The organism is Clostridium sp. CM042 (genome assembly GCF_055080995.1).
Window position 1 is genome coordinate 517,874 of record NZ_CM143646.1, and the last position, 115,343, is coordinate 633,216.

General features: G+C 31.6%; 80 protein-coding genes and 8 pseudogenes (2 of these 88 running past the window's edge). 42 read left to right on the plus strand and 46 right to left on the minus strand.

The features are described from left to right. From ACWJJ7_RS02550 to ACWJJ7_RS02635, 18 genes and pseudogenes are all read left to right on the plus strand, one after another. A protein-coding gene (locus ACWJJ7_RS02550; protein WP_462963794.1) for an SDR family NAD(P)-dependent oxidoreductase crosses the window boundary here: on the plus strand, positions 1–14,321 show its 3' portion. It extends 2,428 nt beyond the left edge of the window; 14,321 of the gene's 16,749 nt are visible here — the last part of the coding sequence; its start codon lies beyond the left edge, outside the window; its stop codon occupies positions 14,319–14,321. Between the two features lie 67 nt (positions 14,322–14,388). After that, positions 14,389–25,248 (plus strand): amino acid adenylation domain-containing protein, encoded by a 10,860-nt coding sequence (locus tag ACWJJ7_RS02555; protein ID WP_462963795.1) that lies wholly within the window; start codon positions 14,389–14,391, stop codon positions 25,246–25,248. 18 nt (positions 25,249–25,266) lie between these two features. Next, a complete protein-coding gene (locus ACWJJ7_RS02560) occupies positions 25,267–29,805 on the plus strand; it encodes an amino acid adenylation domain-containing protein (RefSeq protein ID WP_462963796.1) in 4,539 nt (1,512 codons plus the stop codon). Positions 29,806–30,071: 266 nt separating this feature from the next. After that, the gene (locus ACWJJ7_RS02565; protein WP_462963797.1) at positions 30,072–30,422 is read left to right on the plus strand and encodes a hypothetical protein; all 351 of its coding nucleotides are present in this window, start codon (positions 30,072–30,074) and stop codon (positions 30,420–30,422) included. Between the two features lie 6 nt (positions 30,423–30,428). Next, on the plus strand, positions 30,429–30,665 hold the full coding sequence (locus ACWJJ7_RS02570) for a hypothetical protein (RefSeq protein WP_462963798.1): 237 nt from the start codon (positions 30,429–30,431) through the stop codon (positions 30,663–30,665). Positions 30,666–30,669: 4 nt separating this feature from the next. Then, positions 30,670–31,224: a class I SAM-dependent methyltransferase gene (locus tag ACWJJ7_RS02575; protein ID WP_462963799.1), complete on the plus strand. Its 555-nt coding sequence runs from the start codon at positions 30,670–30,672 to the stop codon at positions 31,222–31,224. A gap of 7 nt (positions 31,225–31,231) precedes the next feature. Continuing rightward, positions 31,232–32,356: a condensation domain-containing protein gene (locus tag ACWJJ7_RS02580; RefSeq protein WP_462964927.1), complete on the plus strand. Its 1,125-nt coding sequence runs from the start codon at positions 31,232–31,234 to the stop codon at positions 32,354–32,356. Beyond that, a complete protein-coding gene (locus tag ACWJJ7_RS02585; protein WP_462963800.1) occupies positions 32,319–32,525 on the plus strand; it encodes a hypothetical protein in 207 nt (68 codons plus the stop codon). Before ACWJJ7_RS02580 ends, ACWJJ7_RS02585 begins: the two co-directional genes overlap by 38 nt. A gap of 73 nt (positions 32,526–32,598) precedes the next feature. Continuing rightward, positions 32,599–33,153 carry a class I SAM-dependent methyltransferase gene (locus tag ACWJJ7_RS02590; protein ID WP_462963801.1) on the plus strand — a complete coding sequence of 185 codons (555 nt, stop codon included), beginning with the start codon at positions 32,599–32,601 and terminating at the stop codon, positions 33,151–33,153. A 487-nt stretch (positions 33,154–33,640) separates the two neighbouring features. Next, complete coding sequence (locus ACWJJ7_RS02595; RefSeq protein WP_462963802.1) at positions 33,641–34,060, plus strand: 4'-phosphopantetheinyl transferase family protein; 420 nt, start codon at positions 33,641–33,643, stop codon at positions 34,058–34,060. A 35-nt stretch (positions 34,061–34,095) separates the two neighbouring features. Then, positions 34,096–34,386 (plus strand): 4'-phosphopantetheinyl transferase family protein, encoded by a 291-nt coding sequence (locus tag ACWJJ7_RS02600; RefSeq protein ID WP_462964928.1) that lies wholly within the window; start codon positions 34,096–34,098, stop codon positions 34,384–34,386. A 106-nt stretch (positions 34,387–34,492) separates the two neighbouring features. Then, positions 34,493–34,573: pseudogene (locus tag ACWJJ7_RS02605) on the plus strand (thioesterase II family protein); the annotation flags it as partial. A gap of 51 nt (positions 34,574–34,624) precedes the next feature. Then, positions 34,625–34,864: a hypothetical protein gene (locus ACWJJ7_RS02610; RefSeq protein ID WP_462963803.1), complete on the plus strand. Its 240-nt coding sequence runs from the start codon at positions 34,625–34,627 to the stop codon at positions 34,862–34,864. Between the two features lie 31 nt (positions 34,865–34,895). Then, positions 34,896–35,315 (plus strand): annotated as a pseudogene (locus ACWJJ7_RS02615) (condensation domain-containing protein); the annotation flags it as partial. 5 nt (positions 35,316–35,320) lie between these two features. Continuing rightward, a complete protein-coding gene (locus tag ACWJJ7_RS02620) occupies positions 35,321–35,665 on the plus strand; it encodes a sensor histidine kinase (protein WP_462963804.1) in 345 nt (114 codons plus the stop codon). 209 nt (positions 35,666–35,874) lie between these two features. Further along, positions 35,875–36,192: a hypothetical protein gene (locus tag ACWJJ7_RS02625; RefSeq protein ID WP_462963805.1), complete on the plus strand. Its 318-nt coding sequence runs from the start codon at positions 35,875–35,877 to the stop codon at positions 36,190–36,192. Beyond that, positions 36,189–36,809, plus strand: coding sequence for a methyltransferase family protein (locus ACWJJ7_RS02630; RefSeq protein ID WP_462963806.1), 621 nt, complete (start codon positions 36,189–36,191; stop codon positions 36,807–36,809). Before ACWJJ7_RS02625 ends, ACWJJ7_RS02630 begins: the two co-directional genes overlap by 4 nt. 42 nt (positions 36,810–36,851) lie before the next feature. Next, positions 36,852–38,222 carry an alpha/beta fold hydrolase gene (locus tag ACWJJ7_RS02635; RefSeq protein ID WP_462963807.1) on the plus strand — a complete coding sequence of 457 codons (1,371 nt, stop codon included), beginning with the start codon at positions 36,852–36,854 and terminating at the stop codon, positions 38,220–38,222. A 287-nt stretch (positions 38,223–38,509) separates the two neighbouring features. Here ACWJJ7_RS02635 and ACWJJ7_RS02640 read toward each other — a convergent pair. Beyond that, positions 38,510–38,785, minus strand: a pseudogene (locus ACWJJ7_RS02640) (recombinase family protein); the annotation flags it as partial. An 834-nt stretch (positions 38,786–39,619) separates the two neighbouring features. Between ACWJJ7_RS02640 and fabD the strand changes: the two are divergent. The 10 genes from fabD to ACWJJ7_RS02690 all read left to right on the plus strand — a co-directional run bounded on the left by fabD (position 39,620) and on the right by ACWJJ7_RS02690 (position 63,620). Beyond that, the gene (gene fabD / locus ACWJJ7_RS02645; RefSeq protein ID WP_462963808.1) at positions 39,620–40,750 is read left to right on the plus strand and encodes an ACP S-malonyltransferase; all 1,131 of its coding nucleotides are present in this window, start codon (positions 39,620–39,622) and stop codon (positions 40,748–40,750) included. A 187-nt stretch (positions 40,751–40,937) separates the two neighbouring features. Continuing rightward, complete coding sequence (locus ACWJJ7_RS02650) at positions 40,938–41,633, plus strand: thioesterase II family protein (protein WP_462963809.1); 696 nt, start codon at positions 40,938–40,940, stop codon at positions 41,631–41,633. 833 nt (positions 41,634–42,466) lie between these two features. Continuing rightward, positions 42,467–45,865, plus strand: a complete 3,399-nt coding sequence (locus ACWJJ7_RS02655; RefSeq protein ID WP_462963810.1) for a condensation domain-containing protein — start codon at positions 42,467–42,469, stop codon at positions 45,863–45,865. A 52-nt stretch (positions 45,866–45,917) separates the two neighbouring features. After that, on the plus strand, positions 45,918–46,238 hold the full coding sequence (locus tag ACWJJ7_RS02660) for a condensation domain-containing protein (protein ID WP_462963811.1): 321 nt from the start codon (positions 45,918–45,920) through the stop codon (positions 46,236–46,238). A gap of 91 nt (positions 46,239–46,329) precedes the next feature. Beyond that, positions 46,330–53,487 (plus strand): non-ribosomal peptide synthetase, encoded by a 7,158-nt coding sequence (locus ACWJJ7_RS02665; protein ID WP_462963812.1) that lies wholly within the window; start codon positions 46,330–46,332, stop codon positions 53,485–53,487. A 196-nt stretch (positions 53,488–53,683) separates the two neighbouring features. Next, complete coding sequence (locus tag ACWJJ7_RS02670) at positions 53,684–57,922, plus strand: amino acid adenylation domain-containing protein (protein ID WP_462963813.1); 4,239 nt, start codon at positions 53,684–53,686, stop codon at positions 57,920–57,922. A gap of 39 nt (positions 57,923–57,961) precedes the next feature. Beyond that, positions 57,962–58,519, plus strand: coding sequence for a class I SAM-dependent methyltransferase (locus ACWJJ7_RS02675; protein WP_462963814.1), 558 nt, complete (start codon positions 57,962–57,964; stop codon positions 58,517–58,519). Positions 58,520–59,338: 819 nt separating this feature from the next. Beyond that, a complete protein-coding gene (locus tag ACWJJ7_RS02680; RefSeq protein WP_462963815.1) occupies positions 59,339–60,517 on the plus strand; it encodes an ATP-binding protein in 1,179 nt (392 codons plus the stop codon). Beyond that, positions 60,504–62,075, plus strand: coding sequence for an ORC-CDC6 family AAA ATPase (locus ACWJJ7_RS02685; protein ID WP_462963816.1), 1,572 nt, complete (start codon positions 60,504–60,506; stop codon positions 62,073–62,075). Before ACWJJ7_RS02680 ends, ACWJJ7_RS02685 begins: the two co-directional genes overlap by 14 nt. A 264-nt stretch (positions 62,076–62,339) precedes the next feature. Beyond that, complete coding sequence (locus ACWJJ7_RS02690) at positions 62,340–63,620, plus strand: methionine gamma-lyase family protein (protein WP_462963817.1); 1,281 nt, start codon at positions 62,340–62,342, stop codon at positions 63,618–63,620. 93 nt (positions 63,621–63,713) lie between these two features. Here the strand turns inward: ACWJJ7_RS02690 and lexA are convergent, their stop codons facing one another. Beyond that, positions 63,714–64,322, minus strand: a complete 609-nt coding sequence (gene lexA / locus ACWJJ7_RS02695) for a transcriptional repressor LexA (protein WP_462963818.1) — start codon at positions 64,320–64,322, stop codon at positions 63,714–63,716. A 335-nt stretch (positions 64,323–64,657) separates the two neighbouring features. Between lexA and ACWJJ7_RS02700 the strand changes: the two genes are divergently transcribed. Together ACWJJ7_RS02700 and ACWJJ7_RS02705 are read left to right on the plus strand one after the other, a co-directional pair. Next, positions 64,658–65,122: a hypothetical protein gene (locus ACWJJ7_RS02700; RefSeq protein ID WP_462963819.1), complete on the plus strand. Its 465-nt coding sequence runs from the start codon at positions 64,658–64,660 to the stop codon at positions 65,120–65,122. Between the two features lie 247 nt (positions 65,123–65,369). Further along, a protein-coding gene (locus tag ACWJJ7_RS02705) for an IS3 family transposase (protein ID WP_462962368.1) occupies positions 65,370–66,706 on the plus strand; the annotation gives its coding sequence in 2 pieces (ribosomal slippage) (positions 65,370–65,751 and positions 65,751–66,706; 1,338 coding nt in all). Between the two features lie 131 nt (positions 66,707–66,837). Here the strand turns inward: ACWJJ7_RS02705 and ACWJJ7_RS02710 are convergent. Continuing rightward, positions 66,838–67,836, minus strand: a complete 999-nt coding sequence (locus ACWJJ7_RS02710) for a tyrosine recombinase XerC (protein ID WP_462963820.1) — start codon at positions 67,834–67,836, stop codon at positions 66,838–66,840. Between the two features lie 245 nt (positions 67,837–68,081). Further along, positions 68,082–69,512: an adenylosuccinate lyase gene (gene purB / locus ACWJJ7_RS02715; RefSeq protein ID WP_462963821.1), complete on the minus strand. Its 1,431-nt coding sequence runs from the start codon at positions 69,510–69,512 to the stop codon at positions 68,082–68,084. Positions 69,513–69,759: 247 nt separating this feature from the next. On the opposite strand from purB, the gene ACWJJ7_RS02720 reads away from it, so the two are divergent. Then, positions 69,760–69,966, plus strand: coding sequence for a DUF378 domain-containing protein (locus tag ACWJJ7_RS02720; RefSeq protein WP_462963822.1), 207 nt, complete (start codon positions 69,760–69,762; stop codon positions 69,964–69,966). A 199-nt stretch (positions 69,967–70,165) separates the two neighbouring features. Next, positions 70,166–71,609 (plus strand): annotated as a pseudogene (locus ACWJJ7_RS02725) (transposase). A gap of 420 nt (positions 71,610–72,029) precedes the next feature. Here the strand turns inward: ACWJJ7_RS02725 and ACWJJ7_RS02730 are convergent. The 18 genes and pseudogenes from ACWJJ7_RS02730 to ACWJJ7_RS02815 all read right to left on the minus strand — a co-directional run bounded on the left by ACWJJ7_RS02730 (position 72,030) and on the right by ACWJJ7_RS02815 (position 84,469). After that, positions 72,030–72,182, minus strand: a complete 153-nt coding sequence (locus ACWJJ7_RS02730) for a hypothetical protein (protein ID WP_462963823.1) — start codon at positions 72,180–72,182, stop codon at positions 72,030–72,032. Beyond that, positions 72,179–73,051 (minus strand): hypothetical protein, encoded by an 873-nt coding sequence (locus ACWJJ7_RS02735; RefSeq protein WP_462963824.1) that lies wholly within the window; start codon positions 73,049–73,051, stop codon positions 72,179–72,181. The genes ACWJJ7_RS02730 and ACWJJ7_RS02735 overlap by 4 nt, the downstream gene beginning before the upstream one ends. A 1,058-nt stretch (positions 73,052–74,109) precedes the next feature. Next, a complete protein-coding gene (locus ACWJJ7_RS02740; protein WP_462963825.1) occupies positions 74,110–74,622 on the minus strand; it encodes an N-acetyltransferase family protein in 513 nt (170 codons plus the stop codon). 127 nt (positions 74,623–74,749) lie between these two features. Then, positions 74,750–75,310, minus strand: coding sequence for a recombinase family protein (locus ACWJJ7_RS02745; RefSeq protein ID WP_462963826.1), 561 nt, complete (start codon positions 75,308–75,310; stop codon positions 74,750–74,752). 264 nt (positions 75,311–75,574) lie between these two features. Then, on the minus strand, positions 75,575–76,129 hold the full coding sequence (locus ACWJJ7_RS02750) for a GNAT family N-acetyltransferase (protein ID WP_462963827.1): 555 nt from the start codon (positions 76,127–76,129) through the stop codon (positions 75,575–75,577). Positions 76,130–76,174: 45 nt separating this feature from the next. Continuing rightward, on the minus strand, positions 76,175–76,501 hold the full coding sequence (locus ACWJJ7_RS02755; protein WP_462963828.1) for a hypothetical protein: 327 nt from the start codon (positions 76,499–76,501) through the stop codon (positions 76,175–76,177). 358 nt (positions 76,502–76,859) lie between these two features. Continuing rightward, positions 76,860–77,612: a MutS-related protein gene (locus ACWJJ7_RS02760; RefSeq protein WP_462963829.1), complete on the minus strand. Its 753-nt coding sequence runs from the start codon at positions 77,610–77,612 to the stop codon at positions 76,860–76,862. 14 nt (positions 77,613–77,626) lie between these two features. Further along, entirely contained in the window at positions 77,627–78,118 is a 492-nt protein-coding gene (locus ACWJJ7_RS02765) for a hypothetical protein (RefSeq protein ID WP_462963830.1), read from the minus strand. A 233-nt stretch (positions 78,119–78,351) separates the two neighbouring features. Then, a pseudogene (locus ACWJJ7_RS02770) lies at positions 78,352–78,465 on the minus strand (IS91 family transposase); the annotation flags it as partial. Continuing rightward, positions 78,458–79,219 (minus strand): tyrosine-type recombinase/integrase, encoded by a 762-nt coding sequence (locus ACWJJ7_RS02775; protein WP_462963831.1) that lies wholly within the window; start codon positions 79,217–79,219, stop codon positions 78,458–78,460. The pseudogene ACWJJ7_RS02770 and the gene ACWJJ7_RS02775, both read right to left, overlap by 8 nt. Before the next feature lie 219 nt (positions 79,220–79,438). Then, positions 79,439–79,825, minus strand: coding sequence for an NUDIX hydrolase (locus ACWJJ7_RS02780; protein ID WP_462963832.1), 387 nt, complete (start codon positions 79,823–79,825; stop codon positions 79,439–79,441). A gap of 160 nt (positions 79,826–79,985) precedes the next feature. Next, a complete protein-coding gene (locus ACWJJ7_RS02785) occupies positions 79,986–80,669 on the minus strand; it encodes a hypothetical protein (RefSeq protein ID WP_462965063.1) in 684 nt (227 codons plus the stop codon). Continuing rightward, positions 80,605–81,894, minus strand: coding sequence for an ABC transporter permease (locus tag ACWJJ7_RS02790; RefSeq protein ID WP_462963833.1), 1,290 nt, complete (start codon positions 81,892–81,894; stop codon positions 80,605–80,607). Before ACWJJ7_RS02790 ends, ACWJJ7_RS02785 begins: the two co-directional genes overlap by 65 nt. Next, positions 81,887–82,756 carry an ABC transporter ATP-binding protein gene (locus ACWJJ7_RS02795; RefSeq protein ID WP_462963834.1) on the minus strand — a complete coding sequence of 290 codons (870 nt, stop codon included), beginning with the start codon at positions 82,754–82,756 and terminating at the stop codon, positions 81,887–81,889. The genes ACWJJ7_RS02790 and ACWJJ7_RS02795 overlap by 8 nt, the downstream gene beginning before the upstream one ends. Positions 82,757–82,768: 12 nt before the next feature. Next, entirely contained in the window at positions 82,769–83,050 is a 282-nt protein-coding gene (locus ACWJJ7_RS02800; RefSeq protein WP_462963835.1) for a hypothetical protein, read from the minus strand. Then, positions 83,044–83,571, minus strand: a complete 528-nt coding sequence (locus tag ACWJJ7_RS02805) for an RNA polymerase sigma factor (protein WP_462963836.1) — start codon at positions 83,569–83,571, stop codon at positions 83,044–83,046. Before ACWJJ7_RS02805 ends, ACWJJ7_RS02800 begins: the two co-directional genes overlap by 7 nt. 247 nt (positions 83,572–83,818) lie before the next feature. After that, positions 83,819–84,205 (minus strand): FtsX-like permease family protein, encoded by a 387-nt coding sequence (locus tag ACWJJ7_RS02810; RefSeq protein ID WP_462963837.1) that lies wholly within the window; start codon positions 84,203–84,205, stop codon positions 83,819–83,821. Between the two features lie 51 nt (positions 84,206–84,256). Beyond that, a complete protein-coding gene (locus ACWJJ7_RS02815) occupies positions 84,257–84,469 on the minus strand; it encodes a hypothetical protein (RefSeq protein ID WP_462963838.1) in 213 nt (70 codons plus the stop codon). Positions 84,470–85,085: 616 nt separating this feature from the next. Here ACWJJ7_RS02815 and ACWJJ7_RS02820 point away from each other — a divergent pair. Further along, complete coding sequence (locus ACWJJ7_RS02820) at positions 85,086–85,343, plus strand: hypothetical protein (RefSeq protein ID WP_462963839.1); 258 nt, start codon at positions 85,086–85,088, stop codon at positions 85,341–85,343. Between the two features lie 30 nt (positions 85,344–85,373). Continuing rightward, on the plus strand, positions 85,374–86,945 hold the full coding sequence (locus ACWJJ7_RS02825; RefSeq protein ID WP_462963840.1) for an ATP-binding cassette domain-containing protein: 1,572 nt from the start codon (positions 85,374–85,376) through the stop codon (positions 86,943–86,945). Positions 86,946–86,992: 47 nt separating this feature from the next. On the opposite strand, the pseudogene ACWJJ7_RS02830 reads toward ACWJJ7_RS02825, so the two are convergent. The 6 genes and pseudogenes from ACWJJ7_RS02830 to ACWJJ7_RS02855 all read right to left on the minus strand — a co-directional run. Next, positions 86,993–87,226 (minus strand): annotated as a pseudogene (locus ACWJJ7_RS02830) (ABC transporter ATP-binding protein); the annotation flags it as partial. Beyond that, positions 87,157–88,152, minus strand: a complete 996-nt coding sequence (locus ACWJJ7_RS02835) for a sensor histidine kinase (protein WP_462963841.1) — start codon at positions 88,150–88,152, stop codon at positions 87,157–87,159. The gene ACWJJ7_RS02835 and the pseudogene ACWJJ7_RS02830, both read right to left, overlap by 70 nt. Before the next feature lies 1 nt (position 88,153). After that, a pseudogene (locus ACWJJ7_RS02840) lies at positions 88,154–88,390 on the minus strand (winged helix-turn-helix domain-containing protein); the annotation flags it as partial. Between the two features lie 281 nt (positions 88,391–88,671). Continuing rightward, positions 88,672–89,328, minus strand: coding sequence for a hypothetical protein (locus ACWJJ7_RS02845; RefSeq protein ID WP_462963842.1), 657 nt, complete (start codon positions 89,326–89,328; stop codon positions 88,672–88,674). A gap of 80 nt (positions 89,329–89,408) precedes the next feature. After that, entirely contained in the window at positions 89,409–90,338 is a 930-nt protein-coding gene (locus tag ACWJJ7_RS02850; RefSeq protein ID WP_462963843.1) for a preprotein translocase subunit SecA, read from the minus strand. Next, entirely contained in the window at positions 90,277–90,762 is a 486-nt protein-coding gene (locus ACWJJ7_RS02855) for a preprotein translocase subunit SecA (protein WP_462963844.1), read from the minus strand. The genes ACWJJ7_RS02850 and ACWJJ7_RS02855 overlap by 62 nt, the downstream gene beginning before the upstream one ends. Here ACWJJ7_RS02855 and ACWJJ7_RS02860 point away from each other — a divergent pair. Next, complete coding sequence (locus tag ACWJJ7_RS02860; protein WP_462963845.1) at positions 90,715–91,308, plus strand: reverse transcriptase domain-containing protein; 594 nt, start codon at positions 90,715–90,717, stop codon at positions 91,306–91,308. The two genes, ACWJJ7_RS02855 and ACWJJ7_RS02860, sit on opposite strands and share 48 nt — an antisense overlap. A gap of 268 nt (positions 91,309–91,576) precedes the next feature. Here ACWJJ7_RS02860 and ACWJJ7_RS02865 read toward each other — a convergent pair whose 3' ends face one another. From ACWJJ7_RS02865 to ACWJJ7_RS02895, 7 genes and pseudogenes are all read right to left on the minus strand, one after another. Further along, positions 91,577–91,987 (minus strand): HTH domain-containing protein, encoded by a 411-nt coding sequence (locus ACWJJ7_RS02865; RefSeq protein WP_462963846.1) that lies wholly within the window; start codon positions 91,985–91,987, stop codon positions 91,577–91,579. Positions 91,988–92,185: 198 nt separating this feature from the next. Further along, positions 92,186–92,437 carry a hypothetical protein gene (locus ACWJJ7_RS02870; protein WP_462963847.1) on the minus strand — a complete coding sequence of 84 codons (252 nt, stop codon included), beginning with the start codon at positions 92,435–92,437 and terminating at the stop codon, positions 92,186–92,188. A gap of 155 nt (positions 92,438–92,592) precedes the next feature. Continuing rightward, positions 92,593–92,760: a hypothetical protein gene (locus ACWJJ7_RS02875; protein WP_462963848.1), complete on the minus strand. Its 168-nt coding sequence runs from the start codon at positions 92,758–92,760 to the stop codon at positions 92,593–92,595. Positions 92,761–92,837: 77 nt separating this feature from the next. Next, on the minus strand, positions 92,838–93,302 hold the full coding sequence (locus ACWJJ7_RS02880; protein ID WP_462963849.1) for a hypothetical protein: 465 nt from the start codon (positions 93,300–93,302) through the stop codon (positions 92,838–92,840). Positions 93,303–93,531: 229 nt separating this feature from the next. Further along, positions 93,532–94,662 (minus strand): adenosylcobinamide amidohydrolase, encoded by a 1,131-nt coding sequence (locus tag ACWJJ7_RS02885; RefSeq protein ID WP_462964929.1) that lies wholly within the window; start codon positions 94,660–94,662, stop codon positions 93,532–93,534. Between the two features lie 52 nt (positions 94,663–94,714). After that, a complete protein-coding gene (locus ACWJJ7_RS02890) occupies positions 94,715–95,629 on the minus strand; it encodes a hypothetical protein (RefSeq protein ID WP_462963850.1) in 915 nt (304 codons plus the stop codon). A 717-nt stretch (positions 95,630–96,346) separates the two neighbouring features. After that, positions 96,347–98,702, minus strand: a pseudogene (locus tag ACWJJ7_RS02895) (GxGYxYP domain-containing protein); the annotation flags it as partial. A gap of 315 nt (positions 98,703–99,017) precedes the next feature. On the opposite strand from ACWJJ7_RS02895, the gene ACWJJ7_RS02900 reads away from it, so the two are divergent. Continuing rightward, the gene (locus tag ACWJJ7_RS02900) at positions 99,018–99,548 is read left to right on the plus strand and encodes an amidase domain-containing protein (RefSeq protein WP_462964930.1); all 531 of its coding nucleotides are present in this window, start codon (positions 99,018–99,020) and stop codon (positions 99,546–99,548) included. A 175-nt stretch (positions 99,549–99,723) separates the two neighbouring features. On the opposite strand, the gene ACWJJ7_RS02905 is transcribed toward ACWJJ7_RS02900, so the two are convergent. Continuing rightward, entirely contained in the window at positions 99,724–101,211 is a 1,488-nt protein-coding gene (locus tag ACWJJ7_RS02905; RefSeq protein WP_462963851.1) for an ATP-binding protein, read from the minus strand. Further along, a complete protein-coding gene (locus tag ACWJJ7_RS02910; RefSeq protein ID WP_462963852.1) occupies positions 101,201–101,887 on the minus strand; it encodes a response regulator transcription factor in 687 nt (228 codons plus the stop codon). Before ACWJJ7_RS02910 ends, ACWJJ7_RS02905 begins: the two co-directional genes overlap by 11 nt. Positions 101,888–102,202: 315 nt before the next feature. Here ACWJJ7_RS02910 and ACWJJ7_RS02915 point away from each other — a divergent pair, with 315 nt between their 5' ends. The 5 genes from ACWJJ7_RS02915 (at position 102,203) to ACWJJ7_RS02935 (ending at position 105,506) form a co-directional block, all read left to right on the plus strand. Then, on the plus strand, positions 102,203–102,637 hold the full coding sequence (locus ACWJJ7_RS02915) for an ABC-2 transporter permease (protein ID WP_165412833.1): 435 nt from the start codon (positions 102,203–102,205) through the stop codon (positions 102,635–102,637). Between the two features lie 394 nt (positions 102,638–103,031). Further along, positions 103,032–103,244 carry a hypothetical protein gene (locus ACWJJ7_RS02920; protein WP_165412832.1) on the plus strand — a complete coding sequence of 71 codons (213 nt, stop codon included), beginning with the start codon at positions 103,032–103,034 and terminating at the stop codon, positions 103,242–103,244. Between the two features lies 1 nt (position 103,245). Continuing rightward, complete coding sequence (locus ACWJJ7_RS02925) at positions 103,246–103,542, plus strand: spore coat protein (protein WP_165412831.1); 297 nt, start codon at positions 103,246–103,248, stop codon at positions 103,540–103,542. 420 nt (positions 103,543–103,962) lie between these two features. Then, the gene (locus tag ACWJJ7_RS02930) at positions 103,963–105,000 is read left to right on the plus strand and encodes an alpha/beta hydrolase (RefSeq protein ID WP_462963853.1); all 1,038 of its coding nucleotides are present in this window, start codon (positions 103,963–103,965) and stop codon (positions 104,998–105,000) included. Positions 105,001–105,209: 209 nt separating this feature from the next. Further along, a complete protein-coding gene (locus ACWJJ7_RS02935) occupies positions 105,210–105,506 on the plus strand; it encodes a hypothetical protein (RefSeq protein WP_462963854.1) in 297 nt (98 codons plus the stop codon). Between the two features lie 540 nt (positions 105,507–106,046). Here the strand turns inward: ACWJJ7_RS02935 and ACWJJ7_RS02940 are convergent. Together ACWJJ7_RS02940 and ACWJJ7_RS02945 are read right to left on the minus strand one after the other, a co-directional pair. Then, positions 106,047–106,178, minus strand: a complete 132-nt coding sequence (locus ACWJJ7_RS02940) for a GntR family transcriptional regulator (RefSeq protein WP_462964931.1) — start codon at positions 106,176–106,178, stop codon at positions 106,047–106,049. Between the two features lie 335 nt (positions 106,179–106,513). Then, positions 106,514–107,959, minus strand: a complete 1,446-nt coding sequence (locus tag ACWJJ7_RS02945; RefSeq protein WP_462963855.1) for a multicopper oxidase domain-containing protein — start codon at positions 107,957–107,959, stop codon at positions 106,514–106,516. 51 nt (positions 107,960–108,010) lie between these two features. Between ACWJJ7_RS02945 and ACWJJ7_RS02950 the strand changes: the two genes are divergently transcribed. Continuing rightward, positions 108,011–108,208 (plus strand): Tn3 family transposase, encoded by a 198-nt coding sequence (locus ACWJJ7_RS02950; RefSeq protein WP_462963856.1) that lies wholly within the window; start codon positions 108,011–108,013, stop codon positions 108,206–108,208. Between the two features lie 97 nt (positions 108,209–108,305). Here the strand turns inward: ACWJJ7_RS02950 and ACWJJ7_RS02955 are convergent, their stop codons facing one another. The 7 genes from ACWJJ7_RS02955 to menA form a co-directional block, all read right to left on the minus strand. Beyond that, positions 108,306–109,304, minus strand: a complete 999-nt coding sequence (locus ACWJJ7_RS02955) for a LacI family DNA-binding transcriptional regulator (RefSeq protein ID WP_462963857.1) — start codon at positions 109,302–109,304, stop codon at positions 108,306–108,308. A gap of 218 nt (positions 109,305–109,522) precedes the next feature. After that, complete coding sequence (rbsB, locus tag ACWJJ7_RS02960) at positions 109,523–110,431, minus strand: ribose ABC transporter substrate-binding protein RbsB (RefSeq protein WP_462963858.1); 909 nt, start codon at positions 110,429–110,431, stop codon at positions 109,523–109,525. Between the two features lie 20 nt (positions 110,432–110,451). Further along, positions 110,452–111,381 (minus strand): ABC transporter permease subunit, encoded by a 930-nt coding sequence (locus tag ACWJJ7_RS02965; RefSeq protein ID WP_462963859.1) that lies wholly within the window; start codon positions 111,379–111,381, stop codon positions 110,452–110,454. A 41-nt stretch (positions 111,382–111,422) separates the two neighbouring features. Then, the gene (locus ACWJJ7_RS02970) at positions 111,423–112,928 is read right to left on the minus strand and encodes a sugar ABC transporter ATP-binding protein (RefSeq protein WP_462963860.1); all 1,506 of its coding nucleotides are present in this window, start codon (positions 112,926–112,928) and stop codon (positions 111,423–111,425) included. Positions 112,929–112,965: 37 nt separating this feature from the next. Further along, positions 112,966–113,361, minus strand: coding sequence for a D-ribose pyranase (gene rbsD / locus ACWJJ7_RS02975; RefSeq protein ID WP_462963861.1), 396 nt, complete (start codon positions 113,359–113,361; stop codon positions 112,966–112,968). A gap of 42 nt (positions 113,362–113,403) precedes the next feature. Beyond that, a complete protein-coding gene (gene rbsK, locus ACWJJ7_RS02980) occupies positions 113,404–114,339 on the minus strand; it encodes a ribokinase (protein WP_462963862.1) in 936 nt (311 codons plus the stop codon). Between the two features lie 365 nt (positions 114,340–114,704). Then, on the minus strand, positions 114,705–115,343 hold the 3' portion of the coding sequence (gene menA, locus ACWJJ7_RS02985) for a 1,4-dihydroxy-2-naphthoate polyprenyltransferase (protein WP_462963863.1). Its footprint extends 312 nt past the window's final position; 639 of the gene's 951 nt are visible here — the last part of the coding sequence; its start codon lies beyond the right edge, outside the window; it ends in the stop codon at positions 114,705–114,707.

Sequence of the window (115,343 nt, forward strand, 5' to 3'; positions counted from 1 at the left end):
GTTCAATTTCAATGACAGGGAACCTTCCATCTATAATACCGAGCAGAATAGCTTACCTATTGGATTTAAAAGGGCCAACAATGCTTATTGATACAGCTTGCTCTTCATCACTTGTAGCTGTTCACCTTGCATGTCAAGGAATTTTAACTGGTGATTGTGATATGGCCATCGCTGGAGGGGTTAAGATAAGCGTGCTACCCATTGAGGAACACGAAAAGATTGGAATGGAATCGTCAGATGGGAAAGCAAGGACATTTGATAATAGTTCAGATGGAACTGGTATGGGTGAGGGCGTTGCTGTTGTTATTTTAAAACCACTAAGCAAAGCTATTAGTGATAGAGATAATATTTGTGCAATAATAAAAGGAAGCGCTATTAATCAAGATGGCGGTTCTATTGGTATAACAGCCCCAAACGTGCTAGCACAAGCTGATGTAATTCATTCTGCTTTAGAAAAGGCAGGAGTAAATCCAGAAACAATTACATATATTGAGGCTCATGGTACTGGTACTAAACTTGGAGATGCTGTTGAAATAGATGGAATTAAAAGGGCTTTCAAAGGATATACCGATAAAAAACAATTTTGTGCAATTGGGTCTGTAAAAACCAATATAGGACATTTACTTCAGTCTTCTGGTATAGCGGGTATTATCAAATCAGCTCTTGCATTAAAGCATGCAGAATTACCACCAAGCATTCACTTTAACTGTCCAAATCATGAGATTAATTTCGAAGATTCTCCTGTTTATGTGAATGATGTTTTAAGCAAATGGAAAACTATTGGGTTTCCAAGGAGATGTGGAATAAGTTCTTTTGGATTTAGTGGTACTAACTGTCATATTATTATGGAACAAGCTCCTGACGTATCAATAGTTCAAAGAGGTAATAGTAATGCACCATATGTGTTAACTATGTCGGCAAGAAGTGAGAAAGGTTTACACAAACTAATCAGTGATTATAAACATTTCGCTCAGGCAGAATTTGATATAGGTGATGTTTGCTTTACTGCAAATACTGGACGTGGGCACTATAATTTCAGATCTGCTTTAATTGTAAATAACACAGAAGAGTTTAGATCAGCAGTTTATGAATTGGCTGAGGGAGATTTAAAAGATAAACAAAAATCAAACTTTTTTTATGCAGAGCACAAAATTATTTCTGACTTAAAAGGATCAGAGGATAATGGAGAGATTAGTGAGGTAGATAAGGAAAATTTAAGTAAAAAGGCAAATATCAAACTCAAGCAATATATGGATACAGGAGAACCAAACAGTATACTTTTACAAGAAATCTGTATGTTATATGTACAGGGAGCAGACATTAAGTGGGATTTATTATTTGTTGGTGAAACTTTTAGTAGAGTGAACATACCTTTAGGTCCGCTTGAGAGGGAAAGATGTTGGATCGATATTCCTGGTGCAGGTAATGAAGAGTATGACGATATATACTACAACCTAGGTTTCAAGCAGGTAGATTTGCAAACTCAAGTAGAATCATCTATTAATGAAAATGTGATTATATTTAAGGATTCGCAGGGGGAAGCAGACCAGCTAAGTAATAGGTTAAGGGCGGAAGGTCACAGGGTTATAGAAGTTAGTTTTGGTACAAGTTTTGAAAAAACAGACACGGATTGTTATATAGTTAGTGATCGAGAAGAAGACTATGCAAACCTTTTTAATGAGATACAAATAAATTCAGGGATAGACATAATTCATTTGGCTACATTGAGAAATTATGAAATTCAAAGTGTTGAGCAGCTTAAATACACACAGAGAAATGGATTGTATAGTCTGTATTACTTAACTCAAAGATTACTAAAAGACAATGCGAAGGTAAATATAAAACTTATATTGGTATCTGATTATGTTAATAGTATAACTGGTGAAGAATTAAGGATAAAACCTGAAAATGCACCTATGTTTACGCTAGGTAAGGTATTGGATCGAGAATATCCTACAATTAATGTAAGATGTGTTGATATTGACATTCATGCAACAGTAGACGAACTTCTTCTTGCAGTAAAGTACCAACAGGAATACAGATCCTCATATAGGAATGGGAAGAGATACATAGAAGAGTTTGAAAGTCTTGATATAAAAAGCATTAGAGACCAAAGCGTTGAGATAAAGAATGGTGGAGTTTATTTAATCACTGGTGGCATGGGTGGAATAGGGTTTGAAATAGCTAAATATCTTGCTAGCAAAAATAATGTGATGATAGGTCTTATAAACCGCACGATAATGCCAAATCGAGACGAATGGGATATGATATTAGAGAATGGTAAGGACATAAAAAATTGTGAAAAGATTAAAAAAGTAAGGATGATAGAAGCGAAGGGATCAATAGTGGAATGTCTAACAGCTGATGTCTCAAACCTTCAGGAGATGAGCGCTTCAATTAATATATTGAGGGGTAAATACGGGACAATAGATGGTGTAATCCACGGCGCTGGAGTTGCAGGAAATGGATACATTTTAGGTAAGGATGAAAGAAAATTTAGTAGCGTTATTGAGCCAAAGATTTATGGTACTTGGATACTGGATACAATCACTAAGGATGATAAACTTGATTTCTTCATAATGTTCTCCTCGATTGCAACAGTGCTTACGGTACAGGGCCAGGGTGATTATGCAGCTGCTAATTCTTTCATGGATTCATTTGCAGAATATAGAACTAAGCAAGGGAAGAGGACTATAGCAATTAATTGGGTGCCATGGAGAGAAATCGGGATGGCAGTTGATAATGGTGCCAATACCGATACGGTATTTAAAGCTATACATACTGACAGGGCTATAGAAGCTATGGATGAGATAATAGCTAAAGATATAAATCGGGTAGTGGTAGGACAGTTGAACTTTGACAGCAAGATGGTATGCATACTTGAGAAGTTCCACTTTAAATTGTCCCAAGGTTTAAAACAGGATATTGAAATGGTAAAGAAAAGGTTCCAAGCAGAAGAGAAAACAACAGAAACTGAGAAGAAAATTGTAGAGGTGTGTAAGGAAGTACTTGGAATTAAAGAAATTGATATAGAGGCAAGTTTCTTTGACTTAGGAGCCGACTCAATAATTCTTAGCAAACTTAATGAAAAACTTTTAGTGTTGTTTCCTGGAAAGATAACATTATCAAAGATATTTGGTCATCCTACCATATCAAAGCTTGCTGAGTATATAGATCAGCAGAATACGAAGAATACTCAAAGTGTGGTTCTATCAAATGAGAACCCTATGACGGGAGACATAGCGGTTATAGGTATGTCAGCTCAAATGCCTGGTTCTGATAATATAGCTTCATTTTGGGATAGCTTAAGAAATGGAGTAGATTGTATAAAAGAATTCCCCGCATCTAGGAAAAGGGATATTGATAAATACCTTACTTATACTGGTGTTGATGTAAGTGAGATAAAGTACTTAGATGGTGGATACCTTAGTGATATAGACAAATTTGATTATAAATTCTTTAACCTTACTCCAAAAGAGGCAAGCCTAATGGATCCAAACCAGAGAAGGTTTTTAGAAAACGTATGGGCAGCAATAGAGGATGCAGGTTATGGGGGAAGCAAAATAGTTGGAAGCAATACAGGAATATATCTTGGATTTGGTAATAATCCAAGGGATAATTATGTGAAAATAGTTGAAGCCTTAGAGCCAGAATCGTTATCCTTATCTATACCAGGTAATTTAGCAGCTATAATACCAAGTAGAATTTCATATGTTCTGGATCTTAAAGGTCCGAGCTTACTTGTGGATACAGCATGTTCTTCGTCATTGGTAGCAGTACATTTAGCATGTAATGCAATAAGGAAAGGTGAATGTGACATGGCAATAGCTGGAGGTATAACAATAAACCTCATACCTATAGATGAAAATGTAGAACTTGGGATAGAATCTTCAGATAGACGTGCAAGAGCCTTCGATGACAGTGCTGATGGAACAGGAAATGGAGAAGGTGTTGCTGCAGTTATGCTAAAGCAACTAGATAAAGCTATATTAGATGGAGATAACATATATGCTGTTATAAAAGGAAGTGCAGTAAATCAGGACGGAAGATCTGCAAGCGTAACTGCACCAAATGCATCAGCTCAAACTGAAGTAATACTCAGAGCTTGGAAAGATGCAGCAGTGAACCCGGAAACAATATCATTTATAGAGGCTCATGGAACGGGGACAAAACTTGGTGATCCAATAGAAATAGAAGGACTTACGGAAGCATTTAGAAAATACACAGACAAAAATCAGTTTTGTGCTATAAGTTCAGTGAAAACAAATATAGGACATTTATTTGCAGCAGCAGGCATTGCAGGGTTTATAAAAGCTGTTCTGTCATTAAAAAATAGAGAACTTGCTCCAACTGTTCATTTCAAAAAAGCTAACCATAGGATAGCTTTTGAAGAATCACCTATGTATGTAAATGTCGGTTTGAAAAAATGGGAAACAGAAAGTACGCCTAGAAGATGTGGTGTAAGTGCTTTTGGTTTAAGTGGTACAAACTGTCACATGGTGCTTGAAGAATGTCCACAGGATATAATGCCGCTAATACAAGAAGAGGGGAAAACAAAAGTTTTTTCAATCTCAGCCAAAAGTGATCAAGCCCTTCAAGAGCTTGTTATAAGATATAGTAAACTTTGCAAGGATGAAATAAACCTTGAAAATATGTGCTATACCGTAAATACAGGTAGAGGTCATTATAACTTTAGGGTTGCTTTAATTATCAGCAGCATGCAGGAACTCGAATTAAAGCTTGATAAAATAGCTAATATATTAACTTATGAAAATAATATGTCAGATGTATTTTATGGCAAGCAGAAGATTATAAATGATGGAAGAGAAGCAAAGGATGGCGAACTTACCCGTGAGGATATTCAGGAGTTAACAAAGAAAGCAGGCAATAAGGTTAATGAATATGTTGCAACTGGGAAAACTAATATACAACTTCTAAGGGAAATATGTAAACTATATGTTAACGGTGCAGAAATATTATGGTATGAACTTTATAAAGGAGAAAAACTTAAGAGAGTAAGCTTACCTACTTATCCATTTAATAAACAAAGATGTTGGCTTGAAGTAGCTGGCGGAGATTATATAGAAGAGGATGAAGCAGGTATATATTACGGTGTTGATTTCATACAAGAAGACTTAAAGATGCTAAAGAAAAGTGTTGGAAATGGGTGTATACTCGTTTTGAGCAATAAAAACACTAAATCATCGGAAATTATTACTAAGCTAAAGGAAGAATACAGTGTTATTGAAGCATATTATGGAAATGAATTTTATAAAGTAAGCGAGGATAGTTATGAAATAGGAGACACGGAAGATGACTATGTTGAACTTCTAACCCAAATAAAGGATAGAGGAATAACCGATATAATACATCTTAAAACCCTTGGAAATAATTTAGTGGATACTGTAGATCAGCTTCAAAGTTCACAAAAGTTTGGAGTATACAGTTTATTTTATCTTATTCATGCTATAAATAAAAATGATATGTATAAGAACATAGGGCTAACATTAATATCTAAATACGTAAATAATGTAAGTGGCAATGAAGCAATGATAATGCCTGAAAATGCTTTATTATTTGGACTAGGAAAGGGTATTGAAAGAGAAAGCCCTGATATTAATGTAAGATGTGTTGATATAGATGATAATACAACAACTGATGAAATACTTGAAGCGGTTATATGGCAACAGGAATTCAGAGCGTCTTATAGAGAAGGCATTCGATATATTGAGGAGTTTGGCAGACTTAATCTGCAAAACGTAAATGACAGCAAAGTTAATATAAAAGATGGTGGAGTATATATGCTAACAGGTGGAATGGGAGGCATAGGCTTAAAAGTTGCCAAATATTTAGCTTCATGCAACCGTGTAAAGCTTGCGCTTATAAACCGTTCCAAAATGCCTGATCGGTGCCAATGGGATGAGATACTTGATGCACGGCAAGACATTAAGAAATGTGAATGTATAAAAGCAGTAAAAGATATAGAATCAAATGGGTCTGAGGTGATTTGCATTAGAGCAGATGTTTCTAATTATGACGATATGCAAAAAGTTGCTGATGATTTAAGGCACAACTATGGCAGGATAGATGGTGTAATTCATGCTGCTGGATTGGGTGGAGATGGAAATCTATCAGAAAAGGATAGTAAAAGGTTTACCAATATAATAAGACCTAAAGTTGATGGAACGTGGGTGTTAGATCAGATAACAAAAAAAGATAGTTTGGATTTCTTTGTATTGTTCTCTTCAATAGCTACAGTGTTTTGTGCTCAAGGTCAAGCAGACTATGTGGCAGCCAACAGCTATATGGATTCTTTTGCAGAACTTAGAAGTATGAAGGGAAAGAAGACATTGGCTATAAATTGGGCTATATGGAAAGAAGTTGGCATGGCTGTTGATATTGGAATGAATATAGATACCATATTTAAAGCCATAGAGACGGATACAGCAATTGGGGGACTTAAACAGGCACTTGGTAAGGATATATCGAGGGTTATTATTGGAGAGATAAACTTTGAAAGTAATATAGCACTCATGATTGAAAATAGTCCTATAAGACTTTCAAATGAAATTATGCAGAGACTAAGAACACTTAAGAAAAAACAACATCAATTACAAAAGGGTAAAGGCGAGAGTGTTTTATCCGATGTAACTCTTAGGGGAAGAGTTAGTGAAGTTTATAGTGAGATAGAACATAAACTTGCAGAGATTTGTATGGGTGTAATGGGTGTAAAGGATATAGATGTGGAAGAAAGTTTCTTTGATATAGGAGCTGATTCTATTCTACTCACAGTGCTTGGTAAAAGAATTGAAGAAATATACCCTGGCAAAATTTCAGTGGCTAAGATATTTGCATATCCCAATATTGCGAAGCTAGCTAGATACTTAAGTGAATTTGGAGAAACAAAATCACTAGTAGCATGTACTGATTCAAACACAGATTTTGGAAGTAAGGATATTGCAATAGTAGGTATGTCTTTTAAGTTACCTATGGCAGATAGTATCAATGAGTTTTGGAGCTATTTAAGGAATGGTACTGATTGTATCAAAGAATTCCCTAAATCTAGAAAAAAAGATGTTGATAACTATCTTGCATTTTCAGGTGTAGACAAAAAAGAAGTCAAGTACTTAGAGGGTGGATTTCTTGATGAGATAGACAAATTCGATTATAAATTTTTCCGTATTACCCCAAAAGAGGCAAGCGTAATGGATCCAAACCAGAGGTTGTTCCTTGAAACTGTATGGGGAGCTATAGAGGATGCTGGCTATGGTGGAAAGCAAATAATAGGAAGTAATACCGGAATGTATGTTGGTTTTTCAAGTAACTTTAAGGATAACTATGGGAGAATTATTTCTGAAGTAGAACCGGAATCAATGGCTGTTGCACTATCTGGTAACCTACCGTCCATAATACCTAGCAGGATATCATACGTTTTGGACCTTAAAGGTCCAAGTTTACTTGTGGATACGGCATGTTCTTCATCACTTGTAGCAGTACATCTTGCATGTAATGCTTTAAGGGACGGCGAATGTGACATGGCAATAGCTGGTGGTGTAAAAATAAACCTTCTACCTTTGGATGGGCAGATGAAACTTGGAATAGAGTCTACAGACAGTCGCACAAGGGCTTTCGATGATAGTTCTAACGGTACTGGAATAGGTGAGGGTGTTGCAGCAATAATGTTAAAGCCCCTAGATAAGGCGAAAGCAGACGGCGATAATATTTATGCAGTAATAAAAGGTAGTGCTATAAATCAAGACGGAAGTTCTGCTGGTATAACAGCGCCGAATGCATCGGCACAAACTGAAGTAATTATCAAAGCATGGAAGGATGCAAGAGTAAATCCTGAAACGATATCATATATTGAAGCTCATGGAACAGGAACAAAACTTGGAGATCCAATAGAAATTGAGGGACTCACTGAAGCATTTAGAAGATACACAGACAAGAAACAGTTTTGTGCGATAGGCTCATTAAAAACAAATATAGGACACTTATTTGAAGCAACGGGCATTGCAGGGCTTATTAAGTCGGTTTTATCACTAAAGAATAAAGAGCTTCCTCCAACGGTGCATTTTACAAAGCCAAACCACAGGATAGATTTTGAGAATTCACCTGTATATGTAAATGAAAGTTTGAAAAGTTGGGAAGTAGAAAATGGACCTAGAAGATGCGGTATAAGTGCTTTTGGTTTTAGTGGTACTAATTGTCATATGATATTAGAGCAAGCACCTTTAGAAGAAAATCAAGCTATTAAGGTTATGCAAGATGTAAAACAATCAATGCATCATGTTATTACGCTATCTGCTAAAAGTGAGAAAGCTTTAAGAATACTAGTGAAAAAATATAGCAAGTTCTTAAAAAAAGATGTGAATATTGCAGATGTATGCTATACAGCAAACACTGGGAGAGGGCATTATGAATACAGACTTTCAATGATTGCATGTGATAAAAAAGATTTCGAAGTAAAATTTGAAAGGATTGTTAAGGGAGAATCGCTTGGAAGTTGCCTTGAGAATGAATTTTATGGTGAGAACAGAATAGCTTATGATAGCAGAAATGATAAAGATGGAGAATTGACAAAATTAGATGTAAAAGAACTAAACAGAAAAGCTGATGAAAAGGTCAAAGAATACATTGGAACAGGTAAAAAAGATAAACATATACTAAGTGAAATATGTAAATTATATGTAATGGGTGCAGATATTCAGTGGTATGAGATGTATGAAGGAGGAAATGTAAAAAGAATGAGTATGCCTACTTATCCATTTGATAAGATAAGGTGCTGGCTTGATATACCTGGCGCAGAAGAGATAGAAGAAGCTACTGAAGATGTCTACTACAGCTTGGGTTTCAAGCAAGAAGATTTACAGAATAAGGATGAAGTTGCTGGTGGTGGAACTGTAGTTATTTTAAAAGACGAGCTAGGAAAAGCTGATGTATTAAGTAGGGTTTTAAGAGAAAACAATTATGATGTAATAGAAGTTTCTAAAGGTATAAGTTATGAGAAAGTAGGAGATAGAAGCTATTTAATAAGTGATAGTGAAGAAGATTACTTAAAACTCATAGAAGAGTTAAGCAAAATGAAAGTTACAGATATAATTCATATGTCTACACTAAAAGATTCAGAAGTACAAAGTGTAGAGCAGCTTACTAATACTCAAAGAAATGGAATATACAGCTTGTTTTACTTAACTAAGGCTATATCAAAAATAGATATAAAACAAAATATTGGGTTGGTATTGATATCTGATTATGTTAATAGTGTAACAGGAGAAGAAGAGAAAATAAAACCAGAAAATGTACCTATGTTCACATTGGGGAAGGCAGTGGAGAGGGAATGTACTAATATTCATTTGCGATGTATTGATACTGACATATATACAACGGTTGAAGAACTTTACGAAGCTTTTAAATACCAGTTAGAGTATAGATCATCCTACAGGATTGGCAAGAGATATATTGAGGAGTTTAAAGAAGCTAACGTAAAAGAAGCAAAACAACTTAGTGTCAAGATAAAAGAAGGTGGAGTATATATCATCACAGGTGGTACAGGAGGTATCGGCTTTGAGATAGCTAAATACTTGACTGATAAAAATAAGGTAACATTAGGACTTATTAGCCGTACAGAGATTCCTGACCGTAGCCAGTGGGATGAAATACAAGGTAAGAGGCAGGACAAAAAAACTTGTGAAAAAATAAAATTAATCAAAGAGATAGAAGCAAAGGGGTCAAAGGTGGAATGCCTTGGTGCTGATGCATCAAACTTACAAGAGATGTGCGATGCTATAAACGTGCTAAGGGAGAAGTATGAAAGAATAGACGGTGTAATTCACGCAGCGGGTGTCGCTGGAGATGGCTACATTATGAGGAAGGACGAAAAAACATTCAGTAGTGTAATTGAGCCTAAGATATATGGTACATGGATTTTAGATCAAATCACAAAGAATGATAAGTTGGACTTCTTCATTATGTGCTCATCGGTAGCTACTGTACTTACAGTACAGGGACAGGGAGATTATGCAGCAGCTAACTCCTATATGGATACTTTTGCCGAGTATAGAAGCAAGCAGGGTAAGAAGACATTAGCAATAAACTGGGTTTCATGGAAAGAAACCGGTATGGCTGTTAACTATGGAGTAAATTCAGACTTGATATTTAAGGCTATATATACCGAAAGGGCAATAAAAGCACTAGATGAAGTGTTAAGTAAAGATATATCAAGGGTTCTTATTGGGCAGTTAAACTTCGATAGTAACATGGTATTTTTGTTGAAAGAGTTCCCATTCAAACTGTCCAATGGACTGAAACAGGAGCTTGAAAGGTGCAAAAAGAGGCTAGAGGTAGAAGAAAAGGCAACTGAAACTCAGAAGAAGATAGTTACAGTATGTATGGAAGTGCTCGGATTAAAGGAACTAAATGTCGAGCAGAGCTTCTTTGATTTGGGTGCTGATTCAATAATATTAACTCAATTAAGCGAAAGGCTAAATGAGGTTTTCCCAGGGAAAGTGACTGTATCTAAGATATTTGGATATCCCTCTATAGAAAAGTTAGCTCAGCACATAGATGAAATTGCTAAGAAGGATATAAAGGGTAATATCGATTTAAAGAGAGGCAATCTGAAAACAGATGACATAGCAATTATAGGTATGGCAGCTAGAATGCCCGATGCTGACAATTTGGAAGCTTTATGGGAGAATATAAGGAATGGGAAAGATTGCATAAAACCTTTATCAGAATCAAGGAAGAAAGATGCTGATAGATACCTTTCATATATAGGCAACGATCTAAGCGATATAAAATATGGCGATGGGGGTTACTTAGATGAGATAGACAAGTTTGATTATAAATTTTTCCGTCTTTCTCCGAAAGAAGCAAGTCTTATGGATCCCAATCAAAGGCTGTTCCTTGAAACTGCATTTGCTGCAATTGATGATGCTGGCTATGGTGGAAAGAAGATCATAGGTAGTAATACGGGACTGTACGTAGGGTTTGCAAGCAGCATGAAGGATAACTATGGGAATATGGTGTCGGAGGTAGAACCGCAATCATTATCATTGGCTATACCTGGAAATATACCAGCTATCATACCAAGCAGAGTAGCTTACGTGCTTGACTTAAAAGGGCCGAGCTTAATAGTGGATACCGCATGTTCATCTTCATTAGTGTCAGTACACTTAGCTTGTAGTGCATTGAGACGAGGAGAATGTGACATGGTAATTGCAGGAGGTATTAAATTAAGTCTTTTGCCAGTCGATAAAGACATTAAGCTTGGAATAGAGTCCTCAGATAGCCGTGCAAGAGCATTTGATGACAACTCAGACGGTACTGGAACAGGAGAAGGTATCGGAGTTGTATTATTAAAGCCTCTTGACAAAGCAAAGGAAGATGGAGACAACATTTATGCTTTAATAAAAGGTAGCGCTGTAAACCAGGATGGAAGTTCGGCAGGTATAACCGCACCAAATGCTTCAGCTCAAGCAGAAGTGATAGTAAGTGCATGGAAAGATGCAGGAATAGATCCAGAGACGATTACTTATATAGAGGCTCATGGAACTGGTACAAAGCTTGGAGATCCAGTAGAGATAGATGGAATAACAGAAGCATTCAGAAGATATACAAACAAAAATCAGTTTTGTGCAATAAGTTCTATAAAAACAAATATTGGACATTTATATGAAGCAGCAGGTATAGCAGGGCTAATAAAGGCGGTAATGTCTCTTAAAAACAAAGAAATTGCGCCGACAGCACATTTTGCGAAGCCAAACCGCTGGATAGATTTTGAGGAATCTCCAGTATATGTAACTAATAAACTTGAACCTTGGAAATCCGAGAATCTACCGCGCAGATGTGGCATAAGTGCTTTCGGTTTCGGTGGAACCAACTGCCACATGATAGTGGAGCAGGCTCCATTTGAGGAAATTTCAATAGAAGAGGTTAAAGGTGTTAATTTGTTTACATTATCTGCAAAGAGTGAACAAGCACTAAAAGAACTTATTATAAGATTTAAGGAATTTCTCAAAGATAATATAAACCTTACAGATATGTGTTATACCACAAGTACAGGTAGAGGGCATTATGAGTACAGGCTTGCTATTATCGTACAAAGTAGAGAGGATTTGATAATGAAGCTAGGAAGAATAAACGGATTGAAATTGAGTGACATAAAAGAAAACGGTATTTACGTCGGAAGTTATAAAATTATTAAAGAAGAACAATTCAATAAAAGTACTGGTGAGATAACATCGGGAGAGATTACCAATATAAGTAGAACAGCAAATAGAAAAATTATTGAATTTATATCAGCAAATAAAGAGGATGGAATGGGACTAAGAGATATATGCGAGCTATATGTCAAAGGAGCGAACATTAGCTGGAATGAATTATATAAAGGTCAAAAACGAAAAATAGTAAGCTTACCTGTTTATCCTTTTGACAAAGAACGTTGTTGGCTTGAGATACCAAAAGCTAAAAAAGGGCAGGAACTTATGATAGGGAAAATAAATCAAATGTTAGAGAGTACAGATTTAACAGAAGAATTATCAGAAGAATTACAGACGGTTTCCAATGAATTCAAAATTATTTTGGAAAAATGTAAAAAGTATATTGAACAAAATAAGAAGGAATCAGAGGAAAGTATTCTTAATAATGTAATATTAAAAGGAAGGGAAAGTAATCAGTACACCGGAAATGAGGTGCAAATAGCTCAAATATGGAGAGATGTCTTAGGAGTAAAGGAAATTGACATTAATGAAAATTACTTTGAGATTGGTGGAGATTCAATTAAATCAATTCAAATAGGAGCAAGACTTCAAGATTCGGGATTAAAGATCAAACCAAATGATTTATTACAGTATCAAACGATAATTTCACTTGCATCACATATAGACAGCATTAATAAAAAAGAAGTAGGGATATTGGTAAATGGAGAAATACCACTCAGCCCACTTCAAAGGTGCTTCTTTGAGCAGCAAAACAAGGGCTATAGTAGCTACAATACGTCTGGAATGATGTTTAGAAATGATAAGTTTGATGAAAGACTTGTAAGGCTTGTATTAGAAAAACTAATAGAACATCACGATGCACTGAGAATTGCATTTAAGCTAGGAGATAAGGAGGAAATTCAATATAGCAGGGAAACAGAAGGAGAATTGTTTGGTCTAGAAGTAATTGACATGACAAAATATGAAACTTATGAGGAAAGTATATTGGAAAAATCAAAGTTAATACAATTAAGCGTGAAGCCAATGGCAGGACCTCTTCTTAAAATCGGAATATTCAATACTTCTGAAGGTGACTATATGCTTGTGGCAGTTTCTAAGTTAATTGCGGATGATGTTTCTTTAGAAATTCTATTGGAAGACTTTATCCTAGGTTACGAAAAAGTGATAAAGGATGAAAATATAGTTTTAAATAAGAAAGCAAGCTCTTTTAAAGCATGGTGTGAAGGCATTAAGGAAATCTCTGGAAGCAAAAATATGGATAAAGAAATCGAATATTGGATGGAACTTAATGAAGCATTTACAGAGAAATTACCTGAGGATAAGAAGTCACAAGAGGATGCTACACCTCTAATTGATAAAGTTTGTGTAGAGCTTTCGCAAGAGGATACCAAATCGCTTTCGGAAAATATAAATGAGGTATATAACACTGAAACTGAAGATATTATGATTGTAGCTTTAGGAATGGGAATAGAGTCATGTTTTAAAATGGATAAGGCGTTTGTATATCTTTGGGGAAGTGGAAGAAAAGATGCTATAAATGAATTGAATGTCGCTAGGACCATAGGACAATTTGATTATATGTATCCAATGTTAATTGATATGTCTGAATTAAATGACATGGCCTATAGGATAAAGGGCATTAAGGAAAATCTTAGACGTGTTCCTAGTAAAGGACTAGGTTTTGGATTAATTAAATATGCTGAAGGTAACGACAAAGGGCAGTTAATTAATTTTAAAGTTAATCCGCAAATAACTTTTAGATATTTAGAAAAAAAGGAAAAAAGCAATATAGGATCGTTAGAAGTATTCAGAAAGCAAATTCTGCAAACTGAAATAGATTATACTGAACCATTTTACTTTAATATAATTTCATTTGTACAAAATTGTAAATTGACTATAGAAATTAACTATAATAAAAACAAATATAATGAAAGTACTGTAATTAAGTTTGCGGAGTGTTACAAAACAAGCTTGAAACAGATAATAGAATACTGTGTAGGTAGAAATAAGGCAGAATTGACCGCTTCAGATTTAGGGAGTGATGATCTCTCTATAGAAGAGGTTGAAGATATACTTAGTCTTTTTGAAGAAGAGTAATTATGTCTATGAATTTAATGCAAAGTGATAATATGTATTTAAAAAATTGACAGGAGATGATTAATAGATGACAAATCAACAAAATTCTCAAAATAGTGAACAAAATAGAGATATTAAAGTGAAAGTACAAAAGGTTTACGATCTTTCTCCAATGCAGGAGGGAATGTTGTTTTACTCAATACTTGAAGAGGATAGTAGTACTTTTCACCAACAGATGTCTTTTTTATTAGAAGGCGAGATTGATGTTAAACTATTTGAAAAAAGTTTCAACATTATAATTCATAGGCATGATATATTGAGAACAAATTTTGTTTATCAAAAATTGAAAAAACCTAAACAAGTGGTTCTAAAGGAAAGAGCAGCAAATATTTATTTTGAAAACTTATCAAGCTTATGTGATGATAAGAAAAAGAATACAATTTGTAATTTTCTCGAAGAAGAGAAAAAACAGGGATTTGATTTATTAAAAGGAGAACTTATAAAGCTATCGATTTTCAAGATGAGTGAAGATAGTTACACTATGATAATTAGTAACCACCATATAATATTAGATGGATGGAGCATGGGTATAGTTATAAAAGAACTACTACAAGTATACGATATGCTTCAGAGAAAACAGCCTATAGAACTTGAAGAAACACAGCCTTTTATTAAATATATTAACTGGCTTAAACAATATGATATTAAAGAATCATTGCATTATTGGGAAGAGCAACTTGCTAGTTATGAAAAATGTTCAGGAGTACCTAAGCAGTATGAAATAAAAAGTAATGGAATTTACGAGCCAGAAGAGACTTACTTTACATTTGACAAAAAACTTACAAAAGAACTTGATAGTATTGCAAAGGTGAATCAAGTTACCATGAATACAGTAATTCAAACAATTTGGGGAATATTACTTCAAAAATACAACGATGTAGAGGATGTTGTTTTTGGTTCTATTGTATCAGGTAGAGATCCTGAAATTCCAGGTGTGGAAAAGGCGGTTGGATTGTTTATAAATATTATTGCAGTCAGAATTAAGTGTGAAAATAATTCGACATTTACAACACTTATTAGGCAGGTACAAGATCAGGCTTTCAAATCAAGAAAGCATGAATACTGTTCATTGGCTGAAATACAATCAGCAACTTCATTAAAACAAGGATTATTGGACAATATAATGGGATTTGAGAATTATCCACTTGAAGAGTTATTAAAGAATTCTGAAGGGAATCAGTTATTTGAAATAATGGATGTTCAATTGCTCATAAAGTCAAACTACGATTTCAATATATCGGTTATACCTGGTGAAGAAATGGGTGTAAGATTTCGTTATAATGCAAGTATATATGATAGAGAGTTTGTATCGAGTATAGAAGGGCATCTCCTTCGCATTGCATCTCAGATATTGGAAACTCCTACTATAGCTATTAAAGATATTGATATAATATCAGAAACGGAAAAATTAAGAGTTTTACTCGATTTAAATAAAACAAAGACCGAATTTCCTCGCGGGAAAACTTTACATGAATTGTTTGAAAAACAGGTTGAAATGACTCCTGATAATACAGCAGTTGTATATGAAGAGCAGGCATTAACATATAAGGAATTGAATGATAAAGCTAATCGCCTTGCTAGAGTTTTAAGGGAAAAAGGAGTAAAAAGGAATAGTTTGGTTGCACTTATACTAAATCGTTCACCTGAGATGTTAGTTAGCATTCTTGCAGTGTTAAAGTCAGGTGGGGCATACCTACCTATAGATCCAGAATACCCAAAAGAAAGAATTATAGGTATACTGAATGATTCTGGTGTGCTCCTCGTTTTAACCCAGAACGATGTGATAAATGATCTACCTTATACGACTATGATTAACATTGATGAGATTGACAGAGAACAGCTAAAAATGGTTGTTACAAATACGAGAGCTCCAATTACTGATTTGGACAACCATCCTTATCCAGACAGAAGCCTTGTTGACTATAATAAATATATTGATTACATAGGAATGGCTCATGTTAAAAATTCAATTGCAGTTCAGGGATCAAGGGGGTGCCCATATAATTGTGCTTACTGTCATAAAATATGGCCTAAAACTCACACTAAGAGATCAGCAGAGAATATATTTGAGGAAGTCAAATACCTATATGATGCTGGAATAAGAAGGTTTACTATTGTAGATGATATATTCAATTTGGATATGGATAATAGTTCAAGATTCTTTAATTTGATTATTGATAATAATATGAAGGTTAATTTCTTTTTCCCAAATGGAGTTAGAGGGGATATACTTACAGAAGAGTATATGGATCTTATGGTTAAAGCGGGAACAAAGGGGCTTTCTATGGCACTAGAAACCTCATCACCGAGGCTTCAGAAGCTAATAGGAAAGAATCTTAACATCAATAAGCTTAAAAAGAACTTGAATTATATGGCTGAAAAGCATCCGGAGGTAATCCTAGATTTGTTTTGGATGATTGGATTTCCGACAGAGACTGAAGAAGAGGTAATGGATACCATGAACTTTATCAAAGGTATAAAGTGGCTTCATTTCCCAGTACTCAGTGTACTGAAAATATATCCAAACACAGACATGGAGAAATTGGCTCTTGCAAACGGAGTATCACCTGAATCAATAAGAAAGTCATGTAATATTGCATATCATGAGCTACCCGATACGCTTCCGTTTTCAAAAGAATTTGCAAGAGAAGTACAAGCAACCTTTATGAATGAGTATTTCCTTTCCGAGAAAAGATTAAACAGTGTGTTAGATATTCAAAAAAGATTCTTTACTAATGATGAACTTATGCAGAAATATAATAGCTATTTGCCAGAAAATGTTCACTCAGTGCAGGATATTATGAGGGCGGCAGGTGTTAATAACTATATACCTACTGAAATAGAAGAGCCTAAACCTTGCCAGCCTATTAATCTAGAAATGTTGGCAAAAAATCCGCAAAAGTTAAATATAATTAGGTCCAAGGTAAAACGCCAAGAAAAACAAGTTGCTACGAGAATACTGATGCTTGATCTTTCTCAATATTTTACAGAGGGGAATACCATGTTGTATGATGTGGCAGAACCACCACTCGGTCAGATATACGTGATGACATATTTAAACAAATATTTGGGTGATAATATAGAAGGGAAAGTACTTAAAGCCAGATTTGATTTTGACAGCTACGATGAGCTTAAGAAGATTATAGAGGAATTTAAGCCAGATATTATCGGCGCTAGGAGTTTGACCTTTTATAAGGATTTCTTCCACAAGACTATAGGGTTAATAAGACAATGGGGAATTGATGTACCTATAATTGCTGGCGGTCCCTATGCGACTAGTGATTATTTGACAATACTAAATGATAAAAATGTTAATATTGTAGTAAGAGGTGAAGGTGAGGTAACCTTTAATGAATTGTTGGTCGAATTTATTAATAACAATAAGAAGTTACCAGAAGATGACGTACTTGAAAGAATAGATGGAATAGCTTTTGTAAAAAATAGGGAAAGTGCTTTTGAAGAAACAGATAATAATATTTATCGTGAAATTTTAATGATTGATAGTATTTCAGATATGATGGCACAAAAAAGTACTGAAGATTTGGAGTGCATAAATAGTGCTGATGATTTGGCCTATGTTATTTATACATCTGGTTCCACAGGAAAGCCTAAAGGTAATTTGATAACTCATTCTAATGTAAGTAGAGTAGTAAAGAACACTAATTATATTGAAATAACTGATAAAGATACTCTTCTACAGTTATCCAATTATGCTTTTGATGGATCTACTTTTGATATATATGGTGCTGTTTTAAATGGAGCAAAACTTGTTATGATAAACAAGGACATCTTACTTGATGTAGCAAAGCTTTCAGAACTTATTGAAAGTGAGAGAATAAACCTGTTTTTTGTAACTACAGCATTGTTTAATGCCTTAGTAGATATAAACATAGATTGTTTTAAGAACATACGAAAGGTACTTTTTGGAGGAGAAAGGGTTTCGGTGAAGCATGTATCAAAAGCCCTCGAACTCATGGGACCAGGTAAAATAATACATGTATACGGACCAACAGAAAGCACTGTCTTTGCAACATACTATAATGTAGATAGTATAGGGGAAAATTGTGAGACCATTCCAATAGGAGGGCCTTTAGCAAATACTGAAATTTACGTACTTGATAGAAACAATAAACCCCAGCCAATAGGAGTACCAGGGGAATTATGTATTTCAGGAGAGGGACTTGTCAAGGGATATTTAAACAGACCTGAGCTTACGACGGATAAGTTTATAAAGCATCCGTTTGTTGAAGGTAAACGACTATATAAAACTGGTGATCTTGTTCGAATGCTTCCTGCTGGCAGTATTGAATTTATTGGTAGGAAAGATACCCAAATTAAGCTAAGAGGTTTTAGGATAGAATTGGGTGAAATAGAAGTTCAGCTATTAAAACATGATGATATAAATGCAGCTGTTGTATTATGCAGAGAAGATGAAGACGGCAGCAGATTTCTTTATTCATATGTTGTGGCAGACAATGAACTCTCGGTGGCAGAGCTTAGAGAGTATTTGGCAAAAGGACTACCTGATTATATGATACCATCATACTATTCGCAGCTGGAGAGTATGCCTCTTACATTAAATGGAAAGATCGATAAAAAAGCATTAGAGAATTATGAAAGAATGAACACAGGGATTGAATATGTTGCTCCTAGAAATGATATAGAAAAAATTCTGATTGACGTATGGGAGAAAACACTGGGTGCAAAGGGAATAGGAATAGAGGATAACTATTTCTCACAAGGTGGAGATTCTATAAAAGCTATTCAAATTGCATCAAGACTTCAAAAAGAACAGCTTAAAATGGAGATTAGAGATTTATTTAAGTATCCTACTATAGGGGAATTAAGTAGCTATATAAAAGCGGTGGAGAAAAAAGCTGAGCAGATAGTAATTAAAGGTGAAGTGAAACTTACTCCAATACAGAAATGGTTCTTCAAAGAGCAGTTTACGGATATGCATCAATTCAATCATTCAGTTATGTTATATAGTGGTAAAGGCTTCGACGACAAAATCATATACAAAGTATTTACAAAAATTGTAGAGCACCATGATGCGTTGAGAATGATTTATAAAGGTGAAAAAAATAACATTGTTCAATACAACAGAGGAATTGATACTCCACTATTTGAAATAGAAGTGTTGGATTTATCAAAGGAAGCTAATTTGGATGCAAAAATAGAGGAAGAAGCAAACAAGGTTCAGGCAAGTATAAATTTGGAAAAAGGACCATTAATCAAATTAAGGATTTTTAAAACTTCAGAGGGTGATCATTTGCTTATAGTAATTCATCATCTCGTTGTTGATGGAGTATCATGGAGAATTATCCTTGAAGATTTTGCTGTAGGATATATGCAATCATTAAAGGGACAATCTGTGATATTACAAGACAAGTCGAGCTCCTTCAAGGAGTGGGCTGAAAAACAAAGCGCTTTCGCAATAAGTGGAAAAATAGAAGAGGAAGCGGATTATTGGAAGGGAGTAATGAAGAATGAAATAAGACTCCTTCCAAAGGATGGAACGGCTGACACCAACAGAGTAAAAGACAGTGTAGATATAATGATGGCGCTTTCAGAAGAAGATACGGCAAAGCTTTTAAAAGACGTGAACAAAGCATATAACACCGAAATAAATGATATATTGATTGCAGCCCTTTGCATTTCATTTAAAGAATGGTGTGGTCAAGATAAGCTGTTTATAAATCTTGAAGGGCACGGAAGAGAAGATATTATAGAAGGAGTTGATATAAACAGGACGGTTGGATGGTTTTCATCTGTATATCCTATGGTGGCTGATATGAGCAAGAGTGATGACATTTCTTACTGCATAAAAAGCATTAAGGATGAGTTAAACCGCATACCTAATAAGGGTATAGGATATGGAATACTTAAATACCTATCTACTGATACAGTAAAAACAGTAGTTAATTTTAATCAAGAGCCGGAAATAAGTTTCAATTATTTGGGGCAGTTTGATCAGGATATAAAAACAGAGGCATTTGATATGTCTGAGTACTCTGCAGGAAGCAATGTGAGTCCTGAGCTAGAAAGAAGATATGCCTTTGATATAAATGGGTTTGTCAAAGACAATAAATTATCATTGACAATAAATTACAATAAAAATCAATACAAGGAAGAAACAGCGCTAGGGATCGCTCAAAGCTATAAAAACAATATTTTGAGTATAATAAATCATTGCATAAATAAAGAAGTCCCAGAGACTACCCCAACTGACTTCCAATATAATAGGCTTTCAATAGAAGATTTTGATGGCATAACTGATGAATTAGGTACTAAGGGGATAAAAGAAATTTATTCATTAACTCCGATGCAGGAAGGTATGCTATACAATCATCTAACAAATAAGGATTCACATGCATATTTTGAGCAGATATCATTTGATATACAAAATGTTATGGATGTACATCTTTTAGAGAAGAGCCTTAACAGTGTTATAGAAAGACATGAAATATTAAGGACTGTATTTAACTATAAAAAGGCTGAAAGACCAATCCAAATAATATTAAAGGAACGCTTTTCCAATGTCTATTTTGAGGATTTAACTAACATGGGTGAAACTGAAAAACAGGAGTTCATTAAAGATCTTAAAGACAGGGAGAAGGATAAAGGTTTTGAATTATCTAAGGACGTTCTTATAAAACTTGCTGTATTTAAAGTTGATATAAATACTTATAGACTTGTATTCAGTTTTCACCATATCCTTATGGATGGTTGGTGTGTAGGAATAATTGTTAAAGAACTATTCCAGATTTACAAAGGTATGGTAGAATCAAAGCCAATAGAGTATGACAAGGTATATTCATATGGTAGCTATATAAAATGGTTAGAGAAACAGGATAAGAAAGAAGCACGCGAATATTGGAAAAAATATCTAGAAAACTATGAACAGCAAACTTCACTTCCTAAAAAAGGAAGAATGGCGGAAGATGGTAAATACAAATATAATGATTTCAATTTCCAAATAGATAAAGATATGACAAAAAATATTACAAATCTTGCTCAAAATAACAATGTAACTATTAATAGTGTTTTCCAAGCAATATGGAGTATATTGCTGAAACAATACAACAATACTAATGATGTTGTTTTTGGGGCAGTTGTGTCTGGAAGACCCTACGAGGTTGTAGGTGTTGACAAAATAGTTGGATTATTCATTAATACAATTCCGGTAAGGGTTAGGTTAGAAAAAGCTGAAACATTTAAAGAGGTAATAAAAGAATTACAGCTTGCGTCACTTGAATCAGAAAAATACGATTATTTTCCTCTAGCTAAAATACAGGCCGATACAGTTTTAAAACAAGGGCTTGTGGATCATATTATGGTGTTTGAAAATTATCCAATTGAGGAGAACATAGCTGGCGCAGGGAATGGTCTTTATGGATATAAAGTCGATAATGTTAATGTATTTGAGCAAACAAATTATGACTTTAATATAATTGTTATGCCAGGAAATGAGATAACTGTAAAGTTAAGCTATAATGAATTGGTTTATGACGGTGAATTTATAAAGAGAATAGAAGGCCATATGAAGCAAATAATAAAGACCGTGGCTGAAAACTGTGAAACTTGCATAAATGATATTTATATGTTAACAGATTCGGAAGAGAAACATATATTAATTGACTTTAATGATACAAAAGCTAATTATCCTAAGGAGAAAACTATACATCAAATTTTTGAGCAGCAGGTAGAAAAGACTCCAGGCAATATTGCAGCGGTATATCAAGGTGAGCAGCTCACATATAGGGAGTTAAATGAAAAAACAAATCAGCTTGCAAAAGTACTTAGACAAAAAGGAGTAAAGGCAGATACTTTAGTTGCCCTTATGTTAGAGCGTTCCCTTGAAATGACAATTGGTATATTAGCCATATTAAAGGCAGGAGGAGCATATGTACCAATTAGTATTGATTATCCGGAAGATAGAAAAAGGAATATAATAAGTGACTGTGGGGCACAGATTTTAATAACAAAAAAATATTTGGTAAATAATACCAACTTCGAAGTCGATGCAATATGTGTAGATGATTCTAGTATATTTATTGGGGATGTTTCTAATCTTATAAGTATAAACACAGCTAGAGATCTTGCGTATGTAATATATACATCTGGTTCTACTGGAATCCCTAAAGGTGTTATGATAGAGCATTATTCACTGGTAAATAGGTTGAATTGGATGCAAAAAAGATATCCTATTGGAGATCAAGATACAATTTTGCAGAAAACTCCTTATACATTCGACGTGTCGGTATGGGAGCTATTATGGTGGTCTTGTCAGGGAGCAAAAATGTGCTTACTTAAACAAGGAGATGAAAAAGATCCAGAGGCTATTATAGAAGCTATAGAAAAAAACGCTGTAACTACAATGCATTTTGTGCCTTCAATGCTAAATGTGTTTTTGGAATATATAGAAAGTAATAACGTAAGGATAGATAAACTAAAAAGCCTAAAACAGGTATTTGCAAGTGGAGAAGCATTGTTACCTAAGCATGTGAAAATGTTTAATGACATAATTGGAGATAGGTGTGGTATTAAATTGTATAATTTGTATGGACCTACAGAAGCCGCTATTGATGTTTCATATTTTGAATGTCCATCATGTGGCGAAGTAGAGGTCGTTCCAATAGGAAAACCTATTGATAATACTAAGATTTATATAGTTGATAATAACAAGTTAAAAATGATAGGTGTACCAGGAGAACTTTGCATAGCAGGAGATGGGCTTGCAAGGGGTTATTTAAACAGACCGGAACTTACATCAGAAAAATTCGTTCCTAATCCGTTTGATTCTAATGAAAAAATGTATCGAACAGGAGATATTGCAAGATGGTTATCAGATGGAAATATTGAGTTTTTAGGAAGGATTGATGACCAAGTAAAAGTGAGAGGCGTTAGAATAGAGCTTGGAGAGATTGAGTTCCAATTATTAAAGCATAAAAGTATAAAAGAAGCGCTAGTTATAGCAAGAGATGAACAAAATGGAAATAAATACTTGTGTGCTTACATTATATGTGCAGAGGAACTTGAGGTACAACAACTAAGGATATACTTATCAAAGGAATTGCCTGATTATATGATACCTTCATATTTTGTGAAGCTAGAGAGTATGCCTTTATCAGCTAATGGTAAAGCAGACAGAAAGTTATTACCGGAACCAGATAAAAACATAAGCACAGGCCAGGAGTATGTTGCTCCACGTAATGAAATAGAACAAAAGATTGTTGAAATATGGAGAGATGTACTGGGCATGGATCGTATTGGAATTAAGGATAGTTTCTTTTTACTTGGAGGAGATTCAATTAAGGCAATTCAAATATCAGGACGTCTTAGCAAGTACAACTTGAAGCTTGAAATAAAGGATATATTCCATTATAAGACGATCGAGGAACTTGCTAAAGTAATTGTGAAAACTGATACAGTTGAAAGCTCTCAAGACGCTGTACAAGGAGAAGTAAAGTGTACCCCAATACAATGCTGGTTCTTTGAAAATAAGTTCACAAAAATGAATCATTGGAATCAAAGTGTTATGCTTTTTGGTAAAAATGGATTCGATGCCTTAGCGGTAGAGAAGGTATTTGAAAAATTAATTGAGCATCATGATGCACTAAGAATGGTTTACAAATCTGTTGGCAAAGATATAGTACAATTCAACAGGGATGTTAGAGAAGGCGAAGACTTTTCACTAAAGGTATTTGATCTAACAGGTGAAGATACCTATGATAAAACAATAGAAGAAGAGGTTAATAATATCCAGAGCAGCATTGATCTTGAGAAAGGACCACTTGTAAAGGTAGGGTTATTTAAAACTAAAGAGGGAGATCACCTTATTATAGTGATACACCATTTGGTAATTGATGGTGTATCTTGGAGAATATTATTTGAGGACTTTGAAGCTGGTTATACCCAGATAGTAAATAATGAGGAAATAAGCTTCCAAAATAAGACTCACTCTTATCAGGAATGGGCTTCAAGGCTTAAGGATTATGCACAAGGGAAAGAAATACAGGCGGAAAGAGAATATTGGAATGAGGTTGAAACAACTGATATCCGTAAGCTTCCGGTAGATATGTGCAATGATGAAATAAAAAGTTATAAATGCGAGAACAGTGAAACACTTGAAATAATGCTTACCGAGGAAGAAACTGAAAAGCTATTGATGAAGGCAAATAAAGCGTATAACACTGAAATAAATGATATTCTTCTAACAGCCTTGGGGGTTGCAATAAAAGATTGGACAAATCAAGACAAAATACTGGTAAATCTTGAGGGACATGGCAGAGAAGATATTATAAAAGGTATAAATATTACGAGAAGTGTAGGATGGTTCACATCCCAATATCCGGTGCTTTTGGATATGGGTAAGGATGTATCTAATGACATTTCATACTTGCTTAGGTCTATAAAAGAGGATATTAGGAAAATACCTAACAAAGGTATTGGTTATGGCATCCTCAGGTACTTAGGTTCAGAAGAAAGCAAAGGTGTAACATTTAATAGAGATTCAGAAATAAGCTTTAATTATATGGGTCAATTTGGACAGGATGTAAATACGAAATTGTTCAGTTTATCCCCATTTAGTACAGGACTAGCAGTAAGCGCTGAATCTGAAAACAAGTATAAATTCAATATTTACGGAATGATTATGGGTAAAACCTTAGTTATTCGGTTCAGTTACAATAAGGGTCAATACAAAAAGGACACAGTCTTAAAGCTAATAGAGAGCTATAGAAAGAACCTTATCAGAATTGTTGAACATTGTATTTTACAATATAATGTACAGGAAAAAGCCCAAATAACACCTTCCGATGTTGGAGATAGTAAGCTTTCAATTGATGATTTAGAATATATGTCTGATTTTATTAAAAGTTTATAAAAATGGGGGTTAAATAAAATGGACCAAAATCTTCAAATACAAAAAGTGTATACTTTATCTCCTATGCAAGAGGGAATGCTTTTTCATGCAGAGCTTGACAAGAGTTCAAGTGTATATGTTGAACAAACAATTTTCACAATAAAAGGACATTTGGATATAGGACTGTTTGAAAAGAGTTTTAATATGATTATAAGTAGGCATGATATCCTAAGGACAATATTTTTCTATAAGAATGTACAGAGAATATCACAGGTAGTGTTAAAAGAGAGATCCACTAAAATACATTTTGAAGATATAACCGATTTAGATGAAAAAAGTGCGAATATATACGTAGAGGATTTTAAGAAAAACGATAGGGACAAGGGTTTTGATTTATCAAAGGACATTCTAATAAGAATGTCCTTACTGAAAATAACCGAGGGGCATTATAAATTAGTTTGGAATTTTCATCATATACTCATGGATGGTTGGTGTATAGGTATTATTAGTAAAGAAATAATGGGAATTTATAGTTCATTAATAAACAATACGCCACTAAAATTAGAAGAGGCACCTATATACAAGAATTATATTGAATGGCTTGGAAAGCAGGACAAAGAAGCAGCAGGAAGTTACTGGTCTGCTTACTTAGAAAATTATGAAAATAGATCTACTATGCCCCAGACTGGGGTAAACAGTGAAGATGGTAAATACAAAAAGGAAGATACCTGTTTTACAATAAGGAAAAAAACTACAGATAATCTTATCCGTATTGCAAGGGAAAATGATACTACCTTGAATACAGTATTCCAGGCAATATGGGGAGTGTTATTACAAAGGTATAACCATACTAATGATGCGGTTTTTGGAGCAGTGGTGTCGGGCAGACGGTCAGAAATAGAGGGAATTGAGGAAATGGTAGGGCTCTTTATAAATACTCTGCCAGTAAGAGTAAAGTGTGAAAACACTTTGCCCTTTACGGGCCTCCTTAAGAAAATGCAGGCAGATGCTCTTTTAGCGGAAATGTATTCTTATTATCCACTAGCAAAAATACAGGGAGTAAGTGAATTAAAAAATGATTTATTTGATCATATAATAATTTTCGAAAACTATCCTATGCAGGAGATTTTAAAAAACTCTGGTATCTATAATGAAGTAGGCTTCATTGTAGAAGATATAGAATCCTTTGAGCAGTCAAATTATAATTTCAATATTGCATTAGTACCAGGAAGTGAGTTAAATGTTATGTTTAAATTTAACTCTGCTATTTATGAAAAATATTTTGTAGAATCAATAGGTGAACATATAAGGGATGTAGCAGCAAAAGTTGCTTTAAATCCAGACATTGCCGTTGGGGACATTGAGATTGTGTGTACTAGGGAAAAAGAAAAAATACTTTTTGACTTTAATAATACAAAAAGTGAATACCCAAAGGAAAAGACTCTTAACCAACTTTTCCAAGAACAAGTTAAGAAGAACCCTGACAATGTTGCAATAGTATATGAGAAACAGGTACTAACATATAAGGAATTGAATAATAGAGCTAACCGCCTAGCTAGAGTTTTAAGAGAAAAAGGAGTAAAGAGAAATAGTTTGGTCGCGCTTATACTCAATCGATCACCTGAAATGATAATCAGTATTCTTGCAGCATTAAAGGCAGGCGGGGCATACCTACCTATAGATCCAGAATACCCAAAAGAAAGAATTATAGGTATACTGAATGATTCTGGTGTGTTCCTCATTTTAACCAAGAGCGATGTGATAAATGGGGTGCCTTATCCAGGAGATGACTTATTTAAAGAAACAGATAATAATATTTATCGTGAAATTATAATGATTGATAGTATTTCAAATATGATGGCACAAAAAAGTACTGAAGATTTGGAGTGCATAAATAGTGCTGATGATTTGGCCTATGTTATTTATACATCTGGTTCCACTGGCAAGCCTAAAGGTAACCTGATAACTCATTCCAACGTAAGCAGAGTAGTAAAGAACACCAATTACATTGAAATAACTGATAAAGATACTCTTCTGCAGTTATCCAATTATGCTTTTGATGGATCTACCTTTGATATATATGGTGCCGTTTTAAATGGAGCAAAGCTTGTTATGATAAACAAGGACATCTTACTTGATGTAGCAAAGATTTCAGAACTTATTGAAAGTGAGAGAATAAACCTGTTCTTTGTAACTACAGCATTGTTTAATGCTCTTGTAGATATCAACATAGGTTGCTTTCAAAACATACGAAAGGTACTCTTCGGAGGCGAAAGGGTATCAGTGAAGCATGTGTCAAAAGCTCTCGAATTCATGGGTAAAGGTAAAATAATACATGTATACGGGCCGACAGAAAGTACTGTGTTTACGACTTATTATAATGTAGACAGCATAGAAGAAAATTGTGAGACCATTCCAATAGGAGGGCCTTTAGCAAATACTGAAATTTATGTACTTGATAGCAACAATAAGCTTCAGCCAATAGGAGTGCCAGGGGAACTATGTATTTCAGGAGAGGGACTTGCCAAGGGATATTTGAACAGACCTGAGCTTACTGAGGAGAAGTTTATCAAGCATCCATTTGTTGAAGGTAAACGACTATATAAAACGGGAGACCTTGTTCGGATGCTTCCTAATGGTGATATTGAGTTTATTGGTAGGATAGATTCCCAAATTAAGTTGAGAGGTTTTAGAATAGAACTTGGTGAAATAGAAGTTCAATTATTAAATCATGATGATATAAAGGAAGCTATTGTAATATGTAAAGAGGATGAAGAAGCAAGCAGGTTTCTTTATGCATATGTTGTGGCAGATAAGGAACTATCAGTGGCAGAACTTAGAGAGTATTTGTCAAATAAATTGCCTGATTATATGATACCATCATATTATTCACAGGTAGAATGTATGCCACTTACATCTAATGGTAAGGTTGATAAAAAAGCACTAGAGCACTTTGAAAGGATGAACACTGGAATTAAATATGTTGCTCCTAGAAATAATATAGAAAAAAATTTGATTGAAGTTTGGGAGAAAACACTGGTTGTAAAGGGCATTGGTATTGATGATAACTATTTCTCGCAGGGGGGAGACTCTATCAAAGCTATACAAATTGCCTCGAGACTTCAGAAAGAACATCTTAAAATGGAGATAAGAGATTTATTTAAATATCCTACTATAGGGGAACTAAGCAGCTATATAAAAGTGGTGGACAAAAAAGCTGAGCAGACAGTGATTAAAGGTGAAGTGAAACTGACTCCAATACAGAAATGGTTCTTCCAAAAGCAATTTACTGATATGCATCACTTCAACCATTCAGTTATGTTATATAGTAGTAAAGGCTTCGATGACAAAACCATAGAGAAAGTATTTACAAAAATTGTAGAGCATCATGATGCGTTAAGAATGATTTATAGAGTAGAAGAAAATAATGTTGTTCAATATAACAGAGGAATTGATACTCCGTTATTTGAAATAAAGGTGTTGGATTTATCAAGGGAAGCTAATTTTGCTGCAAAAATAGAGGAAGAAGCAAATAAGGTACAGGCAAGCATTAATTTGGAAAAAGGACCATTAATCAAATTGAGGATTTTTAAAACATCAGAGGGTGATCATTTGCTTATAGTAATTCATCATCTCGTTATTGATGGAGTGTCATGGAGAATTATACTTGAAGATTTTGCTGGAGGTTACATGCAATCATTAAAGGGACAGACTGTGACATTACAAGACAAGTCGAACTCATTCAAGGACTGGGCTGAAAAGCTCAACGCTTTCGCAATAAGTGAAAAAGTACAAGAGGAAGCAGAGTACTGGAAGGGAGTAATGAAGAATGAGATAAATCTCTTTCCAAAGGATGGAACGACTGATGCAAACAGAGTAAAAGACAGTTCTGAAATAACGATGCAACTTTCAGAAGAAGACACGGCAAAGCTTTTAAAAGACGTAAACAAAGCGTATAATACAGAAATAAATGACATATTGATTGCGGCTCTTTGCCTCTCACTAAAAGAATGGTGTGGCCAAGATAAACTGTTTATTAATCTTGAAGGACACGGAAGAGAAGATATCATTGAAGGAATTGATACAAACAGGACTGTGGGATGGTTTTCATCTGTATATCCTATAGTGGTTGACATGAGTAGGAGTGATGACATTTCTTACTGCATAAAGAGCATTAAGGATAAGTTAAACCGAATACCTAATAATGGTATAGGATATGGAATACTTAAATACTTATCTACTGATACAGTAAAAACATTGATTGATTTTAATCAAGAGCCTGAAATAAGTTTTAATTACTTGGGGCAGTTTGATGAGGATATAAAAACAGAGGTGTTTGAAATGTCTGAATATTCTACAGGGAATTCTGTGAGTCCTGAGGTAGAAAGAACATGTACCTTTGATATAAATGGCCTTGTAAAGGACAATAAGTTATCTTTAACATTAGATTACAATAAAAACCAATACATTGAAGAAACAGTGTTAGGGCTAATTCAAAACTATAAAAATAATATTTTGAGTATAATAAATCATCGCATAAATAAAGAAAGCACAGAGATTACACCTACTGACTTCTAATATAATAGTCTTTCTATAGAATATCTGAATGACATTACTGATGGACTGGAAGATATTTTCTAATAATAATTTGGAATGGAGATGAACGGATATGAGCACACGAAAAAAGCCAGATATACAAAATATTTACTCGTGATCACCCATGCAGTAAGGTATGCCGTATTGTTATACGGCCAAATCTCATGCTTACGATGAAAACTGTACCTATAGAGTTAGGGGTTGCGTTCATATTAATTCTTAGTGTGGTTTGAGCAACAATAATCCTTGTGATAACAATTCTAATTACAGCGATTATTGCCGCCTATACACGCACAAGAGAAAAAATAACCCCGTGGCTTGCTAAACTGCGAAGTCAATTTATTGTAACAATAGTATTAATACTTGTTAATTTTGCTTTTATAATGTACACCCAGTGGATGGCATATACATCATCTATACTTGGGGGAAATGGGAAACCATTAAAAGGTAGTATCGCTGAGCTTGAAAAAGTAAATCTGGGCGGCAGTGAGCAATGGATAACTATTCGAGGAAAAAATAGAAATAATCCAGAGTTGCTTTTTTTAGCTGGTGGACCCGGTGGAAGTCAATTAATGCTGTACCGCTTAAATCACTTATAGCTTGTTATGATAAACAAGGACATTTTACTTGATATAGCTAAGCTTTCAGAACTTATTGAAAAAGAAGGAATAAACCTGTTCTTTGTAACTACAGCTTTGTTTAATGCTCTAGCAGATGTAAATATAGGTTGTTTTCAAAATGTACGAAAGGTACTTTTCGGAGGCGAGCGGGTATCCGTGAAACATGTAACAAAAGCTTTTGAGTTTATGGGAGCAGGTATTAATAATATAAAGGTGGTGTAATAATATGTTTCAAGAACCTTCTACTCTAGAAGTATATATTAATAAGTTTGTTATAAAAACTTTTGCCAAGTCATACTATAAAAAATTTGTAGCTGTTATGGATTTAAAGGGCGATGAGAAAGTCCTAGACTATGGTTCTGGTGCAGGTGGAGTGTCTATGTATATAGCAGAAGAACTAAGTAAAGTAGGTGGATCGTTAACTTGCGTTGACATTTCTAAAAGATGGATTGAGTGTGTAAAGAAAAATCTTGCTGGATATAAGAATATTGACTATAAATTAGGATACATTGGAAATCTTGACATTTTGGATGATTCTTACGATTTAATAGCTATTCATTTTGTTCTACATGAAATACCCACTGTAGAACTAAGTGAGGTTGTAGTTAAGCTAGTCAGTAAGTTAAAAGTTGGTGGAAGAGTTTTAATGAGAGAACCAAACAATAATTCATTTAATGAGATAGTGAGTCTGCTTGAAAAAGTTGGATTAACAAAAAATTATACTAAAAGAATAAATGTTCCGACACAAGGGGACGTTTTTGAAGTAAGTCTTAAGAAGTAGCACTAGCATCACTTTTTATAACAATGGAACCTACACACAAGGAAAGCTAAAAAAGTATTCATATATAGAATTTATAAAAGAAAATAGAAAATATCAAGGATCAGATACATATATAAAAGATAAAATATTTTGGATGGAAAAATTAAAATATACTTCAGAAACTCTTTTTACTAAAGGCATAAAAAGTGATGGAGGAATAGTTAGTAATAGAGAAACGCTAGTTATAGAAAGAAAAGTATATGATGAAATAATTAAATTTTCTAAAAATAATAAATGTTCTGTATTTCGCTTTTTTCTTGGTGTATTAGCGGTTTATTTTGGAGAAGGTTGTAATAAAGAAGAGGTTATAATTGGAGTTCCCATATTAAATAGAACAAAATTTACTTCCTTACCGTTTAGAGTTCTTCTAATAAAAAATAATCTAAGGGAGTGGCACTTACTGTTACCATTTTCACATTTAGCGTTTGATGCTTTAAGTGAGGAAATAATAAAAAGTAAAATAATGGAATGTTATGAGAGTTTTATTAAAAATGTTAGAGTGGAAAATGAAGAGGTAAATAGATATGAGGATTATGTGAAACATGTAACTAGCGGGCCTTATAATATAACGGATCAACATTTATTTCAAGCACTAGAACTGGATAAAATGGATAAACCTATGGAGAAAATTTTAAGGAAGATTAGTGATTCTAATAGGAAGGTAGCTACTTTTATTGAATTTATAATTAAAAAGGACAAGCAAGGAAATATATCTATTATAAAAAATCCATGGCAGACATCTCTAATATTTCTATGTGACTTCTGCAATGAGTATTTTTGGGTAGACGAATCTCCTGTTTGGATTATAAACTATGGGAGACATTACGTAAGTGGTGATAATTTTGCAACTGTAGGTGAGTTTATTGACTTAGTGCCTGTAATGATTAAGACTAATGATTATAATATAGATTTGCTTGAGGAACATGTAAGACAAAAGATGTCTCTATTATCTTCAAAAAACATAAATATTTTTAATTTGGCATTTGACAATGATGCTCAAGAACAATATCCATGTTCGAGTAGCTTTTTAAAGAACAAAATTGAAAATATGACAATTGTATTTAATTTTCAAGGGGAATGTCAGAGAAATTAAGGAGGAACTTTTAAGTAAGTGGATTAATGTAAATGTAAAAAATGTTACGTTTACAGCTTGGCATACTCAAAATTCCATTGTAGTAAAGTTAATGCTTTCTTTTGAGGAAAACGTTGAAAAATTAAAGTCTATATTTGAATCAACCTATAAAAGAATTGTTGATACTTAGGATAAAACAGGATGAAGATGATATTTGTTTTTGATAGTTTTGGCAGATAATAATATAAAGGTGGTGTAATAATATGTTTCATGAGCCTAATAATTTAGAAGTATGTATTAATAAGTTTCTTATAAAAACCTTTGCGAGATCATATTATAAAAAATATGTAAATGAATTGAATTTAAAAGGGAATGAAAAAATCCTTGATTTTGGTTCTGGGGCAGGTGGACTAGCTATCTTTATGGCAAAAGCTCTTAATAGAGGTGGCGGTTGGCTAACTTGTGTTGATATTTCTAAAAAATGGATTGCGTGTGTAAAGAAAAATCTTGCTAGGTATAACAATATTGACTGTAAATTAGGCTACATTGGCGATCTTGATATTTTGGATAATTCATATGATATAATAAATTTCCATTTTGTTCTTCATGAAATACCCAATGAAGAACTAGGTGAGGTTGTAGTTAAACTAGTCAATAAGTTAAAAGTTGGTGGAATAGTTTTAGTGAGAGAACCGAACAATAATTCAAAGGAAGATATACTAAGAGCGCTCGATAAAGCTGGGTTAACAAAAATGTATGTTAAAGAAATAAATATTCCGACACAAGGTTACATCCTTGAAGCAAGATTGAAGAAGTAGTGTTTTAAATCCTCTTTTATATTTAGCTCCTTTACTTGCATGGTCATTTACATTGGCAAGCAATTCAACATTTTTGCTTCTAAATCTACCGTAAAATGAATCATCAACTATAATTGCATTAATGCGTTCTTTGTAAGCTAAATTTATTAAGCTTTTATTTATAATGGTTTTTGATAGGGTTAGCAAAAATGTTTGCCAGTTTATGTACATTGAATTAAAAAATCTATAGACTACATACTTACCAAATTTTTGTTAAGTATTTTCAGTTTGATAATTCATATATATGCTTTTCTCAGTATATACAAGTTGCAATAAATAACAAAAAATATCATGAACACATATGCCTTTTTTTTTATAGCAATTTGCTTTTTTCAAAGCACTAATAGCCTTAAATTGTTTAACAAAATTCATTATAGATTTCATAAAATCATTTTCATTTTAAGTATTTTGTGGTATATTGCAGTAGGAATAAGTTCTGTGAGGGAATATGTTTTATTCTGTAAATAAGTATAAAATATGTAATGAGGTGCTTTTGAAAATTTATGCTGTGAAAATTTTAGATATTAGCCAAGAAAAGTTAAATAAACTATATTTATTCATTCATTTAGAAAAAAGATGTAAAATTCAAAAGTTTATTAATAAAAAAGATAGGGTCCGAACATTAATTGGAGAAATATTAATAAGAACAATTATTGCTGAGAAATTGGATATTAGAAATAAATGTATATCATTTGACAAAGATCAATATGGGAAACCACACCTGAAAGAGTATCCCAAATTCAATTTTAACATATCTCATTCTGGAGATTTTGTGGTATGTGCTATTGATGATAAACCTATCGGAATTGATAACGAAGAGATAAAGTATATTGAATATAAAGGGATGGCTGAAAGTTTTTTTCAGTAGGTGAATTTGATTATATTGTTAAAAAGGATTTAAACATCGAATTAAATAAATTTTATGAAATATGGACGTTGAAAGAAAGCTATATTAAATGTTGTGGACAAGGTCTATCAATACCTTTAAAATCATTTTCTATTGATATAGATAAATATGAGAATATTAAAGTGATTATTGATAATGAACATAAGGAACATGTATTTAAGAGATTTGATATAGGTGCAGGTTATAAAATGGCTGTGTGTTCAGTAAATAAAGAGATTACAAATAACATAATAATGATAGATCAAAATAGTTTAATTAATAACTATTCCAGATTTGAACTAGAGTAAGGGGCGTTATACTAATGATATTATTTTGGTTACCATATGCAGGTGGTCATAAACCATATATTGTAAATGGAAAAATTACTTACATCCTTCAATTCAAGTAGTTCCAATAGAGTTAAAAGGAAGAGGTAAAAGATCTAATGAACTTTTCTATGAAAGTTTAGAAGAAGTAGTTGATGTTATATTTGAAAATATTAAAGAAAAAATAGTAAATGATGATTTTGCTATATATGGGCATAGCATGGGGAGTCTAGAAGATAAAATTCGGTGTGATGTTTCAATTTTAAATGGAAAACAAGATTCTATTAATTTGGAAGAGATATTAACTTGGAAAAATCACGTGTGTAGAGATTTCAAAGTTTATAATTTTGAGGGAAATCATTTTTTTATAAATAGTAATGTTAAAAGTATAACTAGCATTATAAATACTGCGTTGGTTGAAAATAATAATATAAAAAATGAGGTTTATTATGAAGTGTAATAAGAGATATTAACATAATTTAACTCACCCACAAAAAAGAATATGGGACATAGATAAGGTGAATTTAAGATCTCCGCTTCATAATATTGGTGGGTGTTTAATAATGAATAAGAGTATTGATGTGGATAGGCTGAAGGAAACCCTCAATATTATAGTGAAAGAAAATGAGGGACTAAGATTAAGGTTTGCAGAAAAAGATGGACAACCAGTTCAATATATTTATGACTTTGAAAAAGAAAACACAGATTTCTTAGATTTTAGTAGTTACCAAATGCCTAGAGTAGAGCAGCAAAAATGGTCAGAGAGCTTATTTAAAAGAAATTTTCAATTAGAAGATAACCAATTGTATTACTTTGCAATATATAAAATAAGTGAAAAGGAATATGGAGTACTGAATTTACTTGTGATTTTGACATACCTGAAAAAGAAATCTTTACTGAAATTGATATAAAGCGAATGGATAGAATGTTTCAAAATCTTGTCTCAAATACTGTGAAATACAATCTTAAAGGAACAAAAGTAATGATTAGCATATTTGAGAAAGATGCTGAAATGGTTATTATCTTCAAGGATAATGGGATAGGAATACCATCAGAACTTGCAAATGATATATTTAATCCATTTGTAAGAGTAGATAGTGCAAGAAATTCACAGACAGGTGGCACTGGACTAGGGCTTGCAATCGCTCTTAAAATCATTGTGGCACATGGCGGTAATATGAGGCTTAAAACAGAGGTCAATTGTGGGTGTGAGTTTATTATAAATATTCTGAAGATTACAGGACCAAAGGTGATAATCTAGAAGTGTAATCGAACAAAACAAAACACAAAAACACAGGAATCAATCCTTAAATTCTGCACCCTTTATAGTTAATTATACAGCTTCTAAGAAAATTATTTAAGGTGGATTTAAGATTAGAAGCATACTCAGTTAAGGATCTCTTGCTATAGTAATAGTAGGGCATACCAAATAGGTGAATATTCTAAAATAATAAAGGGAGGGTTAGAACCATGAGAATAAAAAATATATTTATTTATTTAATATTAACAGTAATGCTTTTAACTGTACTTACAGGGTGTAATTCCATTGACACAGTCCAAGTACTTAAAAGAGATCCGGGAATTATGGATGCATCCATAATTTATGACAAAACCTCAGTTAACGTGGATGTTATTCTTGAAAATGATTTTGACATTACAGATAAAATAGACCTTGGAGAGAAGTATGCTAAAATAGTTAAGGAAAGATATGGAAACAAAGATATTGATGTTAAAATCATTAAAAATAGAGAAAAAATAAGTAGCTATAGCATTAAACAAAGTAAATGAAGGTATTAAATTGGGCTTACTGTCATTATTATAATTGGTTTGGAGTTTTGTTTTTTGTAGTTCTGTATGGCATGGTGCTTTTATTTCTGCCTTTTTATAAAAAAGTTGATAAAAAACCTGCTGGTACATATTTAGCATTTGTTATAGCTTTTGCCATTGAAATGCATGGTATTCCCTTTAGTATGTATGTTGTCTCGTGGATAGTAGGAAAAAGTCTGCCGGAGGGTATTTTATGGGGGCATACATGGGTATCCTCAATTGGTTATTGGGGGATGTATATCAATATGGGCTGTGCTGTAATTGCTATGGTTCTTATTAAAAGCGGATGGCAAAATATATATAAAAAGTACTGGTCAAAGGAAACAGGAAATGGATCACTTGTAAAGAGCGGAGTATATAGGTACATTCGTCATCCTCAGTATGCCGGTCTGTTACTCTTATCCTTTGGAATGATGATTGAATGGGTAACCTTACCACTTCTTATACTGTATCCGATTATGATACGTGTGTATGTACGTCTTGCAAAAAAAGAGGAACAAGAGATGCTTGTGGAATTTGGAAATGAGTATAGAGAATATATGAAAGAAACAAAAATGTTCGTTCCGTTTATTGTTTAAAAGTTGAAATAATAGTTTTGATGAAGGAGAAGGGAGATTGGCATGAAATCTATATTAAAAAAAGAAACGACTATCAGCGGGGAGAAAACCTATTGGTTACTTAAACTACGTTTTCTATTACCGCTAATTACAGCAGTTATATTGCTTTTGTATGTTATTGTTATACGTCCATATCTTATGCCTACTATGAAAACTGTCCCAATAGAATTAGGATTTGGCATCATATTGATTCTATCTCTTGTGGTTGCAATAGCAACTTTTATTATCACCATTTTAATTACAGCAGTAATTGCTGTTTATACCCGTACAAAAGCAAAAATAATGACCTGGCTTTTGAAACTGCGCAAACAGCTTATTGTAATAGTAGCATTACTATTTGTAAATATTATTTCTATACTATGTAGCCAGTGGATGGCATACACTCCACCTATACTTTCAGATAAGGGGCAACCAGTAGTGGATAGTATTGCTGTCTTAGAAAAAGTAACGCTAGGTGACAGTGAGCAGTGGATAACTATCCGTGGGAAAAATAAGAATAATCCGGTACTACTTTTCCTAGCTGGTGGCCCAGGTGGAACGCAGCTAGCTGCAACTAGAGAACAATTAAAAAAGCTTGAAGATAACTATGTAGTTGTTAACTGGGATCAACCAGGGGCGGGTAAATCAATGAAGGCTATACCACTTAAATCAATTACCCCTGAACGATACATTTCCGATGGTCAAGAACTAACAAAGTATCTATGCCAAAGATTTAAACAGGAAAAAATATATGTACTTGGTGAATCGTGGGGAAGTGCATTAGGTATATTGCTTGTACAACGTTCCCCAGAACTATTTTCTGCTTTTATTGGTACCGGTCAGATGGTTGAATTCGTTAAAACCGATGTTGGTATGTATGAACTAGTGCTCAAGATAGCAAAAGAAAGGGGAGATACAAAACAAATTGAGAAAATAAAAAATCAAGGTCTTCCCCCATACTATGGTAAAGGAATGGTTTGGAAATTTGCTGCCCTCTCACAGTATTTGAGTAAATATATGACAAAAAACCCTGAGATTGAACGACCAGGATTTAATACACTAGGCGAAATTGGAGGTACTGAATATGGTTTGTACGATAAAGTAAATTGGATTCTTGGTACGATTACTACCTTTAATCATGTCTATCCACAGTTATATAATGTAGATCTACATAAGCAAGCTATAAAATTAGATGTTCCAGTTTACTTTATGGAAGGTCGCTACGATGTCAACGCATCACCAGCACTGGCTGAGGAGTATTTTAATGCAATAAAAGCGCCTCATAAAGAGTTTATATGGTTTGAACACTCAGGACACACTCCATGGAAGAACGAACCAGACAAGTTTGTTGACCTTATGGTAAATGTGGTACTTAAGGGCGGGAAGATAAAGTAGCATGAAAGCAGAAGGTTTTAAATATGACCTTCTGCTTTTTATGGTATATTAATATATTTAAGAATGTTATTGATATTTCTATACTAGGGATATGGACACATAGCCATCAAGCTAAGCCAGATTGAATGCTAGTAAGTCATCATTAAATACTACATTTTATCAATTATTTTTCTTTTAGGGGTATGGCACTGATTCTTGTAAAAAACCACAGTACGAGTAAAATATTTACATTTGAGCTGCATATATATCTTAAACTTGATATATGTATTTTCAAATTTACAATTAATCTATATTTTCTTTCTACCTTTGTACTTACCCTGAGATTTTGCTATTGCTATCCCTTCAGCTTGTCTTTGTTTTATCTTTTTAAGCTCCTGCTCCGCAATATAAGAAAGAAGGCTTAGAAATTGATCTTCCATTAGTTTAACTATATCACCCATAGACTTGAATTTTCTGCTATCAAACAAAATTTCATTATCTAAACATATTATATTGGTATTAACTATTCTAGTTATATACTTCCATTCAGTTATAATATCATCATAATTTCTTCCAAGCCTATCTAAAGAGTTAACATAATTGCAAACTTAAACCTGGAGAGCCTTGTGATTGTTATCGAAAGTTTACTGATCCCAGTGCTAGCTGGGGTTGGGATAGCTTTTACGAACACTATTACTATGGTCATACTTATCACGGACTTTCTTGTACTATAATTGCTAACCCATCAATAGATTAACGAAAATCCGTAGCACCACAAGCAAGATAAACATTATTGACAAGGCCTAATATCTTTTGATTTACACCACATTTGCGCTGTTTGTCCCACTGGATTTAAAGTCAGTCACTCGTTGTCCCCCAATATAGCTAACTTTAGTTCTTGACATAACAATAACCTCATTGCTTTGAGGTTATTGTTATAAGAAAAATATGATAATTTAGTTAGTGTTTGGCATTTACATAACATTAATATGACGTTAACTTGACATTAACTAACAACAGATGCTAAAATAGGAAACAAGAACTGCTATTACTACATATTTAATACATTATTTTTGCTTTATATCTAAGTTAATTAAATAATGCATTAAAAGTAATATTAAGTAGGTTATCTAAAATAGTTGCTGTAAAGTTCATATTTCTGTTAATGCTTTTACAATTTTAAAATTTGTTGTTTAAAATAACTTTTTTAACTTTGTATTCATAATTTTTACTTCTTTATATTTAATGTATATATTTCATTATTGGATACAGAGAGAATTATAAAATTACTTTTGAACGATTAAAAAATTTTATGTATTTAAAAAATAATTAAATGTTAATTTATTGAAGTTATAGAAAAAGAAGACGATGAATCATTATTTCATAATGAAAATACAAAATGATAAGGGGTGGAATACATGAAACTTGCATTATTATTTCCAGGTCAAGGGTCCCAATATATTGGAATGGGAAAAACATTATATGATCAATATGAAATCGTTAAAAAGACTTTTCAAGAAGCAAACGATGCTTTAAATTACGATATTCAGAAGTTGTGTTTTGAAGGTAGTTTAGAAGAATTAAGCAAAACTGAGAATTGTCAGCCAGCTATTTTAGCAACAAGTGTCGCAGCATTCAGGGTCTATATGCAGGAAATAGGTATTGAACCATCTATTTTAGTAGGGCATAGTTTAGGTGAATACTCTGCTTTAGTATGTTCAGGAAGTATGGATTTCGCAGATGCTTTAAAGATAGTCCGACAGAGAGGGCTATTTATGCAAGAAACAGTCCCAGTTGGTATTGGATCAATGACTGCTGTGAGTAATGTTGGATTGAGTATTATTGAACAAGAGTGTGAAAATTATATGAAATCTCATAATAAAATTGTAAGTGTTTCTAATTATAATGCACCAGACCAAATTATTATTTCAGGACATAAAATATCAGTTGAAGAACTATCCCTGAAACTTATTGGACTAGGTGCAAAAATTATGTCTATTAAAGTGAGTGCTCCGTTCCATTGCTCATTAATGCAACCAACAGCAAACAATCTAAATCACGAATTACAAAAATATATATATAAGGATTTTAAATATCCGATTTTATCAAATGTAGACGCACTGCCATATAAATCAAAAGATGTAATAGTTGAAAATCTAGTAACGCAAGTAGTTAAGCCAGTTAGATGGATTGACTCAATGTTATATTTAAAAAATGATGGGATAGAAATTGCTATAGAAATGGGATCCACAGGTGTTCTGAAAAAATTAATGATGAAAAATGTAAAAGAGATTACCGTTTATAGCCCTAAAATTAAAGAAGATTTTACATATGTAAAAAATGAACTTTTAAGTATGCAAAAGCTGCAAAACAGCAACATTGGCCTTTTAACATTAATAACTAGATGCTTAGCGATAGTTGTGTGTACTAAAAATAGTAACTGGGATAACGATGAGTATCAGAAAGGTGTTATAGAACCTTATAGAAAAATAAAGCACTTGCTGGTGGAGCTGGGAGAATTCTCTAGAACCTACATTGGGACAAGCTGAAGAAGCATTAAATATGCTTATATCAGTATTTAGAACTAAACGAACCCCGATTGATGAACAAAATGATAGGTTTAATAAAATATTTAATGAGACGAGCACAAGAAACTGGTTTCCTAACTTAATAATTTCATAATAATGATTTATGAAGTAGTTATAAAGTTTAAAAATATTGGTGTTGGAGGTTATTTTGGAAAAAATAAAATTATTTTGTATACCATATGCAGGTGGAACTGCAACAATGTATAATCAATGGAAAAAGCATGTTAAAGGTAATATTGAAATATGTCCAATTGAATTACCAGGCAGAGGAAACAGATTTATCGAACCATTATGTACTAATATGGAACAAATGGTAAATGATATATTTTATAAAATAAAAGACCTCATAAATAACCAGCCATATGCATTTTTTGGATATAGTATGGGTTGTATGATTGCTTATGAGGTAATACGTAAAATTGAAAAGGAGGGATATGCACCGCCCGTGCATGCATTCTTTGCAGCAAGGCAGGCCCCACATGTAATTAGTACTGAAAAGATTTTACACAATCTTGAACAAGATGAATTTACAAGCGAGATCTTTAAATTAGGGGGTACTCCAAAAGAAATTTTTGAAAATGAAGAACTGAGGAGCATATTTGTTGAAATATTAAAAGCTGATTATCAAGTAGTAGAAACATATAAACATGATGTAAAAGACAATATGATTAATTGCGATATTTCAGCCCTTTATGGTATTGAAGACTGTTATACATATGAAGAAATGAAAGAATGGTCGAAGCTTACTGATATGAATTCTAGTTTTTTCAAATTTGATGGAGGACACTTTTTTATAAATGATAAATTAAATGATGTAATAGATATAGTTAACTCTACACTATAGAATAATAATCTTAACTCAACTATCGCACGACAAAAACACTAGCCTTTCCTTTAGAAACTTATGCAATGACCCTATAAAGTAGGTTAAAAATGAGCTTATTTGTTCCTTTGCCAACGAAAGGTTTTCGTGTAATGCATTCTTAAGTAATTCTAAAATAACTTGAATGGCTTCAAAACATTGTATATCTTGAAGTTCATCGCAGCAATTAATAAGCCACCTATAGTACGTAAATTTTCATTGTTACGACTTTGTGTAGATAACATAATATACCGAGTAGATACAATAGTAGTATGTACAACCATTGAATCATAAGAACGTCCTTGAAACTCCTTTGAAAGATTCAAAAATGATTTGTTCATTTTAAAAAAGACTTCTATATCCTAGCGTTTTCCATAAATTCTTATGATTTCTTCATCGCTTAGTGTAATATCTGTTGAAATTAGTGTTAGCCAGTTTTTGATATATTTCTATTTTTAACAAATAATATTTTTGCGTTTATAGGCGCTTCTTTTGAAAAATTTGATTACTTTGAAAGCTCATTAATTTTATTTTTCTTAAAAAAACTAACAATTGTAGATTTAAACTGTTTTTCAGCATCATTTTTTGTTATTGTATTCATGAAAATCATCCCATTTGTTTTTTGTTTGTGGTGATTCAATTATATAAAATAAGGGAATGTTCTTCTGTTTTTTTATCTATAAATACTGAAATCACAAGTTGCCGACTAATTAATTCATGTGCGAAAGTTGAGATCTTAATAAATTTTAGATAGATAAATAATTCATATGAAATTATGCTTAAGGTACTAATATAATAATTTGGAGGTATGGTGAATGAAAATGATGATATACAATAATTTGGTTGAAGCAATAAAAGATGCAAGTAAAGTGAAGGATCGAGGGGTATATTTCATAAATCATGAAGACGGGGATACATTTGTTTCATATGATGAGTTATATAAAAAAGCTTTGAGTGTTTTATATTATCTAAAGTCAATAGGAATACAACGTGGAGAGGAATTAATATTACAAATAGAAGACAATGAGCAATATTTATACATATTTTGGGCTTGCATCTTAGGTGGAATAATAGTGGTGCCCACTGTAGTTGCTAGTAATGACGAACATAAACTTATGCTTTTTAGGATATGGGGTATTTTGAAAAGGCCAAACCTAGTAATTGATTCAAACCTGATTTTTGGTTTGGACAAATTTTACAATGACAACCTGAAAAATGAACTCGATTACAAACACATGAAACAGAAGACGACATATACAGAAGACATTTTCAATAAAGTTACAGATATATTAACAACTAATGGTATTGTTAATATACCAAAACAAAATGATATTGCTTATGTACAATTTTCTTCGGGATCTACAGGAGAACCCAAAGGAGTCACACTAACCCATGAAAATTTAATGACCACTCTTACTGCTATGATAAAATGTGCTGGAATCAATAAAAATGATTCGTTTTTATCTTGGATGCCGTTAACGCATGATATGGGTATTATCGGTTATCACCTAATACCTGTTGTACATCATTTAAATCATTATTTTATGCCAACTAGTTTGTTTCTTAAAAATCCTACTTTATGGATGGAAAAGGTAAATGAATACAAGGCTACATTTCTTTGCTCCCCCAATTTTGGGTATACATTAGTTTTATCTCATTTTTCACCTGAGATTGCACAGGAATGGGATTTGTCCCATGTACGTTTAATTGTTAACGGTGCCGAGGCTATTTCATATGAGTTATGCAACAAGTTTTTAAATGTTATGGGAGAGTATGGACTTAAAAGGAATAGTATGTTTGCAGTATATGGATTGGCGGAAGCTAGCTTAGGGGTAGCATTTCAAAAATTAGGTGAGGAGTTCAAAACAGTATTTGTTGATCGCGACTACTTAGGCATAGGAGAACATGTTAGGGAAATTGATAAAAATTATGACAATGCAGTAGGGTTCGTAGAGGAGGGATATGCTATTGATTTTTGTGAATTAAGGATTTGTGATATTGAAGGTCAAGTATTAGGAGAACAGGTAATTGGTGAGATTCATATTAAGGGGATGAATGTTACATCAGGTTATTATAATAATCCTAAAGCAACTGAAAAATGTATAACAAAAGATAAATGGCTAAAAACAGGTGATCTCGGATTTGTAATAAATGGTAGTTTGGTTGTAACAGGAAGATTAAAAGATATTATAATCATTAATGGTCAGAATTTTCATTCAATTGATATAGAACATATTTTGGAAGATTTTAAAGAAATTGGAGAGGGGAAGGTAGTAGCTACTAATATTTTCAATATAGATACACAAGTAGAGGAACTCATAATATTCGTTATGTTTAATAAGACGCAACAAGAGTTCTTATCATTAGCTTCAAAAATAAAACTATATTTAAGACAAAGAATTGGAATTTTTGTTAATCACGTTGTACCTGTTAAAAGAATACCTAAAACTACAAGTGGAAAGATACAAAGGTTTAAGCTTGCTAGTATGTTTGAGGGAGGAATGTTTCCAACAACTAATAGTTTACTGGAAATAAATAGAGAGGAAATTGCCGCTACAAGGGAACTAAACTTTATAGGCAGTGAGACTGAATTAATTGTTACTGATATTTGCCATAAAATTTTACGAATTAATACAATTGAGGTTTCTGATAACTTTTATGAATTTGGAATGAACTCGCTAAATATAACTTCACTAGTATCCACCATACATGAAATTTTCAATGTGCAAATACCGCTTGTAGAAATGTTTAAGTTATCTACAATAAAGGATTTAGCGGAGTATATAACTAAATGTCAGGGTGAAGATATATATTCTTCTATAGAAATCATTACTGATAAAACCTGCTATCCTAAAGGATTATACGAGACTTCAGCAGCTCAGAGAAGAATATATGTAGTTGATCAGATATCCAATGACAGACTAGGGAACAACGTTGGTTATAATATGCCTGAGGCGATTCTTATTGAAGGTAAGTTAGATATTGAGAGGTATAATAGTGCATTTAACATATTAATAAATAGACATGAATCGTTAAGGACATCCTTTGAAATCCATAACGGTGAACATGTACAAAAAATTCATGAAGCGATTCCTTTCAAAGTAGGTTATTTTGATACTTCTGAAGACAAAATAAGCGAGCTTATGGATAGCTTTATAAAACCTTTTATGCTTGATACGCCTCCACTTATTAGAGCATCGCTTGCCAAGATTGGAATAAATAAGCACGTACTAATGGTTGATATGCATCATATTATATCTGACGGTTGGTCTTTAATGGTACTACTTGGAGAACTTATTATGCTACTTCAAGATATTGATCTACCGGAATTAAGAATTCAATATAAAGATTTTGCTGCGTGGCAGAATAAACTCTTTGAGTCAGATATCATGCAAGAAAAAGAAAAATTTTGGATTAGTAAATTTCCAGAAGAGGAAAGTAAACTGATACCAATATTGAACATTCCAACTGACTTCAAAAGACCTACAAAAAACAACTTTAAGGGGGATAGAGTAGTGGTTACGACCACTAGTGAAAAAATTGATCAACTTAATAAAGTTGTATTGGATACCAAAAGTACACTACATATAGTTATGCTAACAGCATATTATGTACTCCTTTCAAAATATTCTGGTCAAGAAGACATTATAGTAGGTTCTCCTTCAGCAGGAAGACCCCACAGGGATTTACAAAATATCATAGGGATGTTTGTAAATATGCTTGTTAATAGAAATAAACCTAAACATGATATGACGTTTAGGCAGTTGCTTTATGAGGTTAAAGAGAATTGTTTTAACGCTTATCAAAATCAAGAATACCAGTTTGATGAATTGGTAAATAAGCTAAAGCTTAAGAGAGATATGAGTAGAAACCCTTTATTTGATTATGTATTTGCAGTACAAAATTTTGATACACAAGTTCTAGATAATAGTAAATTCAGATTAGCTCCTTATGATTTCGATTATAAAATTTCAAGGTTTGATATGTTTCTTTCAATAATGAAGATAGGTGATTCGGTAAGATTTATGCTTGAGTATTCAACTGAGCTATTTAAAAGATCTACAGCTGAAAAAATGATGGACCATTATATGGAGATTTTAAATCAAATAAATGAAAGTATTGATATCAAGTTAGAAGATATTGTTTTAAGTAACAGTCTGTCGGTAGCTAAAAATAGTATATTACAATCCCATGGAGATGATTTCTGCTTCTAAACTTTTAAGATTTGATTGAAGTTTTGGAGAAAACACTGGTACAGTAAAAACATTGATTGATTTTAATCAAGAGCCTGAAATAAGTTTTAATTACTTGGGGCAGTTTGATGAGGATATAAAAACAGAGATGTTTAAAATGTCTGAATATTCTACAGGGAATTCTGTGAGTCCTGAGGTAGAAAGAACATGTACCTTTGATATAAATGGCCTTGTAAAGGACAATAAGTTATCTTTAACATTAGATTACAATAAAAACCAATACATTGAAGAAACAGTGTTAGGGCTAATTCAAAACTATAAAAATAATATTTTGAGTATAATAAATCATCGCATAAATAAAGAAAGCACAGAGATTACACCTACTGACTTCTAATATAATAGTCTTTCTATAGAATATCTGAATGACATTACTGATGGACTGGAAGATATTTTCTAATAATAATTTGGAATGGAGATGAACGGATATGAGCACACGAAAAAAGCCAGAAATACAAAATATTTACTCGTTAACACCCATGCAGGAAGGTATGCTATACAATCATCTAGCAAATAAGGATTCACATGCATATTTTGAGCAGATATCCTTTGATATACATAATGATATGGATATACTTCTTTTAGAAAAGAGCCTTAACAATGTTATAGAAAGGCATGAAATATTAAGGACTGTATTTAACTATAAAAAGGCTGAAAGACCAATTCAAATAATATTAAAGGAACGTTCTGCTAATGTTTATTTTGAGGACATAACTCACTTGGATGAAACGGGGAAACAGGAGTTTATCAAAAACTTTAAAGAAAAAGAAAAGGACAAAGGTTTTGATTTATCCAAAGACATTCTTATAAAGCTTTCTGTGTTTAAAATTCATAAAAATACTTATAGACTTGTATTCAGCTTCCACCATATCCTTATGGATGGTTGGTGTGTTGGGATAATTGTAAAAGAGTTATTCCAAATTTGCAGAGGTCTGGAAGAATCGAAGCCAATTGACTATGACAGGGTTTATTCATATGGTAGTTTTATAAGTTGGTTAGAAAAACAGGATAAAAAAGAGGCCCGTGAGTATTGGAATAAATATCTGGAAAACTATGAACAGCAGGCTTCACTTCCTAAAAGGGGAAATTTATCGGTAAATGGTGAATATAAATATAATGATTTCATTTTCAAACTAGATAAAAACATAACAAAAGATGTTACAAACCTTGCTCAAAATAACAATGTAACTATTAATATCGTTTTCCAAGCAGTATGGAGTATACTACTGAAACAATACAACAATACTAATGACGTTGTTTTTGGTGCAGTTGTGTCCGGAAGACCTTATGAGGTTGTAGGTGTTGGCAAGATAGTTGGATTATTCATCAATACTATTCCGGTAAGGGTGAGGTTAGAAAAGGCTGAAACATTTAAAGAGATAATAAAAGAATTGCAGCTTGCTTCACTTGAATCAGAAAAATACGATTATTTTCCTCTGGCTCAAATACAATCTGATACAGTTTTGAAACAAGGGCTTATGGATCATATCATGGTGTTTGAAAATTATCCAATTGAGGAGAACATAGCTGGATCTGCGGATGGAAACGGCCTTTATGGATATAAAATCGATAATGTTGAGGTGTTTGAACAGACAAATTATGACTTTAACATAATGGTTATGCCAGGAAGTGATATAACTGTAAAGCTAAGCTATAATGAATCAGTTTATGATAGTGAGTTCATAAAGAGAATAGAAGGTCATATGAATCAAATAATAAAAGCAGTGGTTGAAGACTGTGAGACTTGCATAAATGATCTTTATCTGTTAACAGATGAGGAAGAAAAACAGATATTAGTTGACTTTAATGATACAAAAACTAATTATCCTAAGGAGAAGACTATTCATAAGCTTTTTGAGGAGCAGGTAGAGAGGGGGCCTGACAATATTGCAGTAGTATATCAAGGCGAGAAGCTCACCTATAGGGAGCTAAATGAGAAGGCGAATCAGCTTGCAAGAGTACTTATACAAAATGGTGTAAAATCAGATGATATTGTAGGAATAATGGTAGGGTGCTCTATTGAAATGATTGTAGGAATAGTAGGAGTTTTGAAAGCAGGAGGAGCATACTTGCCTATGGACCCAGGATATCCTGTAGATAGGATAGAATTTATGCTAAAGGATTGTGGAGCAAAAGTTTTATTGACTCACAGTTTAATTGATAATTTAGAATTAATAAGATGTAATGAAAAATCAATAAATGTATTAAATCTGGATGATGAAGGCTTGTATATCGGGGAGAAATCGAATCTGGAAAATACGAATACAGCTAAGGATTTAGCATATGTAATATATACATCAGGGTCGACAGGTAAACCGAAAGGTGTAATGATTGAGCATAGAAACGTTAATAATTTTATCAAAGGAATAACGGATAAAATAGAGTTTACAAGTAATAAAGCTATATTGTGTTTAACCACAATAACCTTTGATATATTTGTGCTTGAAACACTATTGCCTTTGACAAAGGGATTAAAGATTGTAATAGCAAGTGAAAATGAGCAGAAAAACCCTAAAGCACTGAATGATCTTATTGTTAAAAATAATGTTGATATTATTCAAACAACACCATCAAGAATTAAGATGATGATAGACGGTAATAGTCTGCCAAGTTTTAAGACTTTAGAGCTAATACTCGTAGGTGGAGAAGCATTCCCAGAGATGCTAAAAGAAGAATTAAACAGTGTATCAAATGCTAGGATATTTAATATGTATGGACCAACTGAGACAACTGTGTGGTCTACACTAAAGGAAATAACACAAGGCCACGGTGTAAATATAGGGAAGCCTATTGCAAATACTCAAATTTATATACTGGATAGTGCAAATAGATTAATGCCTATGGGAGTGCCAGGTGAACTATGCATTGCAGGTGATGGACTTGCACGTAGTTATCTAAATAGAACAGATGTAACAGAAGAGAAATTCGTCTCAAATCCTTATGCTGCAGGCGAGAGAATGTACTATACAGGTGATTTAGCGAGATGGCTGCCAGATGGTAATATTGAATGTTTAGGCAGAATTGATAACCAGGTTAAATTAAGAGGTTATAGAATAGAACTAGGTGAAATAGAGTCTATTTTACTTAAATATGAGGGTATAAAAAAAGCAATTGCAATGGTGGCAAATGAGAAGAATGATGTGAAATATCTATGTGCATATCTAGTGTGCACTCAGGAAATAAAAGTACATGAACTTAGGGAGTGTTTATCACAAAAATTGCCTGACTATATGATACCATCACACTTTATTCAAATAGAGAGTCTACCTTTAAACTTAAGTGGAAAGGTAGACAGAAAATCGCTTCCCAAACCTACTGGAGATATAAACACAGAAGTGAAATATGTAGAGCCTAGTACAGAGGTGGAGAAAAAACTGTCAAAAATATGGTCGGAAACTTTAGGAATTGCTAGAGTAGGTGTAAATGATAATTTCTTTTATCTCGGTGGTCATTCAATTAATATGATACAGATAATAGCCAAAATATCTAATCAATTTGATATGGATATAAGCATTAAAGAATTTATCAGCAACAGCATTCTATCTAAGTTAGCAGATTTTATAGAAAGAAAAGATGGAGATCAGTCTAAAAAGATTATATATCCATACAAACAACCCCAGCCAGATAGTTGCTATGAAGCATTCCCACTAACAGAAGTGCAAATGGCGTACCAAATGGGGCGTGATGATAAATTTGAAATGGGTGGAATATCAACACACATGTATATGGAAGTAGAAACAGAATTAGTTATTAGCAGGTTTAATGAGGTAGTTAATAAACTTATTGAACGTCATAGTATGTTACGTGCCATTATACTACCCACAGGTGAACAGCAGATTCTAACAGATATCCCAAAATATAAAATAGAAGTAAAAGATATGTCGGGAATGGATTCTGAGACCCAGGACAGGTATATAGAAGAAGAAAGAAAAAGAATGTCTCATCATATATTTAAGTCTGATAAGTGGCCTCTATTTGAGATGAAAGCAGTTACACTTAGTAAAAATAGAAACTATCTTTTTGTAGGAATTGATATGCTTATTGCAGATGCTGGAAGTATGCTTATTCTTAATGAAGAAATACAACAATATTATGGGAATTTAGATATTGTGCTGCCTGAGTTAAAGTTTACTTTTAAAGATTACATTACAGCACTTAAGGAGTTTAAAACATCCAAAAAATATATAGAGGATAAGAATTATTGGTTATCTAAACTTGAAAATTTCCCTAATGCACCTGCACTACCATTAAAAATTGATCCATTATTAGTTGCTAAGCCTCATTTTAAGCGTTTTAAGAAAATAATAGATAGGGAAAATTGGGATAGACTAAAAAAGGTAGCTTATGCAAGTAAAATTACTCCATCTGTTCTCTTGTGTACCGCTTATGCACAGGTACTTGGTTTTTGGAGCAATCAAAAGGAACTAGCGATAAACCTTACTGTATTTAATAGATATCCATTTCACGAGGATGTAGAAAGGATAGTTGGTGATTTTACTTCTGTTATCTTACTTGATATGGACCTAGGATTAAAGAATACATTTTGGCAAAAAGCTAGTAAAGTTTATAAAACTCTTATTGACGCACTCGACCATAGGCATTATGACGGAATCGAGTTCATAAGAGATATATCAAGGCATAACAACCTTGGAAATAAAGCAGCGATGCCTTTTGTATTTACAAGTATGTTGATGGGAAATATGGAAAAACATGAAGAGGATGCTTATCAAGGGGATAAGGCGAAGTCAGCTATAACGCAGACATCTCAGGTTTTTATAGATCATCAGGTTACAGAGGATAATGGTGATTTAGTTCTTATTTGGGACTTTGTTAAGGAGTTATTTGATGAAAAGATTATTAACTGTATGTTTGACCAGTATTTGATGTCAATCGACGCATTAATGAATGATACAGAGTATGAGTTAAAATTGGGAGTATCTGATTTGGAACTAATTGAGAAATATAATGATACCATGGAGGATATTCCTCAAACAACACTTCATGATATGTTTATACAACAGACTAGTAGGATGCCTGACAGAGTGGCAGTGACGTTCAAAGATCAGAGCATCACATATAAGCAATTGGACGAGGATTCAAATAGGATTGCAAACTACCTAAAAAAGAAGGGGGTAAGAAAAAACGATTTTGTGGCTGTACTAACACATCGGCGTATAGATACAATAGTAAACATAATGGGAATTTTAAAGGCTAGGGCTAGTTATGTACCTATTAACCCAGAGTATCCTGACGGAAGACGGGATTATATAATCGAGAACAGTGGCTGCAAATTGGTATTAAATCATGATACATATATAAAGGAGAATATTAACCTGTGTTCAAGTGAGTATATTGAAGAACATAGTCATCCAGAAGATATTGCCTATACAATATATACTTCTGGTAGTACAGGCAAAGCTAAGGGCGTTTCAATAACTCATGGGGCTGCATCTAATACAATTATTGATATAAATAGAAAATTTAGTGTTAATGAAAATGATAAAATAATAGGGTTGTCATCCATGTGTTTTGACTTGTCTGTATATGATATATTTGGAACACTTGCATCAGGTGCTGCTCTGGTTATTATTGAAGATCAAAGGGATGTATTTGATCTAATAAAAATTATGGAAGAAAAGAAAATAACAATATGGAACTCCGTACCTGCAATAATGGATAGTATGGTAGATAATATGGAAAGAAGCATTGTTAATACAAACTTAAGACTTGTAATGTTAAGTGGAGATTGGATACCATTAAGACTGCCTGATAAAGTAAAACAGCAGTTCGAAAATGCAGAAGTAATAAGTCTTGGAGGTGCTACGGAGGCATCAATTTGGTCAATTTATTATCCTATAAAGGAAATAAAAGAGGGCTGGAAGAGTATACCCTATGGTATACCAATGGCAAATCAGGAGTTTTATGTACTTAATTATGAGATGGAGTTATGTCCTGTAGGTGTCTTAGGAGAGCTTTATATAGGAGGAAGTGGCGTTGCAGTTGAATATATGAATGATAAAGAAAAGACTGATGTTGCGTTTATAAATCATCATAAATTCGGTAGATTATACAAAACAGGAGACTACGGAGTACTTTGCATAGATGAAGATTTAAAAGAATTATATATTGAATTTAAAGGAAGAAAAGATCAACAGGTAAAAATAAGGGGCTACAGGGTGGAACTTGGAGAAATAGAAGCATGCTTGTTAAGTCATGATTTTGTAGAAAATGCTGCAGTTATAGATAAAGAGGATAAGAATGGGAAGAAAATCCTATGTGCTTATTATGTTTCAGATGATGATGAGTTAACTATAGAAGAATTAAAAATATTTATGGGAAGGCATCTTCCACAGTATATGGTACCTGCTTATTTTATAGAACTTAATGAGATTCCGCTTACATCAAACGGTAAGATAGATAAAAAGAACTTGCCTATGCCTGATACTAACATAAAAGATAGCTATATTGCTCCGACTAATGAAACAGAGAAAAAACTATGTTCAATATGGGAAGAAGTTCTGGGCCTTGAAAGAGTAGGCATCGATGACAATTATTTTGATATCGGTGGAAACTCATTAAATGCCACAGTGATTATATCAAAAATAAATAAGCAAATCGGAATTAGCATTCCATTAAGGGAAATATTTAATTTACCTAATGTAAAAGGAATCGCAAAATATGTTGATGAAAACAATCAATCTGTTTTCATCCCAGACGATGCCGATTTAATGCTGATGAAGAAGGGAATTAACGAGGATAAAAATTTATTTTTGATACATGCAGGAAGTGGAGAGGTAGAGGGCTATTTGGGATTATGTAACAATTTACGTGATGATTTCAATTATTGGGCTATCAGGGCAGACAGATTGGAGAATTATGTTCCTAAAAACCTAACCATTCAAGGAGTTGCTGAAGGATATGTTAAAAAAATAAAAAAAATACAGCAGCAAGGACCTTATCACATCGCTGGTTGGTGTGTTGGTGGAACCTTAGCTTTCGAAGTAGTAAGACAAATAGAAATGGTAGGTGAAGAAGTAGAATTTTTTGCACTTATGAATTCTTATGCTCCTGAGTTGGAATTTTATGGGGATGTAATGGAATTTTCATTAGAAACAGAGAAGGAGTTAGTGAAACAGTGCATTATAGACAAAAATATAGACATTAATATGGATATAAACAAGATAACAGATATTAACAGTTTATGGCCAACTGTTATTAAGCATGTAAATGAAGGCAATATGCAAGAAATTGTATTAGATACATTAAAAAAAATAATTCCTGAAATAACTACGAAAATTATTCCGAAATATGACGAAATAGATCTAGAAGGTTTAATATATTACTTTAATGTTATTAAAATCTATTCCAATGCTAGGGCAATATATATTCCTTCTAACAAACTTAAAACACAAGTATACTTTTTGGGAGCTCGAGAAGCAATGATATCAAATAATCAAATTTGGAATGAGTATTGTGCTAAAAATGTAATATTTGATAGTATAGATGGTAACCATTTTTCAATGTTTAAAGAACCTAATGTAGTTGGACTTGCAGAGACTTTTAGTAAATATTTCAACAAAATTTAAATTGGTGAGACTGAGGTTTAATAGTGAAATTTAGATTATTTAAGGTAAGAAAGGTTTATTTAGAATTAAGATAATGTTAGAAACAGGTAGGCAGTGGGGATACCTATCTGTTTCTATTAATAACTTGAAATACCTGTTTACTAGTCTTATGAATTATAAGCAAAAATTATAGAAATTTTACAAAGGAGAGGGAAATATGGAACGCAAATCCGAAATAAATATCCAATATCCACTTTCTTCACATGATCAATCTGATAGTCTACAATTTTGGACAAAGTATTTGAACGGATACAACGTGAGAACTGTAGTGCCAGGTGGGGATCAGTACGTTAAAGAATTTGTCTATGAAAAAGTTATTTTAGAAATTGATGAGAAGCTCACAAATGATTTGAATGAGATTGCACAAAAATATCAAGTAAAGGTCAATGAAATATTGGAAGTCATATGGGGAATGTTATTGCAAATATATAATAATTCTGATGATGTGATATTTGGCAAGGTAGTACCTGGAAGAAATATTAATATTGAAGGAATCAGCGAAATTTCCGATTGTTTGGAAAATATAGTTCCGGTTCGTCTAGAGTTATGTGAAAATGAAACCTTTGTAGATTTAATTAAAAAATTCCACAATGAAACTCTTGAATTATCCCGATACGAAATTATCTCATTACCTGAGATTGAAGAATGTTCAGAATTAAAACAAGATCTCTTTGATAATGTAATAAGTTTCCCAGACCAACAGTTATTAAATAGGATCAAGGAAACAGCATCTCCTTTAATGCATGATTTTAACATATCTATATTAATTTCAAATATGCTTAATATTAAGATTGGTTTCAATAAGCGTATATACGATAAAGACTTTGTAAAATCCATTTTGCAACATTTCAAGAGAATTATCATGAAAGTTATTCAAAACCCTTTTATTAAAGTAAATAAAATTGATATATTGTCTGCAGAAGAAAAGAACAAATTGTTAATTAGTTTTAATGACACTAAAACAAGTTATGATATTGAAAAAACTATTCAAGAAATTTTTGAGGCACAGGTTAAAAAAGCGCCTAATAAAATAGCATTAAAACTGAATGAATCGCAAATATCCTATAAGGAATTGAATGAAAAAGCTAATCGAATTGCTCGAAATTTAAGAAAGAAGGGAGTAGCTAGAAATGAAGTAGTAGGTATTATGGCTGAACGTTCCATCGAAATGATGGCGGGACTGCTAGGAATATTGAAGTCCGGAGGAGCATATCTTCCTATAGACCCTGAACATCCCCAAAATCGAATACAATACATGATGGAAAATAGTGGTACTAAAATTTTACTAACTCAGAAGAAATTATATAAAGATTTTAAATACAACGGACAAACCATTTTTTTTGATGATAATGAAACTTATGATGATATAGACGATAATTTAGGTTGTATCAATTTGTCAACAGACTTGGCTTATGTGATTTATACATCAGGATCAACTGGAAAACCAAAAGGCGTAATGATTGAGCACAAGGCCGTTCAAAATCTTATAAAAGGATTAACTGACAGGATGGATTTTTTTCATACAAAATCAATTTTAGCACTTACCACGATAGCTTTTGATATATTTGTTGTGGAAGTACTAGTGCCACTAGCTAAAGGATTAACGGTGGTTATTGCGGGTGAAATTCATCAAACTGATTCAGCCCTATTAGGAGAGCTGATTAGGGAAAATAATATTAATATTTTGCAAACTACTCCATCAAGGTTACGATTAATACTAGAAGATCCTAGAAATGTGGGATGTCTGAATTCTATTACTGACATATTAGCAGGTGGTGAAGCAGTTCCATTATCATTAGTTGAATTGGCGAGCAATGTATGTAGTGCTAATTTTTATAATGGATATGGTCCTACGGAAGCTACCGTTTATTCGACCATTGCGAAACTAAACTTGGATGAAAATGTTCATATTGGTAAGCCCATTGCCAATACTCATACGTATATACTAGATAAGAAAAAAAGACTTTTGCCTATAGGAGTTGCTGGAGAACTATTTATTGCTGGCGATGGGTTAGCAAGAGGATATTATAACAGGCAGGAGTTGACTAATGAAAGGTTTGTATATAACACTTTCACTTGCGATGAAAAATATAGTCTTGATTTGCCTGAACGCATGTATCATACTGGTGATATTGCTAGATGGCTACCCAATGGGAATATTGAGTACTTAGGTAGAATAGACCTGCAAGTGAAAATAAGAGGATATAGGATAGAAATTGGAGAAATTGAATCTTGGATATTAAACTATGAAAACATTAAAGAAACTGTTATTTTAGACTTTGATGATTCACAAAATAATAAATTCTTATGTGCATACATTGTTACAGATGTAGAAATCGATTCTTCTGGATTAAGAGAATTTTTATTACAGAATCTCCCTGATTATATGGTGCCTTCTTTTTTCATCAAGATTGATAGCATCCCGTTAACACCAAATAAAAAATTAGACAAGGAAATGTTGCCAGAACCGGCGAAAAATGCACAACGTAACAATAAGTATCAGCCTCCAACAAATGAAATTGAGAAAAAACTAGTAAGTCTTTGGCAGGATATTTTGGGGGTAGAGGAAATTAGTATTAATGATACCTTTTTCGAACTGGGAGGACAGTCCCTTAAAGCAATGCAAATTGTTTCAAAAGCTAATGAAGTAGGAGTAATTTTAAAGTTAAATGATATTTTTCTATATTCGACTATTAAAAAAATATCTGAATACATAAAAATGTCCACTTTTAAAAGTGGGAATTTGATTAGCAACCCTGACAAGGCATTAATTTCATTAAACGAGAATCTGCACTTGACAAGTAAGTTGGTAATTTGCCAAGTATTGGACAAGACCTATCATGTTTTGTGTATTAGTGGTACGAAAAAAGAACAATTGGGAGAGATAACTGACTTTGTCACAGCGAATTTTAGTGAAGTAATTCAACCTCATTATATAAAATTTGTAGAAGAATTAATGTTTCCAAATTTACCAACTACATTTGATGAAAATAGTTTTTCATTGTTTGTAGGTATGAACTCTCTTGTTAGTCATGATATGAATGAAATAGATAATAGTATGGAAAAAATGCAAAAGGATTTTTCTAATTCCATTTTAAGAGGTTGCCCAATAGCAGAATTTCAGGCTGCTCCAGTTCAAAAATATGCTCTAGAACTTGCGGAATTTGATAATGATGGAATGGTAATAACGTTTGAAAAAAATATTAACATTGACATGCTAAATAAGGCAATGTGTTTTTTTATAAAAAATCAGAGTTTATTAAGAAGTCATATGAAAAAATTAGATGGAAACTTTCATTGGGTGGAGTATGAAGTTCCTGAAAACATTGATATTCCATTTATTGACGTATCTAGATATAATTCTACTGCCAGGGGAACTATTTTTAATATATTTGTACGAAAGTTTTTCACCAAGGAATTTGATTTGTTTACTTCTTTAGCGTTTAGAGTTCTCCTAATAAAAAATAATCTAAGGGAGTGGCACTTACTGTTACCATTTTCACATTTAGCGTTTGATGCTTTAAGTGAGGAAATAATAAAAAGTAAAATAATGGAATATTATGAGAGTTTTATTAAAAATGTTAGAGTGGAAAATGAAGAGGTAACTAGATATGAGGATTATGTGAAACAGGTAACTAGAGGGCCTTATAATATAACTGATCAACATTTATTTCAAGCACTAGAACTGGATAAAATGGATAAACCTATGGAGAAAATTTTAAGGAAGGTTAGTGATTCTAATAGGAAGGTAGCTACTTTTTTTGAATTTGTAATTAAAAAGGACAAGCAAGAAAATACATCTATTATTAAAAATCCATGGCAGACATCTTTAATATTTCTATGTGACTTCTGCAATGAGTATTTTGGGGTAGACGAAGCTCCTGTTTGGATTATAAACTATGGGAGACATTACATAAGTGGTGATAATTTTGCAACTGTAGGTGAGTTTATTGACTCAGTGCCTGTAATGATTAATACTAATGACTATAATATAGACCGGCTAGAGGAGCATGTAAGACAAAAAATGTCTTTATTATCTTCAAAAAATATAAATATTTTTAATTTGGCATTTGACAAGGTCGCTCAAGAACAATATCCATGTTCAAGTAGCTTTTTGAAGGACAAAATTGAAAATATGACAATTGTATTTAATTTTCAAGGGGGATTTCAGGAGAATGAGAGAGAGATTAAGGATGAGCTTTTAAGTAAGTGGATTGATGTAAATGTAAAAAATATTATGTTTACGGCTTGGCATACTCAAAATTCCATTGTCGTAAAATTAATGCTTCCTTTTGAGGAAGACGTTGAAAAGTTAAAGTCTATATTTGAATCAACCTATAAAAGGATTGTTGAGCCTGAGGATAACAAAGAGGATGAAATAGAAATTTGTTTTTGATAGTTTTAGCAGATAATAATATAAAGGTGGTGTAATAATATGTTTCAAGAACCTACTAATTTAGAAGTGTATATTAACAAATTTCTTATAAAAACTTTTGCGAGATCATATTATAAAAAATTTGTAAATGCCTTGGATTTAAAGGGAAATGAAAAAATTCTCGACTTTGGTTCTGGTGCAGGTGGACTAGCTATTTTTATTGCAAAAGAACTTAATAGAGGTGGTGGGTGGTTAACTTGTGTTGATGTCTCCAAAAAATGGATTGAATGTGTAAAGAAGAATCTTGATAGATACAACAATGTTGACTATAAATTAGGTTACATTGGGGAACTCGATATTTTAGATAATTCATATGATATAATAAATTTCCATTTTGTTTTGCATGAAATACCCATTGAAGAACTAAGTGAGGTTATATTTAACCTTGTCAATAAGTTAAAAGTCGATGGTACAGTTTTAATGAGAGAACCAAGTAATAATTCAAATGAGGAGATAGTGAGATTGTTCGAGAAAGTTGGATTAACAAAAATTTATGCTAAAAAAATGAATATTCCGACACAAGGTAACATCTTTGAAGCAAGATTGAAGAAGGACTAAATATAACTATATAGAGTGCAAATGTTAAATACTATAAATGAGCAAATTTCATAATATATTTTGGAATTACAGAAAATAATATACCATATGATAAATTAATTAACAGATTTATTAAAGTAATATAGAATATTACTTTATTTAACACTGCCACAATTTAAACTATTTGCACCTTCGTATTTGGGATCGTAGGTCGTGGTTGTAATGGTAAAGTTATTCATATAACTGAAAACTGTTATAGTTCAAGGCATAGAACTTCCGTAGTAAGTTTTTTATCAAACAATCTATGGAATGAAGATTATGTTTTACGAACATTACAAAAATTTGCAATTAATAAAATATGAAAGTTATCAAAAGATACCGACAAGCCTATTTATGTGATTATTGATGATACTATCTGTAATCACATAAAGCCTTCGCCACAGGCTAAAAATCCTATAGAGAAATGCCAATTTCATTTTTCTCGCTTAGAATGTAAACAAGTTTATGGACAGCAAGTTATGAAGATAGGTAAAACTCTGATATTACTATCTCGGTCTTTTCCACCTTCCCACACTGTACGGGCGACTTTCATCGTATACAACGCTCCAACGTAGACAGATTGGAAATTTAAACATAGTTATAAAAACTTTTTAAATCAAGTTTTTATACTACACTTTACTACACTTATCAATTCTTCAACCCTTTTATAATGCTTTTTTGCAGCCCTAGCATAATTTATGTTTTTATCACACCTAACAAAAAATATTTTGTTAAAATACTTGACAAAATATTTTTTGTTAGATATAATTGTCAATATAAGGAATGGCGGAGGTGTTAATTATGAAAATCACAACAGGGCAAGCTGCACGAGGTGAAAATTTTTTTAAAAGGCCTATTTTAATAAACAAATTATGGAGAAAAATTGATTCAAATAGTAGTATTATAATTTCAGCTCCAAGAAGGGTTGGAAAAACATCTTTAATGAGGTATATAGAAGATAATCCAAAGGATAAATACTATATAATCTATGTAATTACAGAGTCCGTGTATAACGAAAATAAGTATTATAAGGAGATCGTAAAGGCCATTTTAAATTGTGATTCAATAAAGAAAAGAGATAAAGTAATAAATTCAATTAAAGATTTAGCTAAAAACATTTTCAAAAGTATAGACGAAGTAGGAATAGACTCTGTTAAGTTTACTAAAACTATTGAATTGAATTATTATGAAAAGTTTATAGAAATTATGAGATCTATTGATTTAGAAGGGCACAAATTAATTATAATGATAGATGAATTTGCTCAAACAATAGAAAATATTCAACAAAATGAAGGCACTACATATGCAGTTCATCTCCTTCAAAGTAATAGAGCATTAAGACAAAATAGTAATATAAATAATAAATTTCAATTCATATATACAGGTTCCATAAGCCTCGAGGGTATTGCAAGACGAATGGATTCTTCAAAGTTTATAAATGATCTAGATATATTAAAAGTCACTCCACTAAGTGAAGCAGAAGGAAAAAGTCTTATAAATGAACTACTTAAAGGGCTTGATTTTACAATGGATACTGATACTATAAATCATATGCTACATGAAATTAAGTGGTTGATTCCTTTTTATATTCAACTTGCTATGGATAAAATTCAGGACATTTATGATGAAGATCAAATATGCGCTATATATAATAAATCAGTTGATATAGCAATTAGACGTATGATAGAAGAAAATAATAAATTTAGCAGTTGGCATGAGAGACTTAAGGTGTACAAAAATAATGACTACAAGTTCATTATAGAAGTATTAAACATAATATCTATAACAGAAGCTAAGAAGATAACTTACAACGAAATATATGATTTAGCTGTAAAATACAATCTTTGCGAAACATATAAAGATCTCTTAAATACTATTATTGATGATGGATATATAAATAATGATGAGGAGGAAAAAATATATACATTTACTTCTCCTATATTAAGAATGTGGTGGTGTAAAAAAAATGCAAACTACTAGTTTAAGTTTTTATAATCCCAATAATTTATCGCATCAAGAATTAGTTGATAGATTTGTAATAAGAAAAAAGGAATTTCAAAAAATTTTTAAAGATATAAAAAATTCTGACATGAAATATCCAGAGCAGCATTATATTATAGAAGGTCAAAGAGGCTATGGCAAAACAACTTTATTAAAAAGAATATACTTTGAAATAAAAGGAGATAAGGAATTAAAAGCAAAGTTTATTCCTGTTATATTTCCTGAGGAGCAATATTGTATAAGGAGGCTATTTAAACTTTGGGAGGTAACGGCTGCGAATCTTGAAATGGAAAATGATGAATTTGTAGGGCTTTATGATGAAATGGATAAATATGCAGAGGAAGAAGACTACGAAGATATATGCTTTAAAATACTTGAGCAAAAACTTAAAGAAAAAAATAAAAAATTAATACTTTTAATAGATAATATTGAATGTATTCTAAAGAAGTTCAAAATCTATGAGCAGCAAAAACTTAGAGAGATTCTCTTAACTTCTGCCGAAATTCGAATTATAGGAGCATCTTCAGAAGTTTTAGAATTTACTTTTGATTATAATAAACCCTTCTATAACTTCTTTAAGCTGATAAAATTAGAAGGATTAAATTCAGAAGAAACTGTGGAATTTTTTAAAAAGTTAGGTGAAATTTTTAATAAGAATGGTATAAATGAGATACTTAAAAGTAACAGTGGAAAAATAGAAGCTTTAAGGCGGTTAACAGGTGGGGTGCCAAGAATAATGGCATTACTTTTCGATATTTTAAATATTGACAACGAACCCGATTTCAAAGAACTAGATATATTAATAGATAGAGTAACACCACTTTATAAACACACAATGGATAGGTTATCTCCAGTGCAGCAGGAAATTGTTGATGTTATAGCTTTACGCTTTGATGCCATAACCACAAAAGAAATAGCAGACGAAATAAGAATGCAAAGCAAAGAAGTATCCGCTCATTTAAATCAATTAGAAAAAAACGGAGTAATAAATAAAATACCTGTAAATAAGAAAAATTATATGTACCAAATAAAAGAACGATTTTTTAACATATGGTACATGAGGAGGGTTGGGGGAGAAAAAGAAAAACAGCAGGTGAAATGGCTTGTGGATTTTTTTGAAATCTGGTGCAGTAAAGAGGACCTAATTAACAAAAGTGAAAAAAAAGAAAATGATTTTAACACCATTTATGTCTCATCGGAAACCTTACTTTGTAATGATCTAATAGAAGAATCCTTACAAAAATCTCATTTATTTTTAAAAGTAGCTAATAGCACAGATAAATATAATAAGTCTATTAATGAATATTTAATATTTTTAATGGCTAAAAAACAATACAACTCCTTATTTAAACTATTTAATGAAACTGAATTTAAGTTAAGGGATAAATTTAAGCCTACTTATTATGCGTTAATGTACTATATGAAAAATCAAAATGAAAAATTTGAAATTGAGTATAAAAAAATGGGCGAAGAATTAGAGGAAACTGTTGAAGAAATTATTGAAGAAGTTAAATCATCATCTGCAGTGCTACAATAGTATAGAAAGAGACAATTAAAGACCTCCGAATATAAGAGATATATAAATAAAACTATTCTACATCGGTATTATTTATGTTACTATTATTAAGGTAGTTAAATCATCACCTGCGGTGCTGCAATATTAACGACTTCAGAAGGAGGTTTATACCCCCACTGAAGTTTTCTATTTGTTAGGGTATGTAACTCCCACTTATAGAAGTGGGAGACTTTCCTTCTGAAATGTCGTTAAAATAAATACATAATACAAAGGGGACCTGGAATCATGATAGATATAACAAAAGAATACCTTCAAAAGAAGTATAGAATAAGTTCAAAAACGCTAGAACTTTATGATATAGCAATACAAGATGTACAAGAGGAGTTTAAAATTCTTGATGAAATAAGAGAGTTTAATCAACTTAAGGTTTTGACAGCACTACAAGATGAACGGATTAGCGAATGTCATTTTACAAATTCATCTGGATACGGTTATGGCGATATAGGACGCGATTCATTAGATAAAGTATATGCAAGAATTTTCAATTGTGAGAGTGCACTTGTTCGGCCGCATTTCGTAAATGGAACACATGCAATTGGAGCAGCCTTATTTGGTAATTTAAGACCTAATGATACCATGATGTCTATATGCGGAACGCCTTACGATACACTTCTTAATATAATAGGTATTAATACTAAGGAAGATATAGGCTCATTAAAAGATTATGGTGTAAAATATAAACAATTAGAATTAAATAATAACTCTAAAGTTGATATCGCTCTAATGAAAAAGACACTGATTGAAGATAAGTCAATAAAGTTAATTCATATTCAAAGATCTACTGGATATGGCTGGAGAAAAGCACTATTAATTTCTGAAATAGAAGATATTATAAAAGCTGCAAAAGCTATAAATCCAAAGGTGATTTGTTTTGTTGATAATTGTTATGGTGAATTTATTGATGTTACGGAGCCTACAGATGTAGGAGCAGATTTAGTTGCTGGATCACTCATAAAAAATATTGGTGGTGGAATTGCACCTACAGGTGGATATATTGCAGGTAAAGAAGAATATGTACTGCAAGCTTCTTACAGACTAACAACTCCTGGAATAGGAGGAGAATGTGGTTCTACGTTTGGAGTTATGCGTTCTTTATATCAAGGACTATTCATAGCACCGCATATTGCTATGGAGGCATTGAAGGGCGCTATTTTCTGCGCAAGAATTATGGAACTTGCAGGGTTTGAAGTTCTTCCTAAATATACTGATAAAAGAAGTGATATAATTCAAGCAATTAAATTTAATGATAAGGAAAAGTTAATTAATTTCTGTAGGGGTATACAAGAGGGGTCACCCATTGATTCTTTTGTTCAATGCGAACCGTGGGACATGCCAGGATATGAAGATAAGGTTATAATGGCAGCAGGTGCATTTATTCAGGGAGCATCTATAGAATTATCTGCAGACGCTCCAATTAGAGAGCCTTATATAGCATATTTACAGGGTGGATTAACTTTCGATCATGCTAAGATTGGAATACTAATAGCGCTTTCAAGAGTTATTTAATATTGATGATTTAGTAATAGAATAAAAAAATCCTGCAATTGATATATTCATTGCAGGATTTTTTTGTTCCATAAATTCTTTAAAAGTGGGTATTTAATACTTTCTGTAAATACCAATAAGTACACCTAAAATTGCACAGTCATCAACTATGATAGGGGACATAGTTGAATTTTCAGGCTGAAGCCTTATATGATCTTTTTCCTTGAAAAATCTTTTAATAGTTGCTTCATTATCAATAAGAGCTACAACTATATCGCCATTTTTAGCGGTATTGATTTTCTCAATTATAGCAAGGTCTTTATCCAATATTCCTGCTTCAATCATGCTGCTACCAGAAACTTTAAGCATAAATAGTTCATTATTGGTTTTAGTGAAATTTAAAGGAAGAGTAAATGTATCTTCAACATTTTCAACTGCGAGTATTGGTTTTCCAGCAGTGATTTTCCCTATAATAGGTATATCTATAAGTTCTTTTCTTACGACAGAACCCTTTATTAATTCAATTGCACGAGGCTTGGTAGGGTCTCTACGAATATATCCTTTTTTTTCTAATCTTGCTAAATGCCCATGAACAGTCGAGGTAGATCTTAAGCCTACGCCATCGCATATTTCTCTGACTGAAGGTGGATATCCTTTTAATTGAACCTGTTTCTTTATAAAGTTATATATTTCACTTTGCTTGTCTTTTTTTTCAGTTAACACGTCAACGCCTCCCATTCATAGTATAATTATACCATATAAATGTAAAAACATCAAACCTATGTTCTATTTTGCGGTAAAAAATTGTATATTACTATGTGTGACTACATAAGTCATCATTAAATCATCTCCTGCGGAGCTGCATTGACGACTTCAGAAGGATATTTATACTCCCACTGAAGTTTTCTATTTGTTAGGTCATGTAACTCCAACTTATAGAAGTGGGAGACTTTCCTTCTGAAATGTCGTTAAAGAGTGTTAGTGTTTGATTATTGAAAATATATTTGCTATAATGGTCTATTATGAAAGTAATTGAAATAAATAGAGCGGGGTGTTGTATGTCTAAAAATTGTATATTTAATAATAAGAAAATTTGTAATAGTTGTGGAGAATGTGAAGTCTGCGAATTAAATTCAAATAAGAAATGTAATAATTGCGGTAAATGTTTAGAAATGGAAGGGTACGATGTAAAAGCTATAAAAATTGATGAAGTTTTTGAGGATAATGAGATTGAAGGGGTAGAAGAAAATTTTTATGATAAGGATGAAATTAATTTATCGGAAGAAGTAGATAATAATGAAAATGAAATTGAGGAACTACCAAAACTCGAAGATTATGATTCAGTGGTAGCCAACGATGAATTTTCAAAACTACATAAAGATGATTTTATACCTGAAAATAATGAAGTTTGGGAATTTATAGATGACATAGACGGAGCAAAAGAGCTACTTGAAAATGAAGATGATAACTCAGGATTACTTCAAGAAGAATTTCCTGGACTTATAAGACTAAAAAAAATATAAGTATTAGAAGTATATATAGAAATAGTTAAAATCTATTGCATATTTTTATGCTCAAAAAAAGTATATATTACGTATAATGCATTAAAGCGAGCTTTAGAACTTCTTATTTTATTTTTAATTAAGATTCGTAAAGAAAAATATATGTTTGAGTGACAGTAAAATGTACCCTATAGAGTAGACGATTTAAAAAAAACTACCCTATGGGGTTTTTCTATGTATAATGGAATAAAGGATTAGGGGTGAATAAATGAGCATTAAGAATTTTACAGAAAAAGAAGTGAAAGTGTTATCCAAAAATAAATATGTAACAAATGTTAGTATTAAAGGTATAACTTACACTGATGAATATAAACGCATTTTTGTAACAGAGAATGAAAAGGGCAAATCTATAAAAGAAATATTTAAAGAATATGGTTTTGATATAGACGTTCTTGGAAATGATCGAATTAGATCAGCAGCTTACAGATGGCGGACTGCATATAGAAAAAAAGGTGTAATAGGACTGAATGATACAAGGAAATCAATGTGCGGAAGATCAAGAGGGAAAGATCTTCCCATAGAAGAAAGATATAAACGTCTTAAGGTCCAAGTTAATTTACTTAAAGCTGAGAATGAATTACTAAAAAAAATCGACATCCTAGAAAGAAGGCTGGTAAAGAAAAAATAATATTAGTAGCAGAAGAAAAATATATTCTTATCAATTCACAAATTAAAAAATATAAACTCAGAAATATGCTTAGCCATTTATGCAGTGTGTCGGGGGTATCCCGTTCAGGCTACTACAACTATTTCTCAGTTAGTTCACAAGGAGTTAGGAATCAACGTGACGATCATGATCAAATAGTGCGAGATACTATCTTAAAAGCATATAACTTTAAAGGCCGCAAAAAAGGAGCTAGACAAATTAAAATGACGTTAGAAGGCGAATTTGGTATCGTTTACAATTTGAAACGTATCCGTAGGATAATGAAGAAATACCAAATTGTATGTCCTATTAGAAAAGCAAATCCTTATAAAAGGATGATGAAAGCCACCCTCGAACATGCTGTTTTACCAAATCTATTAAATAGAAACTTCAAGCAAAATATACCTGGCAAGGTATTGCTTACAGATATAACTTATTTGTTTTATGGAAAGGGTCATAGGGCGTATTTATCAACGATTAAGGATTCCTCTACAAATGAAATACTGGCATATAATGTGTCAGCTAATATTAAGATGGATATAGTCACTGATACTATACTAAAGCTAAAAAAGAATAGAAATATTAAAATATCTAAAGATGCATTTATTCACTCAGATCAAGGTTGTCATTATACAAGTCCAATCCTTCAAAATCTCGTTAAAAGTTGTGGACTAGGACAATCTATGTCAAGACGTGGAAACTGTTGGGATAACGCTCCACAGGAATCATTCTTCGGTCATTTCAAAGATGAGGCAAACATAAAAGAGTGTCAAACATTAGTAGAGTTAAAGAAAGAAATTAAAAAATATATGATCTATTATAATAGATATAGATATCAATGGGATTTGAAAAAGATGACTCCTGTTCAATACAGAAATCATCTTTATAATTCAATATAGTTTTTTCTAATTGTCCTTGACAAAGGGTACAGATTACAGCGAGTTTATATTTTTTAGCAGATTAATTTAAAAAAAATTAGTAGTTCTTAGCGAAGTGAATGCATTAGTAGTAATATATACTTTTTTCTTTTTTATTCATCAGAAAGTGGGTTTGACTTAACCGCATTTCTTAATTTATCATTATCTACATGAGTATATATTTGTGTGGTAGATATATTTTCATGACCTAATATTTCTTGTAGACTTCTAATATCTACATTCCCATATTTATACATAAGAGTAGCGGAGGTATGTCTTAATTTATGAGGAGTATATTTATCTTTATTAAGACCAGCATTGCCTATATACTTTTTTACAATTCTCTCCACAGTTCGTTTATTAATTCTTCCGTATTTGCCACTGATAAAGAGGGCATCCTTATCTTCAACATGAATTTTAGCTATGTTTATATTTCTAATAGGTAAATATTTATAAATTGCTCTTAGTGATGCTTTATTCAAATAAATAGTACGTTCTTTATTTCCTTTTCCAATAATAGATAATGTATCATCTTTCAAATCGGATATATTTATACTGCAGAGTTCTGACAGCCTGATACCACAGTTTAAGAATAATGTAATAATACTATGATCGCGAATAGAATGCATATCTCTAGAGAGTGTAGCATCTAGTAGTGCCTTACTTTCATTTAATGTTAAAAAAACGGGGCTTCTTTTGCCAAGTTTTGGTGACTCTAGATCTATTGTCGGGTCTATAGTTAACACTTTAGCCTTAGTGGTTAAATACTTAAATAGAGACTTTATAGATGCAATTTTTCTTGCTTTAGCGTAATTACCATTAGCCCTATATTTCCCAAGATAGGAGATATAGGCATATAAATCCTGCAATGTAAGAGTTTTTAATGTAGCTAAAGTTAGGTCACTAATTATAATGTTCTCAAGAGGGAGAGCATTCTCGGAAGAGACTAGACCTTTATACATTTTTAAGAACTTTAGTAGTAACGATAAATCAGCGGTATAAGCAAGAATAGTAGAGCTAGAACAGCCTTTAATAGTAGATAAATAATTAAGATAATCATTTAAAAACTGTGGGAGTTCATTGTTATAAATAGTATTTATATTCGATTTCATAAGTACCTCCAAAAATCATAATAATGTCGTGAAACTTACATTTCACGACATTATTATACTATAAGAGGGGGAGCAAAATCCTGATTTTTTTAAAAATAATAAAAATATTTATTTATTTTTATTATTTTTCATGTTTCCAATTGAAATTGGGAGACTTTCCTTCTGAAATGTCGTTAAAATTAAAAAGCTATCAGTTTGCATTACTGATAGCTTTTTATAGTATAATTTCTATCCAATGTTAAGGATTATACGTTTATAGAAGTTTCTACTCCTAATGCATCTTTGTTGGCCTCAATTATTGGTTTTACATATTCATCTATAAATTCTACTACTTGACTTGGAGCTCTACCTACAAATTTAATCGGGTCAATTACAGCTAGAATCTCTTCTTTTGACATCTTAAAACTATCATCATTTATAATTCTTTCTATAAGATCATTATTTAAGCCTTCTTCTTTAACCCGCTTTGCTGCAGCCATAGAATGAACTCTAATGTTCTCATGAAGCTCTTGTCTGTCCCCGCCCCTTTTAACAGATTCCATAAGGATGTTTTCTGTAGCCATAAATGGAAGCTCATGGTTTACATGAGCAGTAATTACTTTTTCATATACTACCATATTTCCAGCTATATTCATATACAAATTTAATACTCCATCAAGTGCTAAGAAAGCTTCAGCTACGGATATTCTCTTATTAGCTGAATCATCTAATGTTCTTTCGAACCATTGTGTTGCAGCTGTTATAGCGGGATTTAATGAATTTACTATAATATATCTTGATAAAGAGCTAATTCGCTCAGAACGCATAGGATTTCTTTTATATGCCATTGCAGAGGATCCAATTTGATTTTTTTCAAAAGGTTCTTCCAATTCTTTCATGCTTTGAAGTATCCTTAAATCATTACTGAATTTATATGCACTTTGAGCTATTTCTGATAATGTATTTAATACTATAGAGTCTACTTTTCTAGAATAAGTTTGACCAGTAACGGGATATGTATCTTCAAAGTCCATTTTATTCGCTACATATTTATCTAAGTCTTTTACTTTTTTCTCATCATTTTCGAATAGATTCATAAAGCTCGCTTGAGTTCCTGTTGTTCCTTTAACTCCTAGTAGCTTTATTTTATTTATTACGAAATCTAAATTTTCTAGATCCATTATTAATTCTTGAATCCATAGAGTTGCCCTTTTACCTACAGTAGTTAATTGAGCTGGCTGTAAATGGGTAAATCCTAGTGTAGGAACATCCTTATACTTTAATGCAAATTCAGAAGATTTACTAATTACATTAACTAATTTTTTCTTGATTAATAATAAAGCCTTTTTCATGACTATTAAGTCTGTATTATCGCCTACATAGCAGCTAGTAGCTCCTAAATGAATAATGCCCTTTGCAGTAGGACATTGAACCCCATATGCATATACATGGCTCATTACATCATGTCGTATTTCTTTTTCTTTTTCTTCAGCCACTTCGTAATTCACGTTATCTACATATGATTTAAGCTCTTCAATTTGAGCTTCTGTGATATTGATTCCTAATATTCTTTCACCTTCAGCTAGTGCAACCCAAAGCTTTCTCCATGTTCTAAACTTCATATCATCTGAAAATAAATAACTCATTTCTTTTGATGCATATCTACTATTTAATGGTGTATTATAAGAATTTCTCATATTCTGCCTCCATACGTACAATTTTAAATGTAAAACAAATTTCATTCATATTATAACATGTAATAGTGCTAAAAGTAATGAAAATGTTCGCATATTTAACTTGTACTTTCCAAATTATTTTTTAGTGTATAAATTTATCTACTATAACATTATATACGCTTTAAAGAAATTATTAAACAGTTCTAAAATATTATATTTATAATATAATTTATACAAATAGAACAATTATAATAGTTTGGGGGTAATTATGTATAAGCTTAGTATTATAGACAAACTTTCATTCGTGTTTGTATTGGTTGGTGCTTTAAATTGGGGACTTTTAGGGTTGTTAAATATTAACTTAGTTAGTCTTATCTTTGGATTTGTTCCCTTCCTTGCTAGAGCAATATACATTTTAGTAGGATTATCTGCTGTGAATATTATTGTTTCCATATTGAGAAATAAAAAAAATTAGCTTCTATTTCCTATTAATATTATCTTAAATAGCGTAATATTAATAGAAAAAATACTCCGTAAATTATTAGAGCCACACTGAAAAACTATATGAAAAATCGTCATCAATTAAAGATGGCGATTTTTTTAATATAGACTAAACAAAATTTTTAAAGATATATCAATTAGTATAGTAGACTACAAAATAAAGAGGCTATACTATTATGCTAAGACAATTGGAAATAAAAATAAATACATACCATAGCTTATATTCGTTAATTATTCCGGAAGATAACATTTTAAAGCAAATTAATGACCTTGTTGACTTTTCATTTGTTTATGATGAATTGGTAGTTAACTATAGTTCATCTATGGGTAGAGGTGCTATTAACCCCATAATGCTATTTAAATGTTACTTTTGAAAGTAATATATGAATTGTCTGATGAAGATGTTGTTGAAGAATAACATGATATGTCCTTTAAATATTTTCTAAATTTAGCCCCAGAAGAAACAAATTTAATAAACTCCAAGTACATTAACTAAATTTAGAAAGCTTCGCCTTAAAAGACATGAATTTATTGGATTTAATGTTAATAAACAAGACTGTAGAACTTGCTACTCCAAGGGAGTTTTAAAATAAAGCAATAATAGTTGATGCTACACCTGCAAGTCACGTTATAACCAAAAGTCAGCGAGCGAATTATTGAAACGTGCAAGAACTTAAGAAAAACATTGTATGGTACATATCCTGGTATTAAAGAAGAGTTACCTAATAAAGTTACAACTGGAGTACTTGAAGATATTCTTGAGTACTGCAATTATTAATTGATAGCATAAACGAGAAGCCAGAAACTGCAGCAAATCCAATGTGAAAACTAAATTAAACTACTTAATGAGCTATTAATGATGACTTGAAAAATCTGAAACTATCAAAAGATGAGGATGCAAAAGTGGGGCATAAAACTGAAGATAGTTCTTTTTTGAGATATAAATCACACCTTGCTATGGTGAAGAACGTTTAATTACAGCAGCTGTTATTACAACTGGCGAAAAAAGTGATGGAAAGGAGCTCATAGCCTTAATAGAAAAAGCCGTGAGGCTGGTATAGATGTTAATGAAGTAATTGGAGATACAGCTTATTCTGAAATGAAAAACTTAAAATATACAAAGAAAATAAAATTGTATTTAATTTCAAGACTAAATCCTGTAATTTCACAAGGAATGCGAAAAAGAGGATGAATTTGAGTTTAATAAAGATGCTGGTTTATTTGTATGTCCAGCAGTACATGGCTATTAAAAAAGCAAAACAGGGAAAGAAGAATGTTGGTAAAAATCAAGTGCTAACTTACTATTTTAATGTAGAAAAGTGTAAAAATTGTATTCACTTAAAGATGGGTGCTATAAAGAAGGTGCTAAATCTAAAACTTATTCGGTTTCAATAAAGTCAAATACTCCACAAAGATCAAATAGAGTTCGAAAAATTGAGTATTTTTAAAAAACGTGCTAGAGAACGTTATATAGTAGAAGAACAGTGAACTTAAGCACCAGCATGGCTATGATGTAGCAACATCGTCAGGTTTAATTAGCATGCAAATGCACAAGGTGCGTTATCAATCTTCACTGTGAATCTAAAGAGAATAATCAAGTTGAAAGGCATGAAATAAGGCTTTTAACTTAAATATAAAAATATAAAAGAAAAAGCATGAAACATCCAAAAATATGGGTATTTCATGTTTTTTCTGTTCAAGCCTAAAAACTTACTGAAAAAGAGAGTGCTTTTTTCAATTGGCCTCAAGATATTATGAGTATTTTTGATTATATTAAATCATCTATTGGTTTTCTAGGCCCTCTTAATTGGGCTCAGTTCACAATTGCTAAATTATACTGGTCTAAGTTCCAATACTTTTATTTTAGTTTCTGATATATCGATTTTTTCCATTATCACATCATCGCTAACTAGTTGCACCTGGAGTTACAGTTGGACTGCTTTTTCATCTGGAGTTCCAGTTGATTCTTTTTTATCTGGAGTTCCAGTTGATTCTTTTTTATCTGGGTTTGGCCAGTTGATTCTTTTTCGTCTGGAGTTACAGTTGGTTCTTTTTCATCTGGAGTTCCAGGTGATTCTTTTTCATCTGGAGTTCCAGTTGATTCTTTTTCAGCTGGAGTTCCAGGTGATTCTTTTTATCTGGAGTTCCAGTTGATTCTTTTTCATCTGGAGTTCCAGTTGATTCTTTCATCTGGGGTTCCAGTTGATTCTTTTCATCTGGAGTTCCAGTTGATTCTTTTTCATCTGGAGTTCCAGTTTAAGATTCTTTTTATCTGGAGCTCCAGTTGATTCTTTTTCATCTGTGGGCAGTTTGGGAACGGGAGTTTTTACATTAGGAGATGTCCCTTTGAAATAAAATTTTCCTGAAACCCCAACAATTATAACTAAAATAATTGATGCAATAATTATCATTGCCTTTTTATTATTACTAGTTTTCTTATTTCTAGAGAGCACTTCCCTATTTTCTTTATTTATTGTTTGTTCAGCGCCTGTTACCTTATTCATAACCGCTGTAAAATCTTCTTTTTCATTAGGAACTATTGCTTCGTTCTTTCTCACTGCCTTAAAGATTACCTGTTTTACATTTTTAGGTATATTAAACAAAAATGATAGTATTCCCTTTTGTTCTACAGAGTCTATCTCCTTAAAATTTTCAGGTGATCTAATTACAATAATAGGCTTATTATTGTAATTAGATTGCTTTTCTACATATACTGTAACTGAAAACTCATCACCCTTACTTATAAAAGGGATATAAACCTCTAAAATGTTATCCTTTATTGAAGAATCAAATTTTAAACCTTTTGTTATTGTGGCACCCGTACTCTTTAAGTTAGTTTGTGAACCCTGTATATTTATAGTTAACTCATGAATTGTTTTGTTTGATGGGTTCTTAACAGTAATAATGTATGTGCAATGCTCTTTGCCATCCATTTTTATAGGTTTACCATTTCGTACATTACATAATATTCTAGGTCCTAAATTTCTATAATAATCTAACAATAATCCAGATATAAATGATATTATTATAGTTATAATTGCAGTTTTAATAATATTCATAAAATTAATTTTCGCTCCTTTATTTTTTACTGTTTTTCCAGCTACATAATTATATTATTCACTTTCAGTAAATTATAAAGTAGATGGATACTTGTGACAAACTTAAAAATTAAATTGAGAAGATTTATCCAAGAGTCTAAGTAATAGTAGCTACACATCTTAATGTAGATATGGTCTTGCGACGCCTCCATTTTGATTGCTCACTACACTGAAATTTTCTCTTTGTAGACCCCCTAGAAATATAATGAAGTATCGTTAAAATACTTGTTTCATTATATTCCATATATCGAATGATAGCAAATCAAATACCCCAAATGTGGTATCATTAATAAAAATTTAACATCATAAAATACTTCACTATGATGTTGACGCTACCCCGTATAGTAACCTTAATTGCTTTTTTCTACTTGTTGATTTAAATAACATACAAGTATGTCTCAACAAAGGATATTTTAAGTTGTAGTTGGAAAATAATTTTGTTAATAATTATTTTTGATACCTTATTTATTTGTTTGATTAAATTTGTTCCATTGTTAGTATTCTCTTGTTCCCCTTTTCAGTTTCTTCAATAAAGAGAATATTATATTTTGCGAGATATATGTGATTAAACTAATCAAGTTTTACTTGCAATTTTTTTATTAACACAAAAAAAGCATCTATAAATTAATATAGATGCTTTGTCTAAATGAATTTTTGATTAGTTAGGCACTAGAATTACTACTCCAATTATTACAATAAATTGCTCTCATATCATTGCAGCCATTGGAAAATCCAAGTTGGTAATGCTAAAGGGTATGGGAGTTGAAATTAAGTTCCCTTCCTTGTTAGAGCAATATACATTTTAGTAGAATTATCTGCTGTGAATATTATTTATTACATTAATGAAATTGTGACTATTCAATTTTACACCTTTGCTCTCGAGAAACAAACTGTAATATAATAGATTGCAAATCATAATATATTAAGGTTAGACTATTCTCTTCTGTGCCTACACACCTAATCCAGCCATTCTATTTCCTACTCTCTATGTATTTTACTATTATTTTAAAACTTACACACTAACCATCTATTGGGCTTTCAGGGCCTTTAAGCTCTAATTGATAAAAAACAAGATTGAGCCACTTCCCAAATTTAAATCCAGCTTTATTTATCTTACCTGAATATTCGAACCCTAATTTTTCGTGCAATTTGATACTTTTTTCATTTGATTCATCAATTGCCGCCACCATGGTTGCAAATCCTCTTTCATTGGAAATTCTTATTAGCTCTTTAGCTAGTAGTGTTCCTATGCCTTTGTTTCTACAGTTTCCATTAACATAAATAGAGTGTTCAATAGTGTATTTATACGCAGGCCATGCTCGGAATGGTCCAAATGTAGCAAATCCAATAACCTTATTATTGTCTTCAAACACTAATATTGGATACCCCTCTTGCTTCTTTTTTTCATACCATTGTTTTCTGTCATCAATCGTGTGAGCTTTATAATCATAGACAGCTGTTGTATTTAATATGGCGTCATTGCAAATTTCTAAAATATCAATTAAATCATTTTCGACTGCTTCTCTTATCATTTTTATACTCCTTTCACAATAAAAAGTTGTCACTAAAAATTTCTTAACGATCCTTCTATACGACATTATACAATAGTTTTGTTTTTTAAAACATAACCTTTTGTAATTAATTTTTTCTTTTTAATAATTATTTTGTTAATTTATATTCATCCACTAATTTGTAAAAAGTATTCCTTTTTAGATTTAATAATTCCATTGCATTGGTTCCTGTTAATTCTCTATTCTTATATTTATCATAAACTTCTTTCCAATTTAAAGGGTAATTTATTTTTTTACGGCCTTTATACTTCCCTTTTGCTTTTGCAGTTGCAATGCCCTTTTTTTGTCGTTCTAATAAATTGGCTCGCTGAAATTCGTTAATTGATCTAATCATTGTGAACATAAGTTTACCTGTGGTGGTACTTGTATCCAAATTTTCCTTAAGACATCTTAAATTGACACCTTTACTTTCTAACTGTTCACCTATATTTATAAGTTCATTTGTTGACATTGCAAACCTACTGAAATCCAAAACATAAATTGTATCTCCTCTTCTCATAAAGTCCATCATTGCATTTAATTGAGGGCAAACGTCTACTGCGCTTATTTTTTCATTAAACCACTTTTCTATATTGTAATTTTTAAGATCTGCAAATTGCCTATCATCATTTTGTTGATTTGAACTCACTCGAGAGTAAGCAATATTCATATAAACAACCCCTTTTGAATCATTTACTATATATTAACATAATTTCCGTTTAAAGTATACTGAAACCAACAACTGTTTATTACATTTATAACCAATTTCAAACAAACAGTTTTCATTAATTATATATGTGTTGTTCTGTCATATAATCTAAACAAACAATTATTCAAACAAAGCAAAAGGTGATTATGTCGAATGTATTTCGTCATAATCACCTTTAGTTAAGGAAGCTTGAGACTTTTAGTTGTTGCGTGCTCATTCTATTCATTATGTTAAATATAATTGGTTAAGATATTCGAATTTAAAAATACTGTAATATAAGGTGGTAACTTTTTTGTTATCTAATAGTTTTAATCTTTCAGTTTTTTGAAATCTATATTTAAATCTACATTTTTCAATTACTCTTTTAGAATTATGATTAAAGTTATAGTGTCCACACCAAATTAAATCTAAAGTTAATTCATTAAATCTATACTTAATTAAGCAATTTACAGCCTCTGGAGTAAATCCATTGCCCCAATATTTAGGGTTAAGAACATAGCCTATTTCCTTTTGTTTTAAGTCGGAAAGGCTATCATCAGGTTTTCTATTATGAAGTCCTATACTACCAATAACTTTGTTTTCTGATTCCAGAACAACAGCATATGTGTCACTATTTTTGATAAACATTTTTATAATTCCTTTGCTTTCTTCCTCATTGTTATGTGGTTGCCAACCAGCATTAGGTCCAACTAAATCACTTTTGGCATATTCATATAAATTTTCGCTGTCATTTTCTGTCCACCCTCTTAATATCAATCTATTAGTGGTTAATGTATCCATATTGATTCCCGCCCTTAATTTATATTTCAAGAAAAACACAGACTGCTATTCACCAAGTCTATCAATTAAATATCCTAATAAACTACCGAAAATTAATGTCATTACTATAATCCAAATTGCACCTGTTAAATTAGATTCTATTACAAATACGGTTGATGGAATAAATATAAGTATAGAAATAATAATTCCTTTTAAAATTCCTTGGATTTTTAAGTTTGATGTCGAAATAAAAAATCCAACTATAACCCAAGTCAAAAAAGTTGATATATTAGCAGCCCAACTTATTTTCTGCAAAATCATCGGTAAAACATTGATGATTCCTACTATAACACCTAAGATAATACCTAAATATACTTTGTTAATTTTTTTCATAAACAACTATCTCCCCTTCCACTTAAATTAGCATTGAGTAATTATTAAATTATACAGGATATTAATATAGATTTCAAATATTTAGTATAATTACATATAAATTTCTTTATGAAGTCATCAATTCATCTTCTTCGAAGCTGTGCACCGACCCAGGAGATGATTTAACTTTATATCGGAATGAGATATATGTGATTAAATTAATCAAGGTTTACTTGCAATTTTTTTATAAGCACAAAAAAAGCAGCAATAAATTAATATATATGCTTTGTATAAATGTGGTCTTATTATTACATTAGCACCTTTTAGCATTTTTACCCTCCTACTAATTTTCAAAAATTAAAAAAGTAAGATTTTAAATTTAACACACAAATGTTAGTTCTCTTTTTTTATGGAAAATATCATTTACATTACCTTCAGTGTTTTCTTCTATTTCAATACCAGCTAATCTCATTAAGTAGATCGCATTTCGTGTAGGTGAAACTCCAATTTTTAATTTATAATCAAAATGAATTTCATTTTCTTTATAATATTCAGAAAAATAATAGTTTTTAACTTTTGAATTTTTATTATTTTCCATTTCACCTAACTCTAAATCATGAGTGGATACAAATCCTACATTTCCAGTTTCACTTAGTTGTTTTACCAAAATCATAGCTCCAGTGTGCCTATCTTTTGAATTAGTTCCTTTAAAAATTTCGTCTAGTAAAAATAGTACTTGTTTTCCTTCGTTTGAAGCCTTAACGATATTTTTAATTTTTAATATTTCTGCATAAAAAGAAGATATACTTTGCCCTAGATTATCACTTACCCTCATGCAACTATAGAAATCCATAATAGTACAACAAAATTGATCTGCACATACAGGAGCACCAGCATATGCTAATACAATGTTAACTCCCACAGTTCTCATAAATGTGCTCTTTCCAGACATATTGGAACCTGTTATAAGCATAACAGGATGTGGCGATTCCACCTTTAGGTTATTACATACCCGTTTTTCTCCTAAAAGGGGATATCCCATGTTTTTGGCTATAATTTTTGATGGTCCAGTTACAATCGTAGGCATACTACAATAGGGATTGTCATATTTTATAACTGCAATACTGCACAAAGCTTCTAATTCTCCTATTGTATTAATCCATCCTTAAAATTGTTCCCTGATTTTATCTTCCACCTTACAATAGAAATAGTCCAGTGATATTTTATCATGAGAATTGGATTTAAAATAGGATATAGCATATTGCGCCTATCGGCTATAGCTTCACAAATTTTAGAAAAATCACCTATCTGTTTTGAAGCACTTCGTCCATCATCGTAAAGATTTTTACATAAATTCACAATATACTCTGACCTAAATGTATGTTTTTCTATATGCTTAAGCATATTTCTATATATTTTTATGTCATCGTTATATTTTTCAGCAATACTTAAATTTTCCATTCTATCCTTTTTTTTTATTCTTAGAATAATGCATTGAATCATAATTAAAAAAACAGGGATATAGTATGGAATTAAATAAAATATTTTTGGCGCACGTTTAGTACTACCTAATAAAGCAGATATTATATAATAAAGTATTCTAACTACCACTGTTAAAGTAGTTATTGTGGTTACCATAGAAAGAAATCTTAGAAACCAAATTACTTGTTTTTTTAATATATAGTTACTTCTTTCTTTTATCCATAAAAAAAGGTCTTTGGGATTCTGTTTGTTATTAAAAATTATTTTCCCCTCTGCTCCAAGTCTTTGTCTAAAATATATTTTCTTATCAAGTTCTTTAACTGCAGCTTATCTATCATAGACCTTATTTGACCACATTCATCACACTCATCTACATGACCCCCAAGCTACGCTGTTCTACAAGCTTCAATAGAAATCATAGTTTTTTGAATATGTAGAGGAAGCTTATGATTTCTCCTATATTCATCACCATATTGATTGAATATATCTTGAATTTCAATCATCTTGTTCATCTTTTTTGTCTAAGAGCATATCCAATGGACTCTTTATATTAAGTAAATCCATCCTTCTAAGATGTAAATAAATGGTGGTAGTAGTTATCCGAGTATGTCCTAAGAGCCTTTGAATATAACAGATATCTGTGCCAGCATCCAACAAATGGGTTGCAAAGCTGTGACGAAGTGTATGGACCGTTGCATTTTTAGTGATTTCAGTTTTTTTTATAGATTTTTCTAACATTTTTTGAATACTACGTGGAGTTATCGCATCTGTGCGACCTTTTCCCGAGAACAAATATTCTTTTGGGTGATATCTTTTCCAATACTCTCTGAGGATTTTAAGATTACAAACTTCACTAACTCTTAATCCTGCGGAGTAGACCGTCATGAGAATTGCCTTATGCTTAAGATTTTCAGTAACCTCAAAAATAGATTTAACTTCCTCAGGAGATAAAACAGCAGGTAATCTTTTTGGTTCTTTAATCCTAGCAATTTTGTCCATATTCCAATATCTATTTAACGTTTTAGTATAAAAAAATTTAAGACTTGAGCTAATATTATTTACTGTACCTTCACTTAATTTTTTTTTCGTGATACAATAATGTAAATAATCACGTATTTCCTTTTCTCTTAAAAGCTCTGGTGATTTGTTGTAGAATTTAGCAAAGTTACTAATGTGATTAATATGGTTTTTTATGGTCACTGGGCTGTAGCCCCTTAGTTCCATATCCATTTTCATTCTTTCTCTTAATTCTGACATAAATAATAACACTCCCTTATTTTTTATTTCAACAATAAAAGTTTATAGGAAGTGTGCATTATAATAAAGAAGTATCTTAGTAACTAGGATACTTCTTTCTATTTTATTTAAGTAAAAATTAAATTAATGTGATTAGCACTCTTCTGCCACCGTTTTTAGCGGTTTAGTTCTTTATGAACAATACGTAATACCTTATAAAAATATAATTCGTAATTCACATTAAAAAAATTTCTTTGCATTGTCAAAGAGAACGGTGATTATTTCAGGATATGTCAATGAATCAGGCAAATTACAAAAAGTTCGGACTTCTTTCATCTCGCTATTTGGAATATCAGATAATCCAGTTATCTCTGCCATGAACACCATACCATTAGCCCACGATTTATTATCTCCTGCCCAATAATCAAACACTGGCAAAATTGAAAATTTTACAGCACCTGACTCTTCAAACAATTCACGCTTTGCTGCCTCAAGGGGTGTTTCTCCTTTTTCAATATGTCCTCCTTGTGTTTCCCAAGTAGAACGCTTTTTATGACGGCTAAGTAATATTTTTCCTTGATACTTAGAAATAATTACAACATATTTATACTCTTTTAGCTCATTCAATTTACAAACCTTACATTCCATAATATCTCCTTTCAAATTATACTTAGTGTTTACTTCGCTATTTGCTACAACTGTGAAATAACTTATAAGTAAATCATACCATCATATACAATAGTTAGCTATTTTTAAAAGTGGATGAGTTACAAAATATTTATACGTTTTATGTCTTAGGGTGGGTTAGTATAGATAATCCTGAAATGTAGGCACTACCCCTACTATTCTTAACCCAATAAACTAATAATGATAAAATTATTAGCACTACTGCGGCTACAAGTAGATAATACTTTTCTTTAAAGCTATTATTCATTAAAGAAAATATACACAAATTCTTTGTGTATTTACCCTTTGTCATGATATCAAAGACAAAATAAACCATTGATATCATATACCCTATGTTTACATTTTCAGTAAGAGAAGCAACAAATAATCCTAATCCACCTAGAAATAATGCTGATGCAACTGTTCCCATTATTAACCTTCCTGAAGTAAAGGTTCCATCAAGATAAATCAATGTATTAACAAATAATGCTATTATTGATACTATTAAGATTACTGATATTAGTATTCTTATTATATAAACAAATATAGGAGAAATAGCCTTTGCGTTTATTGTTTCTTTTATATTTTCATCTTCCTCCGGTGTAAATATTGGCACTAGAATCACTACTCCAATTATTACAATAAACTGCTCACATATCCTTGCAGCCATGGAAAAATCCAAGTTAGTAATGCTAAAGAGTATGGGAGTTGAGATTAATAACATAACTGATAACAATATATTATTTCGAAAAGCTATTCTTAAATTTACCTTTGAAATTTGTAAAACATTTCGAATACCTATCATAAAAATCAATCCTTCCTATTCTCTTTAGGTTTAATATATAAATAGATGCAACCACGAAAATTGCCGATACTGAAATAAAGAATATCCTATTTAAAAACATATTGGTTATATTAGAAACAAATACATCTCTATCCTCTATTGTATTGAATCTTATCATTAATTGACTTAAATCATAACTTCCAATTAATACGCCTTTAGATATAGAGAAGCCCCACCAAGTTATCTGAACTGGAATAGCTATTGCTGTTTCTGTAAGAAGAGTTAAAAACATCCCGACTGCAGTTACTGCCATAAGCGTTGGCATAAGCCATCCTATTGAATATTTAAAAAACGCGAAATAATCTACCGTTAAATTAAGTTTTTTGGCCATACTGGCGGCCTGAAATGTTGAAACGCCTGAAAGTAATAAAATTGGAATCATCATCATTATAACTAAGGCACTATATCTTGATAGGATTAACTTAGAAGAGCTTACGCTTCTACTATAAATGAGTTCTTTCATATTGCTTTTTCTATCCTTCCTAATAAAAGATATTACAACAAATACGGGGAATAAACCCAGTACGATTCCTATATAATCGCAAAATATCCTTGCAAAGCCATTGGTAATCTTATCCTTCTCTACTAAATCTTTATAAGTTTTCATTGCCTCCTCATATGTTGTGGGTCTAACTCCAAGCCTTCTTAAATTTTCTTTTGAATAATTAGATTGATCTCCTATTATATTATCAACTTCCAACATAACCATTTTAAAACTAGCATAGTCTTTTGAACTGCTACTGAAATGTATTTCACTCCATTTGTTGTTACTATACAATTTGTCTAAATCATTTAGAGATTTTCCTGTTGTTTGACTTAAAATTTCTTCTATCCTTTTCGTGTGTTCCTTATTTAATTTAACATTTTTAAAGAAACCATATGGATAGGATGAATATGTTCCTTGCATATACTCTCCATATAGTGTTGATGTTGCTTTAGGAATAACTTGTTCTGGTATCTCTTCGCTGGTAGATCCATAGGGATACATATCATTCTCTTTTTTGTACTTTTCAACATCTTGTACATAAGAAGGCTTTATCAAAGCACTTCCTGAGTTACGTAGATCATTCCCTTTTATATCTGAAAAGTATTGGGTAGTATAAAATACTATGGTGATACAAATAAAAACTATATAAATCAAGCTCTTACCTAATTGCTTACACTCCTTTAGAAATAGGTTAAACATTATCTATTCCTCCAATCATAAACATGTACGAATCTTCAATAGTGGGTTCACAGATTTGTGCATTATCACTTGGAGGAACATCTGAGATAACCCTAATGGAGATACTGTCCCCTAACATAATCATACCTGTTATAATATATTGTTGTTTTATTCTTTCTAAGTCATCGGGTTTAATGTTCATAGAAAAAACTTTTCCTTCTGCTTTGCTTTTTAATTCTTGAACAGTTCCTTTAAATATAAGGCTCCCATTATCTAATATTCCAATATTTTCGCAGGTGGCATCAATATCTCCGATTATATGTGTTGAAAGAATAACTATTTTATCCTTTGCTAGTTCACAAAGAAGGTTTCTAAATCGAATTCTCTCCTTTGGATCGAGTCCTACTGTTGGCTCATCAACTATTAAAACTTTTGGATTATGCAAAATTGCTTGAGCTATTCCAAGTCTTCTTTTCATTCCGCCAGATAGGGCCCTAACCTTTACCCTTTTACAATCTAACAAGTTAACCTTTTCTAAAAGTTCTGGAATTATTTTTTTTCGCTCACTTGAGGGAACCTCTGATAAAACGCCTAAATAATCCATAGCTTCATAAACGGATAGATTTGGATAAACTGAGAAGTCCTGAGGAAGATATCCAATAAGTTTTCTTAATTCTTTAGTTTTTAAAATATCTATTCCGCAAATGCTGATTTCGCCACAACTCTTGCTAAGCAGAGTTGCTAGTATCCTCATCAAAGTAGTTTTGCCTGCTCCATTTCTTCCAAGTAGTCCAAACATCCCCTGATCTATTGTTAAATTAACATCCTTTAATGCACTCTTACCACTAAAATTCTTTGATAAGTTATTTATATTAATTTGCATGCTTTCTACCTCCTAATTAATTACTGGTGTAAATTTCATTAATTTAGATTCATAATTCATTGACGATAAAAGAGTTATGAATGATAAAATGGCAATTATAGATATATCAATATGAACGAATAAAGACAACGCTGAAATTCCTATAAACATTAGAATTAAAGTCAAATAGATAAAACATTGTCTTTTCTTAAATTCCTTATCTCTTATTAAAATTCTTTCTATTTCCAATTGTTCATTTTCAAATATTTCAACCTTCTGCCACATTATGCTTAGAAATTCTTCATCTTTTAACATCTATATTCCTCCTTAGCAAGTTTTTGTAGTTTTTTTCTTGCTCTAAAAATAATGATTTTCACTTGACCTACAGACTTAATCATTATCTTTGAAATATCCTTATAGGACATATTCTCATATTCATAAAGGTACAATGCAGTCTTATACTCCTTATTTAATTTACCTAATAATTCCGTCACAAATAATCTGTCTTCTTTTTTCATAACAATATCTTCTGCGGAAGATGTCCATAGTTTTATGTCATCAATATTTACAGGCGTTTTTTTTCTTAGATAATCGATGCACTTATTCCTTATTACTGTATATAAGAATGTTTTAAAACTGTATTTATTGTTATAATCCATTCTTTTTACATAGATTAAAGCAAAACTATCCTGTATAATATCCTCTGATATAAATTCATCTTTTACATATTTCTGTGCAAACCTTAAAGCTTTTAATCTGTGTCTAATAACAATCTCCTCAAAAGCTGTCTTATTGCCACTTTTAACTAGATCCATTATTGTATTATCATCAATCAAACAATCACCTCTTTGCAAAAAAAACATAGCCTAACTATTTTATTATACTTCTTACACGTATAAGTTCATAAAAAGTTACACTATAAGAAAAATTTTCTTGTGAATTAAATCATCACCTGCGGTGCTGCAATATTAAAAAGCCAGCCAGGAGATGCTAACCTCCAAACTAGCTTTTTAGAAAAACATTAATGTTACCTTATATATTTTCCATTTTTAGTGCATCAATAATATTCTCTTTTTTAATCTTTTAAGTTGCATATATCATCGTTGAACGGACAATTGCAAATACAGCAATTATAGTCACAATAACACTACCCCATGGAACCGCAAATTGAATCTTGAATGACTCCCTCAAAACCCTGTAAATCAAATACATCATTCCAAAACTAATAGGAAGCCCATAGAGTAAGCTCTTAATTCCATAAAACCAGCTTTCGTAATTAATCATTTTATTGAAACTCTTTGGTGTCATTCCAACGGATTTAAGCATTGCAAATTCCCGTCTACGCAGAGATATGCTAGTTGATATGGTATTTAAAATATTGGCTATGCAAATAGCAGTAATAATTGCTATAAAGCCATAGAAAAATACATAGATAAAGGTCATTTGTTGCCTGCCTTGTTTATTTTGCATTGTAAAATCAATAATATTTACACTTGCAATTGAGGTCTTATTTTGATATTCCTACTGCTCGCGTTCCATTCGTATACCTTTTGAGGCCAGATAATTGTAGTATCCAGATCTAGACACTCCTGATAATTCGCATAAGTATCGGGTTATATTTTTAAAGCTATATTTTTCAATAACTTCTTTAATAGTTTTGAAAGCATCACTAGATTTAATTTTGTTATTTTTTTGTACCACATTCCTTTCTTTCGCGTCTAATTTTTTTAACAATTCTACCTGTGCCTCAAGCAATTTTATTTTAGCTTCTTGTCTTTCTATTAGTTCATCTTTAGTAAGCGCCTTAGCACGGGGTCTGGTGCCATACTCCTTATTGCCTTTAACATGCTGCAGCCATCCGGTATCTAAAATGGCTTGGGCTATGGTTACTAAGGGAAGTGTGGTGTATTTTTTATAGATGACACCACACTGTAGGAGATAGCTAAGAGTCAGTCCATTACCAAATAAATATACAAAATACTACATATTTTTAAAAATTTATGTGTTATCATATAAATGATATCGATATCATATATATTAAATACGAGGGGGTGAATATAATGAAAATTATTGAAGTTGTGGGAGTTCTAGAACTGGAAGAAATAGAAGAAAATTTAGAAGCTCTAAGTTGCTTATGTGGAATAAGTGCAGGTGGTGGTAGTAGTAATGTTTCTTAATAAGACATATGAAGTTGCAGTAACCATAATTTGTTGATCATAAAAATTTATAGTAATTAATCATTGACAACGAGTCTATGGTTATTGCTAAAATATGAAAAAGTTTTGATATATTTTTCATATATATTATATAGAGCTTAATTTATTTATTGGAGGGGAAATTAATTTGTATATTGATAATAAAGATAGACAAACTTTCAAGTGAAGAAATTATACAGATTATTTCTAAGGTATATAAAGTACCACTAATTGAAGAGGTTTTAAACGATATAAATGGAGTCCCGTTCAAGTATATAAATAAGCTTAATTGTAATAATTGCGATTCAAAGTCGGTATGTAGTTATGTTAATGAATTAGAGTTATATAGAAAGGTACTAGTTTTAAAAAATAATATTAAATTAAGTAAGGAAGGATATAAATATGAACTATAAAAAATTATTAAAAAAAAATATAAGTTTTTTTTGATTGAAAATACTTTGTTAATAGGAATTTCAGTAGCTTTAACTTTAGCGGCACCAATAATCTTAAAAGAAGCTTTAGACAAATCCGCTACCTCAAAAACATTAAATTCATCAATAATATTGTTTTTTATAATTTTTACCTTAGCATATACAATTAAGTTGTTTTTAATACAAATACAAGCAAACTTTGGTTTTAACTTTAGAGTTAAAGAAGGTGAATTCCTATATAAACAAATGTTTAAAATGAAATATGAAAAATTGAATTTATTAGAACCCACGTATTTAGTAGAACGAATTAATAATGCTTTGCATACGTTAACAGATCTATTAGTATCATCTTTATCTAATATTATTGTAAATATATTAACAATAATAGTATCATTAGTTTTAGCGTTTATGGTTAGCAAAATAATCTTTATAATTTATCTGGCGTTAGTATTGATAAGTATTTTAGGTTATAAAAAGTTAAACTCAACATTGTCAGAAAAATCTCAAAATTTGCAAAAAGTTTGTGCTAAAAATTTTAAGGATATACTATCTATTACTTCAAATATCGATTATATAAAACAAACAGGAAATTTAAATGGAATGCTATCATTTATACGGAAAAAATTAAATGCTATTGAAAAAGAAAATACTTATGTAGATAAGTATGCCAATCAGATTTCACTTATACTAGAATATATTGTAAGTTTTTTACAGAACGCTACATTTGTTTATGCAGTATATATATATATGAATAAACATATTGGTTTACCAGAATTTGTTTTTATAAATTTAATTAATTCTATATTTTTTGCACAAGTAAATCAAGTTACTCGAATAAATGTTAATTTAAGAGATGTAAAAGGTGCTTTAGAGTTTATAGAAGAGGAACTTGTTAAAAATATAGAGGTTGATGGGAATGAAAGATTACAAACAATAAAAAGTATAAGCGGAGATTTAAATAATATAGGATTTGATAATATATTAATAGAAAAAGGTTTATTCCACAATAAGGTTGGAGATGTAACTTATATAAGTGGTAAATCTGGATGTGGAAAATCAACCTTTATAAAACACTTAAATAAAATGATATATAATGAATGTATATATATAAATGAAATGAATGTAAATATTATAAACAATGAAAATCTTAGGGATAAAATTGCAGTTATATCTCAAAATATATTAATACTACCAGGTGATATAAAAGAAAATATCCTTTTAGGTGAAATAATAGAAGATAAAACTTGGAAAACATTAATAGATAAACCGTTTATGGAAAAATTTAAACAGTTAAAAGATGGATTAGATACTGTTATTCATGAAAATGGTGCTAATTTATCCGGTGGAGATAAGCAAAAAATAGCCATTGCTAGACTATTTATACAAAATCCAGATGTTATTATAATAGATGAAACCTTAAATTCCATTGATAAAACAACATCAGAAGAAATGTTAAATGAACTATTAAATGAATTTAAAGATAAGATAGTATATATAATATCACATGATGAGTATGTGTCAAAATATTGTAATAATTTAATTAGAATAGATAATAAAATATTAACTCAAGAAAAGATAAATTAATATAGTGTCTTCCATTATAGGTATGAAGAATAGAGCTGTCACCAACCGGATACACGTTGATGTTGACATCCTGAAGGCTGGTTAGGCAGATATTTTAATCTATCTACAAGCCCCAGTGTACTAAGTAGCTCATCTAGTTGCCCTTCTTTTATATTTTGACCATCAAGTAATAGCGGTAGGGTGATATTTTCTTCTACATTCAAAACTGGGATTAAATTATAAAATTGATATATAAGACCGATTTGCCTGCGTCTAAATATAGCAAGCTTTGTTTCATCCATTTCTGTTTTTGCAAAATGATTTTTGACATGGCAAGTCCAATACCTATACTGTCATCGTGAGCATTTTTACCCTTATAGAACCGATTAAATATATGTGGTAAATCCTCCTTATGGATACCCTCACCATTATCGAATATTTTTATCATTGTATATATTGGAGTTTCACAAAAATTAACACCTATATTTCCACCTAAAGGTGTATGTTCAACACAATTTTTTATTATATTTGAAGCAGCCTCTGAGGACCAATTAAAATCACCAATAAAATTAATATGCTCATCACCGCTAATTTCAAGGGTTTGATCTTTGATTTCCATAGGGATTAGCAGGTGCTGGATAGCCCTACTGATAAGCTCTCGTACATTTACATTCTCTTTTTTAAACTCAATTGTACCTGCATCAATCTTAGATAACTTTAGAAGTGACGCAACAAGCCATTGAAGTCTTTCAAGTTGTGACCGAATATTTTGCGTGAATTCTTGGCGTTTATCCTGGGGAAGGGTTTTATCACATATCAGCTCAGTCATAACAAACATTGAGGTTATTGGAGTCTTAAGCTGATGAGAAATATCAGAAATTAAATCCGCAAGGAAAAGCTTGTCTTTCTTTAACAGCTCAGCTTGTTCACATAGGGTCACAGTTACTTTATATATTTCACTTTTAAGTATGCTAAGCTCGCCCTCGTCATTATCACTAATATCAAGGGCATATTCCCCGCCTGCAATTCTCTTTAGATACTCAGATAATTTCTCTAATTGCTTATATCTCCATTTAGTAAATATGAAAGATATAACAATCATTAAAAGCAAAGCTGAAAGTGCTATAATTCCTGCAATTATATTAACAAAAAAACAGGCAACAGGTCCTATTATTAAAACTGAAGCTAAAAGAGTTATATATATCTTTATTTCTTTGCTACGTAGCATATTAATCGCCTCCCTTGTATCCAATTCCACGAACTGTTTTTATAATTTTTGGTTTTTGGCAGTCATCCTCAATCTTTTCCCGCAAACGTTTAATATACACGGTTAAGGTATTGTCATTTACGAAATCCCCGGCAAAATCCCATAGACCTTCTAAAAGCTGGTTACGGCTAAGAACTTGCCTTTGGTTATTTGCAAAGATTAGAAGCAATCTGTACTCAAGAGAGGCTAATATAATCTCCTTCATATACTTAGTAAGTATTATCTTTCTTCTATTTTATCACATTACATATCTCATAATAAGGATTTTACCCAACACTGGTGACCTTTCTTTTCGGAATATTCAATTGCTATTTTTGTAAATCTATAATTATAGCAGATATACATTTCATAATCTAAATAGAAACGATAGTTTGTTGTTAAAACGAATAACCCTACGTAAAGGTATACCCTTTACGTAGGGTTAAAAAATTTATAAAATGTATTCATAAAGTATTACAAAACATTTTAACGAATTAGGTATTAATATCCATGATGAAACATTCTTCCCCGTCTTCTTCTTCTCCTTCGTCCAAGTAAATCTCTGATAAACAGTATTCTGGTTAAATCTTGAATCGGACCTCTTCTGCCTTGACGGCGTGTGTCCCTCATATCCTCATCATCATTATCATCGTCATCCCTATAATGTTTTTCGCACTTGTCAGATACTTCTTTACACATATGCTCCATTTCATCCTTACTAGGGCAATACATTGGGCCATACTTGGATTCCATCATATCACAATGTTTTTTTACCATGGGATATATCATTCTATAGATCTTAGGATACATGCTTTTTAAATTTTCATCATCTTCATCATCTTCATCATCTTCATCTTCATCATACATAGGCATATTCATCATAGGCATATTCATCATGGCCATATTCATCATGGACATATTCATCATGGCCATATTCATCATAGGCATGTTCATCATAGGCATGTTCATCATAGGCATGTTCATCATAGGCATGCTCATCATAGGCATGTTCATCATAGGCATGTTCGCCATAGGCATGTTCGCCATAGGTATTTTCGTCATAGGCATATTTGCCATTGGCATTTTCGTCATAGGCATATTTGCCATAGGCATATTTTGTCCAATATTTTCACAGTCTTTACAACGATAGTCGTACATAAGTACCTCCAAAATAATAGTCACCATTTATATTATTCTTCTTTCATTGTTTTGTTACAAAATAGAATAATCCACAGCTATTATATATTATTAAACGCTTCAAAATCTTGTAAAATTCTTTTTTGTATCTCTTGCTGTAGAGTTTGAAATATGCTAGCTGTTTCTATTTGAAATGCTTGCAACGGATCTTTAAGCCTTAGTATACTTAACTTTACTCCCTCTTTAAGATATTCTACATGAGCAAGATAATCAGCACAAACTTCATCAATATTATATAGTACTACTTGTTTTTCAAGTTCCTTTACGGTGTCTTCACTAAAGAAGTTAATTAATTTTGTAAATAGCTGTGGATTTTCCAGGCTTAATATATTAAAAGGTAAAATATCATATACTATTTCCATTCTCCTTTGGTGAACAACAAGTCGCCGATTTTCTATGATAAAGGAATACTGCCATAATGAGCTACGTAAATCAGAATCCTGGCCCTGAATAATCCTCTGAACGTGTTCTATTTTACTTGCTATCTTAGGATTAAGCAAAGGTTCTTCTTGCATATAAGGTCTAATTGCCTCGGGTATTATTTCATCGATACCATATCTTTTAATGAGGTCATCTTCAAGGCTTATAAAGAATTTTGAAATGCCAATATCACCCTGACGTCCAGTTCTTCCTTTAAGCTGCTTATCAATGCGAATACTTTCGTGCCTATTAGTACCTATAACATATAATCCTCCAAGGGAAACTATCTTATCTTTATTAGCTCCATCTGGGCCCCCAAGTTTTATATCAGCACCCCTGCCAGCCATATTAGTTGAAACAGTAACTGCATAAAGAGTACCTGCTTGTTCAATAATACGTGATTCAAGTTCATCATTTTTTGCGTTTAAAATTTTATATTTAACGTCTACTTTGTTTAATTCTTCAGCCAAATATTCTGACTCTGATACACTACAAGTGCCGATTAAAATAGGCTGTCCTGTGCCATGTACTCTTTTGATTTCTGAGCTCAAAGCTTTGTATTTGGCTTTTTTTGTGCGTGAATATTACATCAGGATAATCAATTCGATTGCAAGGAATATGTGGTGGAATTACTATCACCTCCATGTCATACATCTCGCTGATTTCATTCAATGAGTCCATTGCCGTACCAGTCATCCCTGCAATTTTTTTATAAAGCAAAATGAAACTTTGCAAAGTTATCTGATTCATTATACGTCCTTTCGACTTACGGCTAAGGCATTCCTTAGCCTCAAGGGCTGCTTGAATTCCATCGGGCCAACGCCTGTTCTCGGCGATGCGTCCAGTAAACTCATCTACCATTTCAATTTTGCCGTCTCTTACAATGTAGTCAATATCCTTCTTCAATAAGGCAAGGCAAATATATATTTGCACTATACTCTTGACCTGTGGTTTACAAAAGTAGTAACTAATCACTGTACAGGTGAATGTTACATAACTAGGTATGCAGACGATAGTCTAGCCTGTTTTCAATATGAAAATGATGCAAAAAGATATTATGAAGCACTAAAAGGTAGACTATCAAAATTTGGATTAAATATAGCAGAAGAGAAGACTAAAACTATAGAATTTGGACGCTACGCTAAAGAACGATTAAACCGAAAAGGAATAAAGAAACCGGAAACCTTTGATTTCCTTGGATTTACACACTATTGCAGCAAAAGTAGAAATGGAAACTTTAAATTAAAATGGAAAACAGCATCAAAGAAATTTCATGCTAAAGTAAATGATTTTAATAAGTGGATAAAAGAAAATCGTAATCTACCACTAGGTTTAATATGGAAAAAGGTGAATCTAATAAAATATAAAAGGAAAGTTGTAAAAAGTATGTTCTATTGGCTTCAAAAGAGAAGTCAGCGAACTAGCTTAAACTGGGATAAAATGAGTAAACTTTTAAAACGTTATCCTTTAGAAAATCCTAAACCAAAATCTTTAGTTAATCTAAATCCTGCTTATGTGTAAAGAGGTTCATATGGGGAGCCGGATACCTAAATTGGGCACGTCCGTTTCTGAAAGGGGCGGTATCTGTGAAGATTACCGTCTACTTACCTAAAAATGGGCAACTTACCATTTTATGACAATTCAAGTCTTTTTATTGAAATACCCCCTACCATAAACGACCATTTTAGGTACTCTCAAATAAAATAAAACTAGAGTGTTTTTTACTCTAGTTAGTTAACAACATAAGAATAATATTCAGTATGTCCGAAATCTCTTAATATAACATATATTATATTTTAGGCTCAACAGTTTTAAATATAAGTCTTAATGTCATTATTACTGATGCAAGCTTATATTTTATCTCAATTGGCACTGTGCCACTATCAATCATGAAATCTAAAACATACTGTGTTGGGATTTTTGCAAATTTGGCAATGGTATCAGCACTAATCTTATGTACTTCAATTAGAACTCTTAAAAATGCTTTAAACTTAAAATCTGGTTCCTCCTTTGTAATAATGTCTAACATTAGTATTAAATTAGTAAAAGAAGAACGCTCTGCAAACCCTGTTGGTACTTCAACCTTGTGTCCATCGCTTTTTACTCCCAACAAATGTGATAGACATTCTGTGCTCATTCCATAATCCTTCGTCAATGTATCTAATATTTCTCCTAGCTCTTTATGTGTATCTGTAATCATCTGAATTTCGTCGTCTTTCGTTATTATCACCTCTTAAATTTAATTCGTATTTTTATACAATTTCGCAACAACATATAAGTAAATTATAGCATAGTTATTTCTTAAATTATAACAAAAAAGACTCTATAAAATAGGGTCAGTTAAATTTGGGTCTTTGTCTCATCTTTATTACTAAAATATTTAAAACCATTCATACTCTTAATGAGTCCACTGTGCAACTGCTTTATATATTGCCATTGGAACACCAAGGATATAAGCATAACCGCCTATAGTAAATCTATAATGATGTCCTTTTAACCCACTGGATAGAACATATCCAGTACTAAGCGTTACTGGATGGTTACCACCTGACAAGACACTAGTGAGATCCATTATTAACACATGTCCACCTATGATAGTATATGCTCCTATTACTAAGGTTATCGTTCCTACTGTTGCTAGTAGTTGCATTGAATATTGTTTCGCTCTTCCCTTCCATGATGGGTTTGGAATACGCTTGGCTTAAGGTGTGCTAAAATCATATTTTATATCCACTTCTATGTGGTGTAGTATAGATAAGTCGAAAATGTTAGCACTACCCCTGTATACAGTTTAACTGTATAATTCTATACTAAAAAAGTATTATAACAAATTTTGTCATAATGCTTTTTTAAGTTAGTTTTTAGAGTGGCAAGTTTCAAAATATTTGTTAATTTTAAAGCTTGTCCTTTCCCTCTGTATTTCAACATCTTGCCTAGCTTAATTTGGAGTTCATCAATTTTATTTTTGTTCATTTAATTCATCTATCTGTTTTATTAATTTGTCCTGTTCAGTCCTTTTACTTAACAATTCAGTCTTAAGTTGCATATTTTCATTGGTTTGGGGACAGGGTTTGTAACGATTTATTCTGAATTGTAATATATTCTTCCAACTCTTCAACAGATTTTGTTATAAATTCGTATATAACATATTCTGGTTCAATGAAATTAATAAGTTTTTTCACAGCATTATCACTAAATGGCTTATGCATATCTACTTTCATTATATGAAAAAGCACATTTTTTTTCATATAATCAAATGTTAATTTATGCTTATGATTTGATACTATTTGCTTAGTAACATATTCACCAGATAAGGAGCAATTAAGATGTATACCTTTTATGAATTTCTTTAATTCACCAAGACTATTTACTGTATCTAAAATATATTGTATTCCATCTTTTTCATTCTTAAGACTCAAATTTGTATTCATTAAATGACCAGTATCTAGCATAAAGCCTTTATTAAAGTAATCAACCTTTTCTAATAATCTCAATGCCATATCTTTATGAAGCATGGTTAAACCAGGCCACCATAAATTTTCAAATAATAGTTTTATGTTTGTATTTAAACCTTTGAAAACTTATTTACTAATTCTGCGGTTGCATCTGTGATTTCCTCATCATTATATGTAAAATCATAGGTATATGCATGCTCCACTTCTATATAAGCCACATGAAAAACCACATATTCAGCGGTTATAGTCTTAATCCATTGGTGACATTATAAAAAGTAATTTAAACATTTTAAAATCCACCGCACACATATGCCATTAATGTTATTAAGTTATCTATCATAAGCTGAATTAAATCCGCATCAAATTCTATATTAAAATGACATTCATCAATAGTTATTTCTTTTGTGCGAAGCTTTTCTTTTATCCTATCAAAGATTACCTTAGCCTCTTCTATTACTTGTTTTTTTGATAAAAGATTCCAATCTAATTGATCTATTAGATGAACATATAAAGAAGTTAAAGTTACTAATTCTGCTTTTGCATCTATTGTATTTAAATTATGTATAAATTCTGGCCTTGTAAAAGCTTTGTGATTTTCATATTTTGGGTGTGCATGAATCACATATTGATATCGGCCCCAAATCGTCTCTTCATTTACACCAAATCTTTTAGTTCTTCTAAGCATGCTATGTTGACTATGTGCATCTAATCCAGTTTGAAGATAAAGTGCTTCCTTTACTGCTGACTTTACCGAAAGCCCTATAAGCTCGCCAAGTTTTGAATGCTTACCAGATTGTAATAACTTCATTGGTGATTTACTATTTGAAACAACGATAGTTCCATCTGTTCCAGATCCCGTTGCAAGACCTCTTGAATAATTACTTCCTGCCATTAATTCTTGGATTGCTGCAGTTTTAGCTTCCGTGCAAGTTACCAGAGCTCTGGTCAGTGTTTCCGCTGGTAAGTTTGCATCTATATATAAAATAATATTTATAGTTCCAGGCTTTATGGTTTCGTATTCTCCTTGCTTCTCATAAAAGGAAGCTGGATCTCCTACTCTTCCGCCATTTACCTCAATTCCACCAGTTACTATTGCTGTTACAGTTACATCCCGATAACTTTCCATTTTTATAGATACATTCTCCATGGAAGCTGCTGTAGAAATCCCAGCTGCTTTTTCTGGCTCCAAACCCAACTCTCTTGCTAATATACTCATGTGTTCAACATAAGTATCAGCCTTTAATTTACAAGGCATACCTGCTTCTGGTTTACAATCATTATTAAAAACATACTTTAAATTCTCGTTATATCCTCCATTAATCGCAGAAGTACTTAAAACATTTCTATCATCCTTAAACACAACGACAATACTTTTTTGGTATCTATGAACTTCATCTCCAGTAGACAATTTATATAACATCAAATATACTCCCCCTTTTTTCTTTATTCCTAAGAATTAGCTTCCACTTATATCAGTCATTGTTGGTGTGTTGTATAGTATTATCAATAAAAACAGCTTTAGTTTCTTTTTCTTTTTTATCCATTTCTAAAATCATATTTTTGAATTTCTCCCCTGCTTCCTCTTTTTCTTTTAATAAATTAGTAATTCTCTCATTAAAGCTTTCTTGTAATTCCTGTATTTTGAGTTGTTGCCTCTCTTTCAACTTTAAAAGTTCTTTGTCCATTTCAAAGATTGTTCTTTCCCTCTGCATTTCAACATCTTGTTTAGCTTTAATTTGCAGCTCATCTATTTTATTTTTGTTTATTTGGTTTAATTCATCTATGTGGTTTGTTAATTTATCTTGTTCAGCCTTTTTACTTAACAATTCATTCTTAAGTTGCATATTTTCATTTGCTGATTTGTCAAAGGAGGTTTTAAGCTCTATAATCTCATCTTTGAATTTAATGTATTTCTCATTGGCATTAGCTAGGCTTAATATTTTTTCTTCTTGCATATTATTAAGAGTTTTCAAGTTCTTAATATTTTCTTGTAATTCTTTAGCTATATTTTTTGAATCAGATAGGTCTTTTCCCAGTGAACTTATTTTTTTGTTATCTTCTTTTAATAATGTAATTTCTCCTTTTAGTTTTTCATTTTCCTTATTATTGTCTATTAACTCATTTCTATGGATATTTTTTACCTCTAAAGCTTTAATGTTATTTCTTTCTACTATGTTTATGTATATATCCGCCATTCTGCTGGTTATTGTTTGTAATTCTTTTATATCTTCGGACATGGTGCTGTCTTCTTCTCTTGCTCTATTTAATTCGTAATACTTAACTACTTGCTCCATTAGTTCCTTATTGTTTATTCCTTCACTCTGAGCTAATTCATTAAATTTTTGTTTTAATTCATCGCTGATTCTTACGCTTAATATTGCATCCATTTCGTACTTCCTCTCTTAGACCTGTATTTTCTTTAATAAATAGAATAAATTTAATTATTTTCATAACTTAACGACATTTCAGAAGGAAAGTCTCCCACTTCTATAAGTTGGAGTTAACTACCCCAGCAAAAATAAAATTTCAGTGGGAGTTTAAATTTCCTTCTGAAGTCGTTAATGCATCTTCTATGAAGATGTTGCAGCTCAGCAGGAGATGATTTAATGGCATTTATGCTCTAAATTTATCTACAGCTTGTTAAAACATCACCTTCGGTGCTATTTATCTTCTTCGAAGCTGCTATATAAACAGTATAATTCCTAGGATACTTGGGTTCAATGATTTTTTAGGGATTTATTTATATTTATAATCGAAAACTTTTTATATAATATAAATTATTTAAAATTGTAAACATTAGTATACCGTTGTTTACAATGTAATTTAATATGTATACTTAATGTTTACATTGTAAGTATACCATGAAATCCTTAAAAAATACATATAAAATTAGTAAAAAGGCGTGAAAACAAGTAAAAACAAAACCATTCAATATAACTTTTATTATATTGAATGGTTTCTGAGTGCGATATAATGATAATTTATAAGTAATATTAACTAAATAACATAATGAATAAATTAAGACGTGAGAAGAACAGGGATAGTGTTCATAAAACCTTATCGTTCAAAAAGAGAAAGCAAGTTATAATACCGTTTATCAGCTTTTAAGATGATTTAACATTCTGCTTTATTAAGTCCATAAATGTTTTAGGGGTCACTATTGCAACTTTAGGATTTTCCTTTAGCTTATCCACAACCCTTTCAATATTACTAAGGCTTTTGCTCCAAGCATGAACATAAACAAAGGTGTAACTATTAGAATTAGAAATATCTACTTGCCCAGAGTCAATTCGATGATTAATATTTTTCACGAGTTCATCTTCACTTTCAAGAGTATCCCACAGTAAATCTCTGCATGATACTACAGGTTTATTATTAGACCAAATAATTTCTCCGTGATAGTTATCGTGTTTATGATAATCAAGATAAAACAAACCCTGTATATCAGACTTAATAGTAAATCTATCCCAAAGCTCTTTATCATAAAAAGACGAGTCATCTATAATTGATATATATTTCTGATCTACTTTTTTCATATAATTATTTAATCTATTAATATATATCCTGAGAGCGCTCTTATCAAATTTACTTGGATACATATATCCATTTCCAGATGGTGGTACTATAAAATAATCATTAGTAGATCCATGAGCTGCACTTTCATAATATAAGTTAAATACAGTAGGTGCAAGGTAATATAAAGATGGGCTTAATGACCATCCCAAATTGAATTTACCTTTATAAGGAGAACCATGCCATTTGTGAGAACCATAATTAGTTCCAAGGTTCCACTGTTGATTATCTCCATCAGACACAATAAATGTTACATTATGAACATTTTCTTTATTAGGAATGGTCATTAACGTTTTTTGAGTCATTGGTAATGAAGGGAATGAACTTAATACAGTTAAATTATAAGACCAATCTGCAGCAACCATGCTAATACCATATTTTGAAACTGTACTTATATTAATAAATTCATCTGGTCCCCACCCTAAGCAAATGGAGTCCTTTTCCATGGATGAAAATATTTTATCGCGAAGAGTTGTATCATTAATTTTATCCTCATAAAATATTAGGGATTTGGTCATTATACCATAATCTCTTAAGGCGGAATCTCTGCTCGGGGATAACTCAATTATTATGGAATGATTGAGGCCAGAATCCCATAAATTATCGTACGCCCATTTTTCATCTGTGTTTCTGCAATCGCCTTTAATATTTGTAATTCCATAGGCGCGTACTTTATCTTGGATAGATTCATCAACTGCAATGCAATTATTTAATGAGGCAAGTGTACAAGCATTATTTATTGAAGGATCTTTTAGCAATTTATTATTGTAAAGTACATATCCCTCAATATAATCTTTAAATACATCTAATAAGCGCCACGGATCTGAGATGTTTTCGTATAAAACTCCATAACTATTTTTTAAATCATCTAGCCATATTTGATAATCTGGTTGTGAGGAATTAAGTGTATATATCTGAATAGATGATTGGCTACTAATAAGCCCTTGAAGGGTGACTATCATTGTTCGCTCACAAGGCGTCATTGTATCTTGAAAAATAACATATAAATAAGTTGGAGTTGTAGGATTTTTCGTAAAATTACTACTATTGAGAGCTTTTTTAAAGTCGCTCCATTTAATATTAAACATCGCTATTTTCGTGACAGTATTTATAGAAATGTTGCAAGAAATTAATTCTTTCACTATTTTTATAAAAAGATTTAATATCACTCTCATCAAAATTTGCTAATAGTAGTTGTCTTTTTATAACATCATCGGCCATAACATCTAAGGAGTTTTTCATCATATCATACATAATCATGAAAGTTGTAGTTCTTCCTCTACCTTGTTTACAGTGAAAATGAACCCAGGTATTTTTAGGTTGTGATTTTACGAACTCTACGAAGTATTCAACCATATCATCTGTAGGAATCTTACCATCAGTAACAGTGATGCGTTTATATAATAGTGATTTAGAATTAACAAGATGCTCTTCATCCTCAACTATTTTGGGAATTATAGTTATATTTTTATGATTATAAAAAGTAATAGGCACATTTAATTTAATACTATTTAGTTTATTATATTCATCAAGCATTACTTGATCCCTTGTCAAACCTATGTTAGCATCATTTTTTGCATTAGCCCAGCTAACAGGAACTCCATTAACAAACCCGTGTGATTCTTGTCTTAAATCAACAACTGCTATAGGCAATGAAGTTCCTATACTATTTATTACAGAAGGTAGATTGTACCCGGAAAATTGTTGACTACCAGAAATGTTTAATGTGTTTAATCCTCTAAGATTTAATTTTTTACTACTTTGCGTATTTAATATATTAGTCGACTTACGAAAATGTTTTGGAATTTCATAGAGATGATTTTTCGACTCTAAAACAAATTTTATATTGTTGTCATCTAATGATACATCAGAATCTCGTGCAATAGATCGCATCATACTTTCAAATATCATTTCATTGTTCATCTGAAGATAATTATTTAAATTCATCATATTATAAAAATAAGGACAACTGTACATATATATCCTCCATAAAAATAGATTTCCCCATATATTATGTATGAAAAATTATTTTGTTACGGAGTTTTGATCTTGATTTTGAGTTGGACCAAGATTACAACCCTAGCGAACATTATTATATAACGTTTGCTAGGGTTGCAAATAGAATCTAAAATTTTAATTTTTATGAACATTCTCACTGTTTTTATCATAAAATTTAATAATAGTAATTTTATGGAGCGTAACATGGATTTTTTTAGAGCAAATCAATATTCTAGAATAAATGCTGTTAATTATGCAATGACCTATGCATTGAATCCAAACCCCAGCTTTAGGTACTTCCCTCTTACTAATAATGAGACTAGTGGCGACTGCGCAAACCTTGTATCTCAGTGCCTATTAGCTGGTGGAGCACCTATGAGTTTTAATGGCTCACATCCTTGGTGGTACAGAAAGGCTAATAGCATCAGTACAAAGGATGACACATGGTCTGTCCCCTGGGCTGTAGCAAATTCCCTTTATTGGTCTTTAAAGACTAACCAACAATCTAAAGCTTCAGGAATTAAAGGTCTTGAAATAGATGATACTCACATGCTTGAATTAGGTGATTTGGTTTTTTTTGAAGATGATGATGGACAAATTTTTCACTCTGCTATTATCACCTCTTTTAGATATTCACAGCCTTTAGTTTCTCAGCATTCATTTGAGGCTTTAAACGTATTTTATGGAAATTCTTGGGGAGCCAATCGTGTACATTTTTTGAAAATAAGTTTATAAAAATTATAATTTATATGATTTTAATAACTGAAAAAATAATAATTAAAATATGTAATGGTATGTAAAATGATCGTTGATACTCAGGCATTCTCTATAGGAATACTTGAGTAGTAACAATAAAGCAAATCATTTTACATACCATTTTCACTATATAGTAGCTATAATTACAGGTTCACTATTGTTTTTTTAAAATAAAATAAAATTTAACTCCAATTTCTGTGTTTTCTACTCCACAGCTACCACCATGAAGTAATATTATGTTTTTAACTATGGAAAGACCTAGACCAGTGCCTCCAAGTTTTCTAGTCCTTGATTTATCGATTTTATAGAAGTTATCCCATATCTTATTTGTTTCAGTAGCAGCGATTTTACTTCCGCTATTTTCTACTTCGACGCAAATGGTATTCTCTCTATTTATCATTTTTACTGTTATGAATCCACCATCATAAGTATGTCTTATTGCATTAGTCATATAGTTTGTTAGTACCTGTTCTATTCTGTTCCAATCTGCATTTACTTTTACATTTTGGATTAAATTTAATTCCAGCTTAATGTTTTTTTCATTAAGTAGGGATGAAAATTTCTTAGTAACTGGATTTATTAGTTCATAAAGAAAAAATACTTCCTCAATCAATTTAAAATTCCCTGATTCTAGCTGAGATAAATTCAACATATCAGATACTAAATTGTTCATTTTCCTTGATTCATCCATTATGACATCAATAAAATATTGTTTTTCTACGCCTTCTAAAACATCATCATTTAACGCTAGTGTATACCCCTCTATAAGGGTTATAGGGGTTTTAAGCTCATGAGAAACTGCTGCCACAAAGTCTTTCCTCATCTCTGTTAATTTCTTTTCTTTCTCAATATCCTTTTCTAATTTTGTATTAGATTCTTTAAGTGAGGATAATGCTTCATTTAAATTTTCTGATAGAAGGTTGAGTGAAGTTGCTAGAGCACCTATTTCATCTTCACTTTTAACATCACATTTTTCTGTAAAGTCAAGCTTTGCCATTTTAGCTGCCGTTTTAGTTATTTTTATCAATGGCTTTGCAATCATGTTTGAGTAAATTAGAGAAAGAAATAGGGTTATAACTAGGGCGCCTATGTAGAAATACAAGTAAAATACCTTTATAACTTGAACGGCTTCATTTACTGGCTGTAGTGAAGCAAAAGCATACACAATTTCATCGCTATTTTCAGCATATAGTATACCTGATACACTTGCTACCATATCGGGGGTTTCTTCAGTAATAAAAATCAGGGATTTTCCTTCTTCCTTAAATTTAGTAATGCCGCCACTATTTTCTATTTCAGATGACATTATTTGGTTCAAGATTCTGACTTTTATAGAGTCTTTTCTTTCATCAATTGTTTTTGTAAGATATTTTAAATTTCCTAATCTATCTCGTATAATTATTTTATAATTATTATCTTCTTCAAAAGAACTAACTAAATTAATTTTATCTTCATTTTTTTCGAGTAAAGAATATTCGCTTTTGAATTTAACAAGATTATGTTCAAGATCATTCTTCTTCCATTCTATATAAAACTGCTCGAAGAATGCAGATTGTACTATCAAATTAGTAGTTATAAAAACTATGAAAACTATAGAGGTTATAGCGAAAAGCTTTCTAGTAATGCTCTTTTTACTTTTCATTTTTAACCTCGAATTTATATCCAGCGCCTCTTATGGTTGCTATAAGATAAGATTTTTCACCTAGTTTCTCTCTTAATCTTTTTATAACAGTATCTACAGTTCTTAAATCTCCAAAGTAGTCAATACCCCATAAAGCATCCAATATCTTTTCTCTACTTAGTACGATTCTTTTATTAAGTATAAAATAATTTAGTAGTTCAAATTCCTTTGGGGATAGATATATTTCACTATTGTCAACAGTAACCTCATGGCTTAAATTATCAACTACGAGGCCGTCAAAGTTATTTTCTTCCTTTAGAACAGTTTCAGTGCTATAGGTGCGCCTTATAATTGCTTTTACTTTAGCAACTAGTAGCTTCGGAACAAACGGCTTCGTAATATAATGATCCGTGCCTAATTCAAACCCCAATAATTCATCATCTTCTTCGGATTTAGCTGTGAGCATTATAACAGGGATATTGGAGGTTTTTCTTATTTCCTTGCATACATCCCAGCCATCCATGATAGGCATCATTACATCTAAAATAATCAAATCCACTTTATTTTTATTAAATATATTTACAGCTTCATTGCCGTTTTCTGCTTGCAAAATATTATATTGTTCTTTCCTTAAATAAATGGACACAAGATTTCTAATTCTTTCTTCATCATCTACAATTAAAATGGTTTCATTCATATATTTTCTCCTTATTAAAAGTTTGTTAAAATTCAATACTAATTTTCAACTTTCTTTTATATTATATAATAAGACTAGCAATAATCATAATTTATTATATTCCAACTAACATAAAATTAATATGAAAATTTACCCAGCAAAAGGGAGGGAACGAACATTTAAGCATTAATAATTAATCCTTGGGTATTATTGCCATGAAAAACAATACTTTTTATAGAAGAATTAAAGAATATGAATCAATTTAATAATAACAAACCCATTTACTATATTAATAAGTTGCATCAAGTTATCGATTTTACGCATTTGTAGGTAGGAATGTTTAACTTAGTTGTAAAGGATATTCTTATGCAGAAAAAAGGTACTAAAGATTTAATGATAGCAATCTTATTAAATTTTACTATCATTTGTATTCTACAATTTCTAGGAGTTGCATCTATTTATATTTTAACACCATCTATATTTGCAAATTCATTAATTACAAGCAGTTGCGGATTTGGTAAAAAAAACGATGTTGATAGAATGATTAACAGTTTGCCAGTAAGCCGAAAGGAAATAGTTATTAGCAGATATTTATCTAGCTTTGTTTTTCTTATTATTGGAATTGCTATTACCATATTATTTGCTTCTATAATCAAATTTTCTGGACTTAGTCATATTAATAGATTTATGAATTTAACTGATATAATAATAATTTCAATTTTTACTGTTGTTTACATTTCCGTATATTTACCCATTTATATATGGTTTTGATACTTGAAATCACAATTGATTAATAAGATTTTAAATTATTTTATATTTATTTGTATAACTAGTACAGTTGTAATAGTTACTCTCATTGACAATGGTACTGCGAAAGACTCTTTAATGAATTCGACATTGGTTATTTTAATCGGTTTAGTTTATATCGTTTTGAACTTCATTATATTAATGTGAAAAAGAATGATAATAAGTATCATCTACTCTTCCAAGTATAGATACAGTGGATTTTAATGTAATTTAAATTGAATTGTTTATAAAAATACTATTTATATTAGGAGATTAAGTCAGACTCACTGCAATTATTTATCCTTTAACAAATTAAGGTTTATTTATTTTATAATTGCACATACTAGCATAATAAAATAATAAATTCGGAGGTATTAATATGAGAAAACTATCAGAAGGTGAATTATTATCTTTGACAGGCTTATTAAGTATGGAAAAAGACGGATTAGCGGTAGCAAGAGTTATGAAAAATTTAATTAGTGATGAAGAATTAAAAAGTCAAGCAGAGAATGGGGTTTTAGCAACAGAGGGAAGAATAAAAGGCGTTCAACAATTTATTAATGAGAATCAGGTTACAGGAGGAGCAAAATAATATGGGAATGATAACAAATAACATTGTAAAAAATAACACAGACATTAATGATGAAGTAATAGCTGGAAATATGATTGGGTCCGCAAAAAGTGCAGCTGATGCATATCTAGCAGCAACTTTAACAAGCGCTACACCTGAATTAAGAGCAATATACTCAGCAAGCTTAACTCAAATTATAGGTGGACATTCAGCATTAACTGATCTAGCTGTAAACCGTAAGTGGGTATCCCCTTATGATGCACCTTCACAACAACTAGTTAATAGTTTTAACAAATCTAAATCTACAGTCGAGAAGTAGAAGTAAAAGTAAGGTTAACATAAACTAAATAAGTTTTTACCTTACCCGCGAAAACTACCCATATTAAAAACGTTAGAATTAATATAATTAGACACAAAAGAAAGTAAGCCACTAATATTTATTCGAATATTAGTGGCTTTTTAAACATATATTTAGTTTTTTCATCACCTATAAATATAATTATAATTCTGATTTTTTAAAATAACTCCACTCTTTTAGTAATACAAAGAGATGAGGTTCTTATAATCTTCTTGGATTTTCAAAACTTGGTGCTGAAAACCCTCCATGTTTTCGCTATATAAGATTGGACATAACTTATATATACTCGCTAAATATAATTAATATCCAATTTAATTTATTAATATAATTTGTATGGTCATAATTTTGTATTTGAGATTAATATTATAGTGGAGGTATTATATGAAAAAGAAAAGAATTTTGTGGGTTTTTTCTGCTGTTGTCCTTATCATTGTAATATACGGTTTTTTAATTAAAAGTATAGCTACAACAGGTTATGGCAAGCTTGATACAATATTTGGTATGATGTCTAAAATAGAAGCATATATTAATCCAATTTCACTTAAAGGAAAGTCAATATATGAAATACGTTCAGCTTTACATAAGTCAACAACAATATGGAGTTCCAATCCTATACGCTTTTCCAATATAAAAAATATGGATATAAAGACAACTTCAAATCAGGTGCCAGTACGAATATACACGCCGGATAGGGGAAATGAATTTCCTATTATAATTTATTCACATGGTGGTAGTTGGATAAGTGGTAATATTGATGACTATGACAATGTTTGCAGAAGGCTTTCAAAAAATTCGAATGCAATAGTGGTATCTGTAAATTATCGTCTTGCACCAGAAGATCCTTATCCGGCAGGGCTTAATGATATATATAATGTGCTACAATGGGCTTACAAAAATGCTGAAAGTATTAATGGGGACTACAGCCGAATATGTGTTGCAGGTGACAGCGCTGGTGCCAATCTTTCTGCTGTAGTATCACAAAGGGCACGTGATAAAGATGGCCCCCACATAACCTCTCAGGTACTAATATATCCATCAACAAACATTTATCAACTAAATACAAAATCCTGGTCATATTTTGGTATGGATTATAATCTTACTAGGGAAAACTCTGAAAAATTTATATCGCTATATACTCCAAGATTACAAGATAGAAAAAGTGAATATGCTTCCCCTTTATTATCTAAGAACGTTAAAGGTTTACCTAACACACTCATAATCACAGCTGAATTTGATCCATTAAGGGATGAGGGTGAAGCTTATGGAAATAAATTAAGAGAAGCAGGTGTGAATGTGATTTCTACCAGATATGAAGGTGTTACACATGGTTTCGTCTCAATGAATAAGATTACGAGTAAATCAGATGAGGCTTTAATTGAAATTTCAACATATCTAAAAAAGCAATTTAATAAAAAGTAGATTTAAAATTTATTTCAGAAAATGACCACATACTTTTGTCGTAAGTCAACTTTATATCCTTTTAGAAGTAAAGACCCTAAGAATTGTACTATAGGATCGCCGTACAATGAAGTAAGCTTTTCAAATATATTTTATAAATATGGGTAAACTAAATAATGCGCTGAATACAATACATACAGTGTAATTTATGTAGTTGAAGGGAGAAAATTATGAATAAAAATAATTTAGAGGAAACAAAAAAGTTAAATAAGCAATCAGACACTGATAAGGGTTCAATCACTAATTCAACTGCTACTGTGAACAGCAGCAGTACTGGTGCTAATTTAAAATCAAGTGATGAATCCACCGGTTTTACTGTCGGTTCAATAAAAGAGCTAAGTAATGAACAAGCTACTGCTGCCAAGGGTGCTAATATGTCTAAGATAACAAGTAACATTAATTATGGTTCATTAGAAGAAACTAAAAAATTTAATGAACGTACAGCATACATTAAAGATACTGATTAATAATAAAAAGAGATATACCAACTAGAACTATGATAGTCGAACGTCCATTATTCTATTTATAATATATGTTTTAAATATATACCTATTAGGGGTCTGGAAACATAGCCATCAAGCTAAGTCATATTGAATATTAGTAAGTCATCATCAAATACTATATTTTACCATTGAAATTTATTTTGATAAATCTCAATGGTAAATTTTAAGTGTACATTAGTATTTAAACAATTTTAGGGTACACGAAAAAAAGCCACTTATATAGTGGGATTTTTACAATTTTATCAAGATGTTTTATGCTGCAACTTTAGCCTGCGATGATGTTAATTTATAACATACTCCAAGAATATCAAAAACAGTTTTCTTATCCTTTTTATGAGATTTCAGACCATTCCTAACTACATTTTCAAATATTAATTTTAAGGTATTGAAAACTTTATTAGGGAATTTGATAAGCTCAAAATATAGACTATCAGTATATTCATGAACTATTTCACAAGTTTTAATTTCACTGGCTTCAAGGCCTTTATTTTCTAATGCTGTTCTCTACTTTGTAATAGCCTGTCTTATTGTCATTCTACTCACACCAAAGAGTTCAGTAAGCTCTCTTTCAGTTGGAAGCTCTTCACCAGGAAGATATTCTTTTTTCTTATTTTTTCTTTTATAGCCTCTTCCAATTGGGTATAAATCGGTATAGACGAATTTTTATTCATTAATTTACAACCCTTCAAATTTGATTTTAAAAAAACATACAATGCATTGTACTTTTTATGTTTACTAATGATTTAAACTCTGCAATATATTATACCTAAAAAAAAATGATTGTCTATACACTCAATATTGTCTTATTACATTAAATTATCTTCTTCGAAGAAGATAAACAGCTTCGAAGAAGATAAATTACAATTTATGACATACTTCAAATGATTATTCCATATTTTGAAATACAAACATGGGAAATCATTCAAGAATTAACTCAAGTTAATGATATTTTCTACACAAGACTAAAATCCTTACAAAATTTCCTTATCTGGCTTGTCTGCTTGAATAAAGGTTAACTGACCACCTGGATATACTCCATTATTGGTAGCCTTATAATCATCATGATTATGCATTGGATAAAATTGTAGGAAAAACTGATCATTTGGATCACCACAAGGCTGATTACAAATTTCTATATCGTTAATTAGCTGTGGATCAGCACAATCTACTGGCTCTTCTGGAATACCAAAAATAGCATTAGGATCAATTTTTTGTATTTTTCTAAGCTGGCTGCAAAGAGAAGGAAAGCCATCTTGGCCATTCACAATATATCTTCTGTATAGAGCCCTCTTATCATCGGCCATAAGAATTAAATCATAGGTTTCACCAGACCCAATGGTATTCGTAAAGCCCATTTCTTCTGATCCAGGGTCAAGGTGCTCGTAATCTTTACTAAGATTTAGGAAAGGACTTAGATGACTATCTTTTCCCACTACCATAAAATGCCAACCATGAATGTGCCATGGAACCACTTGATAGCTCATATTGGTCATTCTAAGCAGGAATTTCTCGTTAGTTTTCACATGAACATAGGATTCATAGTTAATTTGCGTGAGATTAGGATTGTCTCCAACAATTGGGGTCAAAGGATGCTTAAGAAGTGTATCTGGGAAAGCTCTTCCATTCACCAACCAAAAGTCTGGTTTAAAATTTACTGCATTAAAAGGTATACCTGCACGAACGCTTTCGTGCCACAATGAATCAATATCAGATAGAAGCATCACATATTCTTTATCGAAATAGCTGTGAATATTATTATAAGCAAAATTTCTATTCGTAGCAGTTTGAGGGATATCAGGTTGTATTTTACAGTGAAATCTCCAATATCCTGATGATTTAGATTTAGTAATTCCGCTTCTAGCCAAGCTTTCCATAGAAGGATAAATAACTAATGATCCATACATTCCCATTTGAACATGTTCAGAAGCTTCTACATGACAGTGGTACATTAAGGTTCCTGGATTTTCCGGATGAAAGAAATAAGTCGCCTGAGGTGGTGGTGTAAGAGGATTAGTCGCCTCCCACATAGGAACCCCAAAGGAAGTTTCAGGAAAACCATCTAGCTGAGTAGCAACATGAGCACCATGCATATGCACAGTGTGTAAATCCTTAAAATTAGGAAGATATTTCATACCAATATTAATTAGAGTTATATATATATGATCATCTACCTCTCCCCAAACCATAGGAGAAGGAATAGTAGCTGTACCTTTCTTACTTAATAGTATCCCCCAGTTATCTGGGTTTGTATAATCTAGATATTCATTTCCTTTTATTTTTACTCCATCTACCTCTAAAAGTCCACCTGCAAACCCAAAAATATAGACTTCTTTTCTATTTTTAGTACATAATTCTCCATCTAATGGTAAGTCAATTAATCCATCTGTAGCTAACAAAACATAATGTCTAATACTCATTTTTTTATCCCCTTATTATACTTTTCTATTTTCATTTGGTCACATCATTGTATGCGGTTAAGGATAAAAAAGTTATACTGTACCAACTATGATATTGAGGAAGTCATCCATTCAAGTAGTGATGGACAAAAATTTGAAACTAATATTAACACCATTAATTCTCGCCACTCACCTAAATATTTTGGGCTTAAAGCCTATCAACGTGGATGTAATCATTCAGGAACTGGCTCAGTTTCAGGTATTACCTGATTAGTAATTTGCTTATTCCCCCTTTTCGGGGGGATGGGCAAAAATATCCTTCTTGTTTTTAACAAAAAGACTTATTGTATTTAATAAAAATAGTAATTTATGCAGTTCCTCTAATAATAAGCTCTGTTTCAAAGTAAACTTGTTTTTCAATAGGTAACCCACCATTTATTACATCTATTAAAATACTGCAGGCTTTTTTGCCCATTTTATATATAGGTTGTGATATTGTTGTAAGTTCTGGTTCTATAATTTCTGATATACGGATATTATCAAAGCCAACAACTGATATATCTCTTGGAATTTTATACCCATTTCGCAGTAAAATTTTCATTCCACCAAGGGCCATCATATCGTTACTATAAAAAATGGCATCCAAATTGGGGAAAGTACTTATTATTTTTTGTGTAGCTATTACACCACCTTCAACATTAAAATCTCCTTCAAATATATACTTTTCATCATATATTCCATAATTCTTCATTCCCTCAATATAGCCTTCTAATCTTTGATTTGATACTTCTAAATTTTCCCTTCCTTTTACGAAAACTATCTTACGTTTTCCCTTTTCATATAAGTATTTAATGCCAGTTTTTACACCCTGCTTGTTTAAACAAAATACCCCATAATCACCTTTATATCCTTCAATATATCTATCCACCAATACAAAAGGAATGTTATTGTTTTTTAGTATGGTTATACTTTCATTACTTTTACCTCCAGACATAAAAATAATGCCATCTATAAGTTTACTTATAAGAAGTTCAATATATTTTTGCTCTTTATCAATATCATTATCAGTGTTACATATTATTAAATTATATTCTAACCCTTCTGCCTCATCCTCAATAGCTCTTGCCATTTCTGAGAAAAATGGGTTTGTGATATCGGGCAGTATAATTCCTATAGTACCGGATTTCTTGGTGCTAAGACTTCTAGCTATTGAGTTAGGAATATAACTCATTTTCTTAGCAATTTCTAATACTCTTTTTCTGGTTGCGTCGCTTATGCTAGAATCTTTTTTATTCATAATCATTGAAACTGTGGCCTTTGAAACACCGGCCATTTCCGCTATATCCTTCATTGTTACATTATTCATAATCATCCTCCGATTTGTAGTAAATAATGATATTGATTAAATAATCACCTGATGTTAGTAACCTATTCACAAAGTGTAATTTTAATAATTATAATCTTATAAAATTATATCAAAATTTGAACTATATTAAAATACCTCGTAAAGTTATAACCCAGAGGATAATCCCCTGGGTTATAATTTTATATTCTATGATTATTGGTGCAATAACATTTTTATTACTATTTTTTTATAAGCTCAAGTTCTACTGGAACTTCTTTTTGCACTGTATCACCTTTTGCTATTTTAACAGCATTTTCTACCGCAACTGAACCCATCAAAGCAGGCTTTTGTGCTATGGTAGCTGCTAGGTCTCCACTTTTAACTGCTGCTTTGGCATCATCATTACCATCAAAACCTACAATAATAACATCTTTATTTGCTGCTTTAACTGCTTTTATAGCTCCTAGTGCCATTTCATCGTTATGTGTAAATATTGCATCGAACTTAGGAGTGGATTGAATAATATTTTCAGTAACGGTTAATCCCTTTTGTCTATCAAAATCTGCTGCTTGGCTAGCAACAAGTTTAACACCGGTTTTTTTATCTACTATGTTGTGGAAGCCTTGACCTCTTTCTCTTGTAGCAGAAGCTCCTGGAATACCTTGTAATTCTACTAGATTTCCTTTGCCGTTTAATTTTTCAAGTATGAACTCCGCTGCCATTTCTCCACCTTTTATGTTATCAGATGCAACGTGACAAACAACTTCTCCACCATTTGCTTTTCTATCTACTGTTATAACTTTTATTTTGTTATCGTTTGCAACTGTTATTGAGTTTGCAACTGCATCGCTGTCTGTTGGATTGATAATTAAAGTACTTATTCCTTGTTGAACTAAATCATCTACATTAGATCTTTCCTTTGCAGCATCATTTTGTGAGTCAAGGACTACAATTTCATATCCTAATTCCTTCGCTTTTTTCTCCGCACCTTCTTTCATTGATACAAAGAACGGGTTATTAAGAGTCGAAACTACCATCCCAATTTTCTTTCCACCCTCTGCGGATTTAGGCGCGCTGCAGCCAACCAAAGTTCCCATAATTAGTACAGTTGATAATGATATTGATAGCAATTTTGATACTTTTTTCAATTAAATCATCCTCCATTTTTTTATTTATTCTTTTTTTCAACCATTACGGCGAGTAGAATAACTAAGCCCTTAACTATTGCTTGATAAAAAGGTGACACATTCATAAGATTTAATCCATTATTAAGTACACCTATTATTAAAGCTCCTATTATTGTACCTATTACACTTCCTTCTCCTCCAGTTAAACTAGTACCACCGAGTACTACAGCTGAGATAGCATCTAACTCAAAACCTACTCCAGCATTTGGAGAAGCAGATCCTATTCTACTTGCAACAATTATGCCACTTAAGGCTGCTGTTGCGCCACAGATAACATATACAAGTGTTTTAATCTTACCTGTATTAATACCTGATAATCTTGCTGAGTCTTCATTTCCACCTAGTGCGTAAAGATATCTACCATATCTAGTTTGACTTAAAACATAAAATGCTATTCCAAATACTAAAATTGTAAATATAACTGGAATTGGTAATCTCAAAAACATCTTATTTCCTATCCCTGAAAAATTTTGTCCAAGTCCTGAAATAGGAGTACCATTTGTATATACATAAGTTACACCTCTAAAGATAGTCATTGTAGCTAGTGTAACTATGAAAGCTTGTATTCTACCTTTTGAAACAAGAATACCATTTATAAGACCTATAACGCAGCCGATTGCTAAAGCTACAATTATTGCTAAATACAAGTTGCCTGTGGTCTTTATTATACTCGCAGCAGCAGCGCCGCTTACTGCAAGTATGGATCCTACAGATAAATCAATCCCTCCAGTGAGAATTACAAAAGTCATTCCTATAGCTATAACCGCATTTACCGAAACTTGAGTGAATATATTTTTAATATTTTGTATGGTTAAAAATCTAGGTGTAATAAATGATATAACGATACATAATATCAAAAGACCAATTAAAGATTTATATTTTAAAACTACATTTTTAAAATTACTTTTCACAATACAGACTCCTTCCTTGGTGAGGGTTATTTTTTTAAAAGTTAACTTTTTATACCTACTGCATATTTCATTATAGCTTCTTGTGAAGCTTCTTCCCTACAAAGTTCACCAGATATTTCGCCTTCGTGCATGATTATAATTCTATCGCATATCCCGAGTATTTCAGGCATATCAGAGGATATCATAATAATTGATTTACCCATAGCCTTTAGTTCATTTAAAACGTCATAGATTTCCTTTTTAGCCCCTACGTCAATGCCTCTAGTTGGCTCATCTATTATTAATATTTCAGGTGCAAGCATGAGCCATTTAGCTAATATAACCTTTTGTTGATTACCTCCACTTAGATTTTTAATTAACTGCTGCTGACTGGGCGTCTTTATAGAAAGTTTCTTTATATATTCTTGAATTTCCTTACTTTCTTCTATTTTATTTATGCGCTTAGCTCCATTTTCATATTTTTTAAGGTTAGCTAAGGTCATATTGCTTCCTACTGACATGCCTAGAATAAGACCTTCTTTTTTTCTATCTTCAGAAAGATAACAAATTCCTTTTTCAATAGCATCTTTAGTAGAACAAATATTAACTTCGACGCCATCAACAAATATTTTACCTGAAGATTTTTTATATTCTCCAAATATAGTTTTTGCCATTTCTGTCCGACCTGAGCCCATGAGGCCCGATATTCCTAAAATTTCTCCGCTCTTCGCTTCAAAGCTAATATCGCAAACCTTTTCATCAAAGCTTAAGTTTTCAACTTTAAGGATAGTGTGTCCTTTGGATGATTTTCTGTATGGAAACTGTTCTTCTAATTTTCTACCAACCATCATTGATATTAGATCGTCTTTAGTAATGTCCTTTGTCTTAACCTCGCCGATATGTTTACCATCTCTTAAAACTGTTATCCTGTCACAAATTCTAAATATTTCATCCATTCTATGAGAGATGTACACAATGCACATATTTTCACTTTTAAGCTTGGTAATTACTTTAAAAAGATTATCCGTTTCAACATCAGTTAATGCAGTTGTAGGCTCATCCATTATTATTACTGTTGAGTTCTTGGAAAGAGCTTTTGCTATTTCTATTAGTTGCCTTTCACCTACATTCAAATCTTTAACTAAAGTATCCACATCAATATTGAAACCAATATCTTTAAGTAATATTTTTGATTTTTCTTTTAGCTCTTTTTTATTTATTCTCCTTGTTATTCCATTAAATCCTTCATTACCTAAAAAAATATTTTCCCATATACTTAAATTAGGAAGAAGACTTAGTTCTTGATGAATAATTGCTATTCCATGTTTTTCAGCATCTTTTATACCTCTTATATCTACTTCAGAACCTTGGATAATAATGCTTCCTGTATCCTTATGATAGACTCCGCTTAAAATCTTCATTAAAGTAGATTTTCCTGCCCCATTCTCTCCGAGTAGAGCTAGAACTTCTCCACTATAAGCTTCTAAGCTAACATCTTCAAGAGCTTTTACTCCTGGAAAAGCTTTTGAAACATTTTTCATCTGAAGTAGAGGTTTTATGTTAGTCATTGAATCTCCTCCTTAAACTTACTTAAATCATCTATAGTTAGAATACAACTCCTGATTTTAGTATTATATTTGCATAGGCTGTTTGTTCACCAGTTCTTACTACTGCTTTGCACTCTTTTAATTGAGATTTCAATTCCTCATGAGTTATAAATGTGATTTTTACATCTCCAACTGCTTTTTTTATTTCATTAAATAAATGCGGACTAACTTCAAAGGTCTCTTTAGCCACTATTACTTCTTCTATTTGAAGTTCTGTTAATACACATTTTAAAGTTTGAATAAAGCCTGGAATATTTTTAATTAATGCAATATCTATTCTTTTAGTGTCGCCTGGTATTGGTAGACCACAGTCCCCTATCGCTAATGTATCTTTGTGTCCCATTTTAGATATTACTTCAGATATTTGTGAATTTAGTAATGCAGTTTTTTTCATGACTAATCCTCCTTGTATGCCTCTATGGGAAAATGACAATTATTAATTGTTACCTTCGCCGTAAATATCTATTACCTCTTGCATCGTTGGTATTGATGGTTGTGCTCCTGATCTTTGAACTACTATTGAAGAAACTTTATTACCAAAAGTTATAGCTTTTTTTAGATTTTCATAGTTCAATTCTCGCGTCCCTAAATTACTTGATACTGCTCCAATAAAACTATCTCCTGCAGCAGTCGTGTCAATAGCCACAACCTTAATTGCTGGAATTAATTCTGCTTTTTCTTTAGTTACTAATGCGGCACCCTTTGAACCTAGTGTTATTATTACGTAATTCACTCCCATTTCTATAAAACTCGTCGCTGCTTTTTTAGCACTTTCTAAATCTTCAACTAAGATTCCTGTAATATCATAAGCTTCTGTTTCATTAGGAATTATTATATCTGTACATTTCAACAAATTCTTATCTATTTTTTTTGCTGGTGCTGGATTTAGTATTGTTATAATTCCTTGGGATTTTGCATAATTAAAAGCCTCAATTGTCATTTCGCTAGGCGTTTCAAATTGTGCAACTATTACATCACAATCTCTTATAATTGAATAGCTTTGTTTTATCTCATCTATATTAATACTCATATTAGCACCAGCGACTACAACTATAGAATTATTTCCTTCACAGTTAACATTAATTATAGCTGTGCCTGTAGTTTCTTTATTATCTTTAAAAACATAATCTGTATTTATACCATCTCGCGAAAGCTTACTAACCAAGAAATCACCATTACTGTCTAATCCAACCTTACCTATCATGTAGACATCTGAACCCATTCGTTTAGAAGCAACTGCTTGATTTGCCCCTTTTCCTCCAGGAACAGTAGTTAAACTTTTTGCAAAAATGGTTTCACCAATCTTAGCCATGTTTTCTACCTTTAATACTATATCCATATTTAAACTTCCAAGTACGCAAATTCCACTCATATAATAGATCACCTCTTCTTAGCTTAACCGATTAACTGAACCGATTAAGCTAATTGTATACGTTTAAATGTTTCTTGTCAACAAACATTTTTTTGAATTTTATTGAATGTATTTGATAATATTTATAGTTTTATTAACCCCATTAAATAAGCTTATCCAGCATGGATAGTTCTTATTTAATGGGGCTACTTTTGTACCTAACTATTCAATATTAATAAATGCTCAATCTGTTTGCCTACAATCCCATTCTGTAAAGAATTGTTCTAGGTATTTCTGCATAAATTAACTTCTTATCCACTAAATCTCATCCTATGTGAGAAATTATAATTTAAATTTAAAATTAAATTTGCAAAATGTCAAAGTTCCTACCAATTAAATTTAAGCGCTATTAATACTAACATAATGTGAGTTATGTTCATTAACGCAAAATTTTTCACGGATAAAATGAAGGTTTCACTTTTAATAGGTTTTTGGTGAAATAATTTTATATTTTTATTCAAAGGTATTATAGTTAAAATTACCAGCAAAGATGAAACTGGTGAAATTTTCAATATAACTAAAATTATAATATCTAAGTATGCAATATAATATAGGGCCTTAAATAGGGTAAGTGCATTCCCCTTACCTAAATAGTAAGGCAACGTATATCTCTTATTTGTTATATCCTCTTCAATATCGCAAATGTTATTAGCAAGCATTATATTTGCTATGCCATTGATTGTTGGAATGGAGATTAAGAAGATATAAAATAATTCTACTAAATTTATGCTGATGTTTAACATATTACTAACATACATGATAGAAATTATATTTCTATCAGATATATGAATGTAACAAGATAAAAATAGAATTACAAATCCCATAAATACTCCGGAAAATACTTCCCCTAGTGGCATACGCGAAATTGGAATAGGCCCATATGTATAGAATATACCTGTTATAAATGAAATAATTCCGATTAAGAGTACAACTACATTAGTGTTCAAAGTTAATAGAATCCCAAA

Bases quoted from the DNA above. Each gene is read 5' to 3' on its own strand.
- ACWJJ7_RS02555 (WP_462963795.1), top strand. From the start codon at position 14,389: ATGACAAATCAACAAAATTCTCAAAATAGTGAACAAAATAGAGATATT.
- ACWJJ7_RS02560 (WP_462963796.1), top strand. From the start codon at position 25,267: ATGGACCAAAATCTTCAAATACAAAAAGTGTATACTTTATCTCCTATG.
- ACWJJ7_RS02570 (WP_462963798.1), top strand. From the start codon at position 30,429: ATGATAAACAAGGACATTTTACTTGATATAGCTAAGCTTTCAGAACTT.
- ACWJJ7_RS02575 (WP_462963799.1), top strand. From the start codon at position 30,670: ATGTTTCAAGAACCTTCTACTCTAGAAGTATATATTAATAAGTTTGTT.
- ACWJJ7_RS02590 (WP_462963801.1), top strand. From the start codon at position 32,599: ATGTTTCATGAGCCTAATAATTTAGAAGTATGTATTAATAAGTTTCTT.
- ACWJJ7_RS02595 (WP_462963802.1), top strand. From the start codon at position 33,641: ATGTTTTATTCTGTAAATAAGTATAAAATATGTAATGAGGTGCTTTTG.
- ACWJJ7_RS02610 (WP_462963803.1), top strand. From the start codon at position 34,625: ATGGGGAGTCTAGAAGATAAAATTCGGTGTGATGTTTCAATTTTAAAT.
- ACWJJ7_RS02620 (WP_462963804.1), top strand. From the start codon at position 35,321: ATGGATAGAATGTTTCAAAATCTTGTCTCAAATACTGTGAAATACAAT.
- ACWJJ7_RS02625 (WP_462963805.1), top strand. From the start codon at position 35,875: ATGAGAATAAAAAATATATTTATTTATTTAATATTAACAGTAATGCTT.
- ACWJJ7_RS02630 (WP_462963806.1), top strand. From the start codon at position 36,189: ATGAAGGTATTAAATTGGGCTTACTGTCATTATTATAATTGGTTTGGA.
- ACWJJ7_RS02635 (WP_462963807.1), top strand. From the start codon at position 36,852: ATGAAATCTATATTAAAAAAAGAAACGACTATCAGCGGGGAGAAAACC.
- fabD (WP_462963808.1), top strand. From the start codon at position 39,620: ATGAAACTTGCATTATTATTTCCAGGTCAAGGGTCCCAATATATTGGA.
- ACWJJ7_RS02655 (WP_462963810.1), top strand. From the start codon at position 42,467: ATGAAAATGATGATATACAATAATTTGGTTGAAGCAATAAAAGATGCA.
- ACWJJ7_RS02665 (WP_462963812.1), top strand. From the start codon at position 46,330: ATGAGCACACGAAAAAAGCCAGAAATACAAAATATTTACTCGTTAACA.
- ACWJJ7_RS02670 (WP_462963813.1), top strand. From the start codon at position 53,684: ATGGAACGCAAATCCGAAATAAATATCCAATATCCACTTTCTTCACAT.
- ACWJJ7_RS02675 (WP_462963814.1), top strand. From the start codon at position 57,962: ATGTTTCAAGAACCTACTAATTTAGAAGTGTATATTAACAAATTTCTT.
- ACWJJ7_RS02680 (WP_462963815.1), top strand. From the start codon at position 59,339: ATGAAAATCACAACAGGGCAAGCTGCACGAGGTGAAAATTTTTTTAAA.
- ACWJJ7_RS02685 (WP_462963816.1), top strand. From the start codon at position 60,504: ATGCAAACTACTAGTTTAAGTTTTTATAATCCCAATAATTTATCGCAT.
- ACWJJ7_RS02690 (WP_462963817.1), top strand. From the start codon at position 62,340: ATGATAGATATAACAAAAGAATACCTTCAAAAGAAGTATAGAATAAGT.
- ACWJJ7_RS02700 (WP_462963819.1), top strand. From the start codon at position 64,658: ATGTCTAAAAATTGTATATTTAATAATAAGAAAATTTGTAATAGTTGT.
- ACWJJ7_RS02710 (WP_462963820.1), bottom strand. From the start codon at position 67,836: ATGAAATCGAATATAAATACTATTTATAACAATGAACTCCCACAGTTT.
- purB (WP_462963821.1), bottom strand. From the start codon at position 69,512: ATGAGAAATTCTTATAATACACCATTAAATAGTAGATATGCATCAAAA.
- ACWJJ7_RS02720 (WP_462963822.1), top strand. From the start codon at position 69,760: ATGTATAAGCTTAGTATTATAGACAAACTTTCATTCGTGTTTGTATTG.
- ACWJJ7_RS02730 (WP_462963823.1), bottom strand. From the start codon at position 72,182: ATGAAAGAATCAACTGGAACTCCAGATGAAAAAGAATCAACTGGAACT.
- ACWJJ7_RS02735 (WP_462963824.1), bottom strand. From the start codon at position 73,051: ATGAATATTATTAAAACTGCAATTATAACTATAATAATATCATTTATA.
- ACWJJ7_RS02740 (WP_462963825.1), bottom strand. From the start codon at position 74,622: ATGATAAGAGAAGCAGTCGAAAATGATTTAATTGATATTTTAGAAATT.
- ACWJJ7_RS02745 (WP_462963826.1), bottom strand. From the start codon at position 75,310: ATGAATATTGCTTACTCTCGAGTGAGTTCAAATCAACAAAATGATGAT.
- ACWJJ7_RS02750 (WP_462963827.1), bottom strand. From the start codon at position 76,129: ATGGATACATTAACCACTAATAGATTGATATTAAGAGGGTGGACAGAA.
- ACWJJ7_RS02755 (WP_462963828.1), bottom strand. From the start codon at position 76,501: ATGAAAAAAATTAACAAAGTATATTTAGGTATTATCTTAGGTGTTATA.
- ACWJJ7_RS02765 (WP_462963830.1), bottom strand. From the start codon at position 78,118: ATGGTAACCACAATAACTACTTTAACAGTGGTAGTTAGAATACTTTAT.
- ACWJJ7_RS02775 (WP_462963831.1), bottom strand. From the start codon at position 79,219: ATGTCAGAATTAAGAGAAAGAATGAAAATGGATATGGAACTAAGGGGC.
- ACWJJ7_RS02785 (WP_462965063.1), bottom strand. From the start codon at position 80,669: ATGATAGGTATTCGAAATGTTTTACAAATTTCAAAGGTAAATTTAAGA.
- ACWJJ7_RS02790 (WP_462963833.1), bottom strand. From the start codon at position 81,894: ATGTTTAACCTATTTCTAAAGGAGTGTAAGCAATTAGGTAAGAGCTTG.
- ACWJJ7_RS02795 (WP_462963834.1), bottom strand. From the start codon at position 82,756: ATGCAAATTAATATAAATAACTTATCAAAGAATTTTAGTGGTAAGAGT.
- ACWJJ7_RS02800 (WP_462963835.1), bottom strand. From the start codon at position 83,050: ATGTTAAAAGATGAAGAATTTCTAAGCATAATGTGGCAGAAGGTTGAA.
- ACWJJ7_RS02810 (WP_462963837.1), bottom strand. From the start codon at position 84,205: ATGCAAAATAAACAAGGCAGGCAACAAATGACCTTTATCTATGTATTT.
- ACWJJ7_RS02835 (WP_462963841.1), bottom strand. From the start codon at position 88,152: ATGCTACGTAGCAAAGAAATAAAGATATATATAACTCTTTTAGCTTCA.
- ACWJJ7_RS02845 (WP_462963842.1), bottom strand. From the start codon at position 89,328: ATGTACGACTATCGTTGTAAAGACTGTGAAAATATTGGACAAAATATG.
- ACWJJ7_RS02865 (WP_462963846.1), bottom strand. From the start codon at position 91,987: ATGATTACAGATACACATAAAGAGCTAGGAGAAATATTAGATACATTG.
- ACWJJ7_RS02870 (WP_462963847.1), bottom strand. From the start codon at position 92,437: ATGCAACTACTAGCAACAGTAGGAACGATAACCTTAGTAATAGGAGCA.
- ACWJJ7_RS02875 (WP_462963848.1), bottom strand. From the start codon at position 92,760: ATGAACAAAAATAAAATTGATGAACTCCAAATTAAGCTAGGCAAGATG.
- ACWJJ7_RS02880 (WP_462963849.1), bottom strand. From the start codon at position 93,302: ATGCTTCATAAAGATATGGCATTGAGATTATTAGAAAAGGTTGATTAC.
- ACWJJ7_RS02885 (WP_462964929.1), bottom strand. From the start codon at position 94,662: ATGTTATATAAATTGTCTACTGGAGATGAAGTTCATAGATACCAAAAA.
- ACWJJ7_RS02890 (WP_462963850.1), bottom strand. From the start codon at position 95,629: ATGGATGCAATATTAAGCGTAAGAATCAGCGATGAATTAAAACAAAAA.
- ACWJJ7_RS02900 (WP_462964930.1), top strand. From the start codon at position 99,018: ATGGATTTTTTTAGAGCAAATCAATATTCTAGAATAAATGCTGTTAAT.
- ACWJJ7_RS02905 (WP_462963851.1), bottom strand. From the start codon at position 101,211: ATGAAAAGTAAAAAGAGCATTACTAGAAAGCTTTTCGCTATAACCTCT.
- ACWJJ7_RS02910 (WP_462963852.1), bottom strand. From the start codon at position 101,887: ATGAATGAAACCATTTTAATTGTAGATGATGAAGAAAGAATTAGAAAT.
- ACWJJ7_RS02915 (WP_165412833.1), top strand. From the start codon at position 102,203: ATGTTTAACTTAGTTGTAAAGGATATTCTTATGCAGAAAAAAGGTACT.
- ACWJJ7_RS02920 (WP_165412832.1), top strand. From the start codon at position 103,032: ATGAGAAAACTATCAGAAGGTGAATTATTATCTTTGACAGGCTTATTA.
- ACWJJ7_RS02925 (WP_165412831.1), top strand. From the start codon at position 103,246: ATGGGAATGATAACAAATAACATTGTAAAAAATAACACAGACATTAAT.
- ACWJJ7_RS02930 (WP_462963853.1), top strand. From the start codon at position 103,963: ATGAAAAAGAAAAGAATTTTGTGGGTTTTTTCTGCTGTTGTCCTTATC.
- ACWJJ7_RS02935 (WP_462963854.1), top strand. From the start codon at position 105,210: ATGAATAAAAATAATTTAGAGGAAACAAAAAAGTTAAATAAGCAATCA.
- ACWJJ7_RS02945 (WP_462963855.1), bottom strand. From the start codon at position 107,959: ATGAGTATTAGACATTATGTTTTGTTAGCTACAGATGGATTAATTGAC.
- ACWJJ7_RS02950 (WP_462963856.1), top strand. From the start codon at position 108,011: ATGCGGTTAAGGATAAAAAAGTTATACTGTACCAACTATGATATTGAG.
- ACWJJ7_RS02955 (WP_462963857.1), bottom strand. From the start codon at position 109,304: ATGAATAATGTAACAATGAAGGATATAGCGGAAATGGCCGGTGTTTCA.
- ACWJJ7_RS02970 (WP_462963860.1), bottom strand. From the start codon at position 112,928: ATGACTAACATAAAACCTCTACTTCAGATGAAAAATGTTTCAAAAGCT.
- rbsD (WP_462963861.1), bottom strand. From the start codon at position 113,361: ATGAAAAAAACTGCATTACTAAATTCACAAATATCTGAAGTAATATCT.
- rbsK (WP_462963862.1), bottom strand. From the start codon at position 114,339: ATGAGTGGAATTTGCGTACTTGGAAGTTTAAATATGGATATAGTATTA.